General features: G+C 61.5%; 105 protein-coding genes and 3 tRNA genes (2 of these 108 running past the window's edge). 44 read left to right on the forward strand and 64 right to left on the reverse strand.

Annotated features, from left to right (window positions below; all coding sequences use genetic code 11):
• The 3 genes in view from AC5WNI_RS11240 to AC5WNI_RS11250 are tightly spaced (at most 52 nt apart) and all read left to right on the forward strand, a layout consistent with a single transcriptional unit that may run on beyond the window.
• Positions 1-187, forward strand: partial view of a hypothetical protein gene (locus AC5WNI_RS11240; protein ID WP_317292185.1) — the 3' portion only. The gene continues 182 nt to the left of window position 1, outside the view; the window shows 187 of its 369 coding nt (coding positions 183-369); its start codon lies off the left edge, out of view; it ends in the stop codon at positions 185-187.
• Between the two features lie 10 nt (positions 188-197).
• Entirely contained in the window at positions 198-617 is a 420-nt protein-coding gene (locus AC5WNI_RS11245) for a secondary thiamine-phosphate synthase enzyme YjbQ (RefSeq protein ID WP_317292186.1), read from the forward strand.
• A 52-nt stretch (positions 618-669) separates the two neighbouring features.
• A complete protein-coding gene (locus AC5WNI_RS11250; RefSeq protein WP_495928465.1) occupies positions 670-924 on the forward strand; it encodes a YjbQ family protein in 255 nt (84 codons plus the stop codon).
• Between the two features lie 57 nt (positions 925-981).
• Here AC5WNI_RS11250 and AC5WNI_RS11255 read toward each other — a convergent pair whose 3' ends face one another.
• The 3 genes from AC5WNI_RS11255 to AC5WNI_RS11265 form a co-directional block, all read right to left on the reverse strand.
• Complete coding sequence (locus AC5WNI_RS11255; protein ID WP_368449472.1) at positions 982-1,455, reverse strand: phosphate-starvation-inducible protein PsiE; 474 nt, start codon at positions 1,453-1,455, stop codon at positions 982-984.
• Between the two features lie 103 nt (positions 1,456-1,558).
• Positions 1,559-2,257 (reverse strand): DnaA regulatory inactivator Hda, encoded by a 699-nt coding sequence (gene hda, locus AC5WNI_RS11260; RefSeq protein WP_043334111.1) that lies wholly within the window; start codon positions 2,255-2,257, stop codon positions 1,559-1,561.
• A gap of 40 nt (positions 2,258-2,297) precedes the next feature.
• Entirely contained in the window at positions 2,298-3,407 is a 1,110-nt protein-coding gene (locus AC5WNI_RS11265) for an AI-2E family transporter (protein ID WP_175089449.1), read from the reverse strand.
• 312 nt (positions 3,408-3,719) lie between these two features.
• On the opposite strand from AC5WNI_RS11265, the gene purM reads away from it, so the two are divergent.
• Together purM and purN are read left to right on the forward strand one after the other, a co-directional pair.
• Entirely contained in the window at positions 3,720-4,802 is a 1,083-nt protein-coding gene (purM, locus tag AC5WNI_RS11270; RefSeq protein ID WP_285461517.1) for a phosphoribosylformylglycinamidine cyclo-ligase, read from the forward strand.
• Positions 4,799-5,575, forward strand: a complete 777-nt coding sequence (gene purN / locus AC5WNI_RS11275) for a phosphoribosylglycinamide formyltransferase (RefSeq protein WP_285461515.1) — start codon at positions 4,799-4,801, stop codon at positions 5,573-5,575. Before purM ends, purN begins: the two co-directional genes overlap by 4 nt.
• Positions 5,576-5,725: 150 nt before the next feature.
• Here purN and AC5WNI_RS11280 read toward each other — a convergent pair whose 3' ends face one another.
• From AC5WNI_RS11280 to AC5WNI_RS11295, 4 genes are all read right to left on the reverse strand, one after another.
• Positions 5,726-7,717, reverse strand: a complete 1,992-nt coding sequence (locus AC5WNI_RS11280) for an autotransporter outer membrane beta-barrel domain-containing protein (RefSeq protein ID WP_495928466.1) — start codon at positions 7,715-7,717, stop codon at positions 5,726-5,728.
• Positions 7,718-8,101: 384 nt separating this feature from the next.
• On the reverse strand, positions 8,102-8,668 hold the full coding sequence (gene dcd / locus AC5WNI_RS11285; protein WP_043334107.1) for a dCTP deaminase: 567 nt from the start codon (positions 8,666-8,668) through the stop codon (positions 8,102-8,104).
• Between the two features lie 125 nt (positions 8,669-8,793).
• Positions 8,794-9,630, reverse strand: coding sequence for an iron-sulfur cluster carrier protein ApbC (apbC, locus tag AC5WNI_RS11290; RefSeq protein ID WP_282627793.1), 837 nt, complete (start codon positions 9,628-9,630; stop codon positions 8,794-8,796).
• Between the two features lie 198 nt (positions 9,631-9,828).
• Positions 9,829-10,542 carry an RNA pseudouridine synthase gene (locus AC5WNI_RS11295; RefSeq protein WP_175089441.1) on the reverse strand — a complete coding sequence of 238 codons (714 nt, stop codon included), beginning with the start codon at positions 10,540-10,542 and terminating at the stop codon, positions 9,829-9,831.
• A 546-nt stretch (positions 10,543-11,088) separates the two neighbouring features.
• Between AC5WNI_RS11295 and AC5WNI_RS11300 the strand changes: the two genes are divergently transcribed.
• Complete coding sequence (locus tag AC5WNI_RS11300) at positions 11,089-11,766, forward strand: cell wall hydrolase (RefSeq protein ID WP_495928467.1); 678 nt, start codon at positions 11,089-11,091, stop codon at positions 11,764-11,766.
• 123 nt (positions 11,767-11,889) lie between these two features.
• Here AC5WNI_RS11300 and AC5WNI_RS11305 read toward each other — a convergent pair whose 3' ends face one another.
• Positions 11,890-12,363, reverse strand: a complete 474-nt coding sequence (locus tag AC5WNI_RS11305; RefSeq protein WP_285461512.1) for a tellurite resistance TerB family protein — start codon at positions 12,361-12,363, stop codon at positions 11,890-11,892.
• 249 nt (positions 12,364-12,612) lie between these two features.
• Between AC5WNI_RS11305 and metG the strand changes: the two genes are divergently transcribed.
• On the forward strand, positions 12,613-14,670 hold the full coding sequence (gene metG / locus AC5WNI_RS11310; RefSeq protein WP_495928468.1) for a methionine--tRNA ligase: 2,058 nt from the start codon (positions 12,613-12,615) through the stop codon (positions 14,668-14,670).
• A gap of 120 nt (positions 14,671-14,790) precedes the next feature.
• On the opposite strand, the gene AC5WNI_RS11315 is transcribed toward metG, so the two are convergent.
• Positions 14,791-15,297 carry a DUF3465 domain-containing protein gene (locus AC5WNI_RS11315; RefSeq protein WP_254627067.1) on the reverse strand — a complete coding sequence of 169 codons (507 nt, stop codon included), beginning with the start codon at positions 15,295-15,297 and terminating at the stop codon, positions 14,791-14,793.
• A 30-nt stretch (positions 15,298-15,327) separates the two neighbouring features.
• Here AC5WNI_RS11315 and AC5WNI_RS11320 point away from each other — a divergent pair, with 30 nt between their 5' ends.
• From AC5WNI_RS11320 to AC5WNI_RS11365, 10 genes are all read left to right on the forward strand, one after another.
• Positions 15,328-15,618 (forward strand): hypothetical protein, encoded by a 291-nt coding sequence (locus tag AC5WNI_RS11320; RefSeq protein ID WP_285461510.1) that lies wholly within the window; start codon positions 15,328-15,330, stop codon positions 15,616-15,618.
• A 16-nt stretch (positions 15,619-15,634) separates the two neighbouring features.
• Complete coding sequence (rsxA, locus tag AC5WNI_RS11325; RefSeq protein ID WP_043334102.1) at positions 15,635-16,216, forward strand: electron transport complex subunit RsxA; 582 nt, start codon at positions 15,635-15,637, stop codon at positions 16,214-16,216.
• 1 nt (position 16,217) lies between these two features.
• On the forward strand, positions 16,218-16,856 hold the full coding sequence (gene rsxB / locus AC5WNI_RS11330) for an electron transport complex subunit RsxB (protein ID WP_175089432.1): 639 nt from the start codon (positions 16,218-16,220) through the stop codon (positions 16,854-16,856).
• Entirely contained in the window at positions 16,856-19,825 is a 2,970-nt protein-coding gene (gene rsxC, locus AC5WNI_RS11335; RefSeq protein ID WP_495928469.1) for an electron transport complex subunit RsxC, read from the forward strand. The genes rsxB and rsxC overlap by 1 nt, the downstream gene beginning before the upstream one ends.
• Before the next feature lie 91 nt (positions 19,826-19,916).
• Positions 19,917-20,957, forward strand: a complete 1,041-nt coding sequence (gene rsxD, locus AC5WNI_RS11340) for an electron transport complex subunit RsxD (RefSeq protein WP_175089431.1) — start codon at positions 19,917-19,919, stop codon at positions 20,955-20,957.
• Positions 20,954-21,733: an electron transport complex subunit RsxG gene (gene rsxG / locus AC5WNI_RS11345; protein WP_175089429.1), complete on the forward strand. Its 780-nt coding sequence runs from the start codon at positions 20,954-20,956 to the stop codon at positions 21,731-21,733. Before rsxD ends, rsxG begins: the two co-directional genes overlap by 4 nt.
• Complete coding sequence (locus AC5WNI_RS11350) at positions 21,726-22,436, forward strand: electron transport complex subunit E (protein WP_175089428.1); 711 nt, start codon at positions 21,726-21,728, stop codon at positions 22,434-22,436. Before rsxG ends, AC5WNI_RS11350 begins: the two co-directional genes overlap by 8 nt.
• A 90-nt stretch (positions 22,437-22,526) precedes the next feature.
• Positions 22,527-23,162, forward strand: coding sequence for an endonuclease III (nth, locus tag AC5WNI_RS11355; protein ID WP_043334098.1), 636 nt, complete (start codon positions 22,527-22,529; stop codon positions 23,160-23,162).
• Between the two features lie 216 nt (positions 23,163-23,378).
• Positions 23,379-25,586 carry a putative bifunctional diguanylate cyclase/phosphodiesterase gene (locus AC5WNI_RS11360; RefSeq protein ID WP_495928470.1) on the forward strand — a complete coding sequence of 736 codons (2,208 nt, stop codon included), beginning with the start codon at positions 23,379-23,381 and terminating at the stop codon, positions 25,584-25,586.
• A 61-nt stretch (positions 25,587-25,647) separates the two neighbouring features.
• Positions 25,648-25,935, forward strand: coding sequence for a hypothetical protein (locus tag AC5WNI_RS11365; RefSeq protein WP_495928471.1), 288 nt, complete (start codon positions 25,648-25,650; stop codon positions 25,933-25,935).
• A 373-nt stretch (positions 25,936-26,308) separates the two neighbouring features.
• On the opposite strand, the gene AC5WNI_RS11370 is transcribed toward AC5WNI_RS11365, so the two are convergent.
• The 7 genes from AC5WNI_RS11370 to AC5WNI_RS11400 form a co-directional block, all read right to left on the reverse strand.
• Entirely contained in the window at positions 26,309-27,727 is a 1,419-nt protein-coding gene (locus AC5WNI_RS11370; protein WP_368448727.1) for an IS1380 family transposase, read from the reverse strand.
• 87 nt (positions 27,728-27,814) lie between these two features.
• Positions 27,815-30,466 carry an aminopeptidase N gene (gene pepN / locus AC5WNI_RS11375; protein ID WP_495928472.1) on the reverse strand — a complete coding sequence of 884 codons (2,652 nt, stop codon included), beginning with the start codon at positions 30,464-30,466 and terminating at the stop codon, positions 27,815-27,817.
• A 99-nt stretch (positions 30,467-30,565) separates the two neighbouring features.
• Positions 30,566-30,991, reverse strand: coding sequence for a YbaN family protein (locus AC5WNI_RS11380; protein WP_254627065.1), 426 nt, complete (start codon positions 30,989-30,991; stop codon positions 30,566-30,568).
• A gap of 215 nt (positions 30,992-31,206) precedes the next feature.
• Complete coding sequence (locus AC5WNI_RS11385) at positions 31,207-32,403, reverse strand: glycerate kinase (RefSeq protein WP_495928473.1); 1,197 nt, start codon at positions 32,401-32,403, stop codon at positions 31,207-31,209.
• A 162-nt stretch (positions 32,404-32,565) separates the two neighbouring features.
• Positions 32,566-33,408, reverse strand: coding sequence for a CvfB family protein (locus tag AC5WNI_RS11390; RefSeq protein ID WP_495928474.1), 843 nt, complete (start codon positions 33,406-33,408; stop codon positions 32,566-32,568).
• Between the two features lie 301 nt (positions 33,409-33,709).
• Positions 33,710-34,198 carry a YajQ family cyclic di-GMP-binding protein gene (locus tag AC5WNI_RS11395; protein ID WP_175089418.1) on the reverse strand — a complete coding sequence of 163 codons (489 nt, stop codon included), beginning with the start codon at positions 34,196-34,198 and terminating at the stop codon, positions 33,710-33,712.
• Between the two features lie 78 nt (positions 34,199-34,276).
• Positions 34,277-34,885, reverse strand: coding sequence for a GNAT family N-acetyltransferase (locus AC5WNI_RS11400; protein ID WP_495928475.1), 609 nt, complete (start codon positions 34,883-34,885; stop codon positions 34,277-34,279).
• A gap of 168 nt (positions 34,886-35,053) precedes the next feature.
• On the opposite strand from AC5WNI_RS11400, the gene AC5WNI_RS11405 reads away from it, so the two are divergent.
• Complete coding sequence (locus AC5WNI_RS11405; RefSeq protein WP_495928476.1) at positions 35,054-36,649, forward strand: RimK family ATP-grasp domain-containing protein; 1,596 nt, start codon at positions 35,054-35,056, stop codon at positions 36,647-36,649.
• Positions 36,650-36,786: 137 nt separating this feature from the next.
• Here the strand turns inward: AC5WNI_RS11405 and AC5WNI_RS11410 are convergent, their stop codons facing one another.
• The 5 genes from AC5WNI_RS11410 to AC5WNI_RS11430 all read right to left on the reverse strand — a co-directional run bounded on the left by AC5WNI_RS11410 (position 36,787) and on the right by AC5WNI_RS11430 (position 41,343).
• On the reverse strand, positions 36,787-37,758 hold the full coding sequence (locus AC5WNI_RS11410) for a DUF2797 domain-containing protein (protein WP_285461502.1): 972 nt from the start codon (positions 37,756-37,758) through the stop codon (positions 36,787-36,789).
• Positions 37,746-38,021, reverse strand: a complete 276-nt coding sequence (locus AC5WNI_RS11415) for a YeaC family protein (RefSeq protein ID WP_175089415.1) — start codon at positions 38,019-38,021, stop codon at positions 37,746-37,748. The genes AC5WNI_RS11410 and AC5WNI_RS11415 overlap by 13 nt, the downstream gene beginning before the upstream one ends.
• Positions 38,022-38,159: 138 nt before the next feature.
• Positions 38,160-39,065: a rhomboid family intramembrane serine protease gene (locus AC5WNI_RS11420; RefSeq protein ID WP_175089413.1), complete on the reverse strand. Its 906-nt coding sequence runs from the start codon at positions 39,063-39,065 to the stop codon at positions 38,160-38,162.
• Between the two features lie 300 nt (positions 39,066-39,365).
• A complete protein-coding gene (locus AC5WNI_RS11425; RefSeq protein ID WP_495928477.1) occupies positions 39,366-40,442 on the reverse strand; it encodes a metallophosphoesterase in 1,077 nt (358 codons plus the stop codon).
• A 16-nt stretch (positions 40,443-40,458) separates the two neighbouring features.
• A complete protein-coding gene (locus AC5WNI_RS11430; RefSeq protein WP_495928478.1) occupies positions 40,459-41,343 on the reverse strand; it encodes an NAD(+) kinase in 885 nt (294 codons plus the stop codon).
• A gap of 324 nt (positions 41,344-41,667) precedes the next feature.
• Between AC5WNI_RS11430 and AC5WNI_RS11435 the strand changes: the two genes are divergently transcribed.
• Positions 41,668-42,246, forward strand: a complete 579-nt coding sequence (locus tag AC5WNI_RS11435; protein WP_043334088.1) for a sigma-70 family RNA polymerase sigma factor — start codon at positions 41,668-41,670, stop codon at positions 42,244-42,246.
• On the forward strand, positions 42,243-43,067 hold the full coding sequence (locus AC5WNI_RS11440) for an anti-sigma factor (protein ID WP_495928479.1): 825 nt from the start codon (positions 42,243-42,245) through the stop codon (positions 43,065-43,067). Before AC5WNI_RS11435 ends, AC5WNI_RS11440 begins: the two co-directional genes overlap by 4 nt.
• Positions 43,068-43,312: 245 nt before the next feature.
• On the opposite strand, the gene AC5WNI_RS11445 is transcribed toward AC5WNI_RS11440, so the two are convergent.
• Positions 43,313-43,696, reverse strand: a complete 384-nt coding sequence (locus AC5WNI_RS11445) for a histone-like nucleoid-structuring protein, MvaT/MvaU family (RefSeq protein ID WP_043336770.1) — start codon at positions 43,694-43,696, stop codon at positions 43,313-43,315.
• 419 nt (positions 43,697-44,115) lie between these two features.
• On the opposite strand from AC5WNI_RS11445, the gene AC5WNI_RS11450 reads away from it, so the two are divergent.
• Both AC5WNI_RS11450 and bioA read left to right on the forward strand, forming a co-directional pair.
• Positions 44,116-44,340 (forward strand): hypothetical protein, encoded by a 225-nt coding sequence (locus tag AC5WNI_RS11450; RefSeq protein WP_495928480.1) that lies wholly within the window; start codon positions 44,116-44,118, stop codon positions 44,338-44,340.
• Positions 44,341-44,415: 75 nt separating this feature from the next.
• Positions 44,416-45,726: an adenosylmethionine--8-amino-7-oxononanoate transaminase gene (bioA, locus tag AC5WNI_RS11455; RefSeq protein ID WP_495928481.1), complete on the forward strand. Its 1,311-nt coding sequence runs from the start codon at positions 44,416-44,418 to the stop codon at positions 45,724-45,726.
• Positions 45,727-45,864: 138 nt separating this feature from the next.
• Here the strand turns inward: bioA and AC5WNI_RS11460 are convergent, their stop codons facing one another.
• Complete coding sequence (locus AC5WNI_RS11460) at positions 45,865-46,482, reverse strand: YrbL family protein (protein ID WP_368449501.1); 618 nt, start codon at positions 46,480-46,482, stop codon at positions 45,865-45,867.
• Between the two features lie 330 nt (positions 46,483-46,812).
• Between AC5WNI_RS11460 and AC5WNI_RS11465 the strand changes: the two genes are divergently transcribed.
• Positions 46,813-48,159, forward strand: a complete 1,347-nt coding sequence (locus tag AC5WNI_RS11465) for a Na+/H+ antiporter family protein (protein ID WP_175089404.1) — start codon at positions 46,813-46,815, stop codon at positions 48,157-48,159.
• A 164-nt stretch (positions 48,160-48,323) separates the two neighbouring features.
• Positions 48,324-49,382, forward strand: coding sequence for a DNA polymerase IV (dinB, locus tag AC5WNI_RS11470; protein WP_495928482.1), 1,059 nt, complete (start codon positions 48,324-48,326; stop codon positions 49,380-49,382).
• A gap of 111 nt (positions 49,383-49,493) precedes the next feature.
• On the opposite strand, the gene purU is transcribed toward dinB, so the two are convergent.
• Positions 49,494-50,348: a formyltetrahydrofolate deformylase gene (gene purU, locus AC5WNI_RS11475; protein ID WP_175089401.1), complete on the reverse strand. Its 855-nt coding sequence runs from the start codon at positions 50,346-50,348 to the stop codon at positions 49,494-49,496.
• Positions 50,349-50,761: 413 nt separating this feature from the next.
• Here purU and AC5WNI_RS11480 point away from each other — a divergent pair, with 413 nt between their 5' ends.
• Positions 50,762-52,342, forward strand: a complete 1,581-nt coding sequence (locus AC5WNI_RS11480; protein ID WP_495929202.1) for a ribonuclease J — start codon at positions 50,762-50,764, stop codon at positions 52,340-52,342.
• A 201-nt stretch (positions 52,343-52,543) separates the two neighbouring features.
• Here AC5WNI_RS11480 and AC5WNI_RS11485 read toward each other — a convergent pair whose 3' ends face one another.
• The 10 genes from AC5WNI_RS11485 to AC5WNI_RS11530 all read right to left on the reverse strand — a co-directional run bounded on the left by AC5WNI_RS11485 (position 52,544) and on the right by AC5WNI_RS11530 (position 61,713).
• Positions 52,544-52,828 (reverse strand): H-NS family histone-like protein, encoded by a 285-nt coding sequence (locus AC5WNI_RS11485; protein WP_043336782.1) that lies wholly within the window; start codon positions 52,826-52,828, stop codon positions 52,544-52,546.
• A gap of 241 nt (positions 52,829-53,069) precedes the next feature.
• Positions 53,070-54,059 carry a GTP 3',8-cyclase MoaA gene (gene moaA, locus AC5WNI_RS11490; protein ID WP_175089399.1) on the reverse strand — a complete coding sequence of 330 codons (990 nt, stop codon included), beginning with the start codon at positions 54,057-54,059 and terminating at the stop codon, positions 53,070-53,072.
• Positions 54,056-54,676: a molybdenum cofactor biosynthesis protein MoaE gene (locus AC5WNI_RS11495; protein ID WP_487886045.1), complete on the reverse strand. Its 621-nt coding sequence runs from the start codon at positions 54,674-54,676 to the stop codon at positions 54,056-54,058. The genes moaA and AC5WNI_RS11495 overlap by 4 nt, the downstream gene beginning before the upstream one ends.
• A gap of 1 nt (position 54,677) precedes the next feature.
• Positions 54,678-55,547 carry a cyclic pyranopterin monophosphate synthase MoaC gene (gene moaC, locus AC5WNI_RS11500; RefSeq protein WP_285461491.1) on the reverse strand — a complete coding sequence of 290 codons (870 nt, stop codon included), beginning with the start codon at positions 55,545-55,547 and terminating at the stop codon, positions 54,678-54,680.
• A 164-nt stretch (positions 55,548-55,711) separates the two neighbouring features.
• A complete protein-coding gene (gene moeA / locus AC5WNI_RS11505) occupies positions 55,712-57,121 on the reverse strand; it encodes a molybdopterin molybdotransferase MoeA (RefSeq protein ID WP_495928483.1) in 1,410 nt (469 codons plus the stop codon).
• Positions 57,118-57,717, reverse strand: a complete 600-nt coding sequence (gene mobB, locus AC5WNI_RS11510) for a molybdopterin-guanine dinucleotide biosynthesis protein B (RefSeq protein WP_175089393.1) — start codon at positions 57,715-57,717, stop codon at positions 57,118-57,120. The genes moeA and mobB overlap by 4 nt, the downstream gene beginning before the upstream one ends.
• A 515-nt stretch (positions 57,718-58,232) precedes the next feature.
• Entirely contained in the window at positions 58,233-58,949 is a 717-nt protein-coding gene (mobA, locus tag AC5WNI_RS11515; RefSeq protein WP_175089391.1) for a molybdenum cofactor guanylyltransferase, read from the reverse strand.
• Positions 58,950-59,157: 208 nt separating this feature from the next.
• Entirely contained in the window at positions 59,158-59,973 is an 816-nt protein-coding gene (locus AC5WNI_RS11520; RefSeq protein WP_495928484.1) for an ABC transporter ATP-binding protein, read from the reverse strand.
• A gap of 115 nt (positions 59,974-60,088) precedes the next feature.
• A complete protein-coding gene (locus AC5WNI_RS11525) occupies positions 60,089-60,763 on the reverse strand; it encodes an ABC transporter permease (RefSeq protein ID WP_199852303.1) in 675 nt (224 codons plus the stop codon).
• Positions 60,764-60,789: 26 nt separating this feature from the next.
• Entirely contained in the window at positions 60,790-61,713 is a 924-nt protein-coding gene (locus tag AC5WNI_RS11530; RefSeq protein WP_175089386.1) for an ABC transporter substrate-binding protein, read from the reverse strand.
• 620 nt (positions 61,714-62,333) lie between these two features.
• Between AC5WNI_RS11530 and AC5WNI_RS11535 the strand changes: the two genes are divergently transcribed.
• The 3 genes from AC5WNI_RS11535 (at position 62,334) to AC5WNI_RS11545 (ending at position 67,032) form a co-directional block, all read left to right on the forward strand.
• Positions 62,334-63,896, forward strand: a complete 1,563-nt coding sequence (locus tag AC5WNI_RS11535) for a sigma-54-dependent transcriptional regulator (protein ID WP_495928485.1) — start codon at positions 62,334-62,336, stop codon at positions 63,894-63,896.
• Complete coding sequence (locus AC5WNI_RS11540) at positions 63,893-66,181, forward strand: sensor histidine kinase (RefSeq protein WP_495928486.1); 2,289 nt, start codon at positions 63,893-63,895, stop codon at positions 66,179-66,181. The genes AC5WNI_RS11535 and AC5WNI_RS11540 overlap by 4 nt, the downstream gene beginning before the upstream one ends.
• 104 nt (positions 66,182-66,285) lie before the next feature.
• Positions 66,286-67,032 carry a helix-turn-helix domain-containing protein gene (locus AC5WNI_RS11545; RefSeq protein WP_495928487.1) on the forward strand — a complete coding sequence of 249 codons (747 nt, stop codon included), beginning with the start codon at positions 66,286-66,288 and terminating at the stop codon, positions 67,030-67,032.
• A gap of 109 nt (positions 67,033-67,141) precedes the next feature.
• Here AC5WNI_RS11545 and AC5WNI_RS11550 read toward each other — a convergent pair whose 3' ends face one another.
• The 3 genes from AC5WNI_RS11550 to upp all read right to left on the reverse strand — a co-directional run bounded on the left by AC5WNI_RS11550 (position 67,142) and on the right by upp (position 70,593).
• Complete coding sequence (locus AC5WNI_RS11550) at positions 67,142-68,365, reverse strand: glycosyltransferase (protein WP_285461488.1); 1,224 nt, start codon at positions 68,363-68,365, stop codon at positions 67,142-67,144.
• Between the two features lie 190 nt (positions 68,366-68,555).
• On the reverse strand, positions 68,556-69,842 hold the full coding sequence (locus AC5WNI_RS11555; RefSeq protein ID WP_495928488.1) for a uracil-xanthine permease family protein: 1,287 nt from the start codon (positions 69,840-69,842) through the stop codon (positions 68,556-68,558).
• A 121-nt stretch (positions 69,843-69,963) separates the two neighbouring features.
• Positions 69,964-70,593 carry a uracil phosphoribosyltransferase gene (upp, locus tag AC5WNI_RS11560; RefSeq protein WP_043335602.1) on the reverse strand — a complete coding sequence of 210 codons (630 nt, stop codon included), beginning with the start codon at positions 70,591-70,593 and terminating at the stop codon, positions 69,964-69,966.
• 330 nt (positions 70,594-70,923) lie between these two features.
• On the opposite strand from upp, the gene AC5WNI_RS11565 reads away from it, so the two are divergent.
• Complete coding sequence (locus AC5WNI_RS11565) at positions 70,924-71,856, forward strand: glycosyltransferase family 8 protein (protein ID WP_495928489.1); 933 nt, start codon at positions 70,924-70,926, stop codon at positions 71,854-71,856.
• A 191-nt stretch (positions 71,857-72,047) separates the two neighbouring features.
• Here the strand turns inward: AC5WNI_RS11565 and AC5WNI_RS11570 are convergent, their stop codons facing one another.
• Positions 72,048-73,031 (reverse strand): IS30 family transposase, encoded by a 984-nt coding sequence (locus tag AC5WNI_RS11570; protein ID WP_495928490.1) that lies wholly within the window; start codon positions 73,029-73,031, stop codon positions 72,048-72,050.
• A 198-nt stretch (positions 73,032-73,229) separates the two neighbouring features.
• Between AC5WNI_RS11570 and AC5WNI_RS11575 the strand changes: the two genes are divergently transcribed.
• Entirely contained in the window at positions 73,230-74,213 is a 984-nt protein-coding gene (locus AC5WNI_RS11575) for a polysialyltransferase family glycosyltransferase (protein ID WP_495928491.1), read from the forward strand.
• Between the two features lie 61 nt (positions 74,214-74,274).
• On the opposite strand, the gene AC5WNI_RS11580 is transcribed toward AC5WNI_RS11575, so the two are convergent.
• The 8 genes from AC5WNI_RS11580 to AC5WNI_RS11615 form a co-directional block, all read right to left on the reverse strand.
• Positions 74,275-75,312 carry an N-acetylneuraminate synthase family protein gene (locus AC5WNI_RS11580; protein WP_495928492.1) on the reverse strand — a complete coding sequence of 346 codons (1,038 nt, stop codon included), beginning with the start codon at positions 75,310-75,312 and terminating at the stop codon, positions 74,275-74,277.
• Positions 75,309-75,986 (reverse strand): acylneuraminate cytidylyltransferase family protein, encoded by a 678-nt coding sequence (locus AC5WNI_RS11585; protein WP_495928493.1) that lies wholly within the window; start codon positions 75,984-75,986, stop codon positions 75,309-75,311. The genes AC5WNI_RS11580 and AC5WNI_RS11585 overlap by 4 nt, the downstream gene beginning before the upstream one ends.
• Positions 75,983-77,107 carry a UDP-N-acetylglucosamine 2-epimerase gene (neuC, locus tag AC5WNI_RS11590; RefSeq protein ID WP_285461412.1) on the reverse strand — a complete coding sequence of 375 codons (1,125 nt, stop codon included), beginning with the start codon at positions 77,105-77,107 and terminating at the stop codon, positions 75,983-75,985. The genes AC5WNI_RS11585 and neuC overlap by 4 nt, the downstream gene beginning before the upstream one ends.
• A gap of 67 nt (positions 77,108-77,174) precedes the next feature.
• A complete protein-coding gene (gene ung, locus AC5WNI_RS11595) occupies positions 77,175-77,876 on the reverse strand; it encodes a uracil-DNA glycosylase (RefSeq protein ID WP_495928494.1) in 702 nt (233 codons plus the stop codon).
• 1 nt (position 77,877) lies between these two features.
• Positions 77,878-78,375, reverse strand: coding sequence for a xanthine phosphoribosyltransferase (gene gpt / locus AC5WNI_RS11600; protein WP_175089368.1), 498 nt, complete (start codon positions 78,373-78,375; stop codon positions 77,878-77,880).
• A 171-nt stretch (positions 78,376-78,546) separates the two neighbouring features.
• Entirely contained in the window at positions 78,547-79,092 is a 546-nt protein-coding gene (locus tag AC5WNI_RS11605) for an adenine phosphoribosyltransferase (RefSeq protein WP_175089366.1), read from the reverse strand.
• Positions 79,092-80,393, reverse strand: coding sequence for an NCS2 family permease (locus tag AC5WNI_RS11610; RefSeq protein ID WP_175089365.1), 1,302 nt, complete (start codon positions 80,391-80,393; stop codon positions 79,092-79,094). Before AC5WNI_RS11610 ends, AC5WNI_RS11605 begins: the two co-directional genes overlap by 1 nt.
• Positions 80,394-80,693: 300 nt before the next feature.
• Positions 80,694-81,491 (reverse strand): riboflavin synthase subunit alpha, encoded by a 798-nt coding sequence (locus AC5WNI_RS11615; protein ID WP_438940920.1) that lies wholly within the window; start codon positions 81,489-81,491, stop codon positions 80,694-80,696.
• Positions 81,492-81,978: 487 nt separating this feature from the next.
• Here AC5WNI_RS11615 and AC5WNI_RS11620 point away from each other — a divergent pair, with 487 nt between their 5' ends.
• The 5 genes from AC5WNI_RS11620 (at position 81,979) to AC5WNI_RS11640 (ending at position 86,465) form a co-directional block, all read left to right on the forward strand.
• A complete protein-coding gene (locus AC5WNI_RS11620) occupies positions 81,979-83,022 on the forward strand; it encodes a methionine ABC transporter ATP-binding protein (protein ID WP_175089364.1) in 1,044 nt (347 codons plus the stop codon).
• The gene (locus AC5WNI_RS11625; protein WP_175089362.1) at positions 83,003-83,656 is read left to right on the forward strand and encodes a methionine ABC transporter permease; all 654 of its coding nucleotides are present in this window, start codon (positions 83,003-83,005) and stop codon (positions 83,654-83,656) included. Before AC5WNI_RS11620 ends, AC5WNI_RS11625 begins: the two co-directional genes overlap by 20 nt.
• 160 nt (positions 83,657-83,816) lie before the next feature.
• On the forward strand, positions 83,817-84,635 hold the full coding sequence (locus AC5WNI_RS11630) for a MetQ/NlpA family ABC transporter substrate-binding protein (RefSeq protein WP_175089560.1): 819 nt from the start codon (positions 83,817-83,819) through the stop codon (positions 84,633-84,635).
• A gap of 201 nt (positions 84,636-84,836) precedes the next feature.
• Positions 84,837-85,325: a GAF domain-containing protein gene (locus AC5WNI_RS11635; protein ID WP_495928495.1), complete on the forward strand. Its 489-nt coding sequence runs from the start codon at positions 84,837-84,839 to the stop codon at positions 85,323-85,325.
• A gap of 165 nt (positions 85,326-85,490) precedes the next feature.
• Positions 85,491-86,465 carry an alpha/beta hydrolase gene (locus AC5WNI_RS11640; RefSeq protein ID WP_495928496.1) on the forward strand — a complete coding sequence of 325 codons (975 nt, stop codon included), beginning with the start codon at positions 85,491-85,493 and terminating at the stop codon, positions 86,463-86,465.
• Between the two features lie 84 nt (positions 86,466-86,549).
• Here the strand turns inward: AC5WNI_RS11640 and AC5WNI_RS11645 are convergent.
• The 7 genes from AC5WNI_RS11645 to glpT all read right to left on the reverse strand — a co-directional run bounded on the left by AC5WNI_RS11645 (position 86,550) and on the right by glpT (position 91,783).
• Positions 86,550-86,626: transfer RNA gene (locus AC5WNI_RS11645), tRNA-Val, on the reverse strand.
• A gap of 50 nt (positions 86,627-86,676) precedes the next feature.
• Positions 86,677-86,753, reverse strand: a tRNA-Val gene (locus tag AC5WNI_RS11650).
• A gap of 37 nt (positions 86,754-86,790) precedes the next feature.
• Positions 86,791-86,867: transfer RNA gene (locus AC5WNI_RS11655), tRNA-Val, on the reverse strand.
• Between the two features lie 327 nt (positions 86,868-87,194).
• Positions 87,195-87,917, reverse strand: a complete 723-nt coding sequence (locus AC5WNI_RS11660) for an MIP/aquaporin family protein (protein WP_495928497.1) — start codon at positions 87,915-87,917, stop codon at positions 87,195-87,197.
• 215 nt (positions 87,918-88,132) lie between these two features.
• Positions 88,133-88,855: an MIP/aquaporin family protein gene (locus AC5WNI_RS11665; protein WP_175089355.1), complete on the reverse strand. Its 723-nt coding sequence runs from the start codon at positions 88,853-88,855 to the stop codon at positions 88,133-88,135.
• A 2-nt stretch (positions 88,856-88,857) separates the two neighbouring features.
• Positions 88,858-90,351 (reverse strand): glycerol kinase GlpK, encoded by a 1,494-nt coding sequence (gene glpK / locus AC5WNI_RS11670; RefSeq protein ID WP_495928498.1) that lies wholly within the window; start codon positions 90,349-90,351, stop codon positions 88,858-88,860.
• A gap of 88 nt (positions 90,352-90,439) precedes the next feature.
• Positions 90,440-91,783, reverse strand: a complete 1,344-nt coding sequence (gene glpT, locus AC5WNI_RS11675; RefSeq protein ID WP_175089352.1) for a glycerol-3-phosphate transporter — start codon at positions 91,781-91,783, stop codon at positions 90,440-90,442.
• A 419-nt stretch (positions 91,784-92,202) separates the two neighbouring features.
• On the opposite strand from glpT, the gene AC5WNI_RS11680 reads away from it, so the two are divergent.
• Both AC5WNI_RS11680 and glpD read left to right on the forward strand, forming a co-directional pair.
• Positions 92,203-92,994 (forward strand): DeoR/GlpR family transcriptional regulator, encoded by a 792-nt coding sequence (locus tag AC5WNI_RS11680; RefSeq protein ID WP_175089351.1) that lies wholly within the window; start codon positions 92,203-92,205, stop codon positions 92,992-92,994.
• A gap of 591 nt (positions 92,995-93,585) precedes the next feature.
• Positions 93,586-95,088 (forward strand): glycerol-3-phosphate dehydrogenase, encoded by a 1,503-nt coding sequence (glpD, locus tag AC5WNI_RS11685; protein ID WP_495928499.1) that lies wholly within the window; start codon positions 93,586-93,588, stop codon positions 95,086-95,088.
• Positions 95,089-95,193: 105 nt separating this feature from the next.
• On the opposite strand, the gene AC5WNI_RS11690 is transcribed toward glpD, so the two are convergent.
• Positions 95,194-96,585: a class II fumarate hydratase gene (locus AC5WNI_RS11690; RefSeq protein ID WP_495928500.1), complete on the reverse strand. Its 1,392-nt coding sequence runs from the start codon at positions 96,583-96,585 to the stop codon at positions 95,194-95,196.
• 452 nt (positions 96,586-97,037) lie between these two features.
• Between AC5WNI_RS11690 and AC5WNI_RS11695 the strand changes: the two genes are divergently transcribed.
• Positions 97,038-98,360 carry an FUSC family protein gene (locus tag AC5WNI_RS11695; protein WP_495928501.1) on the forward strand — a complete coding sequence of 441 codons (1,323 nt, stop codon included), beginning with the start codon at positions 97,038-97,040 and terminating at the stop codon, positions 98,358-98,360.
• Entirely contained in the window at positions 98,357-100,063 is a 1,707-nt protein-coding gene (nadB, locus tag AC5WNI_RS11700; RefSeq protein ID WP_175089344.1) for an L-aspartate oxidase, read from the forward strand. Before AC5WNI_RS11695 ends, nadB begins: the two co-directional genes overlap by 4 nt.
• 53 nt (positions 100,064-100,116) lie before the next feature.
• On the opposite strand, the gene AC5WNI_RS11705 is transcribed toward nadB, so the two are convergent.
• Both AC5WNI_RS11705 and AC5WNI_RS11710 read right to left on the reverse strand, forming a co-directional pair.
• Positions 100,117-100,926 carry a hypothetical protein gene (locus AC5WNI_RS11705; protein ID WP_495928502.1) on the reverse strand — a complete coding sequence of 270 codons (810 nt, stop codon included), beginning with the start codon at positions 100,924-100,926 and terminating at the stop codon, positions 100,117-100,119.
• The gene (locus tag AC5WNI_RS11710) at positions 100,886-101,161 is read right to left on the reverse strand and encodes an FAD assembly factor SdhE (protein WP_043335628.1); all 276 of its coding nucleotides are present in this window, start codon (positions 101,159-101,161) and stop codon (positions 100,886-100,888) included. The genes AC5WNI_RS11705 and AC5WNI_RS11710 overlap by 41 nt, the downstream gene beginning before the upstream one ends.
• A gap of 269 nt (positions 101,162-101,430) precedes the next feature.
• Between AC5WNI_RS11710 and AC5WNI_RS11715 the strand changes: the two genes are divergently transcribed.
• The 3 genes from AC5WNI_RS11715 (at position 101,431) to lapB (ending at position 103,436) form a co-directional block, all read left to right on the forward strand.
• Positions 101,431-101,727, forward strand: coding sequence for an integration host factor subunit beta (locus tag AC5WNI_RS11715; protein ID WP_043335630.1), 297 nt, complete (start codon positions 101,431-101,433; stop codon positions 101,725-101,727).
• Positions 101,728-101,951: 224 nt separating this feature from the next.
• Complete coding sequence (locus AC5WNI_RS11720) at positions 101,952-102,257, forward strand: lipopolysaccharide assembly protein LapA domain-containing protein (protein WP_054555462.1); 306 nt, start codon at positions 101,952-101,954, stop codon at positions 102,255-102,257.
• Positions 102,258-103,436 (forward strand): lipopolysaccharide assembly protein LapB, encoded by a 1,179-nt coding sequence (gene lapB, locus AC5WNI_RS11725; protein ID WP_175089339.1) that lies wholly within the window; start codon positions 102,258-102,260, stop codon positions 103,434-103,436. It begins immediately after the preceding gene.
• A 148-nt stretch (positions 103,437-103,584) separates the two neighbouring features.
• Here the strand turns inward: lapB and AC5WNI_RS11730 are convergent, their stop codons facing one another.
• Positions 103,585-105,048, reverse strand: coding sequence for a sodium-dependent transporter (locus AC5WNI_RS11730; protein ID WP_495928503.1), 1,464 nt, complete (start codon positions 105,046-105,048; stop codon positions 103,585-103,587).
• Positions 105,049-105,497: 449 nt separating this feature from the next.
• Between AC5WNI_RS11730 and AC5WNI_RS11735 the strand changes: the two genes are divergently transcribed.
• The gene (locus AC5WNI_RS11735) at positions 105,498-106,151 is read left to right on the forward strand and encodes a potassium channel family protein (RefSeq protein WP_368449561.1); all 654 of its coding nucleotides are present in this window, start codon (positions 105,498-105,500) and stop codon (positions 106,149-106,151) included.
• Positions 106,148-107,542 carry a TrkH family potassium uptake protein gene (locus AC5WNI_RS11740; protein WP_495928504.1) on the forward strand — a complete coding sequence of 465 codons (1,395 nt, stop codon included), beginning with the start codon at positions 106,148-106,150 and terminating at the stop codon, positions 107,540-107,542. The genes AC5WNI_RS11735 and AC5WNI_RS11740 overlap by 4 nt, the downstream gene beginning before the upstream one ends.
• A gap of 146 nt (positions 107,543-107,688) precedes the next feature.
• Here the strand turns inward: AC5WNI_RS11740 and ihfA are convergent, their stop codons facing one another.
• The 7 genes from ihfA to thrS form a co-directional block, all read right to left on the reverse strand.
• On the reverse strand, positions 107,689-108,045 hold the full coding sequence (gene ihfA, locus AC5WNI_RS11745) for an integration host factor subunit alpha (protein ID WP_107336300.1): 357 nt from the start codon (positions 108,043-108,045) through the stop codon (positions 107,689-107,691).
• Positions 108,046-108,071: 26 nt separating this feature from the next.
• Positions 108,072-110,456: a phenylalanine--tRNA ligase subunit beta gene (pheT, locus tag AC5WNI_RS11750; protein ID WP_495928505.1), complete on the reverse strand. Its 2,385-nt coding sequence runs from the start codon at positions 110,454-110,456 to the stop codon at positions 108,072-108,074.
• Positions 110,457-110,512: 56 nt separating this feature from the next.
• Positions 110,513-111,532, reverse strand: coding sequence for a phenylalanine--tRNA ligase subunit alpha (gene pheS / locus AC5WNI_RS11755; protein WP_043335643.1), 1,020 nt, complete (start codon positions 111,530-111,532; stop codon positions 110,513-110,515).
• Between the two features lie 358 nt (positions 111,533-111,890).
• Positions 111,891-112,244: a 50S ribosomal protein L20 gene (gene rplT / locus AC5WNI_RS11760; RefSeq protein WP_043335644.1), complete on the reverse strand. Its 354-nt coding sequence runs from the start codon at positions 112,242-112,244 to the stop codon at positions 111,891-111,893.
• Between the two features lie 45 nt (positions 112,245-112,289).
• Positions 112,290-112,484 (reverse strand): 50S ribosomal protein L35, encoded by a 195-nt coding sequence (rpmI, locus tag AC5WNI_RS11765; protein WP_043335648.1) that lies wholly within the window; start codon positions 112,482-112,484, stop codon positions 112,290-112,292.
• A 100-nt stretch (positions 112,485-112,584) separates the two neighbouring features.
• Complete coding sequence (infC, locus tag AC5WNI_RS11770; protein WP_082388253.1) at positions 112,585-113,124, reverse strand: translation initiation factor IF-3; 540 nt, start codon at positions 113,122-113,124, stop codon at positions 112,585-112,587.
• A 34-nt stretch (positions 113,125-113,158) separates the two neighbouring features.
• Positions 113,159-113,844: the final stretch of a threonine--tRNA ligase gene (gene thrS / locus AC5WNI_RS11775; RefSeq protein WP_175089331.1), read on the reverse strand. Its footprint extends 1,213 nt past the window's final position; 686 of the gene's 1,899 nt are visible here — the last part of the coding sequence; the start codon falls outside the window, past its right edge; its stop codon occupies positions 113,159-113,161.

The raw sequence follows: 113,844 nt of genomic DNA on the forward strand, positions 1-113,844 counted from the left end.
GGCTGATAACATCAATCACTCATATCAGTCCAATGACAATAGGCTGAAAGCTGAGAAAAGCGCAAAGAACAATTACCGGGAACTCTACCACCAGACTCTTAACCGTGAATTGATGCTTCTGGAAAGACTTGCTCAGCTTGAGAAAGAAATTGAAACCCTAAAGAAGGTTGTTACACTTCGAAAATAGGAGATGAATTATGTGGATCCAGAAAGAAATTACTTTGAAGCCCCGCTCTCGAGGCTTTCACCTGATCACCGATGAGGTTGCACAGGCTATCGGCGACATAAAGAATATAAAAATAGGCTTACTGAGTGTTTTTATAAAGCATACTTCAGCTTCATTGACGATCAACGAAAATGCCGACCCGACTGTACGAAACGACTTCGAAAGCTTCTTTAATAGTGCAGTGCCTGAAAATGAACCTTATTACCAACATATACTTGAAGGGAGTGACGACCTTCCCGCACACTTAAAAAGCAGTATCCTAGGTCCCAGTGTTCAGATTCCTATCTCTGATGGCCGAATGAACATGGGCACCTGGCAAGGTATCTATCTATGTGAACACCGCAACCATGGCGGCAGCCGGCGCATCGTCATTACTGTGCATGGGGAGTAACAGAGATATGGACAAAATCGTGTGCGAGCTGTCCACACGCCAAGGAGTCGACATGGACAGCCAGAAAATCCCTTCTCCCAGTAACCATGGGAAGTACAGACGTCCATACGGCGTCCATCTCAGCCGTAATGACGACATGCCCGCACACATGCTCGCCAGCCTGCTCGGTACCCAACTCACGCTGCCTGTCGAGGCCCGCCGCGGCGTCAACCGCCTCGCCCTCGGTACCTGGCAAGGTATCTGGCTTGGCGAACACCGCGACCACGGCGGTAGCCGCAGGCTCTGCCTGACGCTGAGTGGAGAATGAGAAAAGGCCGCGAATGATCGCGGCCTTTTTGGTCTTCAGGGACTACTTAACACGGGCTTATCGCGTCGAATCCTCGTCCCCTACCGTGCCACCCATCGGATCCATGGCTTTGCTGGAGGGGTATTTGTAGGAGGCGAAGCGCACGGCGAGTACCGAGAGGGCGAGGAAGAAGATGCCGCCGCAGAGGTAGAGCAGGCCGATATCGGGGGCCTTGTGGTGGGAGACATCGCCGATGAGATAGCGCGTCAGCGCGGTGATGGCGATGTAGAGCAGAAAGCGGATCGGCAGGTGGTTGGTCTTGAAGTAGATACCGACCATCGCGCCGAGTTCGAGATAGATGAACAGCAGCAAGATGTCATCGACGCTGGCCGAGCCCTTGGCGAACATCTCGAAGAAGGCCGATACCGAGGCGATGGCAATCGCGCCGCCGATGGCGAACAGGCCGAGATAGTGAAAGCCTTCGACCAGCAAGTTGCCGATCGAGTTGGCTTGCTGGTGCATGCGCTCCCGATGCTTGTCTAACCTGTTCATGCCGCGTGTCCTCAGACAGAGATGATGGGAAAGAGACTGCAATATCGGTGCCGCGGCCGTGATGAAGGCAAGACTGGGCCACCAGGCCCGCGCAGACGCTGCCCTACCAGCCGAGCGTCTGCTTGACGAAGGGAATGGTCAGCTTGCGCTGGGCGGAAAGCGAGGCGTTGTCGAGTTCGCTCATCGCCGCGAACAGGCCCGGCAGGCTGCGCGGCCCGCGATGCAGGATGTAGCGGGCGACTTCGTCGGGCAGTGCAAGGCCGTGATCACGGGCACGCAATTTGAGCGCTTCGAGGCGCTGGGCGTCATCCAGCCCCGAGAGATGGAAGGTGACGCCCCAAGAGAGGCGCGAGGCGAGATCCGGCAGGATGACAGGCAGCAGACGCGGCGCGCAGCTGGCACTGACCAGCAGATGCCGCCCGCCGTCACGCAGGCGGTTGTAGAGGTGGAACAGCGCCTCTTCCCAGCGCTGGCGACCGATCACCACATCCAGGTCATCGATGGCGACCAGGTCCATCTCATCCAGCCCTTCGAGCATGTGCGGCGGGAAGTGGCCCAGCTCATTGAGCGGCAGATAGAAGGCACGCTTGCCCTGCTCGCCCGCCAGATGACAGGCCGCCTGCAACAGGTGGCTACGCCCACTCTGCTCGCCGCCCCACAGGTAGACGAAGGGCTCCCCGCCGTCGGCAAGCTGCCCCTTGAGGGCCTCCGCCAGCGAGGTCGAGGTGAAGTGGTAGTTGTCGAAGGTCGCGGCGTCACGTACCCCGACGCCGAGTGCCATCTGTCCCTGAGTCATTGCCATCCGTCATGCTGATTGTTGTTGCCGTGATCTCGTCTCTCGATCACTGGGTATCCTCTGCCGCCGGCGGCGCTGGCTGATCGGCTGCCACCGCGGGGCGAGAATCACGCTGTTGGTCATATAAAGTACTGTTTTTATAGCGATCATGCAGATAACGCAAGAGCACCATGATCACGGCCGCCACCGGCAGGGCCAATAGAATGCCGGTAAAGCCGAACAGTTGGCCGCCCGCCATCACCGCGAAGATGACCGCGACCGGATGCAGGCCGATCTTGTCGCCCAGCAGCAGCGGCTGCAACACCACGCCTTCCAGCAGCTGGCCGAGTGCGAAGACTCCGCCGACCGCCAGCAACGCCCACCACTCGCCGAACTGGAAGAAGGCCACCGTGGCCGCGATCAGGATACCGACGATGACGCCCAGATACGGCACGATGCTGGCAAGCCCCGCCACCAGGCCGATCAACAGCGCGAACTTGAGCCCGATGATCGCCAGGCCGATGGCGTAGACGATGCCCAGACTCAGCATCACCAGCAGCTGCCCGCGCAGGAAGGCGCCCAGCACCTCATCACAGTCATGCGCCAGACGCGTGGCGGTGGGCTCCATATGGCGCGGCAGCAGGCCCTGCAGCTTCTCCTTCATGCGGTCCCAGTCGAGCAGCAGATAGAAGGTGACGACGGGAATCAGCGCCAGATTGCCCAGCCAGATGGCCATCGCCAGCCCGGACTTGGAGACGGTACCCAGCAGCGCGGCGGCGAAGGTGCCGGTCTCTTTCCAGTTGCCCAGCAGCAGCGAGCGGACCTGATCGAAATCGGCACTGAAATCCAGCCCGGTGAACGCCTGGATTTCCGGCAGCACCGTCTCGCGTATCCAGTTGAAGACCACCGGCATGAAGCTGATCAACTGTGCCAGCTGGCGCCCGAGCAGCGGCACCAGAATCAGCATGGCGATCAACAGCACCAGCGAGAGCACGCTGAACACCAGCGTGACCGCGAGATGGCGCGACAGGCCCTTGTCTTCCAGCCAGTCGGCCAGCGGGTCACCCAGATAGGCGAGAATCATGCCGATGAAGAACGGCATCAGAATCGGTTCGAGCATCACCAACAGGCCCAGGAAGGCCACGCCTGCGGCCAGCAACCACCATTTACGCTGCATCTTCACTCCTTGAGACAAGCCGTGGGGCACTCGTGACGGCTGACTGCCGACGGCGCACGCATCACCCATTGTTGCCTGTCGCCGAGTCACCCACAAGACACGCGCCGCTCACGCGTCTGCCATTGCCTCTCCCGGCGCCATCCAAGCTGCGACAAGGCCTGCCATGACTGGCGTGGCGGCCTTTTCACATTTTGATGCGGTTTTGTGAATCGGCACAGTGTCAGCCGCGAAGCGCAATGCTACAATAGCCGCCTTTCTTTTCCCGCGATCGATCGTGTCTCACCGCCCAGGCCGCACCGACAGGAACCTCACATGACGCAACGCCCCCAGGACTCCTCGCCCAGCAAGACTTCCTTGAGCTACAAGGATGCAGGTGTCGATATCGATGCAGGCAACGCCCTCGTCGAACGCATCAAGGGTGTCGCCAAGCGCACTCACCGCCCGGAAGTGATGGGTGGTCTGGGTGGCTTCGGCGCCCTGTGCGAACTGCCGGCAGGCTACCGCCAGCCCGTGCTGGTCACCGGCACCGATGGCGTGGGCACCAAGCTGCGCCTGGCCATGGACCTCAACCGTCACGACACCATCGGCATCGATCTGGTCGCCATGTGCGTCAATGACCTGGTGGTCGCCGGTGCCGAGCCGCTGCAGTTCCTCGATTACTACGCCACCGGCAAGCTCGATGTCGACATTGCCGCTGACGTCGTCACCGGTATCGGCGAAGGCTGCCTGCAGTCCGGCTGCGCGCTGGTCGGCGGCGAAACCGCTGAAATGCCGGGCATGTACGAAGGCAGCGACTACGACCTGGCCGGCTTCTGCGTCGGCGTAGTCGAGAAGTCCGAGATCCTCGACGGCAAGAAGGTCGGCGCAGGCGACGTGATTCTGGGTCTGGCCTCCTCCGGCCCGCACTCCAACGGCTACTCGCTGATCCGCAAGATTCTCGAAGTCGCCGATGCCTCCCTGCTGGAGCAGGAAATCGACGGCCAGCCGCTGGCTGACGCCCTGATGGCGCCGACGCGCATCTACGTCAAGCCGCTGCTGTCGCTGCTCAAGGAAAGCGGCCTGTCCGTGCACGCCATGTCTCACATCACCGGTGGCGGCCTGCTCGAGAACATCCCGCGCGTGCTGCCGGAAGACTGCACCGCCGAGATCGACGTCGCCAGCTGGAAGCGCCCGGCCATCTTCGACTGGCTGCAGCAGCAGGGCAACGTCGAAGAACACGAGATGCACCGCGTGCTGAACTGTGGTGTCGGCATGGTCGTGGTCGTCGCTGAATCCGATGCCACCGCCGCACGTGCTCACCTGGAAGCCCAGGGCGAGACCGTCTTCACCCTCGGCACCATCCGTGCCCGCAAGGGGCTGGAAGAGCAGGTCCAGCTGGAGAATCTGTCCGCATGATCGAACCGAATACCAACGCCTCCAACGGTGACACTCTCGGCGGCTTCGGCAACGGTTTCGAGGCAGACGATGCGCCGGTTCGCCCACGCGTCGTGGTACTGATTTCCGGCAGCGGCAGCAATCTGCAGGCGCTGCTGGAAGCGCAGGAACACGACGAGCTGGGCGGCGACGTGGTCGCGGTCATCTCCAACAAGGCCGATGCCTACGGTTTGGTGCGTGCACGTGACGCCGGCGTCGATGCCGTGGTGCTGCCGCATGATGAGTACGAGAACCGCGAGCACTACGATGGCGCCCTGATCAAGGTGATCGAGCGTCATGAACCGGACCTCATCGTGCTGGCCGGCTTCATGCGTATCCTGTCGCCGCTGTTCGTGCAGCGCTTCTTCGGCCGACTGATGAACATTCATCCGTCACTACTGCCGGCCTGGCCGGGGCTTGATACCCATCGCAAGGTACTGGAAGCCGGCGAGAAGGAACACGGCGCCAGCGTGCACTTCGTCACCGAGGAGCTCGACGGTGGCCCGGTCGCGATCCAGGCCGTCGCCAACGTGCTGGAAGGCGATGACGAAGCCAGCCTCAAGGAGCGCGTGCACACGCGTGAGCACCTGATCTACCCGATCGCGGTGCGCTGGTTCCTCGAAGGCCGCCTGAAGCTCGACGGAGAAGTGGCCAAGCTCGACGGCCACACCCTGCCGGTTGGCGGTCTGCGCCTTTCCCACGCCGATGTGGAAGAAGAGCTCAGCGATGAACTGCCGGAAGGCGAAGCAGACTGATCAGTGACGCTGCCTTGCTGGCAAGGCTGACTGAGCTGATAGCAAGTTGATAGCGCGCTGACAGCGAGCTGAAAACAGAAGACCCCGCGCCATCTACATGTCGCGGGGTCTTCTTGTTTCTGGGCTGTGCCCCAAGCTGGCGCCTTGTGTCTAGAAGGTGTAGCTGACCCCAACCTCCCCGCGCGCCGTCACCTCATCCCAGGTCTCGATGCCGGCGCCCAGATGCAGCATGGCATTGCGGCCCAGCTGCATGCGCCAGCCGCCGTCGACACGCAGGTAGTTGTCGCTGCCGCGATCGAGGTCCTCGCCGCGGTAGGCATTGGTCGGCAGGCTCGCCAGTCGCACCTCGGCGCTGTCGGCGTCATCATCCAGACGCTTGCCGTAGGCCAGCTCACCGTAGAGGCCGAAACCCTCCGCGATGGCGCGATCGACCATGAAGCCGGCCTCGACACGACGATCGCGCAGCGTCTGATCCGAGACGATCAAGGCGTTGGCGGCAGACCCGGATTCGGTATAGCCATCGATGTCGGACTCGGTGTGGCGGTAGGCCACGAAGGGCGCGTTGTACCACAGCGAATCGGCAGCGGTGAGGCGATAATCGAGACGCGCCTCGGCGCTGAAGCCATCGCCATCGGTCTCACCGGACAGGGTGCGCGATGACTGACCCAGCGCGACATGGCGGTCGAGGTCGTAATCGAAATCGCCGTAGCTGGCGACCGCCTGGGCGCCAAACCTGCCCAACTGCTGACGCGCGAACAGGCTGAACACCTGGCCTTCCAGCTCAAGCTCACTGCCATCATCGACATCGAAGTCCGCAGTGCGCTGACTGACGGCAATGCCGCCCCAGGCCTGTCCGAGCGCGTTGTCCAGCGGCAGCATCACGCCGACACCCGCACCGCGTTGCTCACTGTCAAAGCCCTGCTGGCCGGTGGAAGTCTCGCCATCGCCGGTGCCGCCACTGGCCGAGCCGATGGCGAACACGCGCACGCCCTTGCCCTCGCCATCACCGGAGCGCTGCTTCTGCGCGCCGGGGCGCAATTCATCGGCGAGGCTGAGCTGATTGGCATTGAGCGCCCCCGTGCCCAGCTGCGGTGCCAGCCCCAGTACCGAGGGCGCGGCGAGCATCGCATAGGCGTAGTCGGCCAGAATCTCCTGACCGGCGGTGGTCGGGTGAACGCCATCATTGAACAGCAGCTTGTCGGGGTCTTCAGCGGCGCCGCCCAGCCCGTAGGGCGTGACGTTGCAGCTGTCCGAGAAGCACACCTGGGTCAGCGGCACGTCGCTGGCGAAGCCGAACTCGGCCGGCGAGGCCAGCACCTCTTCGAGAATGCCGACGGTATCCAGGCGGATGATGTTGACCTCGCCATCCAGCGCCGCCAGTCGCGCGCCCAGCGCATCATTGAAGACGCCTACCAGCGCGGAGGTCCCCGCTGCCTGCGCCGCGCCCGCCGACTGGCCGGCCGGGGTGCTGCCGACATCCGGCAGGTTGGAAACCATGATGGTGGTGGCGCCCGCCGCTGCCAGCGCCTCCACCGCCGCGGCCAGATTGCCGGCAGAGGCGACCGCCGTGGCCGGTGAGGTGATCACGCCCTGCAGGAAGTCATTGCCACCGCCGTTGATGTAATAGAGGGCGTCCGGGTCGGCACTGCCGCCGGTGCTGACCAGATAGCCATCCTCGACCCTGAGCACCGTACCGGCGCCCGGGCTGCCCGCGGGGATGACCACCTCGGAGCCATCCTCGTCGGTCACCGAGGCCAGAATCTGCGCCGTGGTGTAACCGCCCACCGCGTAGTTGGTGCCGTCACTGAAGCCGGCCAGCTGATAGATCACCGAGGTGGAAGGGTCTGCCGCCAGCCCCAGTTCCGTGGCCAGCAACTGGGTCGAGACGCTGCCGTAGGCTGAGTTCTCGTAATCCGGGCCGCTGCGGTTGGTGAAGCGCAGACTGTTGAGGCCACCCAGGGTGGTATCGGGGAACTGGCCGGAGTCGCTCAGGCTGTCGCCGAAGAGATAGAGGTTCGAATAGGCCTGTGCGGGAGTCGCCAGCAAGGTGGTGCTGATGGCGAGAGCGAGACTCGTGAGAGTGAAACGTCGGGCCAGACCGCTGGCCGGAGGGAATACAGCGCGATGTGAACGCGATGGCATGGCGTGCCCCTTGCTTGTGGGAGGAAACCGTCCTGCAGCCACTCTGGGGGTGGCCTGCAGACAAGCATAGGCAATAAAACGAGTGATTGAATCACGTGTTTCGTTCAACTTCCGGCTAAGACTCAGCACCTTGCGAGCATGTCACGTTCTCGCTACTGCCATCGGCATATCCCATTCCGCCGTCGTCTCTTTCTTGTCATCGTCCCTTTCTTGCCACCGTCGCCACACGCCACAGGCCACACGCCACACGCCACAGGCGACACAAAAAAAGCGCCTCCCGCAGGAGGCGCTCTTGGCTTGCCACACTCTTGTATTGCCGCACTCTTGGCCTGGGGCGTGCGGGTCACTTGCGTGAACGCAATACCCAGGAATGCAGCAAGGGCATCAGGTACGCGGCAGTGTCACGCCACGCTGGCCCTGATACTTGCCGCCGCGATCCTTGTAGCTGGTCTCGCAGACTTCATCGGACTCGAGGAACAGCATCTGTGCCACGCCTTCGTTGGCGTAGATACGCGCCGGCAGGTTGGTGGTATTGGAGAACTCGAGGGTAACGTGGCCTTCCCACTCCGGCTCCAGCGGCGTCACGTTGACGATGATGCCGCAGCGCGCGTAGGTGGACTTGCCCAGGCAGATGGTCAGCACGTTACGCGGAATGCGGAAGTACTCGATGGTACGGGCCAGCGCGAAGGAGTTGGGCGGAATCACGCAGGAGTCGCCCTTCACGTCCACGAAGCTCTTCTCGTCGAAATGCTTGGGATCCACCGTCGCCGAATGGATGTTGGTGAAGACCTTGAACTCATCCGAGCAGCGCACATCGTAGCCGTAGCTGGAGGTGCCGTAGGAAATCACACGGCGCTCATCGTGAAAGCGCACCTGATCGGGCTCAAAGGGTTCGATCATGTCGTGGCTTTCGGCCATGCGACGGATCCACTTGTCGGATTTGATGCTCATCGAGCGTACCTGACTGACTGATGGGGAGAGACGCGTGAGCGCCATGAAACGCGGGCCAGCATGATACCGGCCCGCTGCGTCGCTGGAAACCTCGGCACGCGCGGCTTACGCGTGCCGCGCCGGGTTCAGCTGAAGCTGATGCTCGGACCTTCGTCCGCGCCGGCGCTTTCCAGTGACTCGGCGACCTGACGCGCGACGGCGCGGAAGCTCGCGGCCACTTCGCCGTCCGGCTCCGCGATCACGCTGGGACGACCGCCATCGGCATTCTCGCGAATGCTCAGGGTCAGCGGCAGCTGGCCCAGCAGACGAGTCTGGTACTCATCGGCAATACGCTCACCGCCGCCCGCGCCGAAGACCGCCTCACTATGGCCACACTGGCTGCAGGTGTGAGTGCTCATGTTCTCGACCACACCCAGCACCGGCACCTTGACCTTGCGGAACATCTCGATGCCCTTCTGGGCGTCCAGCAGTGCGATATCCTGCGGCGTGGTGACGATGACGGCGCCGGAGACCGGCACCTTCTGTGACAGGGTCAGCTGGATGTCACCGGTGCCCGGCGGCATGTCGATCAGCAGCACGTCAAGCTCGCCCCAGGCGGTCTGGTTGAGCAGTTGCTGGAAGGCGCCGGCGACCATCGGGCCACGCCAGACCATCGGGTCCTTCACGTCGACCAGATAGGCCATCGACATGGTCTTGATGCCATGCGCCTCGATGGGGCTGAAGACCTGCTCACCGGCCATTTCCGGGCGCTGACCGGTCGGCACGCCGAACATCTGCGCCTGACTCGGGCCATAGATGTCGGCGTCCAGCAGGCCGACCTTGAGACCTTCCGCCGCCAATGCCAGCGCCAGATTGGCGGTGACGGTGGACTTGCCGACGCCACCCTTGCCGGAAGCGACCGCGACAATGTGCTTGATACCTTCCATACCTTGAAACTCCTGTGACGGCCTGCGCGGCGCGATGAATGTGGCGCGCAGGCGTCTGAACTGTCAGCGAAAAAGCCGTGGAACACGATGGGCACAGTATGCCTGCCACCGCGATACGGGCCAAGCCGATGAACCATGTCCAGATGGACAGTGCCCAGATAGACAATGCCCGGATGAATCAGTACCGATCAGCCATGACCCGGTCGGTGGACGCCATGCCCTTGAGATCAGGAATCAGAAGCGCACATCGACCGGCAGGAAGCGCCACTCGCCCGGCGCCATGCGGCCGAGCAGAATCGCGCCCAGACGCAGACGACGCACCTCGATGACCTTGAGGCCCTGCCCTTCGACCGCGCCACGGATACCGCCCACCGGCACCCGCTTCATGGCGATGCGCAGGCGGGTGTCGCTCTGCCAGCTGATGCTGACCTTGGGCTTGCGGCCGCGGATGTCAGCGCACAGCGCGAAGCCGATACGCTTGAGGCCTTCGTCATCCAGCGTTCCCTCCACCTCGACGACGTACTCCTGCTCCAGCTGGTCCAGGTCATCGCCCAGCTTGCGGATCACGCCACGGTTCTGTGACCACACGGCGAGACCGGATTCATCCTCGCCGAGCTCGGCCAGCGGCTGCTGGGACAGGAAATGCACCTTGAGCCAATCGGCACCGCTGTTGTCGAGTGCACTGCGCGGCGCGCCGTCACGCAGGGTCAGAGGGTCCGGCAGCGGCGTGCCCGGCGGCTGATACCAGACCAGGGTCATCGGCTCGATGGGTGCCATGCTGGCACCTTCATCGACGGTGACTTCCTCATCGGTGACCTTGAAGAAAGGCGCTTCCACGATCTCGCCCGCGACACGTACCACCCCCTTGGCGATGAGATGCTCGGCCTCACGGCGCGAGATGCCCTGCTGATGGGCCAGAAACTTGGAAAGACGGACGGGTTCGGTCATGGGGACTCTCGAGGCGGCAACGCAGGCAACAGCAAAGCAGCAGCACGCAGAAGCGCAGATAGATAAAAAGAAGTGGAACGCCTGACAGGGTCATCAAGGTCAGCCCGTCATGATAACGGCATGCGCCGAGGATGGCACGGACGAGACGCGCGGAAGATGCTAGGCTGCGTGGCCAGAAATCGGCGCGATACGCTTCGGCAGATCATCTGACGTGCCTCACCAAGTCCCGGGCTGCTCTCCGCCAGTTCATCTGTTCCACTGCGCCTGGTCATGCGCTATCGCCACGCAACCGCGTGATGACGCTTGCGGAACCCTTTGCGCGGCAAAACGTCAGAGTTGCGTTGAAGCTCATCCTGAACCATACAAGGTCAGGGTCAGGCAAACTGATGCGCTTGCGCGTCAACTGTCGCTACCGAGGAAGCCGGTGGCCAACGCTTGAGCCTCCGTCAGTGACACGCAAGCCGAAGGTGTGCGATCACCCCGGATTGACCCTGCGCGTCATCCCGCCTTGCTGCGCTTCCCAGGCCACGTTCACAGGTATCTTGCATGCGTTTATCTCCCACATCGCGCCGCCCGCTGACTCACACTCGGCGCTACGCCATCAGCAGCGCTCGCACGCTTCGTCATCTGGTATTGATCTTCGGCCTGACACTGGCTGCGGGTTGCTCCGCACCACACGCCTCGGACGCGCCTGCCGCATCGACTACCGCGGCCAAGGCAGCCGTCAAGGCCGAACAGCTGGAACGCCTGCTGGTGCAGGGCGAGAGTGATGTGCCCGAGAGCCTGCTGCTCAGCAAGGCCGGCGCCAAGGCGATCGACCCCAACGGCCAGCGACCGGTGGATGACCCGCTGACCTGCCTGGCGCGCGCCGCCTATTGGGAAGCCAAGGGCGAAGGCAGAAGCGGCATGCAGGGTATCGTCAATGTGGTGATCAACCGCGCCGCCGACCCGCGTTTCCCCGATAGCCTGTGCGGCGTGGTCAAGCAGGGTGGCGAAAGCGGCAGCTGCCAGTTCTCCTGGTGGTGTGACGGGCGCTCCGACCGCATTCGCGAACCCGCCGCCTATGCCGAGGCCCGCGACGTGGCCCGCCAGGCACTCAATCATCAGCTGGAAGACGTCACCGACGGCGCCCTCTACTTCCATGCCCGCTACGCCACGCCCTACTGGGCCAAGCGCTTCGTGCGCACCGCGCGCATCGGTCAACACCTGTTCTATCGCAACTGAGCGCGAGCCACTGCTGCTGGATGACCGCTGCAGAGTGCCAGCCGACTCCGCGACCAGATGTCGAAAACACGACGCCCCCGCTGCCATCGGCAACGGGGGCGTCTGCATGAAAGCGGGTGTCGCTTACTTGTCCGGCTGAGCCGCCAGCTTGGTGCGGATGAACTCGCTGTGACTGACATGCAGCAGTCCGGCAAGACGACGGATGCGATGCTCTTCCTGCGGGTCCAGTTCACCATCGGCGTAGGCCAGCTCCCAGAGCATGCCGATCAGCTCGCTGCGCTCCTCAAGGCTCATGTGCTCGTTGAGCTGCTTTACGAAACGGTAGTGGTCCGTGGCCTGCTCGGCGTCCTGCTCGGCCTGGGTCAGCAGGCTGGCAAGTTCCTCATCCCCCAGCGAGAAGCGCTCGGCCAGCTGGCGCGCCAAGGCTTCCCGCTCGCGTACATCGAGATGATCATCGGCGCGCACCACCTCGAACATCAGGACGGCCATGGCGAGTTCCGGGCCGGGCTCCTCGTTGGGGCGGGCGTTGCTGCCGGGCATCATCACCTGGCGGATGAGACGATTGATCTGACCGGCGACGGATAGCTGAGCTGGCATGCTGACCTCCAGGAACGGAAAATGTAATGTCCTTGATTTCTTCATGAGGGCAGCGGCACGCGTTGCAACCTCACAGTTGCGCACGGCTGCGTTGCCGGTGACGCGACGCGCCCTTCGCGCCGCCCGCGCCTTCGCGATATAGTAGCGCCCATTCCGACGGGGCGATGCGTTCGCCCCTTATCACGAGTCATCCCGGCGAGCCGCTGCGCACTGCGCAGCAGGCGCCCTTTACCGTCAAGACGAGGCCTCATGTCAGCGCGCAAGATTCTGGTTACCAGTGCCCTGCCCTATGCCAATGGGTCGATCCACCTGGGTCACCTGCTTGAGTACATCCAGACCGACATCTGGGTACGCTTCCAGAAAAGCCGTGGCCACGAATGCCATTACGTGTGCGCCGATGACGCCCACGGCACTGCCATCATGCTGCGTGCCGAGCAGGAAGGGGTCACCGCCGAGCAGCTGATCCAGCGTGTGAGTGACGAGCATCAGGCCGACTTCGCCAAGTTCGGCATCGGCTTCGACAACTATCACTCCACCCATTCGCCGGAGAACCGCGCCCACAGCGAGCGCATCTACCTGGCGCTGCGCGATGCCGGTCATATCGCCACGCGCGATATCGAGCAGATGTTCGATCCGGTCAAGGGCCTGTTCCTCGCCGACCGCTTCATCAAGGGCACCTGCCCGAAGTGCAAGACCGAAGACCAGTACGGTGACAACTGTGAAGCCTGTGGCGCGGCCTACACCCCGGCCGAGCTGATCGATCCGGTCTCTGCCATCTCCGGCGCCACGCCGGAAATGCGCACCTCCACACACTACTTCTTCAAGCTGCCGAACTTCGCCGAGTTCCTCAAGGAGTGGACCAGGAGCGGCCGCGTGCAGAGCCAGATTTCCAACAAGCTGCAGGAATGGTTCGAGGCGGGTCTGGCCGAGTGGGACATCTCCCGCGATGCGCCCTACTTCGGCTTCGAGATTCCCGACGCGCCGGGCAAGTACTTCTACGTGTGGCTGGACGCGCCGATCGGCTATCTCGCCAGCTTCCAGAACCTGTGCGATAAGCAGGGCATCGACTTCGACAGCTACTGGAGGGCCGATTCCGACGCCGAGGTCTATCACTTCATCGGCAAGGACATCGTCTACTTCCACGCCCTGTTCTGGCCGGCGATGCTGGAAGGTGCCGGCATGCGCACCCCGACCGGCGTCAACTGCCACGGTTTCGTGACCGTCAACGGCGCCAAGATGTCCAAGTCACGCGGCACCTTCATCAAGGCCGACACCTACGCGCAGTACCTCAACCCGGAATACCTGCGCTACTACTTCGCCGCCAAACTGACTTCCGGCGTCGATGATCTCGACCTCAACCTCGAGGACTTCACCGCCCGCGTGAATTCCGACCTGGTCGGCAAGGTGGTCAACATCGCCAGCCGCTGCGCCGGTTTCGTCAAGAAATTCGGCGGCGGCAAGCTGTCCGCGACCTGCGCCGAGCCGGAGCTGGTCGAACGCTTCATCGCCGCCGGCGAAGGCATCGCGGCGGACTTCGAAGCCCGTGAGTTCGCGCGCGCCATGCGCAAGGTGATGGAGCTGGCCGATGAAGCCAACACCTACATCGCCGACAAGGCACCGTGGGCGATGGCCAAGGAAGACGGCCGCGAGCAGGAAGTGCTCGACGTCTGCTCCGTGGGCATCAACCTGTTCCGCCAGCTGATGGTCTATCTGGCGCCGGTGATTCCGGAGCTGACCGACAAGGCACGCGACTTCCTGAACCTCGAGAGCCTCGACTGGGCCAGCCGTGAAAGCGTGCTGACCGATCATGCGATCAACAAGTTCAAGCCGCTGCTGACCCGCGTCGAGCCGGAGCGCATCGACAAGATGCTCGAAGCCTCGCGCGAAGTGCTGGTCGAGGAACAGAAGATCAAGGACGGCACCGCCAAGGCGGAAGCCGAAGCCGCTGCCGCACCGAGTCCGCTCGACGCCGACCCGATCGCCGAGGAGATCGACTTCGATACCTTCATGAAGACCGACCTGCGCGTGGCGAAGATCATCAAGGCGGAGCACGTCGAGAAGGCGGCCAAGCTGCTCAAGCTTACGCTGGATATCGGCGGCGAGACGCGCACCGTATTCTCCGGCATCAAGTCCGCCTACGCGCCGGAAGCCCTGGAAGGTCGCCTGACCGTGATGGTTGCCAATCTGGCGCCGCGCAAGATGCGTTTCGGCGTGTCCGAGGGCATGGTGCTGGCCGCCGGGGACGACGAAGGCATCTACCTGCTGGAGCCGCACACCGGTGCCAAGCCGGGGCAGCGCGTCACTTGATGCAGTGATGATGCACTGATTCAGCCTCGCTGAAGCCTCTTCCGCACAACGCCCCGCCAGAGACTCTCTGGCGGGGCGTTGTCGTACAAGCATCTGGCTCAGGACTTGGCAGTATCACGATCACTCGTAACGGCGACCCGCGTGCTCCAGCCAGCCATCCACATGGCGGCCACCGGGATCATGGTGCGTCCAGTGGATCACGCCGCCCTTGTCGGTCCACTCGTATTCCCCGTAGAAGCCGATGCGATCACCGACCTGAAGACTGTCGATGCGCGGCGCCAGATCGATGTTGTGCGCCACCAGAATGGTGGTGCCACCCGCGACCCGGATCAGGAACTTCTGGTGACGGCTGCCCTTGAGATCATCCCGGAGGAGACGTATCACCTCCCCCGTGCCACGTACCTGAACATCACTCTGCTGCGCACTGATGGCGCGCGTGAGTCGGCTTTCGTCCGCCGAGGAGGCGCCTTCCCCCTGCGTCGCCTCGGCCTGCGGCGATTGGAAGTCATTCCACAGCTGGGAAAGCGAGAAGTTGCCATTGCCCGTCAGCTGCGAGATGCCCGCCATCGCCACCACCAGGATGATGACCCATAACGGCCGACGGCCGCGTGTTCCTGTCCTGCGCATATCCCGCTCCTTGTGCCACCCCTGGATGACGTGAAAGTCTCTGATCACGTCACAATCAATAAAAGTAATAAAGGAATTCTTCTTTATTACTTCAAGAACCAAGCAAAACGCGAAACAATGGTCGTCTCATGCTGGCAACACTACGCCTTGCTTGCCACGCTACAGGCTGTCGGCCAGCAGCATCTTGCGTATAATACCGCCGCGCTCGACGATCCCCTGCCCTGCAGCTTCCTGACAGCTTGCGGCAGCACCAGCCCCGATCGCCTGCGAGCGCCGGTTCACGCATGCCGCGAGCACGGAAGCGCCTTCGAAACACCCTGACCGAGCGACGCCCCTGATGAGTGAATACCTTCTTATCCTGATCAGCACCATCCTGGTCAACAATTTCGTACTGGTGCAGTTCCTCGGCCTGTGCCCCTTCATGGGTGTCTCCAACAAGCTGGAGTCCGCGATGGGCATGTCGCTGGCCACCACCTTCGTGCTCACGCTGTCGTCGATGTGCGCCTACCTGACCTATCACTTCATTCTCGCGCCGCTGGGGCTCGAGTACCTGCGCACCATCGCCTTCATCATGGTGATCGCCGTGGTGGTGCAGTTCACCGAGATGGTAGTCAAGAAGACCAGCCCGCTGCTCTATCAGGTGCTGGGCATCTTTCTGCCGCTGATCACTACCAACTGTGCGGTACTCGGCGTGGCGCTGCTGACCCTGAACCGCAATTCCAGCTTCATGGAAGCCACGCTCTACGGCTTCGGCGCGGCCGTCGGTTTCTCGCTGGTACTGGTATTGTTCGCCGCCATGCGCGAGCGCCTGGCCGTCGCCGATGTGCCGCGCCCCTTCCAGGGCCCGGCCATCGCGATGATCACCGCCAGCCTGATGTCGCTGGCCTTCCTCGGCTTCTCCGGACTGGTGCAGATCTGACATGCTCGAATTCTTCAACGACCATACGCTGATCTCCGCCATCATCGCACTGGTGGCCATGGCCGTCGTCTTCGGCGGCCTGCTCGGCTTTGCCGCCGTGGCCTTCAAGGTCGAGGGCGACCCCATCGTCGAGCAGATCGACCAGCTGCTGCCGCAGACCCAGTGCGGCCAGTGTGGCTATCCGGGCTGCAAGCCCTACGCCCAGGCCATCGCCGAAGGCGACGAGATCAACAAGTGCCCGCCGGGCGGCGAAAGCACCATCGCCTCGCTGGCCGATCTGCTGGGCCGCGAGGCCACGCCGCTGGATGGCGATGCCGACAACACCCCCAAGGTGGCAGTGATTCGCGAGGACGAGTGCATCGGTTGCACCAAATGCATCCAGGCCTGCCCTGTCGATGCCATTCTCGGTGCCGCCAAGCACATGCACACCGTGATCGCCGACGAATGCACCGGCTGCGACCTGTGTGTCGAACCCTGCCCGGTCGATTGCATCGACATGGTACCGGTCGCCACCGACGTGCGCAGCTGGCACTGGCCGCAACCGGCGGGCCCGACCCGCGACAACGCCCGCTTCAGCGGCAACCTGATCGTGACCGATGCTGCCGATTCTACTGAAACATCTGCAAGGAATGTCGCCTGATGGTTCTGTCGTTACTCAAATCCATGGTGACTTCCTCAGGTTCCGCTGCCACGGCGGAGGCTGGACACACACAGAAGGGTCAGGGCGCGCCGCGCGTGTTCGACTTCCACGGCGGTATCCATCCGCCGGAGCACAAGGCGCTCTCCAACCGCGCCCCGCTGGTGGCCGCCCCGCTGCCCCGTGAGGTGGTGCTGCCGCTCAGCCAGCATATCGGCGCGCCCGCCCAGCCGCTGGTGGAGATCGGCCAGCGCGTCAAGACGGGCGAGCTGATCGCCCGCGCCCAGGGCATGATCTCCGCCCCGGTGCATGCCAGCATCACCGGCGTGGTCACCGCCATCGAGCCACGCCAGATCCCCCACGTCTCGGGCCTGGAAGACCTGTGCATCGTGATCAAGCGCGAGGGTGAAATCGATGAATGGGCGCGCCTGGAAGCCTGGCGCGACTGGCGTCAGCAGGAAGCCCAGGACCTGATCCAGCGCCTGCAGGACGCCGGCGTGGTCGGTCAGGGCGGCGCCGGCTTCCCCTCCGCGGTGAAGGCGCGCGTGCGTGAGCGCCACGCCATCGACACCCTGATTCTGAACGCGGCGGAGTGTGAGCCTTACATCACCGCCGATGACCTGACCATGCGCACGCATCCGGAAGCGCTGATCGAAGGGCTCGAGATTCTCGCCAGCCTGATCGGCCCCGAGTGCATCCTGATCGGTATCGAGGACAACAAGCCCGAGGCCGTCATCGCGCTGGAACAGGCGATTCGCGCCCGCCGCGCCGACAAGCGCCTGCCGCCGCTGGATTCACGCCTCGAAGTCGTGGTGGTACCGACCAAGTATCCCTCCGGCGGCGAGAAGCAGCTGATCAAGCTGCTGACGGACCGCGAAGTGCCCAGCCGTGGCCTGCCCGCCGATGTCGGCGTGGTGGTGCACAACCCGGGTACCGTGCGCGCCGTGCAGCGCGCGGTGTGTTTCGGCGAGCCGATGATCTCGCGCGTCGTCACCCTGACCGGTGAGGCGCTGCAGCACCCGCACAATGTCGAGGCGCGCCTGGGCACCTCCATCGCAGACCTGCTGCGTCTGGCGGCGCCGGCGCCGACGGGCATCGCACGTCTGGTGATGGGCGGGCCGATGATGGGCTTCACGCTCGAGAGCGACGCCCTGCCGATCATCAAGACCACCAACTGCCTGCTGGCCTCCTCTCCCGAGTCACTGCCGGCACCGGCGGTTGAGCAACCGTGCATCCGTTGCGGCATGTGCGAACAGGCCTGCCCGGCCGAGCTGTTGCCGCAGCAGCTCTACTGGTTCTCCAAGGCACGCGAGTTCGACAAGGCCGAGCTCTACAATCTGGCGGACTGCATCGAATGCGGTGCCTGCTCCTATGTCTGCCCCAGCCAGATTCCGCTGGTGCAGTATTACCGCTTCGCCAAGGGCGAGATTCGCAGCGCCCAGCACGAGGCGCGCAAGTCCGAACGCGCTCGTCACCGCTTTGAATTCAAGCAGGCGCGCATGGCGCGCGAGGAAGCCGAGAAGGAAGCCAAGCGCCAGCAACGCGCTCAATCGGCCCAGAAGTCCGCCGCCGCTCGCGCCGATGCCAGCACCGCCGCAGACACGGCCTCGGCCTCCACAGCGACCGCTGCTGCCCAGCCGGCACCGGCCACCGACATCAAGGCCTTCAAGACGGCGCGCGCTGCGGCCAATATCGCCCTCAAGAAAGCCGAAAAAGCCCTCAAGGCAGCCCAGGATGGCGGTGAGAGCTCCGAGAGCGATATCGCCAAGCTCGAGGCCAACGTGACCGCGGCCAAGACCAAGCTCGCCAGCGCCGAGAGCGCTCTCAAGGCCGCCAGTGAGGCAAGCGAGTCAGCTGCCCCTGCGACCGCCGGCGCTTCGACAGGCGCTGCTGCTCCGGCAGCCGATCTCAAAGCACTCAAGACAGCACGCGCTGCGGCCAATATCGCCGTCAAGAAGGCCGAAAAGGCCCTGGCCCGCGCCAGCGAGAGCGGCGAAGGCGATATCCCCGCCCTCGAGACCAGCGTCACGGATGCCAAGACGAAACTGGCCAAGGCCGAAGCCGACCTCAAGGCTGCCAGCGAGTCAGCTGCCCCTGCACCGGCCAGCACTTCCTCGACAGGCGCGGCTGCCCCGGCAGCCGACCTCAAGGCGCTCAAGACGGCGCGTGCCGCCGCCAATATCGCGGTCAAGAAGGCCGAGAAGGCCCTCAAGATCGCTCAGGACAGCAGTGAGGGTGACATCGCGGCGCTGGAGGCCAGCGTCACCGAGGCCAAGTCCCGTTTGGACAAGGCTGAAGGTGATCTCAAGGCGGCGACCGACGCCGCTGGCGCAGATAAAGGCCCTGTGGCTAGCGCTGCAACTGGCTCTGCTCAAACCACTGATACAGGTGCGGCTGGCTCTTCTGCCAACGCTGCTGCACCGGCAGCTACGGCACCCAGCGCCGACATCAAGGCACTCAAGACAGCGCGCGCTGCGGCCAATATCGCGGTCAAGAAGGCCGAAAAGGCCCTGGCCCGCGCCAGCGAAAGTGGCGAAGGCGATATCGAGGACCTCCAGACCCTGCTGGCCACGGCCCAGGAAAACCTGCGCGCCGCCGAAGTGCGCCTCAACAGCGCGCAAGCTGGCAGCACTGACGCGACGCCTGCCGCCAAGGGCGCGGGAGAATTGATTCCCGAGGCGCCAAAGCCTGCCGCGGGTTCTGTGGGACGCGGCAGCATAGCCAGCAACGTGACGCTCTCTCAGGCCGAGATCGAGGCATCACGCGCCGAGAACCTCGCCAAGCGTCACAAGCAGGTCAGCATCGCGGTCAAGGCGGCCGAGGCGGCCCACCGCAAGGCCCAGGCGGCATTGAGCGAGGCGGATGACGAAAACCGTCAGCGCCTGGCGACCAAGGTCGACCGCACACGCCGCAATCTGGAACACGCCCGCGAGTCATTGGCCGAGGTGCAGGCACTGGTGGACGCCCAATGAACGACCTGAGCCCAATTACCGCGCCAATGGCGACTCATCCTGAAGCACGCCTCGTGTCATTGCCCATTTACCGCAAGGATCTGACCGTCTCATGAGCCTGATGCATGCAAGCTCCCCCCATGCCCACGGGCCAACCGCCACCTCGCGCGTGATGGCCTGGGTGCTGGCCGCGACGCTGCCGGGTATCGCCGTGCTGTGCTGGCACTATGGCTGGGGTGTGCTGTTCAACCTCGTCTTCGCCTGTCTGGCGGGTGTCGCCCTCGAGGCGCTGCTGCTCAAGCTGCGTGGCCGTCCGGTCAGCTTCTTTCTCAAGGACAATTCCGCGCTGGTGACCTGCGTGCTGCTGGCGGTGTCGTTGCCGCCGCTGGCGCCCTGGTGGCTGGTGCTGACCGGCGTGATCGCGGCCATCGTGGTCGCCAAGCAGCTCTACGGTGGCCTGGGCCAGAATCCGTTCAACCCGGCGATGGTCGCCTATGCGCTGCTGCTGATCTCCTTCCCGGTCGAGATGTCGCGCTGGTCGTCTCCCAATGGCTTCGCGCTCGGCTTCACTGACAGCCTGCGGCAGTTCTTCGGCGTGATCGCCACGCCAGATGCCCTGACCGGCGCCACGCCACTGGACGCCTTCCGCAACAAGGGTGAGCTTTCCAGCAGCGAATTCTGGGCAGACCCGAGCCTGCTGCCCGCCGCCAACCTGCTGGCCTGGCAGCAGACGGCCATCGCCTGGGGACTCGGCGGCCTGGTGCTGCTGGCGCGTCGCCTGATCACCTGGCATATCCCGGTGGCGATGCTGGGCAGCCTGGCGGTGATCTCCGCCATCTTCGCCTTCGTGGATGGTGAGCAGCACGCCAGCCCCCTGTTCCACCTGCTGTGCGGTGCGGCGATCTTCGGCGCCTTCTTCATCGCCACGGACCCGGTCACGGCGGCGACCTCCAACAAGGGCAAGCTCTATTACGGCGCCGGCATCGGCGTGCTGATCTACCTGATTCGCACCTTCGGCGCCTATCCAGACGCCATCGCCTTCGCGGTGCTGCTGATGAACTTCAGCGTGCCGTTCATCGATTACTACACCCAGCCACGCAGCTATGGTCACAAGAAGGCCCGTCGCGGCATCAAGCTGGAGGACAAGGCATGAGCCTGACGCCTGATCAGCCCGAACAGCAAGCCCAGGCCGCGCAGGGCCTGAAGCACACCATCGCGCGGGCCGCGCTGGGTCTGGCGGTCTTCGCTGTCGTCACCGCAGGTGTGGTCGCCGTCACCCAGATGACCACCGCCGAGACCATCGCCGACAACGAGCGTGCCGCCCAGAGCGCGGCGTTGGCCGAGATCATCCCGCCGTCGCTGCACGACAATGACCTGCTCGACGCGGCCTTCGCCTTGCCACCCTCCCAGGTGTTGGGTCTGGAGAGTGCCGATACCGGCTGGCGAGCCACCAGGAATGGCGAGACCGTCGCGGTGCTGCTGCCGGTGGTGACCGGCAAGGGTTACAGCGGCGATATCCGCCTGCTGGTCGGTATCCGTGCCGATGGCAGCGTGGCTGGTGTACGCGCCGTCAAGCACGCCGAGACCCCGGGGCTGGGCGACAAGATCGAAGCGCGCAAGTCCGACTGGATCCACGAATTCGATGACCAGACGCTCAGCTCGGTGGAGTGGAAGGTGCAGAAGGATGGCGGAGACTTCGACCAGTTCACCGGCGCGACCATCACCCCGCGTGCCGTGGTGGGTGCCGTTCGTCAGGCATTGATCTACTTCATGGCGCACCGCACGGCGCTGCTGGCAGGCGACAGCGAGACTCTGACCGCGACCCGCCGCGCCGCCAGGGCCCAGCAAGGCACGCAAGCACCCACCGCTGATGGCACACTCACGCCATCAGCGCCTTCTGAACACGGCGGAGACGACCCTCATGAGTGATATCTCGCTTGGCAAGATCAGCCGCGACGGGCTGTGGGACAACAATCCGGCGCTGGTGCAGCTGCTGGGCCTGTGCCCGCTGCTGGCCGTCACCGCCAGCGTCGTCAATGCCATCGGGCTGGGGCTTGCCACGCTGCTGGTGTTGATCGGCTCCAACGTGGCGGTATCACTGATCCGCAATCTGGTGCCTTCTGCAGTGCGCCTGCCGGCCTTCGTGATGATCATCGCCTCCTTCGTGACATGTGCCGAGCTGCTGATGAAGGCCTACACCTATGAGCTCTATCAGATTCTCGGCATCTTCATTCCGCTGATCGTCACCAACTGCGCGATTCTCGGGCGTGCCGATGCCTTCGCCGCCAAGCACCCCGTGCTGCCGGCCGCCACCGATGGCTTGATGATGGGACTGGGATTCATGGCCGTGCTGGTACTGCTGGGCGCCATGCGTGAGCTGTTCGGCCAGGGCACGCTGTTTGCCGGCATGGAACTGCTCGTCGGGCCGATGGCCGCCGACTGGCAGCTGACGATCTTCCCGGACTACTCCTTCCTGTTCCTGGTGCTGCCACCGGGCGCCTTCTTCTGCATGGGGCTGATCATCGCGGGCAAGAAGACCATCGATGAGCGACTCGAGCAGCGCCGCAAGGCAGCCAACGCCGATGCGCCCAAGGTGTCGCGTCGTGTGCGCGTGACCGGCACCATCTCCTGAGCCACGCTCACGCAGACTGTCAGCCCGATGGCTGACAGCCTGCGTCGACGACGCCCGCTCCCAAGCCCTTACCGCCGTACCCGAGATAACATGAACGCCCAGAAACGCCTCGAGATCTTCACCCGCCTGCGCAACGAGAACCCTGAGCCACGCACCGAGCTTGCCTGGTCAACGCCCTTCGAGCTTCTGATCGCGGTACTGCTGTCGGCGCAGGCAACGGATGTAGGCGTCAACAAGGCCACGGCGAAGCTGTATCCGGTCGCCAATACGCCGGAGAGCATTCTCGCGCTGGGCGTCGAGGGTCTGAAGGAGTACATCAAGACGATCGGCCTGTTCAATACCAAGGCCGAGAACGTCATCAAGACCTGCCGCATGCTGATCGAACGGCATGGTGGCGAGGTACCGCAGACCCGCGAGGCGCTGGAAGCGCTGCCCGGCGTGGGCCGCAAGACCGCCAACGTGGTGCTCAACACCGCCTTCGGCCAGCCGACCATGGCGGTGGACACGCACATCTTCCGCGTCTCCAACCGCACGCGCATCGCCCCGGGCAAGAACGTGCTGGAGGTCGAGCACAAGCTGATGCGCCATGTGCCCAAGGAGTTTCTGGTCGACGCCCACCACTGGCTGATCCTGCATGGCCGCTACACCTGCGTGGCACGCAAGCCGCGCTGCGGCAGCTGCATCATCGAGGACCTCTGCGAGTACAAGGACAAGGTCGACCTGTAACGCCACAAGACATGAGGATTTGATGTCTTCTTCATGACCAGGGGCTTGATGACTGGAACTTGATCACCGGGCGCCTGGCGAGAGCCCGTTCTCGGGTGGACTGCCTGCGTGGACTGCATGCGTGATCGTTGATTGAACATGGGCCCCGCCTCCTCGCCTATTCAACCGAGCGGCAACGTAGACTGGGAGCACAGACCGTCGCCTCAGGAACCTGCCATGACCGCACCTTCCGATGCCGGGGATCGCCGCCCTCCGCGCCCAGAAGGCTCAGACGAATCCCACCAGCCTGATGACAGCAGCCTGCACTCGCGCCTGCAGGAGATGACGTCACGTCTCGAGGCACTGGAAGCCGAGAACCACCTGCTGCGCACCCTGGTCGACACCCACCCCGACATCCTGTTCATCAAGGATGCCAAGGGACTGTTCCGCTTCGCCAATCGCACCCTGACCGACTTCTACGGCACTACGCTCGAAGACATCATCGGGCGCGACGACAGCCATTACACCGGCAACACCGAGCAGAGCCACTTCTTTCGGCGCAGCGTGGAGCAGGTGCTCAGCAGGTTCGAGCGCGAGACGGTCTTCGAGGATGCCACCGACGGCACCACCGGCGAGGTCAACCATTTCCGCTCCATCAAGCTGCCCTTCCATGACATTCACGGCCAGCCGCTCGTCGCCGTTCTGGCACACAACATCACGGCAGAAGTCCGTGAACATGAGCGCAAGACCCGCCAGATCGATCACATCTATGACACCTCGCTGGAAGGCTTCTGGGACTGGAATATCCTGACCAGTTCCGTGACGCACAATCGCCGCTGGTCACAGATTCTGGGCATCCCGGAGAGCGAGCTCAGCAACAGCCTGGAAGAATTCGCAAGCCTGCTTCACCCCGAGGACAAGCCCGAGGCGATGATCGCCATCCAGGACTGCATGGCGGGCAAGACGGCCTATTATCACCGCCACCGCATGCTGACCCGCGGTGGCGACGTCGTCTGGGTGATCGACAAGGGCGATGTCACCGAACGGGACAGCGAAGGCAATCCGCTGCGCATGATCGGCTCGATCACCGATATCACGCGTATCGTCGAATCAGAGGCCCTGCTGCACCAGCACAGCCGCTTCGACTCGCTGACCAAGCTGGCCAACCGTGCCACGCTGATCGATAGCCTGCAGCAGGCCATCATCATCACCGACGCCCGTGACACCCACGGCGCACTCATCTTCATCGATCTGGACCACTTCAAGAAGATCAACGACCTGCTGGGACATACCACCGGCGACCATCTGTTGATCGAGGTGGCCCATCGCCTGAGCTCAACGGTGCGTGACAGCGATCTGGTGGCGCGCTTCGGCGGGGACGAATTCGTCATCCTGGTACAGCCCCTGAGCCACGATCCGCAGATTGCCTGTCGCGAACTGGATGAGCTGCTGGAGCGCCTGCAGCAGGTACTCAACCAACCCTATTCGCTTACAGGCCCACAGTCGCAGCCGCTGCAGCATCACAGCTCGGCAAGCCTGGGCAGCATCATGTTCCATGATCGCCACCTGAGTGCGGAGGAGCTCATCCGGCGTGCGGATATCGCGATGTGTCGCGCCAAGGAGGGCGGGCGCAACCAGACCGTCCGCTTTGACCCCAGCATGCGCGTGGAGCTTGAGCGCGCCGTACAGCTGGAGAATGACCTGCGCAGCGCCATCGAGAACGAAGAGCTGTACCTGGAACTGCAGCCGCAGTTCGATCGAGGACTCAAGCTGGTCGGTGCCGAGTGCCTGTTGCGCTGGCGACACGCCAAGCTCGGCAATATCTCGCCCTATGAATTCATTCCGCTGGCCGAAAAGAGCCAGCTGATCGACAGCCTCGGCGATTGGGTGCTGGAGCAGGCCTGCAAGCTGCTGGAGGACTGGCAGAGAGGCACCGCCTTCGCCAGGCTCTATCTGTCGGTCAATGTCAGCGTCAAGCAGCTGGACTCCCCTCACTACGCCGGCAACGTCGCCAAGGCACTCAACCAACATACGCTTGACCCGCAATATCTGCAGCTGGAGCTGACCGAAAACGTCTTCGCCACCGACATGCCTGCCACGGTGGCACGCATGCACGAACTGCGCTCGCTGGGCCTGCGCCTGTCGCTGGATGATTTCGGCACCGGCTTCTCCTCCCTGACCTACATCAAACACCTGCCCTTCGATGAGCTCAAGGTCGACCGCAGCTTCGTCAATGATCTCGAGAACGACGAGATGAATCGCCGCATGGTGAACTTCATGGTGCAGCTGGGGCGTGAGCTGGGCATGTGCGTGGTGGCGGAAGGCGTCGAGACCCCCAGGCAGCGCGAGCTGTTGCTGGAGATGGGGTGTGATGCCCTGCAGGGTTACCTGATGGACAAGCCGATGGCGATCGAGGCATTCACCGCCAGGTATCAACTCGGATGACAGCGCATCCGCGTCTTTCATGGCACACTGGGGCCTCTTTTCTGTCTGGACATCATGCGTTATGGAAGACTTCTTCAACTGGATCGGCACCCAGCTCGGTGCCGCCATTCGCTTCATCGTCGAAGGCCTGAGCGGTTTCTTCGCCAACTTCGATGATGCCCTATCGGGATTCTTCAATGGCCTGACCGGCGAGCTGGGACTTGGCACATCGCTGTTCAGCCTGCTGGGATTGGCGCTGGGGCTCTATCTGCTCTTCAAGGGCATCACGTCGCTGTTGAGAGGCTCCATCATCGGCGGACTATTGGTGACCTTCATCGGCCTGACCTTCCTGGGCTGGATGATTGCCTGACGCGCGCAATGCCCCTGAAAGCGATACCCTGACGGGACTCGCGCCAGGCTCGTGACATGAAAAAGCCCCTGCCGATCGGCAGGGGCTTTTTCATGTCAGCGGCAGTCATCACCATGGCGCGACGACTGCCGCCTGTCTTCAACCCGCCTTATTCACGAGTGCCCTGATCGGGCGGCTTGAAGTGGCTGGCCGTTGGGTTCTCGCACCGGGGGTGCTATCTACGCCGTAACGGCCCGCTGAATCATGCCCAAATGCTGCTCTTCTGTCGTATCTATATAACGTTCAGGAATTAATCACGCCGTTAAAGCAGCCGTCATCGTCGACCGTCGCTGCGGTCGCTCGATTCTTGAAGCTATGGTGGTTGCGCCGAACGTCAGCTAAGCGCGGTCAGTTTCGGCAGCCCCTTCAGCAAGGCAGGCCACCATTTATCAGCCGTATCGCCGAGGTGAACGGTGATGCGCCGAGCGTGCAGCGAGAGCGTCGCCGCCACCTTGAGCACCTGTTCACGCATCCGGCTCAGGCTCCAACCCTGCCGGGTCTGGCGCCCCAGCAAGCAGCGAAGGCCATGCAGAACCTGATAGGCGTAGAGACTCAGCAACAGGCTCACCTCATTGCGGGCCATCACGTCCTGGACGGTGGAGGCACCGCGATCGGTCGACGAGAGATGCACGTCGAGCGCCGACTTCACCTCGCCCATGTGCGCTTCGGCGCTGCCGCGCTTGCGATAGAGTGCCAGGATCTTCTCGGGCGGCCAGTCGAACTTGCCGAGGTTGGTGACCAGGAAGAAGGCATGCAGCAGCAGGTCATCGGGGCGTTCCTGAACTACCAGCACCACGCGTCGTGGCGTTGGCCAGGTACCGGCCTGGTATTCAAGGTCGTGGCACCACTCCCGAGGCTGCTCAGGTGGCCGGCCGCGTGGCCGCTTCAGGTAGGGCGCTGCCAGCGCCTGCAAGCCCTTGTGGCTGCGCAGCCGGCCCAGGTACTCGATGCTGCGCTTCTCCAGCGCCTCCAGCGTGTCGTTGTCGGTGAAGCCGGCGTCGATACGCACCCGAACCTGGGCGCCGGTGCTCTCGTTAAGCCGCTTCACCAGGTGCGGGATCCACGTATCAGCGTTCTCGGCGGGGCCGGCGTCGCCCTCGCGCAGCAGGCCGCCGACCATGTCGCCAGTTTCGGCCAACGAGGCGACCAGCGGCGAATAGATCCGCGTACCGTAAAGGCCATGATAAGCGGAACCGCCCTGGTGTCCATGGACCTCAATCGGCAGGCCGTCGATGTCTAGCGTCAGCTGCTTGGGACGCTCGCCGTTCTTCAGCGAGGTCAGGCGCCAGGCCACCAGCCGCAGCAGACCTTCATGCACGGCATCGATGTTGTCGTTGTGTCCAAGGCAGGTCAGCAGCCGCGACAGCGTGGCTTGGGACGGCCTATCCTGGACCAGTGGCGTCATGCCGCGCGCATCACTGCAGGCCAGCTGCCAGAGCGGATCACGGCGCAGCGTGTCGGTATCGCTGAGATCGATCCACCCCATCGCCCGCTGCAGCACCAAGGTGCGTATCTGGCTGGCCAGCGAGTGGCGAATACGCAGCGGATGGCGTGGATCGACCAGGTTATCTTCGAGCGCCTCGATCACGCCACTGCTGTCGAGGGCTTCGCGCAGCAACAATGCGCCGCTGTCGCTGGTGGTGCGGTGGCCGCTCAGCTCGACACGGACAGAGCCGTTGCATGAGAGCGTCCAGGTCGTTAGGGTTTCACCCATGGCGAGTGGTCCTCTTGAATCGTGTTCTGGCAGGAACATCCTGATTCTACAAGAGAAAACCACTCGCCATCTTCGTTTTCAGGTCGGCCTTATGAATAAGCCGGGTTCAAGGGTCAGTTCAGAGGATCAGGCCAGCGCCTTCTCCACGACTTCATACAGGTTGTTCGAGAGCTTCTCGCCACGGATACGCTCAAGCTCTGCCTTCATCAAGTCCTGACGCTTGGCATCGAAGCGCTTGTAACGCGTCAGCGGCGTGATGATGCGCGCCGCGATCTCCGGGTTCAGGCGATTGAGCTCGATGACCACATCCGCCAGCAGACGATAGCCTTCGCCATCGAGACGGTGGAAGTTGACGCGGTTCTGGCCGGCGAAGGCGCCAATCAAGGCACGCACCTTGTTGGGGTTGGTCAACGAGAAGGCCGGGTGCTCCATCAGGAAGCGCACGCGGTCCAGCACATCGGCCTGCGGACGCGTGACCTGGATCGAGAACCACTGGTCCATCACCAGCGGATCATGCGACCAGCGCTCGGCGAAGGACTTGAGCGCCGGGTCACCCAGATCAGTGCGTGAGGAGTGCACCAGCATCGTCAGCGCGGCACGCACGTCGGTCATGTTGTGGGCCGCCGCCAGCTGGGCCTGGGCCAGACGCACGCCCTCCTCATCCTCGATGCTCATCAGATAGCTGAGCGCGGCATTCTTGAGGCTGCGACGCGCCATCTGCTCGAAGGTCGGCGCGTAGTCGCCCTGCTGTGCATTGGCGTGATAGAGCGCCACGAAGTCGTCACGCAGCGCGCTGGCCAGCTGCGCCTTGGCGGTCTTGCGCGCCCAGTGTATGGCATCGACATCGACGACACTCTGCTGCTCGGCGATATAGGCCTCCGAGGGCAGCGTCAGCATCTCGGCCAGCACCGCACGATCGGAAGCCTCGCTCTGGAGCAGGAAGCGATAGGCGGCCAGCAGGCGCTCATCCAGCTGGGCCTCGTGCTCGCCACGCTGCCAGGCCGCTATCAGGTCTTCAATCGCTGCCATGGCCAGACGCTGACCGGCATCCCAGCGGTTGAAGCCATCGCTGTCGTACTGCATCAGGAAGGCCAGCTGCTCACGGCTATAGTCAAAGGCCAGCTTGACCGGCGCCGAGAAGCCACGCAGCAGCGACGGCACCGGCTCGGCATCGCCCGCAAGACCGGTGAAGACGAAGGTCTGCTCGGCCTCGGTCAGCTCCAGTACGGTTTCCGTGCCCAGCGCTTCGCCGTCGAGGGTCAGCGTGAGATCGCTGCCATCGGCGCCGACCAGCCCCATGCGCACCGGAATCACCAGCGGCAGCTTCTCCGCCTGCCCCGGCGTGGGCGGCGTGGACTGACGCAACGTGAGGGAATAGGTGCCAGCCTGGGCATCGAAGGCGCCACTGGCGGCGATGTTCGGGGTACCGGCCTGGGAGTACCAGCGCATGAACTGGCTGAAGTCGCGACCGGAGGCGTCGCTCATCGCGCTGATGAAGTCCTCGATGGTGGCGGCGCTGCCATCGTTGCGCGCGAAGTAGAGATCACTGCCACGACGGAAGACTTCTTCCCCGAGCAGATTGGCGACCATGCGCACCACTTCGGAACCCTTCTCGTAGATGGTCAGGGTGTAGAAGTTGGAAATCTCGATATAGGAGGCCGGGCGCACCGGGTGTGCGGTGGGGCCGGCATCTTCGGCGAATTGCGCGGTACGCAGCATGGCGACGTCTTCGATACGCTTGACCGGCGCCGAGTTCATGTCGGCGGAGAAGGTCTGGTCACGATAGACGGTGAAGCCTTCCTTCAGGGACAGCTGGAACCAATCACGGCAGGTGACACGGTTGCCCGACCAGTTGTGGAAGTACTCATGCGCGACCACCCCTTCGACGCGCTGGAAGGAGGCGTCAGTGGTGGTATCGGGGTTGGCCAGTACGCAGGCGCTGTTGAAGATGTTGAGGCCCTTGTTCTCCATCGCGCCCATGTTGAAGTCGTTGACCGCGACGATCATGAAGATGTCGAGGTCATATTCACGACCGTAGACTTCCTCATCCCACTTCATGGAGGCCTTGAGGGAGTTCATGGCGTGCTGGGTCTTGTCGAGATTTTCCGGCTCGACCCAGATTTCCAGAGCGACTTCACGGCCACTCATGGTGGTGAAGCTGTCGTCATGCTTGACCAGGTCACCCGCCACCAGCGCGAACAGATAGCACGGCTTGGGGTGCGGGTCCTGCCAGGTGACGAAGTGACGACCGCCCTCGCGCTCGCCACGCTCGACGGGATTGCCGTTGGAGAGCAGGATCGGGTAGCTGTCCTTGTCGGCGATGATGGTGGTGGTGAACACCGACATCACGTCCGGGCGGTCCGGGTAGTAGGTGATGCGACGGAAGCCTTCGGCCTCGCACTGGGTGCAGAACATGCCCGAGGACACGTAGAGGCCTTCCAGCGCGGTATTCGCGGCCGGATCGATCACCACCACCGTCTCGAGCTCACAGCTGGCCGGCAGGCCGGCCAGCGTCAGGTGAGTCTCGTCGAGCTTGTATTCATCACTGGCGAGCGCTCGCCCATCGACACGCACGGACTCCAGCGTCAGATGCTCGCCATTGAGCACCAGCGGCGGCGTGGCATCACTGCCCACGGCGGCATCGGGATTGGCCTCGAGGGTCAGCACGGTCGTCACACGGGTCGCGGACGGTGCCAGATCAAACGTCAGGCGGGTGTCCAGCACACGCCAGGCGGGTGCCTGATAATCGGCCAGATGAATCGCTGCAGGTTGTGACATCAAAGACTCCGCAATCAGCGCCGCGGGAGGAGACTCCTCACGGCAGGAAGACAGCGGACAGCGAGGGAGCAGACACCTCACCTGCCCGCGATGAAGCGCTCATTCGCGCGGAAGGGATTCGCCACCGACGGCAAGGTTCGCCCCCTCGCCCTTGGGCTCCGGGCGCGTTGCCAACCAGAGTGCCAGCAGCGACAGGAAGACCAGCAGCGAGACCTTGACGGCCAGCACTGACACGGTGAACAGGATGATCAACATCGAGACGGCCAGCATGCTGACCGCCATGATGCGCGCGCGCAGCGGAATGGCGCGTTCGCGCTCCCAGGCCACCAGTGTCGGCCCGATCTGGGGATGTTCCCGGATATAGCGCGCAAAGCGCGGTGAACCTCGGCTGGCACAGGCCAGCGCCAGCAGCATGAAGACGGTGGTGGGCAGCAGCGGCAGAAACATGCCAGCGAAGCCGATGCCGAAGAACAACCAGGCCAGGCCAAGCCAGCAGATACGCTTCATGCGCCGAAAGATCATCATGTCGGTTCCTCACCACCTGCGGTCACACACCGTGTGCTTCCTGCTATCAGTCAAACGCCAAGTCGTTCATGGGGAAAGTACTTTCTAACTATCTGCCTGATAGCAACTGCGTGCATGGTAACGGGCTTGCCGATATCGCGAAAGGCCACGCCCCCCGCCACGGGGGCCGTGGGCCGGTGTCTGCTGCCGGATTCGACGCCGCAGTCGGGCTGCGCTCAGTCGGGCTGCGCCAACTGCCAGAGACGCATGATGGCCTCGCAGCGGTCAGCCAGCAGCTCCGAGGTGCGCGCCAGCGCCTGCTCAAGCGGCATGGCACTGTCACACAGCGTGAAGACGGCACTGACCCCCTCATCATGGGCGGCTTGCCAGCCCTCGGCCAGTCGCCCCGCCAGCACGATGGCGGGCACCCCGGCGGCTCGCGCGGCTCGCGCCGCACCGATGGGGGTCTTGCCGCCCAGGCTCTGGCCATCCAGGCCGCCTTCCCCGGTGATCAGCAGATCACAGCCCGCAAGGCGCTCGCTCACGTTGAGGCGCTCCATCACCAGCTCGATGCCCGGGCGCAACTCACCGTTCAACCAGGCCGCCACCGCGTAGCCCATGCCGCCTGCGGCTCCTGCACCGGCCACTTGCTGCTGGTCTGCGCCCAACACTTCGGCACTCAGGCGCGCAAAGTGGGCCAGTGCCGCATCCAACTCCTCAACCACCGCGGCATCGGCGCCCTTCTGCGGGCCGAACACGGCGCTCGCGCCACGCGGGCCACACAGGGGGTTGTCGACATCGACCGCGGCAGACACCTTGAGGTTGGCCAGACGTGGATCCAGTGCACTGACGTCCAGGCTCGCCAGGCGCGCGAGGGCCGCGCCTCCCGCGGGCAGCTCTTCCCCATCAGCGTCGAGCAGACGCAGCCCGAGTGCGCGCAGCATGCCGCTGCCGCCGTCGTTGGTGGCACTGCCGCCCAGCGTGACGATCAGTCGCTCGGCACCGGCGTCCAACGCCGCCAGTATCAGCTCGCCCACACCGTGGGTATCGGCGACACGTGCGTCGCGTTCTTCAGGGCTGACCAGATGCAGACCGCTGGCTTCGGCCAGCTCGACGATAGCGGTGCGGCTACCCGGCTGCCAGCCCCACTGAGCGGTGACGTCGCGCCCGAGCGGATCACGTACCTGAGCGCTGCGCGCCTCGATGGGGTCTGCTTCACTGGCCGCCGCCAACAACGCCGCCAGCGTACCCTCACCGCCATCCCCCAGCGGGCAGAGGTCGATCTCTGCCTCAGGCAGTACCCGGCGAACACCACGCGCCATGGCCTCGGCGGCATCACTGGCTGCCAGCGCTTCCTTGAAGCTGTCAGGGGCAATCAACAGACGCGGCGAGCCAGCAGAAGCGGAGGAGGGAGCAGAAGCAGAGACAGTCATGCAGACATTCCTTGTCGAAAGTGAAGGAGCGAATGGGGGCGACTCAGCGCAAGATCACCCCATGATACGCCGTCATTGGTGCCATGCGGCATTCTGAAACGCAAACTGCCACCCGTCGGTCTCCCGAGGGTGGCAGTGGCAGTACAAGCTGACCGCGACAGTTTACTTGACCAGACGCGTCTCTGTGGGCGCCAGCGTGACCTTGCCTTCACGCTTCAGGTGGCCGATGGCGCGCTTGAAGTTGGCCTTGCTGGCACCGAAGGCTTCACTGATGGCTTCCGGCTCGCTCTTGTCGCCCAGCGGCAGCACGCCCTGACTGGCTTCCAGCGCGGCCAGAATGCGGTCCGCCAGCTGCTGATGGCCAGCCGGCCCCGGTGCCTGCGGCGTGAGATCGACATTGCCGTTGCCGTCATTCTTCAACACCCACAGACGTAGACGATTGCCGATGCGCAGACGCGTGAAGATACGGTCATGGTGCACCAGGCCCCAATGAGCGTTGTCGATGATGATCTTCATGCCCAGGTCAGTACGGGCAGCGACCAGACCGGAGACTTCCTGGCCCACCGCATAGGTGGCCGTGGTCTTGTCGAGCCAGCGATCCAGGCGCATCGAGGCCACCATGCGGTCACTGTGCTTGTCGAGACCGACGTGCACCATGGCGAACTGACCGGCCTTGAGCTCACGCTTGCGCTCGCCGTAGGGCAGCAGCAGATCCTTGCCCAGGCCATTGTCGAGGAAGGTGCCGATGTCATTGACCTCGACCACCTTGAGCGCGGCGAATTCGCCGACCATGGCACGCGGATAGCGCGTGGTGGCCAGCAGGCGGTCTTCATCATCCAGGCTGACGAAGACTTCGACTTCGTCACCGATGTCGGCCCCCGCCGGAATGAAAGGTGTCGGCAGCAGGATTTCCCCGCGATCCCCACCATCGAGGAAGACGCCGAAGCCGACCCGCTTGGTGATCGTCAGGGTGTTGCGCTGGCCGATAGCGAGCGGAGCAGACATATAACCTCTCTTTGCGCGTTGGCGGGTGCCGTAGCGGCCCGCATGGCGCAGATATCACGTACGAATAGGGTGAAACGCTTTGAAAGCGACGCGTCCGGTCGTCTCGAGTGATGCACCGGGCTGGACAAGCGTAGCCCCAGCAACGAGACATGACGCTTTCAAAGCGAATCCGTTGAGCCAGAAAACATGCGAGTCAGTGACTCTCACGAAACCGCAAATCAGCGAGTCAAACGAATACAGCACCGCACGCCGATAGCGAACGGTGCTGATAATGGCGACCGCCAGTCACTTGAGCGCTGGATCAGTCGCGGAAGTTGTTGAACTGCAGCGGCAGATCGATACTCTCATCGCCCTTGAGCAGTGCCATGGCGCCCTGCAGGTCGTCACGCTTCTTGCCGGTGACGCGTACCTTCTCGCCCTGGATCTGCGCCTGGACCTTGAGCTTGGCATCCTTGAGCGCCTTGACGATCTTCTTGGCGGTCGGCTGGTCCAGCCCCTGACGCAGCACCAGCTGCTGACGGGCACGCACACCAGCGGTGTCGGCATCCTTCTCTTCCAGACAGCGCACGTCGATGCCACGCGCGATCAGACGGCCCTTGAGCAGTTCGACCATCTGACGCAACTGGAAGTCGGCATCGGCTTCCAGATTGACGTTCTCTTCCTTCTCGAGTTCGAAGCTGGCAGTCACGCCCTTGAAATCAAAGCGCGTCGCGAGTTCGCGATTGGCCTGATCGACGGCATTCTGAACTTCGTGCTTGTCGAGTTCGGAGACAATATCGAATGACGGCATGGGAGCGATTCCTTTGAAGCCATGAAGAATAAACAGCGCATCCTAGCCCATGGGGGCCACGCGCGCCATGCCCCCGGCTCAGGCGGCGCCGGCATTCACCGTCGAGGCCGCGAGTTTCTCAGCCACTGGCGCCGGCGAATCTACCGTCAGTGCCTTGCGCATCTTCCAGGCGGCGGCCCCATCGGCATAGTAATCGCGCAGGCGACCACACTTCTCGAAGCCGTGTCGCTCGTAGAGCGCGATCGCCGCGCCATTGCCGGTATGCACCTCAAGATCGAACTGCGTACAGCCCTGGGCGATGGCCAGCTGCTCAAGCGTTGTCAGCATGCGCTGGGCAAGGCCTCGGCCACGCGATTCCGGGTGCAGGCAGAAGGAGTAGAGTCGCGCCCGGCGTGAATTGCGCCGAAACAGTACGGTGCCGTAGCCAAGCACACTGCGCAGCGGCGTAGCGTCATCACGCTCGACGCTACCGTCTGGCCATAGCGCGGCCATGACATCGTCCACCGCCGCTGTGGATGGGATGACATCGTCATCGGGCTGGATGATCACCAGGGTACGGGCATGGGCACGCAGTATCAGGTGGGACAGCTGACGACGACTGAACCAGTCGCTGTCGAAACTGACTTCCTCGAGCTCTACCAGAGCGTCGAGATCGGCCCGGATGGCCGGGCGCAGAATGGGGGTCATGGTGCAGGCTCTCCCGCCTGTCAGCGCCCTGACGCTGCTTGATGTTCAGCGTGTCGCGGGGCGGTAGCAATGCGCTGCATTCTGGGCATGCAGAAGCGTCTTGTCTTGGTCTCTTTGCATGAAATTATTTCACTTTCCAGCCTATTGCGATGACGGGGATTGTTTCTCATGATGCGCGCACTCGGCACCGCTTCGGTGCCCGCCTTGCGAGGCTTCGCAATGTCCCGCCTGCGTATCGTGGTTGACCGTGTTTCTGACTGGCGCGCCTTCTATCCCAGTGATGATGTCATCAGCGCCCATGACTTTCTTTCCGAACTCTCAAGCGATGCGCCAGCCCAGCGCGCCGACGATGCACCGCAGCCCGCCACCCACGTCATCAATCTGTGTGGCGGGCTGGATTACCTGGGCATCGGCTATTACGTCTCGCTGCTGGCCCAGGCGCGCGGTCAGAAGGCGTTGCCGTCAGTGGAAACCCTCAATCAGCTGTCACGCAAGTCGCTGATCGACATGGAGCTGGGCGGCATCCGCGTACTGCTCGAGGAGCTGACCCGCAAGGGCGCACTGCCCGCCCCGCAAGGCGTGCTGCATGGAGCTGGCAAGCCGCCGCGACTCGACCTGCTGCTGACCTTCGGCGAGAGCGCAGACCCCGCGCTTGCGCGTCTCGCACGCAAGCTGTTCGAGCGTCTGCCCTGCCCGCTGCTGGAGGTGCGTCTTGAAGGCCGTGGCGATCATTGGGTGCTCAAGCGAGTGCGCCCGCAATCCCTGTGCCACCTGGCAACGGCGAATGAAGACCGCTTCGCCCAGGCGCTCAATCGCCATTCGCGCAAGGTGTGGCGCACGCCCAAGGCACGCCGCCATTACCGCTTCGATCTCGCCATGCTGATCGATCCCGACGAGGCGCTGCCACCGTCCAACCGGACCGCACTCAAGCACTTCATCCGCGAGGGGCGCCGACTGGGCATCGATGTCAGCCTGATCACCAGACGCGACGAGGGCCGCCTGGCCGAGTTCGATGGCCTGTTCATCCGCGAGACGACCAGTCTGGATCACCACACCTATCGCATGGCCAAGCGTGCCGAGCATGAAGGGCTAGTGGTGATCGATGACAGTCAGTCGATCCTGCGCTGCACCAACAAGGTCTTCCTGCATGAACTTCTCAAGGCACGCGGCCTGAGTGCACCGCAGGGTCGCCTGATCCATCGGGGCGAACTGCGCCAGCTGGCCGAGCGCGGTCAGCACATGCGCTACCCGCTGGTGATGAAGGTGCCGGATGGCGCCTTCTCCCGTGGCATCGTCAAGATCGATGGCCCGGAGACGCTGGTGCGCGAAGCCGAACGGCTGTTCCAGGATTCCGCCCTGCTGCTGTTGCAGGAGTGGCTGCCGACCGAGTTCGACTGGCGCATCGGCGTGCTCGACGGCAAGCTGCTGTTCGCCAGCCGCTACTACATGGCACGCGGCCATTGGCAGATCTACGACCACAGCGGCGCGCGCACCCGCTCCGGCGGCTTCGCGACAGTCGACCCGAGCGAGGTGCCAGCGGCCGTGATCAAGGCGGCCCTGAAGGCGACCCGCCTGATCGGCGATGGCCTCTATGGCGTCGACTTGAAGCAGCTGGAGGACCGCGTGGTGGTCATCGAGGTCAACGACAATCCGAATCTGGATGCCGGCGTCGAGGATGTGGTGCTGGGACGCGAGCTCTACCGGCGCGTGATGCAGGTATTTCTGGCCCGCATGCAGGCGCGCCGCCAGCCCGTGCTGGGCTGACACGCCCCGAGTCTGCAAGCCTGTAGCAAGCAACGAGAAACCAGAGGCACAGAAACGACAGCGCCCACCCTCCGTGACGGAGGGTGGGCGCTGTCGTGTGTGCGGTGCTGTGCTCTTGGCTATGGCTCAGCCGCGGCTCATTGCTCGCCGAGCTGGGCCTCGATCTCATAGCCGGTGAACTTGCGCAGGTTGATCACGCCGCTGTCGAGAATCAGATACTGACCCTTGAGCCCTTCGAGTACGCCTTCCACCACTGGCGTCTTGTCGAAGTTGAACGAGGTGACCTTGCTCGGCGCGGTGCGCACCGGAAACTCGAAGGCCAGCGCCGTGGTGTCCAGCACCCGGATGGCGCCTTCGCCGCAATGCGCCTGCAGCGCTGCCAGGCCTTCTGACATCTGGGCCAGCAAGGCGTCCCGCTCGGCTTCCAGATCCAGCTCGGCCACATCGCCCTTGAGCATCGCCCGCCAGTTGGTGCGGTCGTTCAGCGCCTGCTTGAACAGCACCTCGACCAGCCCCGACTGCAGGCGATTGGACACCTCGACGATGGGCAGCGCCTGGATGGCGCCCTGATCGAACCAGCGCGTCGGCATCTGGGTCTTGCGCGTGATGCCGACCTTGAGGCCGGAGGAGTTGGCCAGATAGACGATATGCGGCTGGAAGCAGTGTTCCTCGCCCCACTGCGGATCACGGCAGGTACCTTCGGCGTAGTGACAGGTCTCCGGCTTCATGATGCAGCCATCGCACTGCGGCAGCTTGCGAAAGCACGGATAGCAATGCCCCTGGGCGAAGCTCTTCTTGGTCTTGCGACCACAATGGCTGCAGTGGATCTGACCAGTGAAACTCAGGCGCACCTTGTGGCCGATATAGGCATTCAGCGGCTGGGTGATCTCGCCCAGGCGCAGGCCATAGCTGGCCGCCAGCGGCTCCCGCGTGACCGACGGCGCCTCGAACGAGGTATCGATCGCAAGCGCTTCACCGACAGGCACGATGGACATCTTGCGGATGTTGCCACTCAGCGTGATAGGCGCCACAGCTTGGGCACTGACGTCCTGAGCCGTGCCAGAGGCCTCATCCGCGCTCAGGGCATCATCCAGCGTCAGTTGACCCACTTGATCTGCTCCGGCTCATCGCTTGCGGCGCTGTCATCATCACGCGGCCCACAGGTGCCGTTGTCGATGAAGCCGACACGCGACTCGACAGGCACGTTGTTGTGCGCTTCGTACTTGATGACGGCTTCCATGCACAGCTCGACCTGCTCCTGGGTCAGCACACGGCCATCCGGCCATTTGCGCAGCTGCATGGACTGCTTGAGGCTCTCGTAGATGGTCGGCGTCATCTGCTCGATCATGCCGTCAAAGGACATGTTGCTCATCACATACTCTCCTGATGCGGGTCCACGACTGCCGAAGGCGGGCCATCGGAGTCACAGGGGATGGCCGCCATTCTAGCATTGTCATTTAGCGCAGTGTCATTTCCAGAGGTGTCATCCCTAGGGCCGAATCGCCAACGCTCAGCCTGCGCTGCGTCTGGGGAGCAGCCAGCCCAGCAGCAGGCCGGTCAGCAGGCCGCCAAGATGGGCCTCGTTGGCAATGGCGCCAAGGCCGATGGCACTCGAGAGCGGCGTCATGCACAGCACCAGATAGATCAGCATGAAGATCATCAGCGAGCGCTGCATCTCATAGCCCAGCGCCGGGCGGCGGCGCGCAGCGATGAAGACATAGCCGATCACGGCGAAGTCGATCCCCGACAACCCGCCGAACAGTACGCTGCCGGTGGCATATTGCGCCAGATTGGCCGCCACGCCGCTCAGCACCACGACCAGCGCGAAGCGCCAACCACCATCGATGGCCTCGATCTGACGCCCGAACACCCACAGCCACAACAGGTTGAAAACCAGGTGCAGTACCCCGAAGTGCATCAACGACGGCGACCAGAGCCGCCACCACTCCCCCGCCAGCGTCACGGACAGCGGCTCGGGTGCGATGTGCTGACTGCCGACAAGCTCGAAGGGCACGATGGCCAGCCATTCGAAGACCGCCGCCTGGCCCAGCGCATACTGGAACATCACTGTGATACAGCAGGCCAGACCGACCAGCCAGGTCAGCGGCGTCTGGCGCATCAGGGCGATGAGGGACTGAGAACTGGCGGTACCACGCGTCGCGGCGCCTGCGGAGGCATCCCGCAACGGCTCACCGCGTGACTGGCGCTCGAGCATCGCGATGACGCGCGGCAGTTGCTCGGGGTCAGCCAGCCACAGCTCCTGGCCGCCCTCGTGGCTCTCGGCATCCTCGTCAGACGCAGCCTCTGTCGGGCGAGCCTGGCTCAGGGTGATCTGGTGACCGATCTTCTCGGCCCACAGGGCTTCACGCAGGGGGCGGCTGTCGAAGGATTCGGGCAGCGTCAGAACCTTGAACATATATGCCTCTGAAGATGACACGCGACTGAACAGACTCAGTACACGTTGATAAACAAGGAGAAGTCAGACCAGCCTGCGAAAAGCTACCACAGCGCCGCAGTCGTCTGGGCTTTGTGACAGACATAAAAAAAGCCCGGTGGGGGGCACCGGACTGAGCAAGGATCATTCAAGGGAACACTTACTCAGAGTGCGCAATCGGGCTTTGGTTCACTGACATGTGATTGTAAAAAACAATCATCATCCATCGCCAGCATCACTGACGCTATTGGGACGTGCCAACGACCAAGCCAATGACCAGTGCTATTGATTGGCGCCATTGGCCAATGACGGGTTCGATAGGGTGTCGCGGGACAGCTCTTCCGGCACGGGGCGTCGGGAAGGCTCACGCGGTACCGGTACCCACACGAAGTTGGCGGCATCCAGCGTGGCTTCGCCACTGAAGCGATACGCCACCAAGCGCCCGAATTTGACCGCGCTGTAATCCAGGCAGGCGATGTTGGGGGCCGGCAGCGCCGGCAAGCCCTCGCACCAGTAGTGTCCGAGGAACAGCGGCGGCTGCTCCGGCCCGTAGTAAGGCAGATTGGCCAGCTCCTGCTCACTCAACCAGCGTGATTCCAGTTCGCCGGGCAGGTTGTCGGGCTGGAAGACGACATCGCCGTAGGTGCGGGGCTCACGTGCCCAGAAATGCGTGCGGAAGCTTCGGCGCGTGAAGCCATCGCCGGAGTGGATCTCGACTCCTTCCGGCAAGCGCAGATTCGCGCCGCGCGTCATGCGGTCCAGCACACGATAGGCGAAGCTGTCGTGCTCGATGGACTCGTGCAGGAAGTCTTCATCGATGCAGCCATCGGGGTAGCGCTCCAGGAAGGTACGCACCAGCGGCTCGTCCCAGCAGGCGTGCACCACGCGCAGCCCACTCTGGCCATGGGCCAGCGGCGGCAGCTCCAGACACAGCGGCATGCGCATGAACCAGCGCAGCGCCTCGTCCCACTCATCGGGATGATGCTGATATTGGTCAAGCGTCTCGCGGATGATGCGATTGTGACGTGAGGTATGCGAGCGCAGGAAATCACGATGCTCCCCGCCTGCACGCGGGCGTGCGCGCCGACAATACGCCAGGGCGTTGTATTCGTGATTGCCCATCACGATCAGCGCTTCGCCGGCATTGACCATGCTGCTGGCCAGCTGCACCGCCAGGCGGATGCGCGGACCACGATCGATGATATCACCGAGAAAGATGACCTTGCGGGTCGGGTGGCGATAGACGCCATCGACGATGTGATAGCCGAGCGTCTCCAGCAACGTCGCCAGAGTGGCGCCGCAGCCGTGTATATCGCCGATGAGATCATAGCCATCCTGTGGCGGCACGAATGCTTGCATGGTGTCAGCCTTGAGGTCATTCGCCGAGGCGATTGCTCCAACCGAGCTTGGTGCGACAGATCTCGAAATAGTTGTGCTCCAGCGGATGAATCAGCGTCAGACGCTCACTCTTGCGCCGAATCTTGAGCACATCCCCGGGCTTGGCCACCACCTGGGTCTGGCCATCGCAGCTGATATGCGGATAGGTCGAGTTGCTGGCACTGATATGCAGGATGATCTCGCTGGCCGCATCGATCACGATCGGACGACTGGAAAGGGTGTGCGGGAACATCGGCACCAAGGTGATCGCCTCGAGGCGCGGGTGCACGATGGGGCCGCCGCCGGACAGCGCATAGGCGGTCGAGCCGGTCGGCGTGGCGACGATCAAGCCATCCGAGCGCTGGGAATAGACGAACTGGCCATCGATGAACAGCTCGAATTCGATCATGCGCGCCGCCTTGCCGGGGTGCAGCACCACGTCATTGAGGCCATCGGCCGCCCCGATGCGCTCGCCGTCACGAAAGACCTCGGCCTCGAGCAGGAAGCGTTGCTCGCTGAGATAGTCGCCGCCCAGCACCTCGGCCACCTTCTCCTCGAGCTCATCGGGGCGAATGTCGGTCAGAAAGCCGAGTCGCCCACGATTGACCCCGAGCACTGGGGTACCGCTGCGGCACAGCGCACGTGCCGCCCCCAGCAGGCTGCCGTCACCGCCGACCACGATCACCAGATCACACTGCTCGCCCATCTGACGGCGGCTGGCCACCTGCAGACCGTGGTCCAGCAGCAGCGTGGCAGTGCGTTCCTCGATCACCATGGCCAGGCCACGGGAATCCAGAAAGCGAATCAAGCGCTTGAGCGTATCCACCACCTGGGCACTGCCCAGTCGGCCAATCACGCCGATCGTATTGAATTGCTGCTTCATCACGCCTCCCAGGCTGTCATGCCGGCCATTATGCGGACTCACCGCGCGAGCAGCAATGCAGCCGCGCCGCGCTTTTCCCATCAGATGTGAGGTGACCGGCTGACGCCACGCCCAGACACATTTGAAAACCGGCCGCGAACATCCAAGGTGGGAAGCGGGACGTTACCTGACTATCCCCCCGCAATTGACGCACCGCCATCCCGAGTGTCACGGGCATTGATTCTTTCCCGAACAAAGGCCTCTATCATGCAACTTGCCATTCCCCGGCGGTGCACATACCGTCAGCTGAACAATGGATCCCCTGCCAAAGGAGCCGGCCGCCCCATGCCAGCACAGAAGCCGTCAGTCAGTCCGCCAGACGCGGAAAGCTTTGACCACGCCAGTGCGATAGAAGCCTGTGCACGCGGAGACGAGGCCGCGTTCCGTAGCCTCTATGATCTCGAATCGGGCCGCATGCTGGCGCTCGCCATGCGCCTGCTGAACAGCCGCGACCAGGCCGAAGATGCCGTCCATGACGCCTTCATCAAGCTGTGGTCCAACGCGGGCCAGTATCGCCGTGAACTCGGCAATGGTCGCGCCTGGCTGTTTACCATCCTGCGCTATCGCGCACTGGACCAACTGCGTGCCCAGGGGCGGACGCCACGCGGCGACAGCGATGCGCTCGACACCCTGGCCGATCTGCTCGCCAACCCGGAAACCGCGGCCGATGACAGCCAGACGGCCCATCAGTTGAGCGACTGCCTGGGTGAGCTGGAAGTGCCACGACGCGAGCCCATTCTGCTGGCCTTCTTCAAGGGACTGACACACGAACAGATCGCCGAGAAGCTGAGCGCACCGCTTGGCACCATCAAGGGACGCATCCGCGCCGGTCTCAAGCTACTGCAGGAGTGCCTGTCACGATGAATAGCCCCCTGATTCCCGAATCCCCCGAAGAACAGAACCTGCTGCTGGGTGAGCATGCCCTCGGGCTGCTGGACCCTGAACGCGAGGCCGAAGTGCGCGCCTGGATCAAGCGCGATGACATTGCCGCACGCATGGCCCTGCGCTGGCAGCAACATTGGCTGAGCGTGAGTGACCGCCTGCCGCCGGAGCCCCCTTCGGACTCATTATGGAAGCGCATCGACGCCAGCCTGGTGCGCTTCAAGCAGTCCTCCGCCGCCCATGATACCGCCGCTCGACATGACGCAGAGCATACAAGCGCCTCGACCAAGGCGCCCTGGCTGCTGCGCTGGCTCGGCGGTGGCCTCGGGCTGGGTCTGGGGGCAGGCCTCGCCCTGGCGCTGGTCATGCAGATGGGGCCCTTCTCGCCCAGCGCGTCGCTGGAAGGCACCTCGCCGGAAGTGGCTACCCAGACACCTGACGGCGATGCACAACGCATGGTCGCTATTCTGCAGACACTGGAAGATCCGGGTACGCCGACCTGGGTTGCCAATGTCACGCCCAGCGGTGGCCTGCAGCTGACACCGAAGGTCTCCATCGAGCGTCCGACGGATCGCGCCATCGAACTCTGGACCCTGACCGACCCGCAAGAAGGGCCGCGCTCACTGGGGCTGGTCGACCCGATTGCCGGTATAGAACTCAGCGCCGAGCAGATCGGCAGCATGAGTCCGGGCCAGCTGCTTGAGATGACACTGGAGCCAGAAGGCGGTTCGCCGACCGGCAAACCGACAGGCAAGATTCTCGCCATCGGTCGCCTGGTGGACCTCAATCAGCGTGATAGCTGATAGTCCTCATGACAGCCCTCGGGCATGACGACTGCCGTTAGTGGCGCTTTCTGACGCTGTAATTTCACAGCGAGTCTCACGGGAAAGCGCCCTATCGCTTTGTTCAAGACCTGCTCAAGGCCTGCTCAAAAGAGGGAGCCCGCCCTCTAGCGTCAATCAAACGCCACACATGAAAAAGCCCCGCGATTGCGGGGCTTTTTCATGTGTGGCAGCGTCAGCTAGCTAGCTGGCAACAAAGCCAGTGCTCAGCTTTCAGTGCGCTCGAGCCAGGATTCGACGGTTTCCGCACCGTGCTCTTCCTTCCACTCTTTCAGCTGCTTGTGGTTACCACCACGCGTCTCGATGACTTCACCGGTGTGCGGGTTCTTGTAGACCTTCAGCTTGCGCTTGCGACGCACACCACCGGTCTTGCTTTCCGGTGCGGCAGCAGCCGGCGCCTGGGACGCTTTCGGGTCCAGCAGGGTGATGACGTCACGGGTGGACTTGCCGTACTCGCCCATCAGCGCGTCCAGCTTGTCCTTGAATTCGAGTTCGTTCTTCAGACGGTCATCATTGCGCAGGCTTTCCAGCTGCTCTTGAAGTTTCTTGAGCTCTTGCTCTTTCTGCATGAAATCAGTCAACAGGGACATGAGTATCTCCAGGATGTCGGGACAGACAGTTGAGTCACGAAAACACGATGTTGAAAGAGGTTCGGTGGATATTCATCTGCCGTACATGTTTAACAGCGCGTTTTCGTAAAGACTTGTGCAGGACACTCGGGACAGTTAAGCGCCCACACCGGATCAAGGGCGATTATAGACCGAGTCAACTGCAAGGTGAAGTCTTAAATAACATGTTCCCAAAGTATGCAATCTTTCCGATCAATGCAATAGCCAACAAAAAAACAGTACTCACCGCCCAAGCACTTCATTATCTCCTGTCACAACTGAAGACAGGTCTGCCAAAAGGGTCACTGCAACAACACGAAGAACTCTTTGCCACGACCTGATATCGGGCTTGAGGGCCCGCCATGACTAGGCCTCCAATATTCACGGGATATGCACAATTCATGACGACAACCCACAAAGAAGTATTATGCAACCACTTTTCCCTTCGGCGTGACAGCGTCACAGTACAGACTTTTGATGAAGGGCAATCATTGCCTGCGCACCTCGAAAAGCATGCACCTGAACGAACAACAGCAGTCCATACTAAAGCAGGTGACGAACTAATAGTGGTGCGAAATGCAACACTTTCTCCAGAAAGCGTCACTTCAAAAAAACCGTCAACCTGATAGAATGGTCAAAGTTGACAAAGATTGAGCCATCATCACACCACACCACTATCCCGCCACTCGCAGAGATACTCCATGCCATTCTCCCAGATGCCGACCCGCGATACGGACTCACTTTCTCTCTGGCACCCGTATACCCAGATGCAGGACATGCCAGCGCCACTGGAGGTGGCCGGCGGCACGGGAGCCCGCATGACACTGGCGGGAGGTGAGACACTGCTGGATGCGACATGTTCCTGGTGGTGCATGATCCATGGCTACGGACACCCGCGTCTCGTCGCGGCCATCCAGCAGCAAGCGGCAGAACTCTGCCATGTGATGCTGGGGGGCATTCGCCATCGACCGGCCAAGGAGCTTGCCGATGCGCTGGTGCGTGTCACCCCTGAGGGCCTGAATCATGTCTTCTTCTCCGATAGCGGCTCGGTGGGCATGGAAGTCGCCATGAAGATGGCAGTGCAATATCAGCAACAGCGCAAAGACCGCAATGACACGCGGGGGCGGACGCGCATGCTGTCATTGATGAAGGCCTATCACGGCGATACGGCGGGCTGCATGGCAGTGTGTGACCCCGAGGAAGGCATGCATTCCTTGTTCGCCGATTTCCTGCCCAGACATCATTTCGCACCGGCGCCGACTGCCGGTTTCAGTGCCAGTCGTGAAGAGGTAGCAGACGATATCAGCGCATTGCGCGCCTGCCTGGAAACACACCAGCATGAGATAGCGGCATTGTTGATGGAGCCACTGTTACAGGCGGCAGGTGGCCTCAACATGTACTCGCCCTACTATCTCGAGGCGGCACGCGAGTTATGTGATGAGTTCGAAATCGTATTGATCTTCGATGAAGTCGCGACCGGCTTCGGTCGGACCGGCAAGATGTTTGCCTGTGAACACGCCAATGTCTCTCCTGACATCATGGTGCTCTCCAAGGGACTGACGGGGGGATATCTGGGACATGCCGCCACCCTGGCCCAGAGTCATATCTTCCATGCATTTGATGGTGAGGATGCCAATAGCGCCTTCATGCACGGCCCGACCTTCATGGGCAATCCACTGGCCTGTCGGGTAGCACTGGAAAGTCTCACGGTATTCGAGGAAGAGAATTATCTGGGCAAGATTGCCGAGCTCAATCAAGTGTTACGCGATACCCTGCTGAATTTCTCCCACCCCGCCATTCGCGATATACGCGTATTGGGTGCCACGGCGGTGATAGAAGTGCACGATGCCAGCAGTCTGGCAGGCGCTCAGGCCCACGCCCGTGAACTGGGTGTCTGGTTACGTCCCTTCGGTCGCTGGCTCTATACCATGCCGGCCTATATCACCTCGCCGCAGGACTTGCGCCAGATCACCCATGCGATGACCAGCTACTTCGAGACCCTGGAACACTGATGCACTGATACACAACATGACTGCTCCTGGCGATGTTCATCAAAGGCCAATGCTATCAGCGACAAGCGCCATCAGGGGCAGTCACCCTCGAGACCCTCGAGACCCACCAGTCTCGAGAGCCATCACCATCAGAGGCATTCACCCCCACAGACGGGCTTCGAGTGCCTGATAATCCTCTGGCGAGAGCTGTCCCCCCTTGACCAGTTTCCTGAGGAAGTGACGATAGCGACGCGCGACCTTGCGCCGTGCCAGCCAGGCGACGCTGGTCGCCAGCGGAATGAAGTCAGGATTCGAGATACCGTCGATCAGCCACAACCTGGGCGGCTGGTCGTCGCTGAACTGGACCACGATATTGCGATCATTGAGATCAGACGGAATCAACCAGCGTTTCTCGAGATAGCGATAGAGATTGGCCAGCTCACTCACCAGCACCTCGGCGCTCAGGCGCTCGGGGGTCTCGAGATGCACCTCGCGCAGTCGGCGTGACGTGGAGCCGTCACTGTCGAGAATCAGATCGAAGACCAGCCCGAGCCCCTCGGCGGTGGCGATACTGCCGTGGTAGGCAGGCACATAGGACCAGTCGCGCATGCCACGTCTGACCAGGCCCTCGAAATAGCGTTGCTCGCGTTCATTCTGGCGGCTGCCCTTGTCAGGGTAACGCGGGACCTTGATGCAGCGATGGGGGTCGTTCGGATCCTGGTAGACACGCCGATCATTTCCCATGCCGATGACGCGGGCATTTTCCAGCTCCAGCATGCGCACTCCTGTTGAATAACGCCTGCGACTGCAGCCGCCGGGCAGCGTGGCATTCTACAAAAAGCCGTCATGGCACGCCAACTTGTGCCATTTGGCAGCGCCCACGTTCATCGGCCATTCAGCTTGCGTTGCCCTTCTGGTAAGATTATGCGCCGTTTTTGACGGCATTCAGGAGGAAGCCGCAGGAACACTGCGACAGCAAGGCATTCGTCACGAATGTACACGTCATGCGAGGCATTGCCCCGGGATCGGGTGGCCACGCACCCACAGTTCGCCCGCTCTGTCCGCAACACTCCCAAAGCTGGCACAACCCCACATAGAGGTACTCGCATGAATGCGGTAATTCTGGCCGTCCTGGTCATGGTCGGCCTGTCGTTGGCTCGCGTCTCGGTCGTCTTCGCGCTGGTCGCCGGCGCCCTGGTCGGCGGTCTGTTCAGCGGGCTGTCCCTGACCGACACGCTCGGCGCCTTCAATGACGGTGTCGGCGGCGGCGCCAAGGTCGCACTGGCCTACGCCACTCTCGGTGCCTTCGCCGTCGCCCTGTCTCGCTCCGGCCTGCCGGACCTGCTCGCCGCACGCCTGATCGGCCTGCTCAATGGCGAAAGCACGCCGCGCCGCCAGACGGCCATCAAGTACGGCCTGCTGGGCAGCGTGACTCTGGTCGCGATTTCCTCCCAGAACCTGATTCCGGTTCACATCGCCTTCATCCCGATCCTGATTCCGCCGCTGCTGGTCGCCATGAACCGCCTGCGTCTGGATCGTCGTGCCGTGGCCTGTGCACTGACCTTCGGCCTGACCGCGCCCTACATGCTGCTGCCAGTCGGTTTCGGCTCTATCTTCCTCAACGACATCCTGCTGGCCAACATCAATGATGCCGGCCAGTCGCTCGGTCTCGACGTGACCCGTGGCATGGTGCCGATGGCGATGGCGATTCCCGTCGGCGGCATGTTCCTCGGCCTGCTGACGGCGCTGTTCGTCTCCTACCGCAAGCCGCGTGACTACGCGACCCGCGAGATCAAGTCCAGCAACGTACCGCACCATACGCCCATGCACACGCCGTCCAAGAGCGGTCTGGTCATGGCAGGCATCGCCATCATCGCCGCCCTCGGCATTCAGCTGTATTCCGGCTCGATGATTCTCGGCGGCCTGGTCGGCTTCGCCATCCTCTCGCTGGGTGGCCTGTTCAAGTGGAACGAAGCGGATGACCTCTTCACCTCCGGCATGCGCATGATGGCGCTGATCGGCTTCATCATGATCTCGGCGGCAGGTTTCGCTTCCGTGATGAAGGCCACCGGCGATATCCAGACCCTGGTCGACGCCTCCTTCCACATCATCGGTGACAACAAGCCGCTGGCCGCGCTGGTCATGCTGATGGTCGGTCTGTTCATCACTCTCGGCATCGGCTCCAGTTTCTCGACCATTCCGATCATTGCCGCCATCTACGTGCCGCTGGCGCTGCAATTCGGCTTCTCGCCGCTGGCCACCGTCGCGCTGATCGGCACCGCCGCCGCGCTGGGAGATGCCGGCTCACCGGCTTCTGACTCGACCCTCGGCCCGACGGCCGGCCTGAATGTCGATCAGCAGCACGACCACATCTGGGACAGCGTGGTGCCGACCTTCCTCCACTACAACATCCCGCTGATCGTGTTCGGCTGGGTGGCCGCGATGACGCTGTAATCCGCTGAGCGCCAGTCTCGCGCCCAAGCAAGATGCCAGCCATGCCAACGCCCGACAGTGGGGACTCTCCTCACTGTCGGGCGTTATCGTTGGTGAGCCTGCTCAAGCGCAATGAGTGGGCACAAGCACTGGACAGCCATCCAGTCTTTTAGCATGATGCGCACATGCGCAAGATCCTCCACGCCGACTGTGATTGCTTCTATGCCGCCGTCGAGATGCTCCGCCATCCCGAGTGGCGCGAGGTGCCCATCGCCATCGGTGGCCGCACCGAGCAACGCGGCGTCATCGCCACCTGCAACTATCCCGCGCGCGCCTTCGGCGTACGCTCGGCGATGTCGACCGCCCGAGCACTGCGCCTTTGCCCACAGCTGATTCTGGTACCCCCGGATTTCGAGCGCTACCGCGCCGTTTCCGCCGAGATCCAGGCACTCTTCCATGAACTGACGCCCCTGGTGGAGCCCCTCTCGCTGGATGAGGCCTATCTGGATGTCAGCGCCGTGACTGACTTTCAGGGCAGCGCCACCTGGATGGCGCGCTGGCTGAAGGAAGAGGCGCTCAGGCGCACCGGCATCACCCTCTCCCTTGGCGTGGCCGCCAACAAGTTTCTGGCCAAGATCGCCAGTGACTGGGAAAAGCCCGACGGCCTGACGGTGATCACGCCCGAGACCAGCGACGCCTTCATCCGCCAGCTGCCCGTCGGCAAGCTTCACGGGGTCGGCCCGGCGACGCTGGCGCGTCTGACACGCCTGGGCATCACCACCTGCGAAGACATGCGCGGCACACCGTTGACGACACTGGCCGAGCACTTCGGCAAGTTCGGCACACGCCTGCACGAACTGGCGCACGGCATCGATGAGCGACCGGTGCGTGTCGAACGCGAACGCAAGTCGATCAGTGTCGAGCACACCTTCGATCACGACCTGCCTGACCTGCCAGCCTGCCTGGAGCGCCTGCCCGCCCTGCTCGAACGCCTGACCAGCCGTCACGCCCGTCATGACCAGCCGGTGCTGGCCAAGCAGTTCGTCAAGATCCGCTTCAGCAACTTCGAGAGCACCACGCTGGAAAGCCTGCTCCCCGCCTCGACCACCACGCTGCCGAGCGCCAACAGCTTCGCCCTGCTGATGGAGCAAGCCTGGCGACGCGGCCACCGCCCTGTCCGCCTGCTGGGCGTCGGCGTACGTCTCAAGGCCCGCGAGGACGCCCAGCAGCTGGGGTTGTTCTAGCTCGACGCCAACCTGATCCCGCAACCAAAAAAGCCGGCACCTGAGACAGGTACCGGCTTCATCGTCACGACCTCAGGTCGATGACAGACTCATGCGTTGAGCAAGCGAGGCTCAGGCGAAGACGATGGTCTTGTTGCCGTGGATCAGCACACGATCCTGCAGGTGCCAGCGCAGGCCGCGGGCCAGCACCTTCTGCTCGACATCACGGCCGATGCGCACCAGTTCCTCGGCGGTATGGCAGTGTGTGACGCGATGGATGTCCTGCTCGATGATCGGGCCGGCATCCAGCTCTTCGGTCACGTAATGACAGGTCGCCCCGATCAGCTTGACCCCGCGCCCGAAGGCCTGGTGATACGGCTTGGCACCCACGAAGGAAGGCAGGAAGCTGTGGTGGATGTTGATCAGGCGACCGGCATAGCGTTCACACAGGCTCGGCGGAATGATCTGCATGTAGCGCGCCAGCACGATGCAATCGGCCCCGGATTCTTCCACCAGACGCTCGACTTCGGCAAAGGCCGGAGCCTTGTCATTCTTGTCGACCGGCACGTGATGGAACGGAATGCCGTGCCATTCCACCAGCGAGCGCATGTCATCGTGATTGGAAATGACGCAAGGAATCTCGCAATCCAGATCACCGGACTGCCAGCGATGCAGCAGGTCCACCAGACAATGGGAGTCCTTGGAAACCATCAGCACGACACGCTTCTTGGCAGCGGTGTCATGCACGCGCCACTGCATGCCGAACTCTTCACCGATCGGTGCGAAGCGCTTGCCGAGCTCATCGGCGCTCAGGCCGATGGTTTCGGGGTTGATCTCATAGCGCATGAAGAAACGGCCGGCGCCAAGATCAGAATGCTGATTGGCTTCGGTGATCCACCCGCCCTGCTCGGCGATGAAAGTGGAAACTCGGGCAACAATTCCGACCTGATCAGGGCAGGACACCACCAGGCGATAGGCGTGAGACATCGTAAGTTCAACCATTGTGATAGCGGGAATGATGTTCAGCCGGCGAAACGCCGGCCTGCGCGAGGAATCATGACACCGCCCGTAAGCAGCCCCTCGGCAAAGGTGGGCTATTGTAGCTGATCACGCGGCCTGAAACAGTGCTGCGCCCCGATTCTGTCCATATGGTCAATACGACATTGCGATCAGCGACATCACGCCGGCCCACCTCAAGGCGTCACGTTGACGGCCGAGGCGCTATCGAATCGAATCGATCGGACAACAGCGCCATTTGTGGCGCTTCGCGGGATTCCCGTATAGTTGAGCCACATTTTATAGATGGCATGACATCCATGTTGAAACCCCGCGTTCAAGTCCGTCAGAGACAACGTCCGCCGCTGCACCTGCTACCACTGGGTGGCTGCGGCGAGATCGGCATGAATCTGACGCTGTATGGTTATCAGGATCACTGGATCGCCGTGGATTGCGGCATGATGATTCGTCAGGATCTGCCGGAAGGTCCGTTGCAGGTACCGGATATCGAGTCCCTGGCAAGCCTGGGCATCAGCCCGCAGATGCTGGTGATCACCCATGGCCACGAAGACCACATCGGCGCAGTCGCCTGGCTGTGGCCGAAGTGGCGCTGCCCGATCATCGCCACGCCCTTGGCGGCTGGCCTGCTGCGCGCCAAGTTTGCCGAGCGCGAGCTGGAAACCTCCAGCCTGCAGATCATCGAGGTGGATGAAGGCTTCGAATCCGGCCCCTTCGCGCTGCGACTGTTGCCGCTGACCCACTCGATTCCGGAAAGCTGCTCATTGCTGATCGTCACGCCGGAATATCGCGTGATGCACACCGGCGACTGGAAGCTGGACCCGGAGCCGTTGATCGGCAAGCCTACCGATCCGGAGCGTTATCAGGCACTGGCGCCGGTCGATCTGGTCGTCGGCGACTCCACCAATGCGCCGCTGGCAGGCCATTCGCGTAGTGAAGGCGAGGTTGCGCGCGCACTGGAGAAGACGCTGGCCGGCTGTCGCGGTCGCGTCGTCGTGACCTGCTTTGCCAGCAATCTGGCCCGCATACTGGCACTGGGGCGCGCCGCCGCACGCAATGGCCGCCGCATCACGCTGCTGGGTCGCTCGATGGAGCGCATGGTGCGCGTCGCCCGCGGTCTCGGCTATCTGGAGGACTTCCCGCCACTGGTACCGGTGAAGGACCTGGGCTATCTGCCCCCGGAAGAGGTCATGGTGATCGCCACCGGCAGTCAGGGCGAGCCGCGCGCCGCACTGTCACGCCTGGCCAATTCCCGGCATCCGGACTTCGAGCTGGCTGCCGGCGACACCGTGATCTTCTCTTCCAAGGCGATTCCCGGCAATGAACTGGCCATCGGCAAGCTGCACAATGCCCTGACACGGCTCGGCGTCGGCATCATGGAAGAGAAGCAGTTCCCGGAGCTGCACGCCTCCGGCCACCCGGCACAGGAAGAATTGCGCACCTTCTATGGCTGGCTCAAGCCGGTACGTCTGCTGCCGGTGCATGGCGAATATCGCCACCAGCTCGCTCACACCCAGGTGGCACAGTCCCTGGGCATCGAGGCACCGCTGATTCCCGTCAATGGTGACGTGATTCGCCTCGATGCTCAGGGGCTGTCAGTGGAGAAACGACTGACACTGCACGAACGCATCATCGAGCATGACAAGGTGCGTCCGCTGGACTCCATGGACCGCCGTGCCCGCGCGCGTCTCGGCCGGCATGGCAGCGTCTCGCTCGCGTTGCCCGTCACGCTGCAGGAAGCCGGCTGGGTTCGCATCGGCCGCTTGATGCTGGATATCAGCGGCACCTCAAGTCTGGATGAAGACAGCTTCGCCGAGTGGCTGGATGACACCCTGGCAGGCCTGGATGCCAGCAATGAACGTGAACTCAAGCAGCAACTCGATGGACGCATCAATCGCTGGCTGCGCAACCACCTGCGCCATGAGCCGGTGCTCTTCCTGCATATCATGGCCATGAATCAGGAGTGAGTGTCGCGCCATCATTGAAGTGATGGCCGCTTCGAGCTCACTGCCCTGCGCAAAGCGAAGCATGAAAAAGCCCGCCCGGGAAATACCAGGCGGGCTTTTCTGCTGCTGGGAGGCGCTCAGGGGCTGGTGATGGAGAGATTGCCGACTGGCAATCTCGTTCTCAAGCGCTTCAGCCACCTCCATGACGTCAGACCGAAGGGCTCAAACGGACTTGTTCTTCGGCGGACGGCCACGACGCTTGGGCTGATCACTGACCAGGTCATCCACGGAAAGGCCAGCTTCGATCATCGCATCACGAATCTCGGCAAGCTTGCGCTCCTTGGCGATTTCTTCCTCGCGGCGCTGCTCGTCTTCTTCGGCTTTCTGCTCGATCACCTCATTGATGACCTCGGAGAGCTTGTGCAGTTGTTCCATGGACAGCTGACGCGCTGCTGCACGAGCAACATTCTTGTTACGGGCGATCTTTTCGAGAGAATCGGCTGTCATTTCGCTACCTCCACCATATGCACTGAGCTGGAATCCCTGCGAGTCATCGCATTGGATGTGATAATGCAGCAAAGTATAAGCGCTAAATATGAACTAACAAGCCTTGTCAAAAGCAAGGCAGTGTTTCCATAGGATAGACCAACAAAAACCCCGCTTGATAGCGGGGTTCTTGTGAGCGCCTGTGAGTTATCCGGGAAGGCTCGATCAACATGAGCGCCACGACTGATGACGAAAAAGGGACTCAGCCTCCCGTCATGTTCATGAAGCGAACGATCTGGACATCACCGTCCGTCGTGAAGTGATGACGCTCGGGCTTGAGATGCATGGCATCGATGATCGCGGCCTTGAGCGGCTCGATATCCCCCGGGTGACGACGCATGATGTCCCGCAGGTCAAGCGAGTGCTCATTGCCAAGACACAGCAACAGACGCCCCTCTACCGTGACGCGAACGCGGTTGCAGGTCGAGCAGAAGTTATGACTGTGTGGTGAGATGAATCCCACCCGTGATTCGCTGTCCGCCATGCGGAAATAGCGTGCCGGCCCCAGGCTGTCTTCAAGTGTGGGAATCAGCGGATAACGCGTCTCGATGCGCGCCTGGACATCATCACTGGAGCAGAAGGTCTCGTCACGACCGTGATCCGAGACCTGGCCCAGCGGCATCTCCTCGATGAAGCTGATGTCCAACCCTTCCTGACGCGCGAATTCGACCAGCGATACCACTTCGTGATCATTGCGACCTTTCAGCACCACCGCATTGAGCTTGATGCGGAAACCTTCCTCGCGCGCAGCACGGATTCCGGCGATCACCTTGTTCAGGTCGCCGGTACGCGTCAGCGCCTTGAAGCGCTCCGGGTCCAGAGAATCAAGGCTGATATTAAGCCGTGACATGCCGGCGGCCTTCAACTGCGCGGCGTGCCTGGCAAGGCCCGCGCCGTTGGTGGTCATCGAGAAGTCCTTGAGGCCCTCGAGCGCGCCGATTTCATCGACCAGCTTGCCGATATCACGCCGCACCAGCGGCTCCCCTCCGGTCAGGCGAATCTTCTCGACCCCCAATTCCACGAAGGCGCGCGCCAGCAACGCGATCTCTTCGAGGCTCAACACCTCATCGCGCGGCAGAAAGGTCATCTCTTCGCTCATGCAATAGACGCAGCGAAAGTCACAGCGGTCCGTCACTGACAGGCGAACATAGCGGATGCGACGACCGAAGTCATCGACCAGGGTTTCCATCATGACTCTCCCGAAAACTTGGGTGTTGCCAGCGCTGATTGTCGCTCTTCGCGGCTGGCCTCGGCCAATGAGTCATCAGCCTTGTGTTGCTCGGCAAAGGGGGTTGCCGCTCCACCCTCTGCCGTCACCGCGGACTCGGGATGCCAGCGCTCGAGTGCCTCGCGATCACTCGAGCGTTCTCGCACCCAATAATCTCCTGTGGCGGTGTGCTCCTTTTTCCAGAAAGGCGCTCGCGACTTGAGGTGGTCCATCAGGAAGTCACAGCCCGCAAAGGCAGCCTGACGATGTGCACTGGCGACCAGCACCAGCACGATATTGTCGCCGGGCTCGAGCCGTCCGACACGATGAATGATACGCACCCCGGTGAGCGGGAAGCGCTCGCGCGCCTCTGTGATCAAGCGCTCGAGGCTGCGCTCCGTCATACCGGGATAGTGTTCCAGCGTCAGCGCGACGACATCCGGACGCTGATTGAAATCACGCACCAGCCCCGTGAAGGACACCACGGCACCGATGTTGCCGCGCCCACGCGTCAGGGCATCCTGCTCGACACGCAGATCAAAATCGCAGGCCTGAATACTGACCGAAAAGGCCTGCGTGGCTTCGTTTGCGACCTGGGTCATGTCACCCCCCCGTCACCGGTGGGAAGAAGGCGACTTCATCACCGGCATTCAGTGCATGGTCATCGCGCACCATGTCCTGATTGACGGCGCATAGCACGCGGGTGTCATTGAGCGCTTCAAGCTGCGGGTCACGCAGCGCCAGGGTGCGCTTGAGGCCCCCGACCGTCGCCTCCGACAGGGTCGTCAGGTTCAGCGCCAGGCTATCGAGATCCAGCCGCTCCCGCAGTTCCGCCAGGAAGAGAACCCGCACGGTGGCATCATCGCGTGCCGCCGAAGCGGCCTGTCCCGCTGTCACTCTCACTTCGTTGGGCTCAGCTGCCGCAGCACGGCTTGGCTCGGCCCGGCTTGATTCAGCACGGCTTGGCTCAGCGGGCGTCTGCTCGAAAGCGGCAGCCTCCTCCGGACGCTGCCAGTCTCCACTCTTGCCGCCGGTCTTGGTCTCGAGCTGGATATCGCCGATCACGATACCCTTGTCGACCGCCTTGCACATGTCATAGAGCGTCAAGGCCGCCACCGAGGCCGCCGTCAGCGCCTCCATCTCGACACCGGTACGTCCATTGAGGCGGCACAGCACCTGAATTTCCACGCAGCTGTTGGTGCTGTCCAGTGTGAAGTCGACCGTCACCTTGGAGAGCATCAGGGCATGGCAGAGCGGAATCAGCTCATGAGTGCGCTTGGCCGCCTGGATACCGGCAATACGCGCCGTCGCCAGCACATCGCCTTTGGGCAAGCCACCTTCGGCGAGCAGGGCAAGCGTGGCAGGCAGCATGCTGACGCGTGCGCTGGCTCGCGCCTCGCGGCGGGTTTCCTGCTTGTCCGCAACATCCACCATATGGGCTTCGCCGCGTGCGTTGAGATGAGTAAGGCTCATGAGCTGTCTCGTATCCGTATCGGGTGCGCCTGACTGGCGGCAATCTCAGAAATACCAAAGCCTGAAGAAGCAGGCAGGCAAGCCCTGATGAGCAGGACCGACCAAAAAAATTAGCAGACTATCTTTTCATGAATCAGCTGGCATGACCACTGCATGGGCATCGTCTAGACGATGCCGCGACTGCCCAGCCACTGCACCATGACCGGCTCGCCGGCGTGGAGCGTGGCGCAGCCGGCGGGGATCTCGATCAGGCATTCGGCCAGCAACATCGAGGTCAGAATACCCGAGCCCTGCCGACCTGTGGTCATCACCACCTGACGCCCCTGGTCATCCAGCACGATCTGGCCGCGATGATAGTCGACACGCTCGGCACGTGAGCGCAGCGTCTCGCCGGCGATCAGCTGCAGGCGCGGGGCTTGCCACTGCGCCAGTGTCGTCGCCGAGGCATTCGCCTCACCCTTCGCCAACCGTTGCTGGCCCGACAACAGGCGTAGCGCGGGCAGCACGAACTGCAGGAAGGTGACCATGGTCGCCACCGGATTGCCCGGCAAGCCGAAAAACGGCACCTGGCCAGATGACGACTCGGCGCCGGCGGGAGTGGCACGCAACATGCCGAACGCCAGCGGACGCCCGGGTCGCATGGCGATGCGCCACAACGCGAGCTCACCACAGGCAGCGAGAGCACTGCGCACATGATCGGCCTCGCCCACCGACACGCCGCCGGAGGTGATGACCATGTCGGCACGCTTCGCGGCATCACGCAGGGCAGCACTCACGCTCGCCTCGTCATCGCCCAGAATGCCGAGATCCAGCACTTCGATGCCCTGGTCATGTAGCAGCGCCACGAGGCTGAAGCGATTGGCGTCATAGATGCCGCCTGCCGGCAGCGTCTCGCCGGGAGCCGTGACCTCGTCACCGGTGGAGAAGATCGCCACCGTCAGCGGCCGATAGACGGAGACCTCGGCGAGCCCGAGCGACGCCAGCACGCCCACGGCGGCAGGCGTCAGCCACTGGCCCGGCGTCATCACCCGGTCGCCGCGCGCGATGTCCTCACCGGCCTGACGCACATTCTGGCCACGGCGAATGCTGGCCACGCCTTCGATCACCACCTGCTCGCCGGCTTCGCCCTGTGTGGAGCGATACTCGAGCTGCTCCTGCATGACGACGGTGTCGGCGCCTGCAGGCAAGGCCGCGCCGGTCGTGATGCGCATGGCCTCCCCCGCGGCGAGCGCTCGACCCGTCCAGGGATGGCCCGCCAGCGAGCTGCCGATCACGCTCAGCTCGCAGTGATCGCTCAATTCGCCGCGATCGCTCAGGGGCTCGCCGCTCTCCGCGTCTGGCAATGAAGCCCGTGCCAGCGCGATGCCGTCCATCGCTGCGTTGGTCTGCGCCGGAACATCCAGCGGCGAGATGACCGTCTCGGCGAGCACACGTCCGGGTGCCTGCGCCAGAGCGACACGCTCGCTGCGCGGCGTGCACCTCACGCCCGCCAGGCTCTCCCCCAGCACGCTCAAGGCTTCATCGACACTCAGCATGCGTTCACCGAAACGCGGATCGAAACACGACAGGCTCATGCGCCCACCTCGCCACGCGGCTTGCCGCCTTCCAGACGCCAGTGCACCGGCCAGGCAGCGATCCAGGCAGCCAGCGCCTGAGGATCGTCAAGGTCCAGCCGCTTGAGGTCCTGCGGCACATCATCACGAGGCGGCAGCTGCGCCGCCGGTGTCGCCAGCGCATGGATCCAGGGGTCCTCCGGGGCTCGCAGCGGCTTGCCCACGGCCTCGCGGTACAGCTCAAGCTTGGGCAGCGGCCACTGCTTGAAGCCCTCGACCAGAATCAGGTCCACCTCCAGCCCCTCGAGCTGCGCCACCAGCTGCTCCAGATCGGCCTCTGCCTGGTCCGGCGTTTCCATCATCAGCGCATAACGCCTGGAAGATGCCACAAGCATCGGTACGGCTCCCGCCGTTCGCAGACGATGACTGTCCTTGCCCGGCGTATCGACATCAAAGGCATGATGCGCATGCTTGATGACAGCGACGCGGAGGCCGCGCGCTCTCAATTCGGGCAGCAGCTGTTCGAGCAGCGTGGTCTTGCCGGTGCCGCTCCAGGCCGCGATGCCCAACAGTGGACACGCTGACGCCGCCAGACGTGCCTGCCAGGCGGGCGACATCCCGACTTCATGACAAATACCACCACGCGGGGCGGTTGCATCACTACGGCGGGAAGGATGTTCAGCACTGACAGCGGTATCAGCACGCTGGTCAGTCATGGAGAAGGACTCAGGCATGAAGGTTCTCTTGATGATTCCGGCGTATGGCGGCCTGTCGACGGGCTCACCGCAGCGCTCTCGCGCCCGCAAGGGAAAAGATGACGATGCAATGCGGGCTGAGCGGATGCCATGAAGGTGAACACGCACGGCGCTCATTTCAATGGGGCAACGACTCGATATGAGCAAGGGTTCAATGGGGGCAACGACGCAGAGTGGCAAGACACCCGCCAGAACCGCCAAACACGACACGTGAAAGGTGCAACGCCAAGGCCATCAATACCGGGCAGGCAAAGACAATAACCCGCCAGACTCCTGAAGAGACGCCCCCAGCGATAACCACCTGCATCACAATGACACACCTTGGGCGTACAAGCGGGAACGGATGACACGCAGAGGACGTCAGGAAAGAAGCACGCTCAGCGCGAGCCGGCTTCCATCTCACGGCATTCTTCAAGGGTGTTGAGATTGGCGAAGTCCTGCTCGCTGCCTGCCTGCACCTTGAGCCAGACATGCTGATCGAACCAACGGTCGATCTTGCGCTCGCCAGCGACCAGCGCCGCCTGCAGCGAAGGCAGCAGGCCACGGTGCATGAGACAGATCACCGGATGGTAACGGAACTCGTCTGCCGCCACGGCCAAGAGCGCAGGCCCGGCATCGACTGCGTGACCGCCCTCGACAGTGAAGCCTTCGAGCTGATCGCCGTTGGCATGATCGATCAGCGCCACGCTCAGCGTCTCGACCAGTTCATTGGGCAGGTGCGGCACATCGCAGGCCACCATCATCACCCAGGGCGTCCGCGCTGCCGCCAGCGCACTGGCCATGCCCATCAGGGGGCCGTGGTAACCCTGCTCGCTGTCTTCGACGAGCGGATGCCCATAGGCGGCATATTCGGCGTGCGAGCGGTTGGCATTGATCAGAAGCTCACCCACCTGAGGAGTCAGGCGCGCCAGCACATGCGCCATCAGCGGCACCTCATTGAGCGTGACCAGTCCCTTGTCGACGCCACCCATGCGCCGCGCCTGGCCACCGGCCAGCACCACCCCGGTGATATTGGCGGGCGTGAGCGAGGCCTTGAGCTGCTCGGCATCGCTCGGCAGTGGTGTAGCGTCAGAGGTGTGATTGGAGCTCGGCATGAAAGCGTATCCCGGTCGAGTGCGCCAAGGCGCAGGTCATGTCCTGCAGCAGGGCTGCTGGCAGGCCATCCAGTGCAAGCGGCTGATGAACAGGGCTTTCTCAGCCCCTCAAGGCAACTCAGCCCCTCAAGGCAACTCAGCCCCTCAAGGCAACTCAGCCCCTCAAGGCAACTCAGCCCCTCAAGGCAACTCAGCCCCTCAAGGCAACTCAGCCCGCTGTGGGCTCAGTGTGCAGGCTGGCAGCGCTCAGCGTCCAGCGCGCACTCGAGCCCTGACTCAAGGCATTGTCCTGATGCGAGGAAAGGATCACCGCACACCCCTGCTGGCACATCTGCTCCAGTCGCAACGCCAACTGCTCGACGGCGGCCTGGTCCAGATTGGCGGCAGGCTCATCCAGCAACAGCACCGGCGGACGCGACAACCAGGCGCGCGCCAATGCCAGGCGCGCTCGCTCGCCTCCCGACAATGAGCGGGCGGGCTGTCGGGCCTGATCACTCAGCCCACTCCAGCGCAGCATCTCCTCGACCTGATCGCGCTGCTGGCCGGCAGAGCCACTGTCGGGCTGCCAGCGAGCCGCCAGCACCAGATTGCCGGCCACGCTGGTGTCGAACAGATACGGCTGCTGGTGCAGGTAGCGCACCGGATGAGCGTCACGGGTCTGCCATTCAAGCTTGCCGCCTGTCGCTGGCTGCATGCCGGCCAGCACGCGCAGCAGCGTGGTCTTGCCGCTGCCGTTGTCGCCTTTGAGGTGCACCCAGCCGGACGCCGGGGACGGTGCCCAATCCAGCGCCGCGACATGCCACAACAGGCGCCCTTGCGCCTCGGCGCCCTCGCCGGATGCCTGCGCCGCAGGCGGCAAGCGATATTCGAGGTCGCGCACACGCAACAGAGGGGCAACGCTTGCGTCAGCATCGAGTACCTGGGCAGAAGACGACGAGGCTTGCGCGAAGCCAGTCCCCGCCACCGGGCAGGAGGAGTCGCCCGGGGGAACAGACGAGGACGAAGAACTAGGGGGGAACATCATGACTCCATACGACGATTCAGCCTGACGCGATCAGTGCTGGTGTGCTTGTCTCAACTGGCAGGCAGGCGGCTTGCAGGCTGCGGGAGCAGAATGTGACTGGCGGCGAGGCCGCGGGTCACGCCTGTACTACCAGCTGACCGCGACCGCGCAACAGCCCCAGCATCAGATTGAGCGCCAGCGCCAACACCAGCAATACCATGCCTAGGGCGACCCCCTGGGCGTACTCGCCCTTGAGGGTTTCCAGCGCGATGGCCGTGGTGATATTGCGCGTGAAACCGGCAATGTTACCACCCACCATCATGGCGCAACCCACTTCAGCGATGATTCTACCAAACGCGGCCACCAACGCCGCCATCACGCCGAAACGGGCCTCCATCACCAGCCGCCACAACGCCGCCCGGCGCGACGCCCCAAGCTGCAAGGCCGTCTCCCAGGCACGCTTGTCGACGCCCGCCAGCGCGGCATGCAGCATCACCACCAGAATCGGCAGGGCGAGCAGAATCTGCCCGATCACCATCGCCGGCTGGGTGAACAGCAGATGCCAGTCGCCCAGCGGACCAGCGCGCGACAACAGGATGAACAGCAGCAGCCCCACCACCACGGTGGGGACGGCCATCAGGGTATTGATCAGCGAGATCAACAGCCATCGCCCCGGGAAGGCACAGCGAACCAGCACGAAGGCGATCAACAGTGCCGGTGGCACCGCGATCAACATCGCCATCAGCGAGACACGAAACGACACGCCGATGATCTCCCACAGCGCGCCATCCATGCTCAGCAGGAGGCTCATGGCCTCCTGCGTGGTTTGCCACAAGCTCACGAACGCGGCTCAGCCTGTGCGTCCTGCGCCTTCACCGGCGTGCGCTCAGAGGCACGATCCGCTGTCTGGCGAGCATCGAAGCCGGTCTCGCCATGGCTGGCATGGAACAGCGCCTTGCCCTTGAGACGATAATCATCGATCGCCTGCTGCCCTTCGCTGGAAATCAGCCATTCGGCCAGCTCACGCGCACCACGGGTGTTGAGCCCATCATGATTGGCCGGATTGACCAGAATCACCTGATAGGGATTGAAGAGACGCGCATCGCCCTCGACCAGAATCTCGAGCTCGAGCTTGTCTTCCATCGCAAGCCAGGTGCCCCGATCGCTCAAGGTGTAGTCCTGCAGCTCACTGGCCATGCTCAGCACCTTTCCCATGCCCTGGCCGACGGCCTTGTAGCCGGAGAAGTCAGGGGTGACATCGGCACTCTGCCACAGGGCCAATTCCTTCTTGTGGGTGCCGGAGTCATCCCCACGCGAGATGAAGCCGGCATTGGCGCTGGCGATCTTGCCCAGTGCGGCGTCCACATCCTGCATGCCGTCAATGGCCGCCGGGTCCGATTCAGGGCCGAGCAGCACGAAGTCGTTGTACATCACGCCATGCGGCTCGACACCGTAACCGGCATCGACGAACTTGCGCTCGGCGCCCGGGGCGTGGGTCATTACCAGGTCCACATCGCCATCCTGTCCCATGCGCAACGCCTTGCCGGTACCGACCGCGATGACCTGGATGGTGACATCGTGGGCTTCTTCATACTCCGGCAGCAGGTGATCGAGCAAACCTGAATTGTAGGTGCTGGTCGTGGTGGCCAGACGGATGATGTCGTCGGCCGCATGGGCCGGCAGAATGCTCAGCGCACCGAATGACAGGCCTGCGAGGGTGGCCAGCAGGCGACGAGAAGACAAGGTATGGCGTTGCGACATGGATGATGCTCCCTGAATATTTCTTCTGGCGTGACGGTCTTGATGACATCAACGTGAATGCTGACTCTGCAAACGACATGCCGAAAGCGCTCTGGTGCCGAAAGGGACTATCCAATAAAGGCTTTCAGGCTTTGGCATCGAGGCTGATACAGGGGCTGGCTCACAAGACAGCCGGCGATGATACCGGAATCTTCACCAGCAGGCAGATTTGCCGGCACCCGCCTCCTGCCCCCTCCCGCCCCTTTCGCCCCTTCGCCCTTCTCGCGCCCTGATGACGTCGCTATATCGACTGGAGCGAATGGCGTTGGTGAAATGGCACTGCCGGGATGGCCGGAAAAATACTGACAATAAGCCCAGGCGTGCCCCCACTGACCCATGACGACCCAATTGACGCGTCATCACCGGGCCTTGCGTGGCGTAACGGGCCAGCCTGCCAACCCTGCCTGCCAGCGCCGCGTGCTGACAAGGCTGCAAGGCTCTGCCTGCGGCAAGCGTATGCAGAAAGAGGCAGCAATGTGGTATCCAGCGCTAGATTACCAGTGAGCGGCACGCCACAATGCCCGCATGATAGAGATGATTCCCCCTGCGACCATTACTGCCCTGTTGACCCGAGGAACGCCATGACTGCCCACGCCCCCTCCACACCCCGTGAGACCCGGCGTAGCGGCAGCGACCCCCTCCCCACCGCCTCGGTACTGATCGTCGACGACGAGCCCGGCATGCGCCGCTATCTGGAGAAGGCGCTGTCTTCGCGCTTTGCGCTGATCGAATGCGCCGATAGTATCGAGCAGGCCGAAGCCCTGCGCTCGCGTCTGCATTTCGACCTCATCCTGCTCGACATTCGCCTGCCGGGGCGCGATGGCCTGGACTGGGATGAGGCGCTTGCGCCCTCTTCGGTCAGCGATGTCATCTTCATGACCGCCTACGCCGATCTCGAGACCGCTGTGCGCGCGCTGCGGGCCGGGGCCTGTGATTTCATCATCAAGCCGTTTCGTCTCGAACAGTTGCAGGCTGCGCTGGACCGCTGCCTTGAGCGCCGCCAGCTGACGCGGGAAAACTTCCTGCTCCGTCGCGACAATGCCCGCCATCAACAGGAAGAGGCCAGCCTCAAGGGCGAGAGCCCTGCCATGCAGGAGCTGGCGCATATCATCGCGCGCGTTGCTCCCGCGCCCTCGCCGGTGCTGATCCTGGGAGAGTCCGGCACCGGCAAGGAGCTGGCGGCGCGTGACCTGCATCGCCTGTCCGGTCGGCGCGGGGCCTTCGTGCCGGTCAATTGCGGCGCGATCAGCCCGGAGCTGTTGGAGAGTGAGCTGTTCGGCCATCTCAAGGGGGCCTTCACCGGCGCCCACCGTGGCCGTGATGGCCTGTTCAGCTTCGCCGATGGCGGCACGCTGTTTCTGGATGAAATCGGCGAGATGCCCCTGGCGATGCAGGCCAAGCTGTTGCGAGTGCTGGAAACGCGCCGCGTGCGCCCCGTCGGTGGCGAGCAGGAACAGGCGGTGGACGTGCGTATCGTGGCCGCCACCCATCGCACACTGGAGACGGAGGTGGCTGCGGGCCGCTTCCGCGAAGACCTCTACTATCGCCTCAACGTGCTGAGCCTGACACTGCCGGCCCTGCGCGAGCGCCCGGAGGATATCCCGGCATTGGCCCAGCACTTCTCGCGCCAGCTGTCGCGTGAGCTCAACCTCCCCGCCGTGCCCTGGCAGCATTCAGACCTCACTCGCCTGTGCCACTATTCCTGGCCCGGCAATGTGCGGGAACTCAAGAACGTCATCGAGCGCGCCTTGCTGCTCGGTCGCCTGCCCGGCGATACCCTGCCGGCCGACAGTCAGACTGAACAGGCATCAGACCACCCGACATGGAACGACAGCGAAGACGCGACCACCACCGTGGAAGAGGCCGCCAGCAGCGGCTATCCGCTCGAGTGGTCATTGGATGCGGTGGAAAAGGCCCATCTGTGCGCGGTACTGGAGCGGCATGCCAACAACAAGTCAGCCGCCGCCCGCCAGCTGGGCATCTCGCGCAAGACGCTGGATCGCAAACTGTCCACCTGGCGCGCCGAGCAGCAAAGCGGCGGGGACAGCGGCGCTGAGAATGGTGCTGAGAGCAGCATAGAGAGCGATCAACCAGCCCCCCCCACTGCATCTACCGCCCCCTACGGAGCCGACGGCAGCGCATGATCAAGCGCCTGCGCCATTACTTCGCCGGTTCGCTGCGGCGCAGGCTGCTGCTGCTGACACTGGCGCCGCTACTGGCGCTGATGCTGGCGCTGGTCGGCCTGACCGCTTACTGGACCACGGCCTATACCGACCGCCAGCTATACATGAACGTGCGCAGCGATCTCGATGTCGCCAGCCGCACGCTGCAAAGCCAACATCAGCGCCTGCGGGATGGCCTGGAGGCGATGCGCCGCAACCTGCGCCAGCTGGTGGCACCCGATGAGCAATCCGCACAGCTGTTGCCACGTCTGACACCGCGCCTGGATACGATGCGGGACACCCTCAATGCCGACTGGCTGCGCTGGTTGCCCACCGAGCAGTTGCGTCAGACGCCCGGTGTCGCCGCGCTGATTCCGCAACTGGCGCGCGGCGAAAGCCTGGATGGCCTCGACATGCTGTCCAGCGACTCGCTGGCGACGCTGGATCCAGCGCTTGCCGAACGCGCGCGTCTTGCGCTGCGCCAGACGCCCTACGCACAACCCAGTGCCCGCCGCGAGGAGAACCGCGGCATGCTGTTGCGGGCGCTGGTGCCCATCCTCGATGGCGAGGGCAAGCTGCTGGGCGTGCTGGATGCGGGCCGCCTGCTCAATCGCGACCCGCGTCTGGTCGATGAAATCCGCGATCTGCTCTATGGCCCCGGTACCCTGCCGGAAGATGGCACCGGCACCATCACCCTGTTTCTCGATGATGTCCGCATCGCCACCAATGTCACCGACGCCAGCGGCGAGCGTGCGCTGGGCACCCGCGCCTCGCTGGAGGTGAAGCGTCAGGTGATCGGCAATGGCGAGCGCTATATCAATCGTGCCTTCGTGGTGCGTGACTGGTTCGTGGCCGCCTATGCCCCGCTGGATTCTCTGGATGGCCAGCGGATCGGCATGATCTACGCAGGCTATCCGCAGGCGCCCTACGCGCGCCTCTATCGCGAGACGTTGACACATATCAGCCTGGTGCTGATCGCGGTCAGCCTGTTGGGGGTGCTGCTGGTGTGGAGCAGCATCGAGCGTCTGATGCAGCCGATCCGACAGATCCGCCGTGTGGTGCATGCGGTGCGTGATACACCATCACAGGAGGGCTTGCGCATAGGCCCACTGTCCTCTCTGGGGCCGGCGCAGCGACACGGTGATGAGCTGGATGAACTGGCCGAGGAATTCGACGCCATGCTGGCGCGACTGGAAGCGCACCGCCATGAGATACAGCTCGCGGCCCAGACGCTGGAAGCCCAGGTCGAGGATCGCACCCGCGATCTGAGCGCCCAGACCGCCACGCTGCGCGAACGCAGTCAGGCACTGGAGGAGCACGTCCGCCTGCTGCGTGAAGCGCGCGCACGCCTGCTGACCCGCGAGAAACTGGCGGCACTGGGCGAACTGACGGCGGGTATCGGCCACGAGATCAACAACCCCGCCGCAGTGATTCTGGGCCATGTCGAGTTGATCGAGGTGATTCTCGGCGAACAGGCCGAGCCGGTACGCGAGGAAATCGCCACCGTCATCCATCAGGTCGAACGCATTCGCGCGCTGGTCGACAACCTGCGTCAGTACGCGCGCGATCCGCTCGCCTCCAATGACATTGGCGATGGCAACTCACTGACGCCATCGCTCGGTGCGCCTCACCTCAGCCAGATTCATCCCGATGAGGCGATCCACAGTGTCGAGGTGCTGGTCAGGCATGCGCTGGATCATCATGGCCATCGATTGCAGCATGAGCTGGCGGCGACCCGCTTGATCGAGGCCGATCGCGCGCAACTGACCCAGGTGCTGGTCAACCTGCTGATCAACGCCATCGAGATGGCGCCTGCGCCGGATACGCTGTGCATCACCAGCCGTGATCGTGATGCAGCGCTGGCCGTGATGAACGGCGAGCCAAACAGCCGTCCGGATACATCACCCTCAGTGCCAGCGTCAGCCTCAGTACCAGCAGCAGTGCCAACGCCAACAGAGGAGCTCGCCCCCGTGGCGGGTGTCGAGATACGCGTCATCGATCACGGGGCTGGCGTGCCCGAGCACCTGAAGTCGCGCATCTTCACGCCCTTCTTCACCACGCGCGCCAATGGCTCGGGCATCGGTCTGTCGGTCTCATCGGGCTTGATCACCCAGCTGGGAGGCAGGCTATGGCTGGAAGATACGCCCGGTGGCGGCGCCACCTTCTGCCTGTGGCTGCCGTGCATCGCACGCCGGCATCACGAGGATGATCAAGGGCGCCATCTGCTCGAGACGCTCAGCGCCGGGGGCAGCAGTCGCTCGCCTTGAGCTACACGCGGCTGATGAACACACTGGCCGTGGCGAGGGGCACTGCCACGGACTCCCGCCCGCGTGCTAGCCTGCGCGCATGCTCACTCAATCAGGCACCACTGATGTCGCACGATACCTCCCGCACTGCCCCCGAACCTTTCACTGCCGGCAAGGCAGTTCAGCTCACTGACGACGAGAAAATGGCAGACGAGGAAATGGCAACGTCTCCCACGCTGGGCAAGCGGCTGCGCGAACTGCGGATGCGTCATGGCCTCTCTCAGCGCGAACTGGCCAAGCGCGCCCAGGTGACCAATTCGACCATCTCGCAGATCGAGCAGGACGCGGTCAGCCCTTCCGTCAGCTCACTGAGCAAGATTCTCGAGGTATTTCCGATCTCGCTGAGCGACTTCTTCAGCGTTGAGGTGCCCGTCGATCCACCACGTATCCTGCGTGACAGCGAGCATGAGCCGATTGCGGGCTGTGGGCCGGGTCTCACGCTGCGGCGCATCGATCAATCCCGGCAGACATCGCCACTGCCCCAGATCGAACTGGGCAGCCTCGCACCGGAGTGCAGCGCCTATCTGCAGGCCACGCATGACAGCCTGGTGCTGGTCACGCACGGCGCACTGTGTATCGAGCTCCCCGCGACGGCGGCCTGCCAGGAGGCACTTCTCGAATGTGGTGATGCTGCGCGACTGCATGCCGGGGAGCGCTATCAACTGCACTGGCGCAAGCCTGAAGCATCGCAAGCCGCCAGCGGTGAGCTCGACATCCCTGAAGCCGCAAGCCGTGAAGTTACTCACCACGGGACCTCCGACGCTGCCGAGGCCCCGGATTGCCAGTGGCTATGCATCGCACAGAGTCGTTAGGCCAGGCTTCGCTCGAGAACTGATCGGCCCTGCCAGCTCAACCCTGGCCAGCATGGCCTTGACCGGCAAGACCCAAGCCAGCGCGGCCGAGTTGGCATAAAGCGCGTCGCTAGCCTCTTGCAGCTCGGGAGTGAGGCTGGCCCGCAGCATCAGGCGACTGCTCGCGCGCCTCGCCCCAGGGCTCATTGGTGGCCGGCTCGGCCAGGAAACGCTCCACCATGGTGTGCGGGCAGAAATCAGCCAGCCATTCCTCGCGAACCGGATAACCCTCGTCTGCCAGCAACTCGTTCATGCGTCGCGCGAGGCCTTCGGCGGAATGCGGTGCGATGGCGTGTTCCAGTTCGCCCTTCAGGATCTCGCGTATTCCGCCACGGCAATCCACCGACACGACCGGTGTGCCGCAGGCCAATGCTTCCATCAGCACGATCCCCATGCCTTCGACACGCGAGCTGAGCACGAACAGCTTGGCGGCCCGCATCCAGGCATAGGGATTGTCACGCTGACCGGCGAAGATCACCCGCTCTGAGATGCCAAGCCTTTCAGCCTGGGCTTCCAGGGCTTCACGGCAATTGCCCGCCCCCACGATCACCAGCGGCTCCTTCGGATTGGCCAAGGCATAAGCCTCGAGCAAGAGAGCATGATCTTTCTGCGGCACCAGACGCGCCACATTGAGAATGAAGGGCTCAGCGGGGATATCCGGCTCATCCATGGCGGCCTGCTCGCGAATCCGGGAGATAGGGCAGGCATTGACGATCGTCTCGATATGCGCCGGTGTCACCCCATGCTGGCGAGCAATGTCTCGTGCCCCTTGCGCCACATCCTCGGACACCGCCACCAGATGCTTGTCCTCCAGCAGGCAGCGGGCAAACATGCGCTGCTTCCACTGCGGGCCGCTGAAATTGACGCGATTTTCCAGCACGTAACGTGCACGAGGATCCTTGAACCCCCACACCTGCTCGAAGGTCCCCAGGCCACGGAAGATGATGCGGTCAACCTTGCCGTGTTCCTGCTCGAATTCCTCGAGCCAAGCGGCGAATTCCTCGCCACCGGCCTTGCCGACCCACACGAAATTGGAACGGCGGATCACGGGATTGAGCACCAGGCGTGACGCCAGTGTCGTCAGGGCGCCGCCGACGGAACGCTGAACGCGTTGCTGAATCGGCACGATGTGCTGCTGGACGCTGGCATCCTGTGGCTCAAGCACCTGATCACGACCGCGCCAGATGACCATATGCGTCTCGTGGTCATTCGCGGCCAGACTGTCGGCAAGATTGACCGCCACTCGCTCCATGCCGCCCATTTTCAGGCTTCTCACTACGACCAGGGTACGCAAGCATCACTCCTTCGAATGTCCACCAGTACCGCTTTGTGTCGCGTGCAAGACATGCGAAAACGATAGCTGGCGTCGGGTGGGAAAACGAAAAATGCAACTCGCATGTGCCAGTCGCTCAGCACACGGGAGTTGCATTTATCTGAACCGTCATTCGCGGAAATGTTCCCTGCGACCACTCATCAGATGGTAATCATTCTCCCTCTTTCGCCGGCGGCAGAATCAGGTTGAGCACGATGCCCAGAATGGCGGCCAGGCTCACGCCCTGCAGCGTGAACTGGCCACCACCGACCTGCATGCCACCGATCCCGAACACCAGGATCAAGGAGGCGATCACCAGATTGCGCGGTGCAGTCAGCGAATCCCCCGCGCGCACCAGCGTGTTCATGCCGACCACCGCGATCGAGCCGAACAGCAGGCACATGATGCCGCCCATCACCGGCGTGGGAATCGTCTGCAGCACGGCGCCGACCTTGCCGATGAAGGCCAGCGAGATCGCGACACAGGCCGCGACCGTCATCACACGTGGGTTGAAGTTGCGAGTCAGCATCACCGCGCCGGTCACTTCGGAATAGGTGGTATTTGGCGGACCGCCGAACAATGACGCCGCCGACGTCGCCAGACCGTCACCGAGCAGCGTGCGATGCAGCCCCGGCTTCTTCAGGTAGTCACGCCGTGTCACCGAGCCGATCGCCACCATGTCGCCGATGTGCTCGACGGCAGGCGCGATGGCGACGGGAATCATGAACAGGATGGCGGAGAATTCGAAGGTCGGCGCAGTGAAGCTTGGCAGTGCCAGCCACGCAGCCGCATGCACCGGCGAGAGATCGATCACTCCCATCAGCAGCCCCAGCACATATCCCGTCAGGATACCGCCGAGGATCGGCACCAGACGCAACATGCCACGTCCGAAGATCGACAACACCAGCGTCACGCCAAGACTGGACAATGACAATGTCAGCGCCTGGGCATGCGAGATGTTGTCGCTGAACTCGCCGGTGGCCATCTGCACCGCCGTCGGTGCCAGCGCCAGACCGATGACCATGATCACCGGCCCGACCACGACAGCCGGCAGCAGGCGATGCACGATGCCGACACCCTTGAGACGAATGCATTGCGCCAGCAGCACATAGACCAGCCCCGCGACGAACAAACCGCCCATGGTGGCAGGAATGCCGAAGTTGGCGACCGAGCTCTGGATGGGCGCAATGAAGGCAAACGATGAGGCGAGGAAGACCGGCACGCTGGCCTTGGTCACGCACTGGAAGACCAGGGTGCCGACACCGGCCGTGAACAGGGCGACGTTGGGATCAAGCCCGGTCAGCAGCGGGACCAGCACCAGCGCACCAAAGGCGACGAACAGCATCTGCGCGCCGGTGACGAGAGTCGTCAGCGAGAACCCTTCCTGTTCCGGCAAGGGCACATGGGCAGACGACGCATGGGGAGAGGAGGTATCAGAGGACGGTGATGAAGACGACATGGCAGCACTTCTTTTCACGGGCGGAGGAGTCAACCGCCTGATCCTGACTGCTCAGACAGGTCAGACAGATACAAAAACGCCCCACGCAGATGCGCAGGGCGTTGTCATCTCTGGCGGGCGCTCAGCGCGTGCCGAAGATCTTGTCGCCGGCATCGCCGAGACCCGGCACGATGTAACCGTTCTCGTCGAGACGGTCATCGACGGAGGCGGTGTAGATCTCGATATCCGGGTAGGACTCCTGCACCTTGGCGATCCCCTCAGGTGCCGCGACCAGGACGATGACCTTGATCTGCTGGCAGCCCTTGGCCTTGAGCATGTCCAGCGTGGCGATCATGGAGCCGCCGGTAGCCAGCATCGGGTCGATCACGATGGCCAGACGCTCGTCGAGATCTGACACGAACTTCTCGAAATACGGCACCGGCTCCAGCGTCTCTTCATCACGGTACAGACCCACGACGCTGATGCGTGCCGGGGGAATCAGGTCCGTCACGCCATCCAGCATGCCCAGGCCGGCGCGCAGGATCGGGACGATGGTCACTTTCTTGCCCTTGATGGTCTGGACATCCAGCTCGTTGCCGCTCCAGGCATCAATGGTGGTAGTTTCCAGCTCCAGGTCCTGGGTTGCCTCATAGGTCAACAGCTTGGCGACCTCACTGGCCAGCTCACGGAAGCTCTTGGTGCTGATGCCTGCTGCACGCATCAGGCCGAGCTTGTGCTGGACCAGTGGATGATTGATGGCATGGACGCTCATGGAAATACCTCTTGGGACAGAAGATGGTGCAAACGATACGCAGCACTACCCCCGCCGGCTCGGACGATAGCAGCGGGAAGGCTGGTAAATTGAGCGCATTCTAGCGGAAGCAGGCTTACAAGTTAAGTACCACCACCCTGCCTCCTCACCTTTAGCCGCAAGGGCTAAGCCTCCGTGTCAGTAGCACAATCCTCGCACTGAGCAGATATCCAGAGTTGCTTTTGTAACCGAACAGTAACCATTCTAAGAGAAAACCTCGCAGCATTGATTAGAAAACACACAAACATTATCATATATAAATATCAAAAGTATTTTACGCGAGAGGAATTAATGCTACCTATATTTATATCATGCGATGAAAATTATGCCGCACATCTAGCCACTACTATTATATCGGCAATCATCAATTGTAAAGAGCCTGAAAAGCTCAAATTTATCATTGGCGACGCTGGGCTCAAAGCAGGCACAAGATCAACATTGAGATCCATGATAGAAAAATATGGATCTCATGTGGCATTTGTTTATCTAGACGACAGTAAATTTAGTGGTCTAAAAATAAAGCGCTACGGCAAGTCAATTTACTTCAGATTCTATCTTGATGAATTGCTTGATGATGAAGAACTAGTTCTATGCTTGGATTGTGACACTGTTGTCGTTGGCGATTTATTGGATATATACAGGGAAACCAGTGGGAGAAGTTTCACAATTGCTGCCGTGGAAAATATCGGTAGATCTCCATATAGACGCCTTGGTTTGAAAAAAGGTGATTACTTCAACTGTGGATTAATGCTTATCAATATGAAGCAGTGGAAAGAAGAAAAAATAGGAAAGAGAGGACTGGAGTTTTTATTAGCTCACCCTGAATTGTGTGCACACAATGAACAATGCGCAATCAACAAAGTCGCCCAAGGGGAATGGTATCGTCTTCCGTTGACTTGGAATGCTCAACGACCTGCCTATAAAATTTTAGAAAAACGTATGACCGAGCAGCATAGAGATAAAAATGAATTCTTGAAATCAATTCAGGAACCGATCATGGTTCACTATATGGGGAAAAACAGTAAACCTTGGGATGCGCATAGCTTGCATCCATTGAAGGAATTATATAAAAGTTATCGTCGCAAAACTCCGTGGCCAGTTAAAACTCAGAAAATTTCATTACGCAAAAGAATAAGATTCTATGCGTCAGTACAGAAACTATTTCTGTACGAAAAGAGAAAAAGAATGAGTAAACAATTGATCGACATGCACAAAAGCGCCTAACCATGGTTGGCGCATATTAACGCGCCAACCATAATAGGGTAGAATCTTTTTTGCATACTAAGTCGTAGCCGTCTCTCACCGTATTGGATACTCTCACTGGAACAGCATGAACATCTTGGCTTTCAAATCCATCACAATTATAATAGAAAAAATCTCAAAATACGGCGGATGCAGGCTCTGAGTGCAACACCCTATTGAATTGAGGGTGGTGCTTCATTGTGCTTTGCCATCAGTTCATTCATCACCTCGATAGGGCATTTGAAGTCGAAGCGTTTTCGAGGCCGCATATTCAGCTCGAAGGCAATGGCATCCAGCTCTTCCTGACTGGTCAGTGACAGATCCGTTCCTTTGGGGAGATACTGGTGAATCAGCCCATTGATATTCTCGTTGCTGCCTCTTTGCCAAGGGCTGTGAGGATCACAGAAGTAGATGGCGACGCCAGTATTTTGCGTGATAGCGGCATGCTTGGCCATCTCCCGTCCTTGGTCATACGTCAGGGTTTTTCGTGCTGCCAATGGCATTCTGTTCAGCGCGGCACTGAAGCCCTCTACGGCTGAGGTCGCAGTCGCATCATGCATCTTTGCCAGTATCAAGTATCCGCTACTGAGCTCTACAAGAGTGCCAACCGCTGAGGCATTGCCTTTTCCCTTGATCAGGTCGCCTTCCCAATGCCCAGGCATCTCGCGCTTGTCCACCTCGGGCGGGCGAAGGTGAATGCTGATCATGTCGGGGATCTGACCTCGCCGGTCCGTCTCACCACGTCGAGGCTTACGCGTACTTTTGCCATGCCGCAGGCAATGGATGAGCTCTTTGCGCAGTTGCCCAACCGGCAGCGCATAGATGGCGGTGTAAATCGTCTCGCGACAGACGTAGGCGTCTTCAAGCTTGGGTAAATTCATGTGTCGAAGCTTGCCGGCGATCTGCTCAGGAGACAAGTAGCGGCGAAGAAGGTACTCGACAAGCTTGAGCCGGCAAAAGCGCCGATGCTTGAGTCGGGACGCTTGCGCGCGTTCAGCTTGGTAGTCGTTGCCCGGCTCACTATTTCGACGAATTTCGCGGCTGATAGTGGAGGGAAAACGACTCAGGCATCGAGTAATGGCTCGGAGGCTCAAGCCTTGAGAGAGGCAAACCTGGATAGTGGCACGATCAGTAATGCTGAGTTCTAAGTATGACATGAGCGCAATACCTTACAGGGAAACTCAGGTGTTGCACTCAGAATCTGCGGCCAAGTACTATAAAAAAATAAAGAAGCAAGTTAATTTTTGCCACTACACAAGCATAGCTGTATACTCTTGACTAAACAGCAGCGCAGCAAACATTGCACTTATAATAACTGCATGTTGACATGTACCTTATACTACACTGAGTAACTAATGAATTTATTTTTAGCTGAATCGCCATTACAGATTATCTCTTGCTATGAACTTGCAGCTCAGTTGTTTAGAGGGCAGGAAAATATCCTAATTGTAAAATACTCTGGTGAGGATAAAAAAGCAACCCATGACTATCAGATCCAAAGAACTGTAGAGGCACTCGATTGGGATGAGGTAATTGAGATTTCTTTCAGACACCGCCTGCAGCAATTATCATGGCTGAAAAAAAGAAAACATATTTCTGAAATCACAAAAAAATATCAAAAGAGAGTTAATAATTTATGTATGGGAGAATTTCGTAGCGCTTGGATGCATGACATTAAAGAGCGCCTATCACCTCTTAATCTATATTTATCGGATGATGGAGCAGCGATTATTACAGTGAAAAAACAATACATCGACAAGGGAATCCATCACGTATCTAAGAAAAAAGAAAATACCAAGCACGACAATTATTCGCGACCAATCATCTTCACCTCTTTTCTTAATGACTCCAATAAAGAGGGGATCATACATAACGATTATCGGGTATTGCGAAGCAAGAATGATACAAAGCTGGTAGATGATAAACTTGTACTATATTTTGGCTCAAAATATAGTGAAGGTGGTATAATGAGTTTAGAAGATGAACTCTTGCTTATAGAAAAAGCCAACTCTTATTACATGAAAAAACATAAAAGAATGACTTATATTCCCCATAGAGGAGATTCTGAAAAAAAACTATCGCTTATCGCAGATACATTAGGAGTCAAAACAAATAGTCTCGGACTACCTGCAGAATTATATATTTTAACATTAAACAAGATGCCTTGGGGGATAGCTGGGGCATACACCAGCGCGCTCATAAGCCTTAAAGGTATTGCTGACTTTAACTCTATATGTTCTTTTAAAATACCCAACGAGCATTTAAACCCGAAACATGTAGACACAATAAACACTGTATATGAAGAATACTACAAATCTGGAATCGAAGTAATCGACTAACAGTCAGTTGATGAATTGCAAATAACACGCGACCACGACAAACGTGGTCGCGTGTATTAGATCAAAAGATATCTTCGCGTTTTAACTGCGATCCTTTTACAACATCTCTTTTCAATTTCTTACCTATAAGCATTTCATAGTCTTCTGCGGTGAAGTCACCACTACCTGGCCTTTTTACCCATATATCATCTTCTGAGATCATGCTACCTTCAGACATATCTCTTTCCGCGACAACTGAGGCGAAAGCAAAGTCCATGGTCACACGCTCTTCAGCAACTGGCCCTTTACTACCTCCACTTGCTTGATATATAGCTTTAGATCCTTTAACAAGATCTTTGAGCGCACCCGGATCCATCGAACACTCTATATCAGGACCAGGACGTGACATTTTGTCGGTGAAATGCCTTTCAAGTATTCTTGCACCTAGAGCTACAGCTCCAAGACATGCATAATTATCAACTGTATGATCAGATAAGCCAATGACAGCATCAGGGAAGCATTGAGCTAACTCAGTCATGGCACCTAAACGCACAAGATTATGAGGTGTTGGGTAAACATTAGTGCAATGTAATAATGAGAACGGGACTCCAGCCTCTCTCAAAATATTAACAGATTTCTCGATGCTTTCGATGCTATTCATGCCAGTAGACAATATTACAGGCTTACCGAAAGAAGCTACCAGCTTGACCAGTGGGTAATTATTACACTCTCCAGAGCCTATTTTAAATGCTGGAATATTCATTTTTGCAAGTCGATAGGCTGCGGCTCTTGAAAAAGGCGTACTGATAAACTCCATACCTTTAGATTGCACATATTGCATGAGACTCAATTCATCTGCCTCATTCAATGCACACCTTGCCATAATCTCATATATCGAGACATCGGCATTTCCGGGGATGACTTTTTTCGCTTCGTCCGACATCTCATCTTCGACAACATGAGTTTGATGTTTGACAATTTGAGCTCCAGCACGGTGAGCTGCATCAACCATTTCTTTTGCAACTGTCAAATCCCCTTCGTGATTAATGCCAATTTCAGCAATAACAACGGGGTGGCAAGCATTCCCTACTTCGACGTTACCAATTTTAAAATAATTCATATAGCTCTCCTAGAATAAAGATAGTTTGCCAGTTCAAGATCAGCTTCAGTATCGATGTCTAATGATACATCTCCAGTCATTTGATAAAGACTAAAAGGTTTAACAAAGAACGTTTTATATGCAATCAATTCGGCAATTGACACGATATATATAGCACCATTCGGTTTGACCGCTAGTGGCAACTGCTGCCTAGGTGATTCTAAGTCTTTAAAATCACGCACAGGTGAGGCATGACTGCCTTCCATAACAAAAGACTTGAAAGGATGATCATGCATTTCACATACAGAAATAACACTTTTCACAGCGTTATCATCAAACTCTTCATAAGCTTTTAAAATATGTTCCGATGTTCGGAAGGGGCTAGTCGGCTGGAGTAGTGTAACTTCACCCTGTACTATTTTCATTGAATCTAGTGCATGCAAAACTGCATCAATACTTTTAGAGCCATCTTGTGATAAGGATGATGGTCTTTTTATAATATCGGCACCTAATGCTTTGGCGTGTATTAGTATCTCGTCGTTGTCGGAGGATACAACGATACTATCAAAAATATTTGATTCCAGTGCAGATTTGAAGGTGATGGCAAGGAGTGAATCACCGCCTACCTTACGTAAATTCTTTCTACGCACACCCTTTGAATTACCTCGGGCGGTGATGATTGCAATTTTTTTCATTCAAACTCCATAAATAACTTTTGTGTTGGTGTGGCCCAAAAATTATCATCTTTCAATGCTGCAGAGAATAAAGCCAAGCTATTACCATCACCAAACCAATCGTCTTTCGCAACTTCAGTTATCCGAGCAGCTTTTTCAATACCAGCTAAAATACTATTGCGGCTATAGTCAACATCAATAATCGTATTACCAGAATACCTATTCTGCTGACGAGTACCAACATTCACAGTTGGAACACCATAAAATGGTGCTTCTCTTATACCCGCGCTAGAGTTTCCAACGATCATTTCTGCATTTTCTAGCAATACCAAAAAGTGCTCAAAATTTATCGAGGGGAATACTCTGAAGTTCTCATCATCCTTTAAGCGTCTAATTTCATCAACGATGAAGTCTGAGCCATCATCATTATTAGGATATACGACAATATAATTTTTATTAGAAGCTTTAAGCGCGTTAAAAAAGCTCGAGGAATAGTCTTTAAATGAAGATTTCTCTGTTGTAACAGGATGAAATAGCGCTATCGAATATGTAGGAAATTCTATTTCGTACTTTCGCTTTGAGTCTTGTAAGGATGGTAGTGTCTTGCTATTCATAACATCAAGATCAGGAGATCCGATGATATATATATATTCGCTACCTTCCCCCATTTGCATTAGTCTTTTTTTTGCTCTTTCGTTGGCAACCATATGTATATTAGATAGCTTGCTTACAGAATGTCTAATCAACTCGTCTACAGTGCCAGAAACCTCGCCACCTTCTATATGACACACTAATATATTTTGTAGTGCTCCCACAGCGGCCCCAGCCAAGGCTTCAAGTCGATCTCCATGGATAATAATCAGATCGGGAGAAATTTCTTCAGCTAACCTAGAGAAAATAGATATTGTATTGCCCAAAACCGAACTCATTGGTTCACTCGAGTTCTGATTGGGAACAAAGTAGGTATGTTGAAAACCTTCTTTCTCGATTTCACGATATGTTGATCCATATCGCTTCATCATGTGCATACCAGTACCAAAAACATGCAACTCCAAGTCATCATGTTTTTCAATAAACTGCATGATTCCTTTGAGCTTGCCAAAATCAGCTCGAGTGCCAGTCAAAATTAATATTTTTCTCATCTATACCTCTAAACGTAATCAACCAGCAATATATAGACACTTAAAATTAATAAATAAGAACACTACATTACGTTAACTGCCAGTCGATCGGCTTTTCCCCACGCGCTTCCAGCCAGGCGTTGGCCTGCGAGAAGTGGCGAGAGCCGAAGAAACCGCGGTGCGCTGCGAGGGGGGATGGGTGCGGCGCGTGGAGCACCAGATGCTTCTGGGTGTCCACAGCGCGGGCCTTCTTCTGGGCATGACTGCCCCAGAGCAGGAAGACGACACCCTGGCAGTGCTGGTTGATCACGTCGATGGCGCGGTCGGTGAATTGCTCCCACCCCTGCTTCTGATGCGAGGCGGCCTTGCCCTGCTCGACGGTCAGCACGCTGTTGAGCAGCAAGACACCCTGCTTCGACCAGCTTTCCAGGAAGCCGTGATCGACGGGTTCGACGCCGACATCGGTGGCCAGTTCCTTGTAGATGTTCTTCAGCGAAGGCGGCGGGCGCACACCGGGGCGTACCGAGAAGCACAGTCCGTGCGCCTGGCCCGGGCCGTGGTACGGGTCCTGCCCGAGGATCACGACCTTGACGTTGGAGAGCGGCGTCAGCCAGAAGGCACGGAACCAGTCATCGGAGTGCGGATAGATGACCTTGCCGGCATCTTTCTCGGCGCGCAGAAAGCTGCGCAGACGCTGCATGTAGTCGGCCTGAAACTCAGGGCCAAGATGCGCCTGCCAATCGGCAGGCAGCACCTCGGAGCGGCCACTTGCGGCAGTCTCCAACGGCATGTCAGCTATCGCTCTCTTGCTTCTTGAGCTGCTCGGCGATCGGCTCGACGTAGGCGATACCCATGTCCCACGGGAACTGGATCCAGCAGTTCTGCGGCACTTCGGTGATGAAGCCATCGACCAGCGGACGCCCTTCCGGCTTGGCATAGACGGTCACGAAGTGCGCCTTGGGCAGCATGTCACGCACCGCACGTGCGGTATTGCCGGTGTCGACCAGGTCATCGACCAGCAGCCAGCCGTCACCATCGTGATCAACGCCCTTGACCACTTCCAAGCCACCCTGCTCCATGTGGTCGTGATAGCTCTTGATGCACACGGTATCGATGTGGCGGATACCCAGCTCGCGGGCGATCAGGCCGGCCGGAATCAGACCACCGCGGGTGATGGCGATGATGCCCTTGTAATCGCGGCCGCTGAGGTCGTGACATAGCGCGCGCACATCACGGTGCAGCAGATCCCAGGAAACGATGAAGTGGTCGTGGTAGCGTTCGGAAGACATGTGGGTCACTCGCAATGACGAAACAGAAGGAAAGCATGGTGGCTGGCGCGCCACCGCACAAGGGGAAGAGCCACTCAGCCACGCCAGAGCGCGGACAAGGGCCTCGGATTCGCTGCCCGCAGCAACGACGATGGCCCTGCCAGAAGACAGGGCCATCGCGTCAAGCCGGCATTACTCGGATTCGGTGAAGCTGCACGCCGCGAAGACGCTGTGGCCTTCTTCACGAATGCGCGCGGAGCCGCCGATTTCCGGCAGGTCGATGATGGCTGCGGTCTCGACGACCACACCACCGGTGCGCTCGATCAGCTTGCAGGCCGCCAGCATGGTGCCGCCGGTGGCGATCAGGTCATCCATCACCAGGATGCGATCGCCTTCACGGAAGGCATCGGAGTGCAGCTCGACGGTGGACTCACCGTATTCCAGCGTGTAGGTCTCGCTGATGGTCTTGAACGGCAGCTTGCCCTTCTTGCGCACCGGCACGAAGCTGCAGCCCAGCTCATAGGCCAACGGTGCGCCGATGATGAAGCCACGTGCATCGATGGCGGCGATGGCGTCGATTTCCATCTCCTGATAGCGGTGCACGAAGGAGTCGATCAGCTTGCGGAATGCGGCGGAATTCTGCAGTACCGGCGTGATGTCACGGAAGTTGACACCTTCCTGCGGCCAGTCCGGCACGGTGCGGATGACAGACTTGATGTAGTCGCTGTAGATGCTCATTAGAGGGCTCCGTCGAGGAACAGGTATTTGCAGGCGAACAGGATGGCGAGAATCACCAGCCCCGGGCTCAGATCACGATAACGGCCGGAGAACAGCTTGATCACGGCGTAGCTGATGAAGCCCAGCGCGATCCCGTTGGCAATCGAGTAGGTCAGCGGCATCACCAGGGTGGCAATCACCACCGGTGCCGCTTCAGTAATGTCGTTCCAGTCGATGCGTGCCAGGCCACCCGTCATCAGGCAGGCGACATACAGCAGCGCACCGGCAGTGGCGAAGGCCGGAATCGAGGTCGCCAGCGGCGACAGGAACAGGCTGACGAGAAACAGGCCAGCCACGACCACGGCCGTCAGGCCGGTACGTCCGCCGGCGGCCACGCCGGTGGCGGATTCGATGTAGCTGGTCACGTTCGAGGTGCCCATGACGGAGCCGACCATGGTGGCACTGGAGTCTGCCATCAAGGCCCGTCCCAGTCGCGGCAGGTGGCCACGCTCATTGGTCAGGCCAGCCTGCTGGGAGACGGCGATCAGCGTGCCCGAGGTATCGAACAGATCGACGAATAGGAAGGCGAAGATGATCGACACCATGCCCAGATTGAAGGCGCCGGCGATATCGAGCTCCGCCAGCGTCGGCAGCATGCTCGGCGGCATCGAGGCGAGGCCGTGGAAGTCATTGTTGCCGGTCAGGGTCGCCAGCAGCGTGACGAGCAGTATGCCGATCATCACCGCACCGATCACCTTGCGGTAGGACAGCGCGACGATCAGGAAGAACGAGAGCAATGCATACATGGCCGCCGGCGAGGACAGATCGCCCAGCGTGACCAGCGTGCCGGGGGCGTCGACGACGATACCGCTGCCCTGCAGGGCGATGATCGCCATGAACAGGCCGATGCCCGCGGCGATGCCGGTCTTCAGCGAGGCGGGAATGGCATTGATGATCCACTCGCGAATCTTGAAGGCGGAGAGCAGGAAGAAGCTCACCCCGGACAGGAAGACCGCGCCCAGCGCGACCTGCCAGGGCACGCCCATCTGACCGGCGACCGTATAGGTGAAGAAGGCCGTCAGCCCCATGCCCGGTGCCAGCGCGATCGGGTAATTGGCATAGAGGCCCATGACCAGACAACCGATGGCTGCCGCCAAGCAGGTCGCGACGAACACGGCGCCGTGATCCATGCCGGTGGAGGCCAGCATCGAGGGGGCCACGAAGATGATATAGGCCATCGCGAGGAAGGAGGTAAATCCTGCGATGACTTCGGTACGCACATTGGTACCGTGCTCGGAGAGCTTGAAAAGACGTTCCAGCATTGAGGTAGCCCCTATCCTTGAGCAGTGCCTGTCCGGCAAGGCGCAGTGGTCGATGATTGTCAGAATCAGCAGATCAAGACGAACTCGCTCGGACAGGTATGCCGCACAGGGCGTTGGATGACGCTTTTCCCCTGTTCAGCCTGCCTGAACCACGATGCCCCGCCGGCGGCAGGGCATCGAAAGGCGCAACATGGTACCCAAAGGTCTGCAGCGAATCGAGCATTCCCGGCATATTTCCTGACCAGTCAGACGAGTACTGGCGTCCTGCCAGTGAGGTGATCCGCTGCAGACCTGCAAGCCTCATGCCAGACGGGAGGCCATGACCCGCTCGACGGTCTCGACAATGGCCTGCGTCTGCGGGTCGACTTCAAGGTTGACCTGATCCCCGACGGCACGGACTCCCATCAGGGTGCGCTCGAGCGTCTCGGGAATCAGATTGACGCAGAAGCGCGTACCCTGCACCTCGCCGATCGTCAGGCTGACACCGTCAAGTCCCACATAGCCCTTGTCGAACAGAAAACGCATCAGCTCGGCCGGCGCCTGGAACCAGATGCGACGATTGTCGGCAGTGGCTTCGATGGCATCGATGGTCACCATCGCCATCACGTGCCCGGACATCGAGTGCCCACCGATCTCGTCGCCGAAGCGTGCCGCTCGCTCCACGTTCACGACGCTGCCCACCTCGAGCTCGCCCAGATTGGTCAGACGCAGCGTCTCGCGCATCAGGTCAAAGCTGGCCAGTTGGCCCTCAAGCGCCGTCACGGTCAGACAGCAACCGTTATGGGCCACCGAGGCCCCCAGCTCCAGCCCCGCCTCCAGCCCCGCCGGCAACCGGACCTGATGCGTGCGAAAGTCAGTGCGCTCTTCAATGGCCACCACTTCCGCCATGCCTTGTACGATACCCGTGAACATGCGTGATCTTTCCTTGCACTGCTGCTTCTTGCTGTCGAGAAGCCGTGAATAAGGGACGGCATGCAGCAGCGAGATGACCGGCATGCCCAGCCGAAATCCTAGCATGGTGGACTTGCCGTCGACATGCTGGCGTTGTCGACCGTTGGGCTGCGCGGCGTTGCCGCCCTCGCCACCCGCCGCGGGCACGTGCAGCTGCCACCGCGAACGCAGAGCAGCGATAGCAGGCCGAAACTCATACCCGACTGACCGTCAAGACAGGAAAGCCATTGATAGCAGTTGAAACCCTCGCCACGACCAGATGCTTGTAAGAAATGGCTTACAGAGCGTATCGCCAAATTACCATATCGAACGCCAGTTCGAATAAACGCCCGGCGCAAGACCAAAGTCGTTGACACCCCCAAGGTGACTGATAGAATGCGCCTCAAATCTGTTTGGCGCCGATTTGTACCCGGATTGCGGGCGCCCACCACGAGAGCTGGTCTCACGGGGTGCAAGTTCTGCTAAAAGGGTGTGTCCAGCGTTGATGGCCACCCGTCTTGGGTGGTCTTTTTTCTCCCCACTGGATCACTCCCCTCTATCGCTGTCTGCCATGTGCGCAGACGCCGGTAGGACGCTCTGTCTTCTACAGACCTTCGCCCGCAATCCGGATGGTGCCTTAACCACTCGGACTCCCATGATCACACTCAAGAACGTCTCCAAGACTTACGGCAGTGGTGACAAGGCCGTGGTCGCGCTCAAGGATGCCAGCCTCACGGTTCCTCAGGGCGCCATTACCGGTGTCATCGGCCTGTCCGGTGCCGGCAAGTCGACCCTCATTCGCTGCGTCAACCTGCTCGAACGGCCCACCGCCGGTAGCGTCGTCGTCGATGGCCAGGAGCTGACCGAGCTCGACGAGTCCACCCTGCGCAGCGCTCGCCACCAGATCGGCATGATCTTCCAGCACTTCAATCTGCTCTCCTCACGCACGGTCTTCGCCAATGTGGCATTGCCGCTGGAGCTGGCTGGCATCTCGAAAGACGAGATCAGCAAGCGCGTCGAGCCATTGCTGGAGCTGACCGGTCTGAGCGACAAGGCCGGCCAGTACCCTGCCCAGCTGTCCGGCGGTCAGAAACAGCGCGTGGCCATCGCCCGTGCGCTGGCCAGCCGCCCCAAGGTACTGCTGTGCGACGAGGCCACCTCGGCCCTCGACCCGCAGACCACCGCCTCCATCCTTGAGCTGCTCAAGGACATCAACACCAAGCTGGGCCTGACGATTCTGCTGATCACCCACGAGATGGAAGTGGTCAAGAGCATCTGTGATCAGGTCGCCCTGATCAGCGGCGGCGAACTGGTGGAAGTGGCCTCGGTGGGTGATTTCTTCACCGCGCCGCAGACCCGCCTGGGCCGCGAGTTCCTCAATGACTTCCTGGAACTTGAGCCGCCGCGTGCGCTGGTCGATCGCCTCGAAGCCAGCGCAGGGCCTCACACCCATCCCGTGGTCCGTCTGGCCTTCAGTGGCGATGCCGTCTCCACGCCGCTGATCTCCCGCCTGGCGCGTGAATGCCAGGTGGATGTCAGCATCCTGCAGGCCAAGGTGGAATCCATTCAGGACCGCACCCTGGGCCTGATGATCGCCGAACTGATGGGCGACAGCCGCCAGACCCGGCAAGCCCTCGATTACCTCGAATCCCACGACCTGAAAGTGGAGGTGCTCGGTCATGTCACCCGCACTGCTTGAACTCGTTCTGTCCTCCACCCTCGAGACGCTTTACATGGTCGCGGTGGCAGGTCTGATCTCCGCAGCACTCGGCATTCCGCTGGGCGTGGCACTCTACACCTCACGCCCCGGCCAGATTCTCGCGCGCCCGGCCCTCAACAACGTGCTGAGCATCATCACCAACATCGGCCGCTCGGTGCCGTTCATCATCTTGATGGTGGCGATCATCCCGCTGACGCGCCTGATCGCGGGCAGCTCGATCGGCACCAACGCCGCCATCGTGCCGCTGACCATCGCCTCGATTCCCTTCGTCGCCCGCCTGATCGAAGGCGCGCTGAATGAAGTCGGCCCGGGGCTGGTCGAGGCCGCACAGGCCATGGGCGCCACGCCGATGCAGATCATTACCAAGGTGCTGTTGCCGGAAGCACGCGGCGGCATCATCAATGGCCTGACCATCACCGTGGTGACACTGATCAGCTATTCCGCCATGGCCGGCACCGTCGGTGGCGGCGGCCTGGGGGATCTTGGCATCCGCTACGGCTACAACCGTTTCGACCCGATGGTGATGCTGGTGACCGTGGTCATCCTCGTCGTCATGGTGCAGGGCTTCCAGAGCCTGGGCGATCATCTGGTGCGCAAGTCGAACCACAAGTAAGCCTCGTTCCATGAGCGGTGACGAATCCACCAGTGACGTTCGATCTACAAATCACATGGCTTTCGGTATCGTGACGACTCATCACAAGGAGCCGTCACTCATAACATCCCGCGGACCCCACCGGTCACGTCGGATCACAAGGAGAACATCGATGCGCAACATGCTGAACACGCTTTCTTCCCCACTACGCCTTGCCGGTGCTGCCACTCTGCTCGGCGCCACTCTGCTGGCAGGCTGCGGCAACGACGCGTCCGACGAGAATACCCTCAAGATGGGTACCGTCGCAGGCCCGGAAACCGAAGTGATGAAGGTCGCGGCCGAGATCGCCAAGGAAAAGTACGACCTGAACGTCGAGATCACCGAGTTCACTGACTACGTGTCTCCGAACGCCGCGCTGGCCGATGGCTCTCTGGACGCCAACGCCTACCAGCACCAGCCGTACATGGAATCCATGGTGCGTGAGCGTGGCTACGAGTTCGCCAGCGCCGGCAAGACCTTCGTGTACCCGATCGGTGCCTACTCCGAGAAGTACGCAGACATCAGTGAACTGCCGGACGGCGCGACCATCGCCCTGCCGAACGATCCGTCCAATGAAGGCCGCTCCCTGATCCTGATGCACGACCTGGGCATGATCGAGCTGACCGACAAGGACAACCTCGAAGCGACCCCGATCGACGTCGCCAAGAACCCGCATGACTATCAGTTCAAGGAAATCGAGGCTGCCCAGCTGCCGCGCATCCTGCCGGACGTCGACCTGGCCTTCATCAACAACACCTTCGCTCAGCCGGCTGGCCTCGCGCCGGAAGACGCGCTGATCCGTGAAGGCGCCGAGTCCCCGTACGTCAACCTGATCGTCGTGCGTCAGGGCGATGAAGACAGCGAGAAGGTGCAGAAGCTGGTCAAGGCGTACCAGACGCCGGAAGTCGAAGCCAAGGCGGAAGAGCTGTTCAAGGGCGCGGCGGTGCCGGGCTGGAAGTGAGCCTCACCCCATGTCACTGACAGACACCTGAACGCGAAGCGCCGACCACTGGTCGGCGCTTTTGCATCTGATTGATGAACCACCCATCACGTTCAGATACCGATGCGGTGCAAGGGCGCGCGCAGGACGTGCTTGAAACAGCCGACCCGCGACCGCATTCCTGCGCCATATCGCAATCTTACCTACCCCACAGGAGCCCCAATGGCCACTCACCCTGACTACTCACTGCTGGCCCGCCAGCTGGACGCCATCCTCGACACTCGCGACTGGCTGACCAACGCCTCCCAGACGGCCGCCTTCGTCAACATGACGGTGGAAGACCTCAACTGGGCAGGCTTCTATGTGCAACGCCAGCCGCAAACCCTGCACCTGGGGCCGTTCCAGGGTCAGCCGGCTTGCCACCCGATTCCCTTCACCAAGGGCGTGTGTGGCGCCGCCGCTACCGAGCGCACCACCCAGCGCGTCGCGGACGTGCATGCCTTCCCGGGCCATATCGCCTGTGACGCCGCCTCGCGCAGCGAGCTGGTCATCCCGGTGCTCATCGAGCAGGACGGCCAGCAAGTGCTGTGGGGTGTGCTGGACCTGGACAGCCCGAGCCCCGAGCGCTTCGACGAAGAGGACCAGGCCGGCATCGAGCGTCTGGTCGAGATCTTCATCGCCTCCAGCGACTTCGACAGCGTTCCTGCCTGACAAACTGAGCGCCCGTCTGATAGACAGCCTGAACGTCAGCATCACGCTCTGCCGCCCGCCGCGCCACCCGCACGGCGGGCGGTTTGCGTTGTGGCCACCCTGCCACTTGCGTAACCCTTGACGAGGTGTAACGTGAAGACTCCCCTGACCTGACAGGAGCAGAACATGCCAGCGACCGCACCTCCTCATGCAGAAGCCTCTCTCCAGAATCACGATGACGCCCATGCCGGGCTTGCGCAGGTTATCAAGCATCTCGAGCGTATCAAGGCCTTCACGGCGCGCACCGGCAATGACCTCGGTGCCAAGCGCACCCTGCTTGAGGCTTACTTCGCCGCCGACGCCAGCATTATCGACACCGGCGTGACACCGCATCTCGCGATGGTGCCAGGCGGCGAGGGAGAGCGTGTCTGTGAGGTATTGCCAGCACCCGATGACGCACCAGCGCGCCCGCGTCGCCTGCTGTATGTGCATGGCGGCAGCTGGATCGCAGGCTCACCTGCCGGCCATCGTCCTCTGGCAAGCCGCCTGGGGCGAGCGGCACGCGCCGAGACCTACACCCTGGATTACCGCCTCGCGCCAGAGGCCGCCTTCCCGGCCGGCCTGCAGGACGTGCTGGCCGCGTGGCGCTGGCTGTGTGACGAATACCCGCAGGACCACCTGCTGCTGGCCGGTGACAGCGCGGGCGGCAACCTCACGCTGGCGACCGTGAATGCGCTCAAGAGCGCAGGCGAGCGGCTGCCGGATGCGGTGATCGCCTTCTCGCCCGCCACGGACCTCGGCTGGGGCAGCGCCTCGCTGTCGCGCAAGACCGAGGTGGACCCGATTCTCGACCCCAACCTGCTGCCCTTCGTGAGCATGGCCTATGTGCAGGACGGCACCGACATGAGCGATCCGCGCATCTCGCCGCTGGAGGGAAATCTGTTTGAGCTACCACCGACGCTGATCCAGTGCGGCGAGGCGGAGATCCTACTCGATGACAGCCGTCGCTACGCCACTCAGGCGCAGGACTGCGGTTCGCCCGTCACCTTGAGTCTGTGGCCGGACATGCCACATGTGTTCGTCGGCTTCGCCCCGCTGCTGAGCGCTGCCAATGCCGCCCTCAAGGAAGCACGCGAATTCCTCGACGCTACGCTTGCCTGAGCGGCGCGCACCAATCCTGCAGCGGATTTTCATGACACGCACACGAAAACGCCCGACTCGATGAGCCGGGCGTTTTCTGGAATCTGGTAGGACCAGGCGGATTTGAACCGCCGACCTCCACGATGTCAACGTGGCGCTCTAACCAACTGAGCTATGGTCCTGAAGTGTGGCAGATGACACAAGAACACTTGAAACATACCGTGGAACGGCTTGGTAGGACCAGGCGGATTTGAACCGCCGACCTCCACGATGTCAACGTGGCGCTCTAACCAACTGAGCTATGGTCCTGAATCAAGTGGCGCGATGTTGCCATCAGTGCCGATGCTGGTAGGACCAGGCGGATTTGAACCGCCGACCTCCACGATGTCAACGTGGCGCTCTAACCAACTGAGCTATGGTCCTATGTCAGCATGCTGAAACGCGAAGCAGTGTGATGCGAAGTGCTTTGCCCTGTCAGCGAGGACGTATTCTACGCAACTCCCGTTTTGATGCAACCCCCTGATGATAAAAAATTTTCTTGCCATTCCGCCTTGCCATGCCCGGGTAAAGAACGGACACGGACCAACCGCACGAGCGAGGCACGTGAACGAGACACGTCATCATGGCCAAGCCCTCAAACTGACAGACCTGATCTGTCCTGTCCGGCACTGCCAGCCACTCTCGCCGAATGGCACAAGGCTGGCTGGCAGCGCACGGACACGACAATGCCTGGCCGCAGCGCCTCGAATGCTAGAAGAAGACTCGACGCAGCGCAGCTGCCAACACGGCCCCCAGCAAGGGGCCGGCAATCGGCACCCAGGCATACTGCCAGCCCGAACTACCCTTGCCGGCAATCGGCAACACCCAATGCGCGATGCGCGGCGCCAGGTCACGCGCCGGATTCATGGCGTTGCCGGTCGGCCCACCCAGTGAAAGGCCGATCGCCCATACCAGCACACCGATCAGGTACGGCAGCGCCTGATCGGTGATCAGCGCGCTGTTGACCATGCTGCCGATGGCGAAGATGAGCACCACCGTCGCGATCGCTTCACTGATGACATTGGCCGTCTTGTGGGACACTGCCGGATCAGTACAGAAGACCGCGCGCTTGCGCAGCGTGTCTCGGGTCACCTCCCAATGCGGATAATAGGCCGCCCACACCAGTACCGCCCCCATGAAGCAGCCGAGAAGCTCCGCCAGCATCATCCTGGCGACCTTGAGCTCGTCGGTATGCACGCCCAGTAGGTATTTCGCGACCGTCACCGCCGGATTGAGATCGCCGTAGGGCGACCCTGTCGAGGTCGAGACCAGCACCCCGATCATCACGGCAAATCCCCAGCCGGCATTGATCATCAACCAGCTGGAACCCGCTCCCTTGGTGCCCCTGAGCATCGCATTGGCGACCACGCCACCTCCCAGCAGAATCATGAAGGTGGTGCCCAGAAACTCGCCCGTCATGACGTCAGTCCACATCTTGATGACCTCCGCCACTTGCCCCCGTCAGTCGTCTACCGCCACCTCTCGCCCGCACGAACGCGCCCCATCACGATGGAGTGGTGCCATCGCCGGGGGATGGCGAGAAAAGGCGGAGACCCGAAATGACTTCGCCCCGTCGTGGGACGGGGCGAAGTCAGGCTACAGTGCCACAGGTACAGGGAGCTGCTCCAGCAGATTGCGGCAAGGATTTGTTACAGCAGCAAATGCCACATGGAGGCGGCGATCAAGGCGCCCGCCAGGGGGCCGGCGATCGGCACCCAGGCGTAACCCCAGCCGGAGGCGCCCTTGCCGTGGATCGGCAACAAGGAGTGCGCGATACGTGGGCCCAGATCACGAGCCGGGTTGATGGCATAACCGGTCGCGCCACCCAGCGAGAGGCCGATGGCCCACACCAGCATGCCGACCAGATACGGCAGCAGACCAGCACTGATGGTGCCGGAGCCGACGATGGCGCCGATACCGAATATCAGCACCACGGTACCGATCACCTCGCTGAGCATGTTGCCCAGACGACACTCGACTGCCGGGTCCGTGCAGAACACCGCCCGCTTGAGGTCAGCATCACTGGTGCGTTTCCAGTGCGGCAGATAGGCCAGCCATACCATCACGGCACCGGCGAAACACCCGAGCATCTGCGCGATGATATGCCGCGCCACATCCATGAGGGTGGCATGCACCCCGAGCAGATACTTGGCAAGGGTCACCGCCGGATTGAGGTCTGCCTGGGGCGAGCCGGTCGAGACGGCCACGAACACGCCAATCATCACGGCGAAGCCCCAGCCGGTGGTGATCACGATCCAGCCGGAGCCATTGCCCTTGGTGTCAGACAGCACCACATTGGCGACCACGCCACCGCCAAACAGGATAAGGAATAGACAGCCGAGAAACTCGCCTGTCATGACATCGGTCCACATGCTCAGTGACCTCCGTCGCTTTTCACTCTTTCCACCGCTTCCAGCCAGCCGGCGTAGAGGCGTTCGCGCTGCTCTTCCGCCATTTCCGGCGCGAAGGTACGCTCGCAGTGCCACAGCTCGCTGATCTCATCCAGGCTATCATACCAGCCGATATGCAGGCCCGCCAGATACGCGACGCCCAGCGCCGTGGTCTCCAGCACGCGCGGACGATCCACCTTCACGCCCAGCATGTCAGACAGGAACTGCATCACCCAGTTGTTGCTGACCATGCCGCCATCCACGCGCAGATTCGCACAGCTGATGGCCACGTCATCCAGCATGCACTCCTGCAGGTCACGCGTCTGATAGCACACTGACTGCAGGCCGGCCGCCACGATGTCGGTGATGCCGGTGCCACGGGTCAGCCCCAGGATCGCGCCACGCGCCTGCGGGTCCCAGTGCGGTGCCCCCAGGCCAGTGAAGGCCGGCACCATGTAGACGCCGTGGTCGGCCTTGGCCGCACGCGCCAGCGGTTCGGTCTCGGAGGCATCGGAAAACAGCTTCAAGCCATCACGCAGCCACTGCACGGTCGCGCCCGCCACGAAGATGCTGCCTTCCATGGCATAGGTCGGCTTGCCATTGAGGCGATAGCCCACCGTGGTCAGCAGACGATTGCGGGACAGCTCCATCTTCTCGCCGGTGTTCATGATCATGAAGCAGCCGGTGCCGTAGGTGCTCTTGCTCATGCCGGGCGTGAAGCAGGCCTGGCCGACCAGCGCCGCCTGTTGATCGCCGGCAACGCCGCGAATCGGCATCGCTGCACCGAACAGCTGCGGATCGGTAGTGCCGAAATCATCACTGGAGTCCAGCACTTCCGGCAGCAAGGATTGTGGGATACCGAACAGCTCCAGCAGCTCACTGTCCCAGCACTGATCGACGATGTTGAACAGGCAGGTACGCGAGGCGTTGGTGGCATCGGTGACGTGGCGCTTGCCAGCGGTCAGCTTCCAGATCAAGTAGCTGTCGACGGTGCCGAAGGCCAGCTCGCCCTTCTCGGCACGTGCGCGAACGCCTTCGACATTCTCCAGAATCCAGCGCAGCTTGGTCGCGGAGAAATACGGGTCGATCAGCAGGCCGGTCTTCTGCTGGATCATGTCTCCATGACCGGCATCGGAAAGCTCACGACAGTACTCGTGGGTGCGGCGGTCTTGCCAGACGATGGCATTGTAGACCGGCACACCGGTCTCGCGATCCCAGACGATCGTGGTCTCACGCTGGTTGGTGATCCCGATGGCCGCGACCTGCTCGGCGCCGATATTGGTATTGATCAGCGCCTGATGCACGGTGCGCTTCACCGATCCCCAGATATCATCGACGTGATGCTCGACCCAGCCGCTGTTCGGAAAGTGTTGAGCAAATTCTTCTTGTGCCAGTCCGGTCACCGCGCCTTCACGATCGAAGAGGATGGCGCGCGAGCTGGTGGTTCCCTGGTCAATGGACAGAATGTGGTTGGTCATCGTCAATATCTCCCGGTAGTCCGTTACAAGATGGCCCGCCCATGCAACGTGCGGCGGGCTATTTGAATGATGATGTTTCCGCTGGGAATCAGCTGGCGGTGCGTACCGACAAGCGAGCACTCTCGAATATCGTCAACGACAGCAGGACGACCGCCATCACGCACGAGCCAATCAACAACATGAAACCACCATCCCATCCATAGGCATCTACCGTATAGCCTACCAAGGCACTGGCAGCGACAGAGCCGCCCAGATAACCGAACAGGCCAGTGAAACCAGCCGCGGTCCCTGCCGCCTTCTTGGGCACCAGCTCAAGCGCCTGCAGACCGATCAGCATGACCGGGCCATAGATCAGGAAGCCGATGGCGACCAGACACATCATGTCGATTCCCGGATTACCGGCAGGATTCAACCAATAGACGGTGGTGAAGACGGCGACCAGCGCCATGAAACATACCCCTGTCGCGCCGCGGTTGCCCCGGAACAGCTTGTCGGATAACCAACCACACAACAACGTGCCGGGGATACCGGCCCACTCATACAGGAAATATGCCCAGGAGGACTTGTCGACGCTGAAGCTCTTGGCTTCCTGCAGGTAGGTCGGCGCCCAGTCGAGAACCCCGTAACGCAGCAGATATACGAAGACATTCGCCAGCGCGATGTACCAGAGCATGCGATTCTTGAGCACGTACTTGACCAGGATCTCCCGCGTGGAGAATTCCTGTTCGTGGCTTTCATCGTATCCCGCCGGGTAGTCATTCTTGTGCTTCTCGATAGGAGGCAAGCCACAGCTCTGCGGCGTGTCCCGCATGGTCAGCAGGGCGAAGATCGCCACGAAGACGGCCAGCGCGGCCGGCACATAGAACGCGGAATGCCAGTCGTTGAACCATGCCATGCCAAGAATGAACAACGGACCGACAAGACCACCGCCGACGTTATGGGCCACGTTCCACACCGAGACGATCTGGCCACGCTCACTCTGTGACCACCAGTGCACCATGGTGCGACCGCAGGGCGGCCATCCCATCCCCTGCACCCACCCATTGAGGAACAGCAGCACGAACATGATGCCGATACTGGAGGTTGCCCAGTCAGTGAAACCGAACAGGAACATGATGCCGGCGGACATCAGAAGACCAGCAGGAAGGAAGTAACGCGGGTTGGAGCGGTCAGAGACAGCCCCCATCACGAACTTGGAGATACCATAGGCGATCGACACGCCGGCGAAGGCCAGACCAAGATCACCACGGGAATAGCCCTGCTCCACCAGGGAAGGCATGGCCAGAGAGAAGTTCTTGCGTACCAGATAGTAGCCGGCATAGCCTAGAAAGATACCGAGAAATATCTGCCATCTCAGTCGCTTATAGGTGTCGTCTACCTTGGCGTCGTGAAGCGGTGTGGCGTGCACCGCGGATTTGAATAAACCGTACATTCTGCTGCTCGCTCCTGATTTTACGACACCGACCTCTACACGGGCATAGCCACGCCTTGACAGACGCGCTTGGTGTTCGAATGCGAAAGTACAGGCTTCACATCAGTGTCACAATGCGAAAAGCACCGATATTCGCTAGACCTTTGTCTACATGATCTTGACAACCCTTTCTATTCAGTAAGTTATACATGATTTCACATGCCTTCAACGGCTTGCACTTACCGGGTCAGTCAGTGTGAAGACTGGCGTTACCGTAGGCATGTATCAAAAAGAACATCAAACGAACATTCTGGATGGCGCGCCGCCCCGCCCAGCCATCACCGGGCACCTGGTCGAGCAGCAAACGCACACAGACTCGCGTTGCCTCCGCGACGGTTCAGAGCAGGCGTCTTTACACCGGACATGAGCAAGAGGACAGGATGATGCAGCCAAAGCGCCATCGCGCCATTGTCGAACTGATCACGCGTCAGGGATATGCCTCCATCGAGCAGCTGGCCAGTCACTTCGATGTCACGCCACAGACCATTCGTCGCGACCTCAATCAGCTGTCCGAGGCCGGTGCGCTCAAGCGCGTGCATGGGGGCGCGGGGCTTGAGTCCAGCACCGTCAGCACCGCTTACAGCACCCGCAAGACATTGAACCTGGGCGCCAAGCGGCGCATGGCGGCGGCCCTGGCCAGGCAGATCCCCGACCACGCCTCGCTGTTCATCAACATCGGCACCAGCAACGAGATGGTGGCCGAGGCGCTGTGTGATCACCGCGGGCTTGAGGTCATCACCAACAACCTGAACGTGGCGGCCATCCTCCAGCACAAGGAGGATTTCAACGTCATCGTGGCCGGCGGCATGGTGCGCTCCCGCGATGGCGGCATCATTGGCGAGGCCACCATCGACTTCATCAACCAGTTCAAGGTCGACTTCGGCATCATCGGTATCAGTGGCATCGATGAAGATGGCTCGCTGCTGGAATTCGACTATCAGGAAGTGCGTGTCGCCCAGGCGATCATCCACAACTCACGCCAGGTCTTCCTGATCGCGGATCACTCCAAGTTCCAGCGCAATGCGGTCGTGCGCCAGGGCAACCTGAGCCAGCTCGATGCGCTCTTCACCGACATCCAGCCCCCGGAAAGCATTCTGACCCTGATGCGTCAGCACGAGGTCGCGCTGCACGTCGCCGACGACGAGTCGACGGGCGAGACCGGCGACGCTTGAGCACCGGGACGCGCCATCCAATCGACCAGTCACCTCACCAACGCGCCATGTCACCAACGAGCCAACACGACCAACTCGTCTCGCGATCACGGGGCCAGGCAACACGCCGACGAGCAGCCTGGCCCGGCTCTCACCCTTTTCTGCCTCGCCCCTTCCCCTCCATTCTCGTCGCCCCCTCTTGCACCAATGAGCCCTCGCAGATGACGACAGCCACACTTCTGCTGTCTTATCGCTGCCCAGTGACACCGCTTCGTCTACGCATGCCATGTCATGACGCTTGATCAGCCACTGCGCGCCCCGCCTGCGCCGCACGCGCGGCAACATGACAGCCAGCGCTTCATGAAAATGTCACGCCATGATCAGAGACTGAGAAAAAACACCGGCAAGACAACAGGTTGAATATCAGGCAATCCTCGGTTGCCAGACACTCGCCCAAATGATCACTTTCGAAAGCCATCGGCGCACAAGAATCCCCTTGATGTTCGACTTTTGCTAAGCTATGTTCACTTTCGAAAACCCATTATCGCGCACCTTGCCGGTGCAGACTCATTCGCCCCACCCGGTAGCGCCGGGCACGAGCAGGAGCAGCCCATGTCCCGCGACAACGATGCACTTCTTGACCTCTTCATCATCGGCGGCGGCATCAATGGCGCCGGTATCGCCAACGATGCCAGCGGCCGCGGCCTGAGCGTGGCCCTGTGCGAGCAGAACGACCTCGCCAGTGCGACCTCCTCCGCCAGCAGCAAGCTGATCCACGGCGGCCTGCGCTATCTGGAGCACTACGAATTCCGTCTGGTGCGCGAGGCTCTGCAGGAGCGCGAGGTGCTGCTCAAGAAGGCGCCGCATATCATCTGGCCACTGCGCTTCATCCTGCCGCACCAGCCGCATCTGCGTCCGGCGTGGATGATTCGCGCGGGCCTGTTCCTGTATGACCACATCGGCAAGCGCGAGACACTGCCAGCCTCCAAAAGTCTCAAGTTCGGCGAGCAGAGCCCGCTGGTCAGCGAGATCAATCAGGGCTTCGAATACTCGGATTGCTGGGTCGATGATGCGCGTCTGGTCATCACCAATGCGCTGCAGGCGCGCGAGCAAGGCGCCGAGATCATGACAGGCACCCGCTGTGTCGGCGCCCGTGATGTCGAAGGCCACTGGGAGCTGACACTTGAAGATGTCAGCAGCGGCGAGACCTTCATCCGCCGCGCACGCACCCTGGTGAATGCGGCAGGCCCGTGGGTGGAGTCCTTCATCAAGGGCGCCACCGAACGCACGCCGCGCTATGGCATTCGCATGATCCAGGGCAGCCACCTGATCGTGCCGCGCATCAATACCGATGACCGCGCCTTCATCCTGCAGAACAAGGACAAGCGCATCGTCTTCGTGCTGCCCTATCAGGAAGACTTCAGCCTGATCGGCACCACCGATGTGCGCTACAAGGGCGACCCCTCCGAGGTGGCCTGCTCCAGCGATGAGACCGACTACATGCTCGAGGTGGTCAACCATCACTTCAAGCGCAAGCTTGGCCGCGATGACGTGGTCTCGACCTTCTCCGGCGTACGCCCGCTGTGTGACGACGAGTCGGCAGACCCGTCCGCGATGACGCGTGATTACACCCTCCACCTGGATGACAGCGGCGCACCGATGCTGTCCATCTTCGGCGGCAAGATCACCACCTATCGCAAGCTGGCCGAATCGGCACTTAAAGACCTCAAGCCGCTGCTGCCGAGCATGGGCGAGCCGTGGACCCACGAGAAGGCCCTGCCCGGGGGTGATATCGAGAGCCGCGCAGCCTTCACTCGCCAGCTGCAGCGCGACTACCCGTTCCTCGGCGAAGCACGCGCCAGACGCTTCGCCTCAAGCTACGGCAGCCTGTGCCTGCATTTCCTCGACGGCAAGCAGAGCGAGGCGGACCTGGGCGAGGACTTCGGCGCAGGCCTGAGCGCTGCCGAGATCGACTACCTGGTCGAGCACGAATGGGCGCGTGAGGTGCAGGATGTCGTCTGGCGCCGCACCAAGCTGACGCTGCGCCTGAGCGATGAGCAGAAGACGCGCATCGGCGACTACCTCAAGGAACGCCTGCTGGCACGCGCCGCCTGATGAAAACCGGCTGAGCAAGCAGCGAAAAAAAGCCCGCCCCTCCTTGTCGGAGGGGCGGGCTTTTCGTTCAGGGACAGGCGGAATTTTTGGTCATGTATTGACGACTTACTGGATACCGCCCGCCGTCAGCTTGGCCGGGTCGAGCAGACGCTCCAGCTCCTCGCGTGACAGCTCAGTCTCTTCCTCGGCCACATCCAGAATCGGACGCCCGGCCTGATAGGCCACCTTGGCCACTCGCGCCGCCTCGTTGTAACCGATCACCGGATTGAGCGCCGTGACCAGAATCGGGTTCTTGGCCAGCGGGGCCTCGATGTTGTCCTGGCGCACGTTGAAGGTGGCAATGGCCTTGTCCGCCAGCAGGCGGCTGACATTGGCACTCAGCGTGATCGAGGACAGCAGATTGTTGGCGATCAGCGGCAGCATGACATTGAGCTGGAAGTTGCCGCTCTGCCCGGCGATGCCGATGGTGGCGTCATTGCCCATCACCTGCGCCGCCACCTGAGCGGCCGCCTCGGGGATCACCGGATTGACCTTGCCCGGCATGATGGAGCTGCCCGGCTGCAGGGCCTCAAGCTCGATCTCGCCCAGCCCTGCCAGCGGGCCGGAATTCATCCAGCGCAAGTCGTTGCTGATCTTCATCATCGCCACGGCGTAGGTACGCAGATGGCCGGAGAGCTCGACTGCCGTGTCCTGGGAGGACAGCGCCGCGAAGAAGCTCTCGGCGGGGCGGAAGGCATGCCCGGTCTGGTGTGAAAGGCGTTCAGCGATGCGCTCGGCGAATTCCGGATGCGCGTTGATGCCACTGCCGACGGCGGTGCCGCCCTGGGCGAGGCGCTCGAGGCGCGGCAGCACCTGCTCGATACGCTCGATGGCCTGTCCGACCTGCGCCTGCCAAGCACCCAGCTCCTGACTCATGCGGATCGGCATCGCATCCATCAGGTGAGTGCGACCGGTCTTGACGACGTCGTCCACCTCAGAGGCCTTACGGGAGATCACCTCATGCAGATGGCACAGCGCCGGCAACAGGGTGTCCGAGACAGCGATGACGGCGGACAGATGAATGGCTGTCGGGATGACATCATTGCTCGACTGCCCCATGTTGACGTGGTCGTTGGCACCGACGCTCACATCCTTGTCGCCCAGATGCTGATTGGCAAGCTGCGTCAGTACCTCGTTGACGTTCATGTTGGTTGAGGTGCCGGAACCGGTCTGGAAGACATCGACCGGGAATTGATCGGCATGCTCGCCGTCGATGACCTGGCGCGCCGCCTTGATGATCGCCTCGGCACGCACGTCATCCAGCAGCTCCAGGTCACGGTTGACCTCGGCCGCAGCCAGCTTGATGCGCGCCACGGCGCGAATGAAGGCAGCAGGCAACGGCTGGCCGCTGACGGGGAAGTTATCGACCGCTCGCTGAGTCTGGGCGCCATAGAGTGCGCTTGCCGGCACTTCGAGTTCACCCATGCTGTCGCGTTCACGGCGGGTCTGGCTGCTCATGCTTGTCTCCCTGTGCTGTTGCATATGACGTCGCACCTGGCTGGCGTCACTGATGGGCGGCTGGCAATGAAGTGATCGATGACCTGATCGCCAGCTTCAATCCCCTGATGATCACTTGGGGACGTACAGGATACCAATCAAGCCGCTTGATAGTAGTGATTATCAATAACAATTACACATTCATTGCCGGGCTCCGTCATCACACGGCCTGCAACCTTTCGGATGCGCCCTTGCAAGATGGCTCCTCACCAATCCTCTGTTACGCAAGACAGGGCCTCGGTTACACTGTGCAGCGCTTCAACCATGGCCATGGCCCCTTGGCCACGCCTCATGAATCCTGTCGACGGAATGACCGCGAACCTGATGTCCACCTCTTCGCTGCTGAAACCCGCCGTGTGTGCGGTGTGCACCATCCCTCACTTCCTCGTGCCTGTCGGAGGGGAAATCGCGTCATGAAATGGTTATCGCACAATCCTTACTTCACCTACCTGCACCGCCAGCGCCTGCATATCCTGCGTGTGACCGTCGCTCTGACGCTGTGCTTTTCGATCATCGAGCTGTTCAGTCTGCCGCACAGTTCCTGGGCATTGGTCAGCACCGTGATGGTCATGGGCAATCTACCCCACGTCGGCGGTGTCATCGACAAGGGCTGGCAACGTCTGGTCGGCACTCTGCTTGGTGGCCTGTGGGGCCTGATATTGATTCTGGTCGCCGAGCCACTGCCGGGCGTGGTGCCATTCTGGAGCATCGTCGGCATCGCCCTGGCGCTGAATGCCACCTTCAGCAACCGCTATGGCTACAGCTCGCTGCTGTTCTGCGTCACGCTGCTGATGGTGATCGGTGATGGCAATCATGATCTCGGCATCGGGCTGTGGCGTGTCTTCAATGTGGTGCTGGGCACCCTGATCAGCATCGTGGTCAGCATGGTGCTGCTGCCACAGAAGGCGACGGATGTCTTCCGCTTTCTGCTGGCCGACAACCTCGACAAGCTGGCACGCCTCTACCACGGCCATACCAAGGCCGAGCGTGAGGGCGTCAATGAGGGGCTCGCGCTGGTGCGTGCCACCTCGGCACAGCTGGTCAAGCAGCGCGGGCTGGTCGATGCCGTCGCTCAGGAAGGCCGCATCAATCGTGCCGACATCGAGGAAATCCTGTCCTTCGAGCGCCGCATGATCTCGACCATCGAACTGCTGCAGGAAACCCACTGGAACACCCGCGAAGGGCATGAATTCATCGAGGGGTTGGATGGCCTGCGTGATGCCCAGCATCGCCTGGCCCGTGCCCTGGGGACCCTGGCCTTCCAGGTACGCACCGGCCAGAGCATCGAGCTGACGGTGACGCCCTTTGACCTGCAACGCTATGCCGATGTTCGCAATGTCGAGAGCCGCAACGGCCGTGCGCTGTTCAGCCCGGCAGGCTACCTGTGGCTCAATCGCGAGCTGGCACGCCTGACCGAAGCCCTGGGCGAGCGGCTGGCCTTGCTGGAGCGTCTGCCGAGCCAGCGCCTGCAGCGCCGACTGCCGGGCCATGGCCTGATCAGTGATGCGCGCCGTCTGTTCCTGCCGGAAGACCCGACGCCGGGCGATACGGCAGCCCCCACCAGGCGCGAGAACAGCGCTGGCAGGCAACACTCTCCGGCCAGCAAGGCGCCGGCCAGCAAAGCGACGGCGAGTGATGACACCAGCAGTGATGACATCTTCAGCGATGAGCCAGACCGCCGCGATAGGCGCCAGCCAGACTCGGGCGGCAATGAGACTGCCAGGAAAGATACATGAACTCAGTATCCGGAGTGACTCCCGCAAGCCAGCATGATGTGCTGATCGTCGGTGGCGGCGCGGCAGGTTTGACCCTGGCACTCAGCCTCGCCAATCGCCTGCTGCCCGGCCCGCGCACCCGCCGCGTCACGCTGTTGCGTCCAGCGCGTGAGGCACAGGGTGCCAGCCGCTGGGCACAGGGCGGTATCGCGGCGGTGCTGGCGCCAGAGGACGATGTGGAGTCCCATGTCGCAGACACCCTGATTGCCGGCGATGGCCTGTGCAACGAGCGCGCGGTGCGCTTCACCGTCGGTCACTCGCGGGAGGCGATCGAATGGTTGATCGCGCTCGGCGTGCCCTTCACCCCGGCCGATGCCGACGCCAGCTACCCCTTCCACCTTACCCGCGAAGGGGGGCATGGCCGCCGCCGCATCATCCACGCCGCCGACGCCACCGGGCGGGCGCTGCTCGACACGCTCAGCGCCCACGTCGAAGCTCACCCGAACATCGAGATTCTCGAAGACCTGCTGGCCGTCGACATCGCGATCAACGCTGGCCGCGCCAGTGGTCTGTGGGTGATGGACAGCACGGGCCAGCGCCAATGGCTGGCAGCCAATGACCTGGTACTGGCCACCGGCGGCGCCAGCGGGCTGTTCGCCCACGCCACCAGCCCGAGCGCCAGCGTCGGTGACGGCATGGCGATGGCGACCCGCGCCGGCGCCAGCCTGATGAACCTGGAGTTCCAGCAGTTTCATCCCACCTGCTTGTATGATCCCGATGGCACGCCCTTTTTGATCTCCGAGGCGGTGCGGGGCGAAGGGGGGCTGCTGCTGCGCCCGGATGGGCATCGCTTCATGGCCGATCATGACCCTCGCCTGGAGCTGGCGCCGCGTGATGTCGTGGCACGCGCCATCCTCACCGAGATGCGCACGCACGGTCTCGAGCATGTCTGTCTGGATATCAGCGCGCTGGGCGCCGAGGCGATCGAGCACCACTTCCCGACCATCGCCGAGCACTGTCTGACGCGCGGGATCGATATTCGTCATGCACCGATACCCGTCGTCCCTGCCGCCCACTACAGCTGCGGCGGCATCGCCACCGGGCTGGATGGCGAAAGCGACCTGCCGGGGCTCTGGGCCATCGGCGAAGTCGCCTGCACGGGCCTGCACGGCGCCAATCGCATGGCCAGCAACTCGCTGCTCGAATGCCTGGTGCAGGCGCGCGCCTGTGGTGAAGCACTTGGGCAACTCCACCGCGCCGACGAGCCACGCCTGACGAGCACGCTCGACTCGCTGATGCCGCAACACGCCACCCTGCTCACACAGCTTGCCGACAATGGTCAGGTCTGGCGCTGCGTGATGCGTTTGAGCGCGGACGAGGCACGCACGCGCCTGCACAGCTTGCGCCAGCTGATGAGTCTGCAAGCGGGAATCGAGCGCAGCCAGCACGGCCTGAGGGAGGCGTTGAAGCAGATAGCACAGTGGGTATCGCTTGAGGCGGGACAGGCGGCAGAGAGCGAGCAGCACAGGCAAGCTTCAGTGCCGCGGGCAGGGCTCGATCATCTTGCGCTCTATCAGGCCTTGACGCTGGCACCGCTGCTGCTGCTCTGCGCCCATCAGCGTCACGAGTCACGCGGCCTGCACTTCATCCGCGACTTCCCGATGCCGGCGCCGCGCGCTCGCGATAGCATCATTCGGCTCTCGGCCTTCGCTGCCGCGACCTGAGCGGTTTATGCGAAGCGCCATGAGAAGGACCATGAAAAGGCTCATAAGCAGGCTCAGCGTGCATGGCCCCCCTGGGCAGCGACGCGCCGCAGGGTATCCAATGGCGGTGGCTGACGCGGCAATCCATGCGGCAAGGGCGGCCACAGCCATACCCGCTGGGTTTTCAGGTGCTGCTGGTCCGCGCCCTGCGCTCTCAAGCCCTGTAGCCCCATCCCCTGTGGCCCGAAGCCCTGCGTCGAGATCTCGAGCCCGATCAGCCGCGGCGAGCACCACAGGCAGCGCACGGTGACGGGCTGCCAGCTGCGTGAGGCACCATCGGCCCACCACCAACAGAGCTGCATCTCCGGGTGACGATGGCGCGCATCTGAGGCAGGCGGGGTGTCACTGGCTTCGGTCTCGGCTTCGCTTTCTGCTTCGGTCTTGGCTTCAGCCTCATGCTCCGGCACTGGCGCCTGGCCACCGCTGGCAAGCGCCGCATCAGCGCAGAGGCTGCCCCCCAGGGCCAGCCAGACTCGCGCCTCGGGGTCCTTGAGACGCCGCCGAGCCTGGCGCCACCAAGATACCAGCTCTCCAGCCTGCAGCAGCCAGCCCAGCCCCACCACGCTCAAAAGCGTCATGACACCATCCGGCAGCTGAGCGAGCCCCTCAAACGCACAATGCCCCGCCTCGAAAGGCAGGGCATTGCGCAGGAATTGCCACTGACAGGTCCACCACGTACTGACAACGAACTGGCCAGTCGCCAGCTCGGCAAGCCAGACCCACAAGGCGAGACTCGCCGCCAACAGCCCGACGCGCAGGCTGGCGTGGGTCGCGAACGCCTGCCTAGAGGCCCTTGAACTGATCGCGCTCGCCATTCTCGGCATTGGCGATCACCATGTTGATCAGGCGCTGGTACTCGGCATTGCCGCACGGGTCGCGCTTCATCAGCCACACGAAGAGATCCTGATCCTCTTCGGCCAGCAGCTGCACATAGAGCGCCTTGTCGTCTTCGCTCAAGGCGTCGAAACGCTGCTCCAGAAACGGCAGCAGCAGCAGATCGAGCTCCCACATGCCGCGACGCGAATGCCAATGCAGCCGCTTGCGAATCACATCTTCCATTGCCTGAACCTCAGTCGTCACATCAATGCGCGCAGTATACCCGAGGGGGGCGTCAGCGGCATCCGTTGACCCGTTGCTCGGGCAGGAATTGGCAATCCGTGCCGTGATCGGCAATGATGTCCCTAGTGCGTTGTTTTCTCAGGATTTGCCCATTATGCTGAGGAGATAACAATCACAAGGATGCGTGTGCCTGTCCGGTGACAAGAGGTCGCCCGGCTGACGCATCACGAACGCCTTTCGCGAGAAAGGTGCAGGCATGGAGAGATCCGATGACCAAGTCCGAGCTGATCGAACAGATAGCCATGCGACAGCCTGAGTTGTCGCTCAAGGATGTAGAGGCCGCGGTTCGCATCATCCTCGATGATGTGACAGACGCCCTGGCCCACGGCGGTCGCGTCGAGATTCGCGGTTTCGGCAGCTTCTCGCTGCACTACCGTGAGCCACGACTGGGGCGCAATCCCAAGACCGGCGAGCCTGTGGATCTGGATGGCAAGTTCGTCCCCCACTTCAAGCCCGGCAAGGAGCTGCGCGAGCAGGTCGATGCCAGTCGCGCCCTGGGGTATTGACCACAGTGATGATGACGATGCGACTGACTGACAGCGCTGACCGTAGATGAACACCCGGCGTGACGGGGCTGGCGGGTTCAGTGCCGGCAGACACCCGCTCAAGTCCTGATACCAGAGACGACAGCCACCCACCTCACGGCGTCGCCGCCAAGACTCGCGCGATGGGCAGTGATACACTCGCTCCCAGATGATTCACGACTGCATTTCATGACAAGGAAACCGTTATGCGTTGGCTAAAAGGTCTCGTTCTGGCCGTGATCCTGCTGATCGTCCTGCTGGTCGGTATTCTCTTTGCCGTTCACAACCAGCAAGCCGTGCCCCTCGACCTCATCTGGGTAGAGCTGCCTGCTGCGTCCCTTTCCATGTGGCTGCTGTTCTCGCTGGCCGTCGGCGTCGTGCTTGGCATGGTCGCGATGACCGGCATGTATCTGCGCCTGCGCACGCTGTTGACCCGTGCCCAGCGTCGCAACCAGCAGCAACGCAAGGAACTGGACCAACTGCGCATCCAGGAGATCAAGGAAGTGGCATAAATGCCTGATCTGATATTGCTGGGATTGCTGATGGCGGCCATCGCCATCGGATTCTGGCTGGGGCGGCGTGATCGTCGCCCCGATGAACAAGCACCGGCTCCTGCCACCCTGTCCCGCGACTACTTCGTCGGCCTCAATCATCTGCTCAACGAGCAGCCTGATCGTGCCATCGAAACCTTCGTTCAGGCCCTGGAAGTCAACAGCGACACCGTCGATACCCACATAGCGCTGGGCAATCTCTATCGCAGTCGCGGCGAAGTCGATCGTGCCGTCAAGATTCACCAGAACCTGCTGGCCCGCCCTGCCCTGGATAGCGAACAGAGCGAGCGTGTCCAGCTGGAACTTGCCCGCGACTTCATGCGCAGCGGTGTCTATGACCGCGCCGAGAAGCTGCTGGAAACTCTCCTCAAGCAAGCACAGCACGACAGTCATCGGCGTGCCGGCCGCCGCCTGTTGATCGACCTCCTCGAGCGGGAGCGCGAGTGGGAGGCCGCACTCGAAGTCGCTCATGCCATTCTGCGTCAGGAAGGCGGCATCCGCCGCGCGGCGGCCCATTGGCACTGCGAACTAGCCGCGCTGGATATCGCCGAAGGTAGCCAGGCGATGGCCCGCAAGCGCTTGAAGCAGGCGCTTTCCACCGACGAGAAATGCGTACGCGCCAACTGGATGCTGGCCGAGATCGAATTCGATCATGCCAACTACAAGCAGTGCATCCGCCTGCTGCAGCGCATCCCACGTCAGGACACCGGCTTCACCCCCATCATTCTCGAGCCACTGGGCAACGCCTTTCGCATGCTGGATGACGAGAGTGGCCTGGTGCGCCTGCTGCATCAGGAAGTCGAACGCGCGCCCTACACCACGACCGTCATCAGCCTTGCACAGTTGATCGAGCGTCGCGAGGGTGTCGAGGCCGCCGCCAGCTTCGCCAGCGAGCAGCTGCATCGTCACCCCAGCCTGCGTGGCGTCGACTACCTGCTCGATCTCTACCTGCTGGATGCCGACGAGCGCGAGACCGAGCGTTTCAATCTGCTCAAGCGCCATACCCAGCAGCTGATCCAGGCGCGCCCTCGCCATCGCTGTCATCGTTGCGGCTTCGAAGCCTCGATGCTGCTCTGGCAATGTCCGAAGTGCCGCCACTGGGGCACGGTCAAGCCGATCACCGGCCTGGAAGGTGAGTAATGGCGCCAACTGGTGCACAGCTACCCGCTGACAGGCAGACCACAGATACCAGAACGAAAAGCCCCCTGCAGCTACGCTGCAGGGGGCTTTTTCATGCCGCCTTGATGACTACCGGACTGACGCTATCGAACTGACGCCACCGATCACATCAGCCCTGCCCGATGGCACGCTCGCGCAGGCGCGGCGAGAGCAGCTCGCCCACGAGACAGGCTGCCAGGATGACGGCCACGAAATACGGCCAGTCGCCGAATGACAGCTCTGCGACACCCAGGGCATCGACGAAGATCGCCAGGATGCAGACCGGGCTGACATAGCGAATCATGAACAGCCACAGACGATAGCCGGCGTCGCTCAGATTCAACTCATCGCGCAGCATGCTGCTCTTGAAGACGAACCCGGCCAGCAGCGCCATGGCGATGCCACCGATCGGCATCATCCAGCGCGAGGTCAGGTAATCGAGCCAGTCGAAGAAGTGCTTGCCGGCCAGCGTCCAGTCCGCGCCGAGATTGAACGACAGCATCGCGAACATCGCCACCAGCCACAGCACACTGCCGGCCAGCCACGAAGCCTTGGCGCGGCTCATGTTGCGGTTCTCGCTCAGCCAGGCGACGGTCGCCTCGATCATCGAGATGGCGGAGGTCAGGGCGGCGATCGAGAGCATGGCGAAGAACAGCACCCCGAACAGCTGCCCGAAGGGCATCTGGTTGAAGGCCACCGGCAGGCTCATGAAGATCAGCCCCGGCCCGGAGGATGGGTCCATGCCATTGGCGAAGATGATAGGGAAGATCGCCAGACCCGCCATCAACGCCACCAGAGTATCGGCGATCGCCACCGTGAAGGTGGTACGGGCGATGGAGGTGCCCGACGGCAGGTAAGAGCCGTAGGTGAGGATGGCGCCGGAGGCCAGTGACAGGGTAAAGAAGGCATGTCCCAGCGCGGCCAGCACCCCTTCGCTGCTCAAGCGCGTGACATCGAAATCGAACAGGAAGTGGAAGCCTGCCGAGAAGTTGCCCGAGGTCAGGGCGTAGCCGATCATGATCAGCAGCATGATCACCATGCCCGGCATCATCCAGCGCACACTCTTCTCGACACCTTCCTGCACCCCGCGCCCGACGATCAGCATCGTCACCACTGTCACCAGCGTGGCCCAGCCGCCCAATGCCCAGGGATTGGCGTTGCCGGCCTCGAAGATGGCGCCCAGCTCCGCGACGCTGTGTCCGGACAGCGCACCACTGGCCATCTTCCACAGGTAACTGAACGACCACCCCGCGACCACGACATAGAACGACAGGATCATGAAGCCGGCCAGCATCGCGATCCAACCGAAGACCTTCCACAACGGACTGGCCCCCGCTTCACGTGCCAGATTGGCAATCGCCTCGATGGGGCTGCCGCGCCCCCGCCGCCCGAAGGAAATCTCCGCCATCATCACGGGCACGCCCACGGCGAGAATGCAGGCCAGATACACCAGCACGAAGGCACCCCCGCCATACTCACCGGTGATATAGGGAAACTTCCAGATATTGCCCAGCCCTACTGCGGAACCGGTAGCTGCAAGGATGAAGCCCCAGCGACTGATCCAGAGATTCTTGGGTTGCTGTCTTGCCGTCATGGAATACCTTACAAGTTATTGTTGTGAGCCAGTGGTGATCGACGCAACGCCTGGCCGTCTTGGGTGCTCACACAGACCATTTTACTGATATGAAGCATGTTCGTCCGCGATTCCCATCGAAAATCACCACGATTCCCTCAGAATTCCTCTGCGAAAACGCCATCACCACACGACGGCAATCACTCTACATTAGATACTCCAACTTGGTAACATTTGAAACGATAATGACCACCCAGGGCTGGCAAGCAACCTACCCTGAGAGGAACGACGCCGCAAAAGGACCCGACATCACCGCATCAATGGAGTAGGCTCATTCAAGAGACGCAGACCAGAACGCTCTGGCTAGAGAGGTCTGGGCCTGAGAGTGCTGGGACCTGAGAGTGCCTGGCCAGAAAGCGTCTGGACAAAGAGCAGCTGGCCTCATCTGGCAGCGCAGACAAGGAGGCGTCATGCATCGTCAATTCGCGGTTATCGGACTGGGCTATTTCGGCAGCACCGTCGCGCGGGAACTCAGGCGCCATGACCATGAAGTGCTCGGCGTCGACGCCGATGAGAAGCGTCTCAATGCCGTGGCAGACCTGCTCAACCAGGCCGTGATCGCGGACCCCACCGATGAACATGCCCTGCAGGAGTTGGGGCTTGAACAGTACGATGCCGTCCTGATCGATCTGGCCAACTCGATGGAACAAAGCCTGATCTGCGCGCTGCTGGCCAAGGAGCTTGGCGCCAGAGAGCTGTGGGTCAAGGCCACCTCGGATGCACACCACAAGCTGCTCAGCCGCCTGGGGGTCGATCACATCGTGCATCCCGAGTACGACCTGGGCGTGCGCGTGGCGGAAAGCCTCGCCTACCATGCCATGGTCGACTTCATCCATCTCGGCGATCACCAGTTCGTGGTCGAGCTGGAGGTCAGTGCCCGGCTGGGCGATGACTGCCAGCAGCTCGATCAGCTGCCCATCGATGACGACATCAGCGTGATCGCGCTGCGCAAGGGCAAGACCCTCGATCGCCAACCCTCCGGCAGCACGCGACTGTCCACCGGCGACCATCTGGTTCTGATCGGCGAATTGAGCGCGCTGCGCAAACTGGGGGCTCATCTATGAGGCAGCGCTACCGGCGCTATCTCCGCCCCCTGACCCGCACCCCACGCGGGCCCATCATCCATCTGTCGCCGCCGGAGATTCTGCTGAGCGGCTTTCTGGGCCTCGGCATGCTGGGCGCCTGCCTGCTGAAACTGCCCGGCATGCATCAGGAAGGCTTGAGCTGGCTGTCGGCGCTGTTCACCGCCACCTCGGCCGTCACGGTCACCGGCCTCTCCGTCACTCCGCTCAGCGACTTCACCCTCGCGGGCCAGACCATCGTACTGATACTGATCCAGCTCGGAGGCCTAGGCTTCATGACCATTGCCGCCCTGTCGCTGGTGATGCTGGGCCAGAGCCTGCCGATGCATCAGACCAGCCTGCTGCGCGAGGCGCTCAATCGCAGCAGTTCACGCGAGATAGGCCGCCTGCTCAAGATCATCACCGCCTTTGCACTGACGCTCGAGCTGGCAGGCGCTTCCTTGCTGGCGATGGACTGGGTGCCCGAGTACGGCTGGCAGGAGGGGCTCTGGCTGAGCCTCTTCCACTCGGTCTCGGCCTTCAACAATGCCGGCTTCACCCTGTGGCCGGACAGCCTGATGCGCGAGGCGGCCAATCCCCTGACCAGCGGCGTGATCGGAGTCCTGTTCATGACCGGCGGCATCGGTTTCGCCGTCATCGGCGAGCTGCGTGAGCGGCGACGCGAACATGGCTGGCGCGTGCTGCTGCAACCCTCGCGCTTTTCGGTGCAGACACGCCTGGTGATCGAAGCCACCGTGGCACTCAACCTGCTGAGCCTGGTGATGATACTGGCGCTCGAGTGGCGCAACCCCGGCACGCTGGGCGCCATGGCCAGTCATGGCGAACGCCTGCTCGCCGCCGCCTTCATGGCCATCACACCGCGCACCGCCGGTTTCAGCGTCATCGATACCGCCGAGATGACGCAAGCCTCGACCCTGTGGACCATGGCGCTGATGTTCATCGGCGGTGGCAGCGGCTCGACGGCCAGCGGAATCAAGCTGACCACCTTCGTGGTGCTGTTGCTGACCACCCGCGCCTTCCTGCGCCGCGAACCCTCTCCCACCCTGCATGGCCGCCGCATCGGCGATGACACCGTCTTCAAATCGATCGCCGTGGCACTGGCGGCGATGCTGCTGATCTTCAGCATGCTGTTCGGTCTGACCATCACCGACCCGGACCACGCCTTTCTGTCACTGGCCTTCGAGACCGTCTCGGCCTTCGGCACCGTCGGCCTGAGCCACGGCCTGACGCCCGAGCTCTCGCCCGGCGGGCAATTGCTGATCATCACGACCATGCTGCTGGGTCGCACCGGACCACTCGCCCTCGGCTACCTGCTGGCGACCCGCAGCCGCCCCGGCATCAGCTATGCGCGTACCGAGCTCTCGATCGGCTGATGTGCATGTGCACGGGCGATGGCGCGCGGCTGATGGCACACCACAGACGACACCTCAGAACGACGAAAGCCCCGACGCTGGGCATCGGGGCTTTCGTGAGCATGGTCACCCGCTCAGGGAGCGGCGGGTGAGGTCAGGCAATGACCTCAGTGATCATCATCATGATCATCGTGGTCATCATGCTCTTCAAGACGCTGATGTGCGTGCGTCTCGCCATCGTACTCATCCACTCGGGCCTTGAGCTTCTGACCTGGGCGGAATGTCACCACGCGACGCGCGGAGATCGGAATCTCCTCGCCTGTCTTGGGATTGCGCCCCGGACGTTCGCGCTTGTCACGTAGATCGAAGTTGCCGAAACCGGACAGCTTCACCTGTTCATTTTCCCGCAGGCAACCGCGAATCTCGTCGAAGAACACCTCTACCATCGACTTGGCTTCGCGCTTGGACATGCCGAGTTCTGCGTGCAGATGCTCGGCAAGTTCCGCCTTGGTCAACGCTCCCATGTCCGCTCCCTCGTTCAAGTGGCGACTCATGCTCTCAGCGCCGCCCCGAAACGTGTGTGGCCATCGGTGACGATCGCATCGACTAACTGATTGATTTCCTCATCATTCAGCGTGCGCGAAGGATGCTGCCAGGTCAAGCCCAGGGCGAGCGACTTGTGACCATCGGCTACCCCCTGGCCCTGATAGACGTCAAACAGGCGCAGGTCCGTCAGCCATTCACCGGCTTGCGAGCGGATGGCGTCGAGCAGCGACTGCACGTGAATGCCCTCTTCGACCACGAAGGCCAGGTCACGACGCACTTCCGGATACCTGGAGAGCGGCGCGAAGCGCGGCAGACGGCCTGCGCAGGCAGAGGCCAGCGTGATCTCGAACACGAACACCTCGACCTTCAGGCCAAGCTCGGCGCGCGCCGCCGGGTGCAGGGCACCCATCCAGCCCGCCGGCTCGCCATTGAAGAACAGCTGAGCGCACTGGCCCGGGTGCAGTGCCGGATGCTCGGCAGCTTCGAAGCGCCAGGCGTCCAGATTGCCGCCCAGTGCCAGCAGTGCCTCGACATCGCCCTTGAGATCGAAGAAATCGACCTTGTCACGACCGCCATTCCAGCCTTCCGGCAGACGGGCACCGGTGATCAGGCCGCCGATCATCGGCGTCTGCTCGAGGGAGTCCAGCTCGCCGCGGAACACAAGCCCGGTCTCGAACAGGCGCACGCGCGACTGCTGACGATTGAGGTTGTGGCTCAGCGCCTTGACCAGCCCCGGCAGCAGCGAGCTGCGCATCACCGCCATGTCGCTGGAAATCGGGTTGACCAGTGCCGGCGCCACCCCTTGCGGATCCAGCGTCTTCTGCAGCTCAGGGGCGACGAAGCTGTAGCTGATCGCTTCCTGATAGCCCCGCGCCACCAGCTGACGACGCAGGCTGGTCAGCGGCTGGGTGGTCTCATTGGCCACGGCCGGCGCCAGACGCGCGTTCGGGCGGCTGACAGGCAGATTGTTATAGCCGTGGATGCGCGCCAGCTCCTCGATCAGGTCAGCCTCGATGCTGACATCGAAACGCCAGCTCGGCACCGTCACCTGCCATTGGCTATTGCCATTCGCGGCGACCTGCATGCCCAGACGCTCAAGAATCTCGACGATCTCGTCATCCGGCAGCGCCATGCCCAGCGTGCGCTCGACACTGGTGCCGCTCAGGCTGACGACAGCGGCCTTGGGCAGCGCTGCGTCGCTGGCAACCTCGATGATCGGGCCCGGCTTGCCGCCGGTGATCTCGAGCAGCAGAGCCGTCGCGCGCTCGATGGCATCACGCTGCAGCTGCGCGTCCACACCACGTTCGAAACGATGCGAGCTGTCAGTGTGCAGGCCGTAGCTACGCGCCTTGCCAGCCACGCTCAACGGCGCGAAGAAGGCCGACTCGAAGAAGATGTCGCGCGTCTCGGCGTTCACACCACTGCCTTCACCACCCATCACACCGGCGATGGCCAGCGGGCCCTTCTCGTCGGCGATGACCAGGGTGTCGTCCCGCAGCGCGACTTCCTGACCGTCGAGCAGCGTCAGCGGCTCTTCAGCGGCTGCCATGCGCACCTCGATGCCACCGTTCAGGCGTGCCAGATCAAAGGCGTGCATCGGCTGGCCGAGTTCGAGCAGCACGTAGTTGGTGACGTCGACGACGGGGTCGATGCTGCGGATGCCACTGCGACGCAGACGCTCCTCGAGCCACAGCGGCGAGGTCGCGGCGACATTGACGTCACGCACGACACGTCCCAGATAGCGCGGGCATACCTCTGGCGCGCTGACGGTGACCGGGAAGGTGTCGTCGATCTGGGCGGCAACCGGCTCGATGCTCGGCGCCGTGACGGCGAGACGATTGAGCACGCCGACTTCGCGCGCCAGCCCCTTGACGCTCAGGCAGTCGCCGCGGTTCGGGGTCAGGTCGACCTCGATGGCGTTGTCGTCAAGATTCAGGAAGTCACGTGCATCACGGCCCACCGGCGCGTCCGCGGCCAGCACCATGATGCCGTCGGAGGCCTCGGCTTCCAGACCCAGCTCGGAGGCGCCACAGATCATGCCGCGGGATTCGACACCGCGCAGCTTGGCCTTGCGAATCTTGAAGTCGCCCGGAAGCTTCGCGCCGACCTGAGCGAAGAGCACCTTCTGGCCAGCGGCGACATTCGGGGCGCCACATACGACCTGCACCAGTGCACCACTGCCATCATCTACCTGGCAGACATTGAGGCGATCGGCCTCCGGGTGCGGTTGCTTGTCCTTGACCTCGGCCACGACCACGCCGGTGAACTCACCGGCGACCGGTTCGATACCATCGACTTCCAGACCGGCCATGGTGACCTGATCGGCCAGCTGCTGGGTGTTCAGTTCCGGCGACACCCACTCACGCAGCCACTGTTCGGAAAATTTCATCTTGCTGTCCTGTTCCGTAAGTTCACGCCCTCAAGGCGCGATACGTGAATGAGTGCCTAGCTGAACTGGCGAAGGAAACGCAGGTCGTTCTCGAAGAACAACCGCAGGTCGTTGACGCCGTAACGCAGCATCGCCAGACGCTCTACGCCCATGCCGAAGGCGAAGCCGCGGAAGCGCTCGCTATCGATACCGGAGTGACGGAAGACTTCCGGATGCACCATGCCGCACCCCATCACCTCGAGCCAGCCGGTATGGGAGCAGACACGACAGCCGTCACCTGCACACATCACGCACTGGATATCGACTTCAGCGGACGGTTCGGTGAACGGGAAGTAGGACGGACGGAAGCGGACTTCCAGGTCATCACGCTCGAAGAAGGCATGCAGGAACTCTTCGACGGTGCCCTTGAGGTCGGCGAAGCTGACATTCTCGTCGACCAGCAGACCCTCGACCTGATGGAACATCGGAGTGTGGGTCAGATCGGAGTCGCAGCGATAGACGCGACCCGGGCAGACAATGCGCAGCGGCGGCTCACTGGCCTTCATGCTGCGCACCTGCACCGGAGAGGTGTGGGTGCGCAGAAGACGCGTGGCGTCAAAATAGAAGGTGTCATGCATCGCGCGCGCCGGGTGATGCGACGGGATGTTCAGCGCTTCGAAGTTGTGATGGTCATCTTCGATTTCCGGCCCTTCAGCGACACCGTAACCGATGTGCGAGAAGAAGCTTTCGATACGCTCAAGCGTGCGGGTGACCGGGTGCAGGCCGCCTACCGGCTCACCACGGCCCGGCAGGGTCACATCGACGCGCTCGGCGGCAAGACGCGCATTGAGCGCCGCCGTTTCCAGCGTATTGCGACGTGCATCCAACTCGCCACTCAACAGCTGCTTGGCTTCGTTGATGGTCTCACCGGCCTTGGGGCGCTCTTCGGGGGACAACTTGCCGAGGCCCTTGAGCAGTGCGGTGATCTCGCCCTTCTTGCCGAGAAAACGTACCCGTACCTCATCGAGGGTCTGGACGTCTTCGGCCGCCTGGATCGCGGTGCGTGCTTCGTCCACCAGGGTGGAAAGATGTTCCATCCGTTCAGCTCCGATCGCTTGAGTCACTGGCGCGGCAATGTCCGCCACCAATGGAAGTCGCGCCGACCTGAAGGTCGGCAGGGAGAGCGCCCCGCCTGCGGTGAATCACACAGACGATCGCGCCCTTGCCAGAGACCGGCCCGCAACGCGGCCAATCCCGTTCATGTCGCTGCTGCCCCACCGCCGGCTCTCTGACGGCGGGCCAAACAAAAACAGGGGAAGAGCGGCTGCTCTTCCCCTGTGACGTAACACGTCATCTCGATACCGCCTGAGTTGTCCAATGCAAGCATTCGACAGTCACGGCCCGGTTCGCCACCTCAGCGGCTCGCCGGGCCTGGGCGATATCTGATCCGGTCACTTACTGAGCAGCCTTGGCCTTCTCGACGATGGCAGCAAAGGCAGCTTTTTCGTGAACCGCGATATCGGCGAGGACCTTGCGGTCGATCTCGATATTGGCCTTCTTCAGGCCAGCGATGAAGCGGCTGTAGGACATGCCATTGATGCGGGCCGCAGCGTTGATACGCGCGATCCACAGGGCACGGAACTGACGCTTGCGGACACGACGGTCACGGTAAGCGTACTGGCCGGCCTTGATGACAGCCTGCTTGGCTACGCGGAAGACGCGTGAACGCGCTCCGTAGTAACCCTTGGCCTGCTTCATGATCTTCTTGTGACGGCGACGTGCGACGACGCCACGCTTGACGCGGGACATAGCGTACTCCTGATATTAAGAAAGTTGGACCGAGGTAAGGACGGCTTACAGGTTCGGCAGCATGCGCTGGATCAGCGCCTTGTCTGCAGCGTGAACCTGCTTCATGCCACGCAGCTGACGCTTACGCTTGGTCGACTTCTTGGTCAGGATGTGGCTACGGAAGGACTGCTTGTGCTTGAAACCGTTGGCAGTCTTCTTGAAGCGCTTGGCAGCGCCGCGGTTAGTCTTGATCTTCGGCATGAGTATTAACTCCGCTCGGTTTCTTGAGAAAATCCAGGGCCGACAAAAAGAGCCACGCCCGCAGGCGTGACCCTGATATGTCCGTTCTACTGCCTATGGATCACTTCTTTTTCGGCGCGAGAATCATGATCATCTGACGACCTTCCATTTTCGGGAAGGACTCGACGGTCACGAGCTCCGAGAGGTCGCCGGCGATCCGTTCCATCAGCTTGCGGCCGATGTCCTGGTGCGCCATTTCGCGACCACGGAAGCGCAAGGTTACCTTACCCTTGTCTCCGCCTTCGATGAAGCGAGTCAGGTTGCGTAGCTTGACCTGATAATCGCCTTCATCGGTACCAGGACGGAATTTGACTTCCTTGACCTGGATCTGTTTCTGCTTCTTCTTCTGCAGATTCTTCTGTTTCTTTTCGTCGAAAAGAAACTTGCCGTAATCCATGATCTTGCAGACGATGGGATCGGCATTGGAAATCTGGACGAGGTCGAGCCCTGCCTCTTCGGCCTTGACAAGCGCATCCTTGGTTGACACTACGCCAACCTGCTCGCCATCTGCGTCGATGAGGCGGACTTCGTCCGCACGAATACGGTCATTGATGGGAGCCCGCTTTTCCTGGGGGCGTCCGCGCTGATTATTCCGCTTGATCGTTGCGTCTCCGTTTGGCTGAAATTCGTTACTGTCAGACCTGTTCTTCCTTCAGGCGTTCCATGAATTCTGAAACTTTCATGGTGCCGAGGTCTTCACCGGAACGGGTTCTGACAGCTACTGCATCAGCTTCCACTTCCTTGTCGCCAACGACGATGAGGTAAGGAACCTTCTGCAGAGTATGCTCACGGATTTTAAAGCCGATCTTCTCGTTCCTCAAGTCTGCTTTGACACGGATGTCATGTTTCTCGAGGCGGGAGACCAGATCCTTGGCATATTCTGCCTGGGAATCCGTGATATTCATCACGACAACCTGCTCAGGGGCGAGCCAGAATGGCATCGCGCCTGCGTGGTGCTCGATCAGGATGCCGAGGAAGCGCTCGAAGGAGCCGAGAATCGCGCGGTGCAACATGACCGGCATGCGACGCTCTCCACTTTCATCGACAAACTGGGCACTGAGACGCTCAGGCAGATTGAAGTCGAGCTGTAGAGTACCACACTGCCAGACACGATTCAGACAATCTCGCAGAGAGAATTCAATCTTTGGTCCATAGAAGGCGCCCTCACCCGGCTGCAGCTCCCACGGCAGGCCAGTCGCATCCAATGCTGCCTGCAGGCCAGCTTCGGCCTTGTCCCACGCTTCCGGCTCACCGATGAAGGATTCCGGCCGAGTGGAGAGCTTCAGCTCGACGTCTTCGAAGCCGAACTGACGGTAGACTT

The organism is Cobetia sp. PDI-12MA (assembly GCF_059507695.1).

What these genes read in the sequence shown, in the direction of transcription:
- AC5WNI_RS11245 (WP_317292186.1), top strand. Translation starts at nt 198, where the DNA reads ATGTGGATCCAGAAAGAAATTACTTTGAAGCCCCGCTCTCGAGGCTTT.
- AC5WNI_RS11250 (WP_495928465.1), top strand. Translation starts at nt 670, where the DNA reads ATGGACAGCCAGAAAATCCCTTCTCCCAGTAACCATGGGAAGTACAGA.
- AC5WNI_RS11255 (WP_368449472.1), bottom strand. Translation starts at nt 1,455, where the DNA reads ATGAACAGGTTAGACAAGCATCGGGAGCGCATGCACCAGCAAGCCAAC.
- hda (WP_043334111.1), bottom strand. Translation starts at nt 2,257, where the DNA reads ATGGCAATGACTCAGGGACAGATGGCACTCGGCGTCGGGGTACGTGAC.
- AC5WNI_RS11265 (WP_175089449.1), bottom strand. Translation starts at nt 3,407, where the DNA reads ATGCAGCGTAAATGGTGGTTGCTGGCCGCAGGCGTGGCCTTCCTGGGC.
- purM (WP_285461517.1), top strand. Translation starts at nt 3,720, where the DNA reads ATGACGCAACGCCCCCAGGACTCCTCGCCCAGCAAGACTTCCTTGAGC.
- purN (WP_285461515.1), top strand. Translation starts at nt 4,799, where the DNA reads ATGATCGAACCGAATACCAACGCCTCCAACGGTGACACTCTCGGCGGC.
- AC5WNI_RS11280 (WP_495928466.1), bottom strand. Translation starts at nt 7,717, where the DNA reads ATGCCATCGCGTTCACATCGCGCTGTATTCCCTCCGGCCAGCGGTCTG.
- dcd (WP_043334107.1), bottom strand. Translation starts at nt 8,668, where the DNA reads ATGAGCATCAAATCCGACAAGTGGATCCGTCGCATGGCCGAAAGCCAC.
- AC5WNI_RS11295 (WP_175089441.1), bottom strand. Translation starts at nt 10,542, where the DNA reads ATGACCGAACCCGTCCGTCTTTCCAAGTTTCTGGCCCATCAGCAGGGC.
- AC5WNI_RS11300 (WP_495928467.1), top strand. Translation starts at nt 11,089, where the DNA reads ATGCGTTTATCTCCCACATCGCGCCGCCCGCTGACTCACACTCGGCGC.
- AC5WNI_RS11305 (WP_285461512.1), bottom strand. Translation starts at nt 12,363, where the DNA reads ATGCCAGCTCAGCTATCCGTCGCCGGTCAGATCAATCGTCTCATCCGC.
- metG (WP_495928468.1), top strand. Translation starts at nt 12,613, where the DNA reads ATGTCAGCGCGCAAGATTCTGGTTACCAGTGCCCTGCCCTATGCCAAT.
- AC5WNI_RS11315 (WP_254627067.1), bottom strand. Translation starts at nt 15,297, where the DNA reads ATGCGCAGGACAGGAACACGCGGCCGTCGGCCGTTATGGGTCATCATC.
- rsxA (WP_043334102.1), top strand. Translation starts at nt 15,635, where the DNA reads ATGAGTGAATACCTTCTTATCCTGATCAGCACCATCCTGGTCAACAAT.
- rsxB (WP_175089432.1), top strand. Translation starts at nt 16,218, where the DNA reads ATGCTCGAATTCTTCAACGACCATACGCTGATCTCCGCCATCATCGCA.
- rsxC (WP_495928469.1), top strand. Translation starts at nt 16,856, where the DNA reads ATGGTTCTGTCGTTACTCAAATCCATGGTGACTTCCTCAGGTTCCGCT.
- rsxD (WP_175089431.1), top strand. Translation starts at nt 19,917, where the DNA reads ATGAGCCTGATGCATGCAAGCTCCCCCCATGCCCACGGGCCAACCGCC.
- rsxG (WP_175089429.1), top strand. Translation starts at nt 20,954, where the DNA reads ATGAGCCTGACGCCTGATCAGCCCGAACAGCAAGCCCAGGCCGCGCAG.
- AC5WNI_RS11350 (WP_175089428.1), top strand. Translation starts at nt 21,726, where the DNA reads ATGAGTGATATCTCGCTTGGCAAGATCAGCCGCGACGGGCTGTGGGAC.
- nth (WP_043334098.1), top strand. Translation starts at nt 22,527, where the DNA reads ATGAACGCCCAGAAACGCCTCGAGATCTTCACCCGCCTGCGCAACGAG.
- AC5WNI_RS11360 (WP_495928470.1), top strand. Translation starts at nt 23,379, where the DNA reads ATGACCGCACCTTCCGATGCCGGGGATCGCCGCCCTCCGCGCCCAGAA.
- AC5WNI_RS11365 (WP_495928471.1), top strand. Translation starts at nt 25,648, where the DNA reads ATGGAAGACTTCTTCAACTGGATCGGCACCCAGCTCGGTGCCGCCATT.
- AC5WNI_RS11370 (WP_368448727.1), bottom strand. Translation starts at nt 27,727, where the DNA reads ATGTTCCTGCCAGAACACGATTCAAGAGGACCACTCGCCATGGGTGAA.
- pepN (WP_495928472.1), bottom strand. Translation starts at nt 30,466, where the DNA reads ATGTCACAACCTGCAGCGATTCATCTGGCCGATTATCAGGCACCCGCC.
- AC5WNI_RS11380 (WP_254627065.1), bottom strand. Translation starts at nt 30,991, where the DNA reads ATGATGATCTTTCGGCGCATGAAGCGTATCTGCTGGCTTGGCCTGGCC.
- AC5WNI_RS11385 (WP_495928473.1), bottom strand. Translation starts at nt 32,403, where the DNA reads ATGACTGTCTCTGCTTCTGCTCCCTCCTCCGCTTCTGCTGGCTCGCCG.
- AC5WNI_RS11390 (WP_495928474.1), bottom strand. Translation starts at nt 33,408, where the DNA reads ATGTCTGCTCCGCTCGCTATCGGCCAGCGCAACACCCTGACGATCACC.
- AC5WNI_RS11395 (WP_175089418.1), bottom strand. Translation starts at nt 34,198, where the DNA reads ATGCCGTCATTCGATATTGTCTCCGAACTCGACAAGCACGAAGTTCAG.
- AC5WNI_RS11400 (WP_495928475.1), bottom strand. Translation starts at nt 34,885, where the DNA reads ATGACCCCCATTCTGCGCCCGGCCATCCGGGCCGATCTCGACGCTCTG.
- AC5WNI_RS11405 (WP_495928476.1), top strand. Translation starts at nt 35,054, where the DNA reads ATGATGCGCGCACTCGGCACCGCTTCGGTGCCCGCCTTGCGAGGCTTC.
- AC5WNI_RS11415 (WP_175089415.1), bottom strand. Translation starts at nt 38,021, where the DNA reads ATGAGCAACATGTCCTTTGACGGCATGATCGAGCAGATGACGCCGACC.
- AC5WNI_RS11420 (WP_175089413.1), bottom strand. Translation starts at nt 39,065, where the DNA reads ATGTTCAAGGTTCTGACGCTGCCCGAATCCTTCGACAGCCGCCCCCTG.
- AC5WNI_RS11425 (WP_495928477.1), bottom strand. Translation starts at nt 40,442, where the DNA reads ATGCAAGCATTCGTGCCGCCACAGGATGGCTATGATCTCATCGGCGAT.
- AC5WNI_RS11430 (WP_495928478.1), bottom strand. Translation starts at nt 41,343, where the DNA reads ATGAAGCAGCAATTCAATACGATCGGCGTGATTGGCCGACTGGGCAGT.
- AC5WNI_RS11435 (WP_043334088.1), top strand. Translation starts at nt 41,668, where the DNA reads ATGCCAGCACAGAAGCCGTCAGTCAGTCCGCCAGACGCGGAAAGCTTT.
- AC5WNI_RS11440 (WP_495928479.1), top strand. Translation starts at nt 42,243, where the DNA reads ATGAATAGCCCCCTGATTCCCGAATCCCCCGAAGAACAGAACCTGCTG.
- AC5WNI_RS11445 (WP_043336770.1), bottom strand. Translation starts at nt 43,696, where the DNA reads ATGTCCCTGTTGACTGATTTCATGCAGAAAGAGCAAGAGCTCAAGAAA.
- AC5WNI_RS11450 (WP_495928480.1), top strand. Translation starts at nt 44,116, where the DNA reads ATGACGACAACCCACAAAGAAGTATTATGCAACCACTTTTCCCTTCGG.
- bioA (WP_495928481.1), top strand. Translation starts at nt 44,416, where the DNA reads ATGCCATTCTCCCAGATGCCGACCCGCGATACGGACTCACTTTCTCTC.
- AC5WNI_RS11460 (WP_368449501.1), bottom strand. Translation starts at nt 46,482, where the DNA reads ATGCTGGAGCTGGAAAATGCCCGCGTCATCGGCATGGGAAATGATCGG.
- AC5WNI_RS11465 (WP_175089404.1), top strand. Translation starts at nt 46,813, where the DNA reads ATGAATGCGGTAATTCTGGCCGTCCTGGTCATGGTCGGCCTGTCGTTG.
- dinB (WP_495928482.1), top strand. Translation starts at nt 48,324, where the DNA reads ATGCGCAAGATCCTCCACGCCGACTGTGATTGCTTCTATGCCGCCGTC.
- purU (WP_175089401.1), bottom strand. Translation starts at nt 50,348, where the DNA reads ATGTCTCACGCCTATCGCCTGGTGGTGTCCTGCCCTGATCAGGTCGGA.
- AC5WNI_RS11480 (WP_495929202.1), top strand. Translation starts at nt 50,762, where the DNA reads ATGAATCTGACGCTGTATGGTTATCAGGATCACTGGATCGCCGTGGAT.
- AC5WNI_RS11485 (WP_043336782.1), bottom strand. Translation starts at nt 52,828, where the DNA reads ATGACAGCCGATTCTCTCGAAAAGATCGCCCGTAACAAGAATGTTGCT.
- moaA (WP_175089399.1), bottom strand. Translation starts at nt 54,059, where the DNA reads ATGATGGAAACCCTGGTCGATGACTTCGGTCGTCGCATCCGCTATGTT.
- AC5WNI_RS11495 (WP_487886045.1), bottom strand. Translation starts at nt 54,676, where the DNA reads ATGACCCAGGTCGCAAACGAAGCCACGCAGGCCTTTTCGGTCAGTATT.
- moaC (WP_285461491.1), bottom strand. Translation starts at nt 55,547, where the DNA reads ATGAGCCTTACTCATCTCAACGCACGCGGCGAAGCCCATATGGTGGAT.
- moeA (WP_495928483.1), bottom strand. Translation starts at nt 57,121, where the DNA reads ATGAGCCTGTCGTGTTTCGATCCGCGTTTCGGTGAACGCATGCTGAGT.
- mobB (WP_175089393.1), bottom strand. Translation starts at nt 57,717, where the DNA reads ATGTCGCCCGCCTGGCAGGCACGTCTGGCGGCGTCAGCGTGTCCACTG.
- mobA (WP_175089391.1), bottom strand. Translation starts at nt 58,949, where the DNA reads ATGCCGAGCTCCAATCACACCTCTGACGCTACACCACTGCCGAGCGAT.
- AC5WNI_RS11520 (WP_495928484.1), bottom strand. Translation starts at nt 59,973, where the DNA reads ATGATGTTCCCCCCTAGTTCTTCGTCCTCGTCTGTTCCCCCGGGCGAC.
- AC5WNI_RS11525 (WP_199852303.1), bottom strand. Translation starts at nt 60,763, where the DNA reads ATGAGCCTCCTGCTGAGCATGGATGGCGCGCTGTGGGAGATCATCGGC.
- AC5WNI_RS11530 (WP_175089386.1), bottom strand. Translation starts at nt 61,713, where the DNA reads ATGTCGCAACGCCATACCTTGTCTTCTCGTCGCCTGCTGGCCACCCTC.
- AC5WNI_RS11535 (WP_495928485.1), top strand. Translation starts at nt 62,334, where the DNA reads ATGACTGCCCACGCCCCCTCCACACCCCGTGAGACCCGGCGTAGCGGC.
- AC5WNI_RS11540 (WP_495928486.1), top strand. Translation starts at nt 63,893, where the DNA reads ATGATCAAGCGCCTGCGCCATTACTTCGCCGGTTCGCTGCGGCGCAGG.
- AC5WNI_RS11545 (WP_495928487.1), top strand. Translation starts at nt 66,286, where the DNA reads ATGTCGCACGATACCTCCCGCACTGCCCCCGAACCTTTCACTGCCGGC.
- AC5WNI_RS11555 (WP_495928488.1), bottom strand. Translation starts at nt 69,842, where the DNA reads ATGTCGTCTTCATCACCGTCCTCTGATACCTCCTCTCCCCATGCGTCG.
- upp (WP_043335602.1), bottom strand. Translation starts at nt 70,593, where the DNA reads ATGAGCGTCCATGCCATCAATCATCCACTGGTCCAGCACAAGCTCGGC.
- AC5WNI_RS11565 (WP_495928489.1), top strand. Translation starts at nt 70,924, where the DNA reads ATGCTACCTATATTTATATCATGCGATGAAAATTATGCCGCACATCTA.
- AC5WNI_RS11570 (WP_495928490.1), bottom strand. Translation starts at nt 73,031, where the DNA reads ATGTCATACTTAGAACTCAGCATTACTGATCGTGCCACTATCCAGGTT.
- AC5WNI_RS11575 (WP_495928491.1), top strand. Translation starts at nt 73,230, where the DNA reads ATGAATTTATTTTTAGCTGAATCGCCATTACAGATTATCTCTTGCTAT.
- AC5WNI_RS11580 (WP_495928492.1), bottom strand. Translation starts at nt 75,312, where the DNA reads ATGAATTATTTTAAAATTGGTAACGTCGAAGTAGGGAATGCTTGCCAC.
- AC5WNI_RS11585 (WP_495928493.1), bottom strand. Translation starts at nt 75,986, where the DNA reads ATGAAAAAAATTGCAATCATCACCGCCCGAGGTAATTCAAAGGGTGTG.
- neuC (WP_285461412.1), bottom strand. Translation starts at nt 77,107, where the DNA reads ATGAGAAAAATATTAATTTTGACTGGCACTCGAGCTGATTTTGGCAAG.
- ung (WP_495928494.1), bottom strand. Translation starts at nt 77,876, where the DNA reads ATGCCGTTGGAGACTGCCGCAAGTGGCCGCTCCGAGGTGCTGCCTGCC.
- gpt (WP_175089368.1), bottom strand. Translation starts at nt 78,375, where the DNA reads ATGTCTTCCGAACGCTACCACGACCACTTCATCGTTTCCTGGGATCTG.
- AC5WNI_RS11605 (WP_175089366.1), bottom strand. Translation starts at nt 79,092, where the DNA reads ATGAGCATCTACAGCGACTACATCAAGTCTGTCATCCGCACCGTGCCG.
- AC5WNI_RS11610 (WP_175089365.1), bottom strand. Translation starts at nt 80,393, where the DNA reads ATGCTGGAACGTCTTTTCAAGCTCTCCGAGCACGGTACCAATGTGCGT.
- AC5WNI_RS11620 (WP_175089364.1), top strand. Translation starts at nt 81,979, where the DNA reads ATGATCACACTCAAGAACGTCTCCAAGACTTACGGCAGTGGTGACAAG.
- AC5WNI_RS11625 (WP_175089362.1), top strand. Translation starts at nt 83,003, where the DNA reads ATGTCACCCGCACTGCTTGAACTCGTTCTGTCCTCCACCCTCGAGACG.
- AC5WNI_RS11630 (WP_175089560.1), top strand. Translation starts at nt 83,817, where the DNA reads ATGCTGAACACGCTTTCTTCCCCACTACGCCTTGCCGGTGCTGCCACT.
- AC5WNI_RS11635 (WP_495928495.1), top strand. Translation starts at nt 84,837, where the DNA reads ATGGCCACTCACCCTGACTACTCACTGCTGGCCCGCCAGCTGGACGCC.
- AC5WNI_RS11640 (WP_495928496.1), top strand. Translation starts at nt 85,491, where the DNA reads ATGCCAGCGACCGCACCTCCTCATGCAGAAGCCTCTCTCCAGAATCAC.
- AC5WNI_RS11660 (WP_495928497.1), bottom strand. Translation starts at nt 87,917, where the DNA reads ATGTGGACTGACGTCATGACGGGCGAGTTTCTGGGCACCACCTTCATG.
- AC5WNI_RS11665 (WP_175089355.1), bottom strand. Translation starts at nt 88,855, where the DNA reads ATGTGGACCGATGTCATGACAGGCGAGTTTCTCGGCTGTCTATTCCTT.
- glpK (WP_495928498.1), bottom strand. Translation starts at nt 90,351, where the DNA reads ATGACCAACCACATTCTGTCCATTGACCAGGGAACCACCAGCTCGCGC.
- glpT (WP_175089352.1), bottom strand. Translation starts at nt 91,783, where the DNA reads ATGTACGGTTTATTCAAATCCGCGGTGCACGCCACACCGCTTCACGAC.
- AC5WNI_RS11680 (WP_175089351.1), top strand. Translation starts at nt 92,203, where the DNA reads ATGATGCAGCCAAAGCGCCATCGCGCCATTGTCGAACTGATCACGCGT.
- glpD (WP_495928499.1), top strand. Translation starts at nt 93,586, where the DNA reads ATGTCCCGCGACAACGATGCACTTCTTGACCTCTTCATCATCGGCGGC.
- AC5WNI_RS11690 (WP_495928500.1), bottom strand. Translation starts at nt 96,585, where the DNA reads ATGAGCAGCCAGACCCGCCGTGAACGCGACAGCATGGGTGAACTCGAA.
- AC5WNI_RS11695 (WP_495928501.1), top strand. Translation starts at nt 97,038, where the DNA reads ATGAAATGGTTATCGCACAATCCTTACTTCACCTACCTGCACCGCCAG.
- nadB (WP_175089344.1), top strand. Translation starts at nt 98,357, where the DNA reads ATGAACTCAGTATCCGGAGTGACTCCCGCAAGCCAGCATGATGTGCTG.
- AC5WNI_RS11705 (WP_495928502.1), bottom strand. Translation starts at nt 100,926, where the DNA reads ATGCCGAGAATGGCGAGCGCGATCAGTTCAAGGGCCTCTAGGCAGGCG.
- AC5WNI_RS11710 (WP_043335628.1), bottom strand. Translation starts at nt 101,161, where the DNA reads ATGGAAGATGTGATTCGCAAGCGGCTGCATTGGCATTCGCGTCGCGGC.
- AC5WNI_RS11715 (WP_043335630.1), top strand. Translation starts at nt 101,431, where the DNA reads ATGACCAAGTCCGAGCTGATCGAACAGATAGCCATGCGACAGCCTGAG.
- AC5WNI_RS11720 (WP_054555462.1), top strand. Translation starts at nt 101,952, where the DNA reads ATGCGTTGGCTAAAAGGTCTCGTTCTGGCCGTGATCCTGCTGATCGTC.
- lapB (WP_175089339.1), top strand. Translation starts at nt 102,258, where the DNA reads ATGCCTGATCTGATATTGCTGGGATTGCTGATGGCGGCCATCGCCATC.
- AC5WNI_RS11730 (WP_495928503.1), bottom strand. Translation starts at nt 105,048, where the DNA reads ATGACGGCAAGACAGCAACCCAAGAATCTCTGGATCAGTCGCTGGGGC.
- AC5WNI_RS11735 (WP_368449561.1), top strand. Translation starts at nt 105,498, where the DNA reads ATGCATCGTCAATTCGCGGTTATCGGACTGGGCTATTTCGGCAGCACC.
- AC5WNI_RS11740 (WP_495928504.1), top strand. Translation starts at nt 106,148, where the DNA reads ATGAGGCAGCGCTACCGGCGCTATCTCCGCCCCCTGACCCGCACCCCA.
- ihfA (WP_107336300.1), bottom strand. Translation starts at nt 108,045, where the DNA reads ATGGGAGCGTTGACCAAGGCGGAACTTGCCGAGCATCTGCACGCAGAA.
- pheT (WP_495928505.1), bottom strand. Translation starts at nt 110,456, where the DNA reads ATGAAATTTTCCGAACAGTGGCTGCGTGAGTGGGTGTCGCCGGAACTG.
- pheS (WP_043335643.1), bottom strand. Translation starts at nt 111,532, where the DNA reads ATGGAACATCTTTCCACCCTGGTGGACGAAGCACGCACCGCGATCCAG.
- rplT (WP_043335644.1), bottom strand. Translation starts at nt 112,244, where the DNA reads ATGTCCCGCGTCAAGCGTGGCGTCGTCGCACGTCGCCGTCACAAGAAG.
- rpmI (WP_043335648.1), bottom strand. Translation starts at nt 112,484, where the DNA reads ATGCCGAAGATCAAGACTAACCGCGGCGCTGCCAAGCGCTTCAAGAAG.